Origin of the sequence: Embleya sp. NBC_00896 (assembly GCF_045207785.1) — a bacterium.
Lineage (GTDB): Bacteria > Actinomycetota > Actinomycetes > Streptomycetales > Streptomycetaceae > Embleya.
In genome coordinates this window covers 459,132-574,133 of the sequence record NZ_CP108777.1, presented here as the reverse complement: position 1 = coordinate 574,133, position 115,002 = coordinate 459,132, and the positions used below count along the sequence as shown (strand labels likewise).

General features: G+C 69.8%; 99 protein-coding genes and 4 pseudogenes (2 of these 103 running past the window's edge). 50 read left to right on the top strand and 53 right to left on the bottom strand.

The genetic code is table 11. From position 1 onward, the window contains the following. Positions 1-534: the 5' portion of an amidase gene (locus OG928_RS35825; protein ID WP_331766167.1), read on the bottom strand. Its footprint begins 897 nt before the window's first position; 534 of the gene's 1,431 nt are visible here — the first part of the coding sequence; the start codon lies at positions 532-534; its stop codon lies beyond the left edge, outside the window. A 127-nt stretch (positions 535-661) separates the two neighbouring features. Here OG928_RS35825 and OG928_RS35820 point away from each other — a divergent pair, with 127 nt between their 5' ends. The 3 genes from OG928_RS35820 to OG928_RS35810 all read left to right on the top strand — a co-directional run bounded on the left by OG928_RS35820 (position 662) and on the right by OG928_RS35810 (position 2,397). Further along, entirely contained in the window at positions 662-1,333 is a 672-nt protein-coding gene (locus OG928_RS35820; RefSeq protein ID WP_331766166.1) for a TetR family transcriptional regulator C-terminal domain-containing protein, read from the top strand. Between the two features lies 1 nt (position 1,334). Further along, positions 1,335-1,766 (top strand): PPOX class F420-dependent oxidoreductase, encoded by a 432-nt coding sequence (locus tag OG928_RS35815; RefSeq protein WP_331766165.1) that lies wholly within the window; start codon positions 1,335-1,337, stop codon positions 1,764-1,766. Between the two features lie 277 nt (positions 1,767-2,043). Continuing rightward, complete coding sequence (locus OG928_RS35810; protein WP_406291532.1) at positions 2,044-2,397, top strand: hypothetical protein; 354 nt, start codon at positions 2,044-2,046, stop codon at positions 2,395-2,397. A gap of 158 nt (positions 2,398-2,555) precedes the next feature. Here OG928_RS35810 and OG928_RS35805 read toward each other — a convergent pair whose 3' ends face one another. Next, the gene (locus tag OG928_RS35805) at positions 2,556-3,575 is read right to left on the bottom strand and encodes an NAD(P)/FAD-dependent oxidoreductase (RefSeq protein ID WP_331766163.1); all 1,020 of its coding nucleotides are present in this window, start codon (positions 3,573-3,575) and stop codon (positions 2,556-2,558) included. Between the two features lie 79 nt (positions 3,576-3,654). Between OG928_RS35805 and OG928_RS35800 the strand changes: the two genes are divergently transcribed. Further along, a complete protein-coding gene (locus tag OG928_RS35800; RefSeq protein ID WP_331766162.1) occupies positions 3,655-4,272 on the top strand; it encodes an XRE family transcriptional regulator in 618 nt (205 codons plus the stop codon). A gap of 138 nt (positions 4,273-4,410) precedes the next feature. After that, positions 4,411-4,971, top strand: coding sequence for a hypothetical protein (locus OG928_RS35795; RefSeq protein WP_331766161.1), 561 nt, complete (start codon positions 4,411-4,413; stop codon positions 4,969-4,971). Positions 4,972-5,002: 31 nt separating this feature from the next. Here OG928_RS35795 and OG928_RS35790 read toward each other — a convergent pair whose 3' ends face one another. Genes OG928_RS35790 through OG928_RS35770 form a run of 5 tightly spaced genes read right to left on the bottom strand, consistent with a single transcriptional unit; the run spans position 5,003 to position 11,694 of the window. After that, a complete protein-coding gene (locus OG928_RS35790; protein ID WP_331766160.1) occupies positions 5,003-6,439 on the bottom strand; it encodes an NAD(P)/FAD-dependent oxidoreductase in 1,437 nt (478 codons plus the stop codon). Then, positions 6,436-7,824, bottom strand: a complete 1,389-nt coding sequence (locus tag OG928_RS35785) for a radical SAM/SPASM domain-containing protein (RefSeq protein ID WP_331766159.1) — start codon at positions 7,822-7,824, stop codon at positions 6,436-6,438. The genes OG928_RS35790 and OG928_RS35785 overlap by 4 nt, the downstream gene beginning before the upstream one ends. Before the next feature lie 26 nt (positions 7,825-7,850). Then, positions 7,851-8,702, bottom strand: a complete 852-nt coding sequence (locus OG928_RS35780) for a hypothetical protein (protein ID WP_331766158.1) — start codon at positions 8,700-8,702, stop codon at positions 7,851-7,853. Continuing rightward, on the bottom strand, positions 8,699-10,153 hold the full coding sequence (locus OG928_RS35775; RefSeq protein WP_331766157.1) for a hypothetical protein: 1,455 nt from the start codon (positions 10,151-10,153) through the stop codon (positions 8,699-8,701). Before OG928_RS35775 ends, OG928_RS35780 begins: the two co-directional genes overlap by 4 nt. A gap of 2 nt (positions 10,154-10,155) precedes the next feature. Then, positions 10,156-11,694 (bottom strand): ferritin-like domain-containing protein, encoded by a 1,539-nt coding sequence (locus OG928_RS35770; protein ID WP_331766156.1) that lies wholly within the window; start codon positions 11,692-11,694, stop codon positions 10,156-10,158. A 452-nt stretch (positions 11,695-12,146) separates the two neighbouring features. On the opposite strand from OG928_RS35770, the gene OG928_RS35765 reads away from it, so the two are divergent. Further along, entirely contained in the window at positions 12,147-12,671 is a 525-nt protein-coding gene (locus OG928_RS35765) for a flavoprotein (protein ID WP_331766155.1), read from the top strand. Between the two features lie 25 nt (positions 12,672-12,696). Here the strand turns inward: OG928_RS35765 and OG928_RS35760 are convergent, their stop codons facing one another. Together OG928_RS35760 and OG928_RS35755 are read right to left on the bottom strand one after the other, a co-directional pair. Continuing rightward, positions 12,697-12,897, bottom strand: a complete 201-nt coding sequence (locus tag OG928_RS35760; RefSeq protein ID WP_331766154.1) for a hypothetical protein — start codon at positions 12,895-12,897, stop codon at positions 12,697-12,699. Between the two features lie 164 nt (positions 12,898-13,061). After that, positions 13,062-13,280 (bottom strand): hypothetical protein, encoded by a 219-nt coding sequence (locus OG928_RS35755; protein ID WP_331766153.1) that lies wholly within the window; start codon positions 13,278-13,280, stop codon positions 13,062-13,064. Between the two features lie 167 nt (positions 13,281-13,447). Here OG928_RS35755 and OG928_RS35750 point away from each other — a divergent pair, with 167 nt between their 5' ends. Both OG928_RS35750 and OG928_RS35745 read left to right on the top strand, forming a co-directional pair. Then, positions 13,448-14,785, top strand: a complete 1,338-nt coding sequence (locus OG928_RS35750; protein ID WP_331766152.1) for a transcriptional regulator — start codon at positions 13,448-13,450, stop codon at positions 14,783-14,785. Positions 14,786-14,816: 31 nt separating this feature from the next. Then, complete coding sequence (locus tag OG928_RS35745; RefSeq protein WP_331766151.1) at positions 14,817-15,353, top strand: NUDIX hydrolase; 537 nt, start codon at positions 14,817-14,819, stop codon at positions 15,351-15,353. A gap of 519 nt (positions 15,354-15,872) precedes the next feature. Here OG928_RS35745 and OG928_RS35740 read toward each other — a convergent pair. Next, positions 15,873-16,745 (bottom strand): methyltransferase domain-containing protein, encoded by an 873-nt coding sequence (locus tag OG928_RS35740; RefSeq protein WP_331766150.1) that lies wholly within the window; start codon positions 16,743-16,745, stop codon positions 15,873-15,875. A 123-nt stretch (positions 16,746-16,868) separates the two neighbouring features. Here OG928_RS35740 and OG928_RS35735 point away from each other — a divergent pair, with 123 nt between their 5' ends. The 4 genes from OG928_RS35735 to OG928_RS35720 all read left to right on the top strand — a co-directional run bounded on the left by OG928_RS35735 (position 16,869) and on the right by OG928_RS35720 (position 20,496). Further along, the gene (locus OG928_RS35735; RefSeq protein ID WP_331766149.1) at positions 16,869-18,464 is read left to right on the top strand and encodes a PLP-dependent aminotransferase family protein; all 1,596 of its coding nucleotides are present in this window, start codon (positions 16,869-16,871) and stop codon (positions 18,462-18,464) included. A 134-nt stretch (positions 18,465-18,598) separates the two neighbouring features. Continuing rightward, positions 18,599-19,255 (top strand): HemK2/MTQ2 family protein methyltransferase, encoded by a 657-nt coding sequence (locus OG928_RS35730; RefSeq protein ID WP_331766148.1) that lies wholly within the window; start codon positions 18,599-18,601, stop codon positions 19,253-19,255. After that, complete coding sequence (locus tag OG928_RS35725; RefSeq protein ID WP_331766147.1) at positions 19,236-19,463, top strand: CDGSH iron-sulfur domain-containing protein; 228 nt, start codon at positions 19,236-19,238, stop codon at positions 19,461-19,463. The genes OG928_RS35730 and OG928_RS35725 overlap by 20 nt, the downstream gene beginning before the upstream one ends. Before the next feature lie 13 nt (positions 19,464-19,476). Then, positions 19,477-20,496: an iron-containing redox enzyme family protein gene (locus OG928_RS35720; RefSeq protein WP_331766146.1), complete on the top strand. Its 1,020-nt coding sequence runs from the start codon at positions 19,477-19,479 to the stop codon at positions 20,494-20,496. 32 nt (positions 20,497-20,528) lie between these two features. On the opposite strand, the gene OG928_RS35715 is transcribed toward OG928_RS35720, so the two are convergent. Then, on the bottom strand, positions 20,529-20,906 hold the full coding sequence (locus OG928_RS35715) for a helix-turn-helix domain-containing protein (RefSeq protein WP_331766145.1): 378 nt from the start codon (positions 20,904-20,906) through the stop codon (positions 20,529-20,531). Between the two features lie 163 nt (positions 20,907-21,069). Here OG928_RS35715 and OG928_RS35710 point away from each other — a divergent pair, with 163 nt between their 5' ends. Further along, on the top strand, positions 21,070-21,561 hold the full coding sequence (locus OG928_RS35710; RefSeq protein WP_331766144.1) for an STAS domain-containing protein: 492 nt from the start codon (positions 21,070-21,072) through the stop codon (positions 21,559-21,561). A gap of 69 nt (positions 21,562-21,630) precedes the next feature. Here OG928_RS35710 and OG928_RS35705 read toward each other — a convergent pair whose 3' ends face one another. Then, on the bottom strand, positions 21,631-23,274 hold the full coding sequence (locus OG928_RS35705) for a sigma-70 family RNA polymerase sigma factor (protein ID WP_331766143.1): 1,644 nt from the start codon (positions 23,272-23,274) through the stop codon (positions 21,631-21,633). Between the two features lie 240 nt (positions 23,275-23,514). Between OG928_RS35705 and OG928_RS35700 the strand changes: the two genes are divergently transcribed. Both OG928_RS35700 and OG928_RS35695 read left to right on the top strand, forming a co-directional pair. Next, complete coding sequence (locus tag OG928_RS35700) at positions 23,515-24,099, top strand: TIGR03086 family metal-binding protein (RefSeq protein WP_331766142.1); 585 nt, start codon at positions 23,515-23,517, stop codon at positions 24,097-24,099. A gap of 255 nt (positions 24,100-24,354) precedes the next feature. Next, the gene (locus OG928_RS35695) at positions 24,355-24,675 is read left to right on the top strand and encodes a hypothetical protein (RefSeq protein WP_331766141.1); all 321 of its coding nucleotides are present in this window, start codon (positions 24,355-24,357) and stop codon (positions 24,673-24,675) included. A 240-nt stretch (positions 24,676-24,915) separates the two neighbouring features. Here OG928_RS35695 and OG928_RS35690 read toward each other — a convergent pair whose 3' ends face one another. Then, on the bottom strand, positions 24,916-25,629 hold the full coding sequence (locus tag OG928_RS35690; protein ID WP_331766140.1) for a methyltransferase domain-containing protein: 714 nt from the start codon (positions 25,627-25,629) through the stop codon (positions 24,916-24,918). 313 nt (positions 25,630-25,942) lie between these two features. On the opposite strand from OG928_RS35690, the gene OG928_RS35685 reads away from it, so the two are divergent. Beyond that, complete coding sequence (locus OG928_RS35685) at positions 25,943-26,404, top strand: hypothetical protein (RefSeq protein WP_331766139.1); 462 nt, start codon at positions 25,943-25,945, stop codon at positions 26,402-26,404. A 70-nt stretch (positions 26,405-26,474) separates the two neighbouring features. Here the strand turns inward: OG928_RS35685 and OG928_RS35680 are convergent, their stop codons facing one another. Beyond that, entirely contained in the window at positions 26,475-27,026 is a 552-nt protein-coding gene (locus tag OG928_RS35680) for a dihydrofolate reductase family protein (protein WP_331766138.1), read from the bottom strand. A gap of 690 nt (positions 27,027-27,716) precedes the next feature. On the opposite strand from OG928_RS35680, the gene OG928_RS35675 reads away from it, so the two are divergent. From OG928_RS35675 to OG928_RS35665, 3 genes are all read left to right on the top strand, one after another. Beyond that, positions 27,717-27,932 carry a hypothetical protein gene (locus tag OG928_RS35675; RefSeq protein ID WP_406291531.1) on the top strand — a complete coding sequence of 72 codons (216 nt, stop codon included), beginning with the start codon at positions 27,717-27,719 and terminating at the stop codon, positions 27,930-27,932. Positions 27,933-28,325: 393 nt separating this feature from the next. Beyond that, a complete protein-coding gene (locus OG928_RS35670; protein ID WP_331766136.1) occupies positions 28,326-29,018 on the top strand; it encodes a TetR/AcrR family transcriptional regulator in 693 nt (230 codons plus the stop codon). Positions 29,019-29,068: 50 nt separating this feature from the next. Next, complete coding sequence (locus OG928_RS35665; protein ID WP_331768231.1) at positions 29,069-30,421, top strand: MFS transporter; 1,353 nt, start codon at positions 29,069-29,071, stop codon at positions 30,419-30,421. A 179-nt stretch (positions 30,422-30,600) separates the two neighbouring features. On the opposite strand, the gene OG928_RS35660 is transcribed toward OG928_RS35665, so the two are convergent. From OG928_RS35660 to OG928_RS35650, 3 genes are all read right to left on the bottom strand, one after another. Further along, positions 30,601-31,161: a DinB family protein gene (locus OG928_RS35660; protein WP_331766135.1), complete on the bottom strand. Its 561-nt coding sequence runs from the start codon at positions 31,159-31,161 to the stop codon at positions 30,601-30,603. 212 nt (positions 31,162-31,373) lie between these two features. Beyond that, on the bottom strand, positions 31,374-32,126 hold the full coding sequence (locus tag OG928_RS35655) for a class I SAM-dependent methyltransferase (protein ID WP_331766134.1): 753 nt from the start codon (positions 32,124-32,126) through the stop codon (positions 31,374-31,376). Between the two features lie 65 nt (positions 32,127-32,191). Next, entirely contained in the window at positions 32,192-32,659 is a 468-nt protein-coding gene (locus OG928_RS35650; protein WP_406291530.1) for a MarR family winged helix-turn-helix transcriptional regulator, read from the bottom strand. 291 nt (positions 32,660-32,950) lie between these two features. On the opposite strand from OG928_RS35650, the gene OG928_RS35645 reads away from it, so the two are divergent. Further along, the gene (locus OG928_RS35645; RefSeq protein ID WP_406291529.1) at positions 32,951-33,928 is read left to right on the top strand and encodes a phosphotransferase family protein; all 978 of its coding nucleotides are present in this window, start codon (positions 32,951-32,953) and stop codon (positions 33,926-33,928) included. Between the two features lie 199 nt (positions 33,929-34,127). Here OG928_RS35645 and OG928_RS35640 read toward each other — a convergent pair whose 3' ends face one another. Continuing rightward, a complete protein-coding gene (locus OG928_RS35640) occupies positions 34,128-34,673 on the bottom strand; it encodes an HAD domain-containing protein (protein WP_331766131.1) in 546 nt (181 codons plus the stop codon). 94 nt (positions 34,674-34,767) lie between these two features. Next, a complete protein-coding gene (locus tag OG928_RS35635; RefSeq protein WP_331766130.1) occupies positions 34,768-35,400 on the bottom strand; it encodes a TetR/AcrR family transcriptional regulator in 633 nt (210 codons plus the stop codon). A gap of 114 nt (positions 35,401-35,514) precedes the next feature. Between OG928_RS35635 and OG928_RS35630 the strand changes: the two genes are divergently transcribed. Then, positions 35,515-36,393, top strand: coding sequence for an alpha/beta fold hydrolase (locus tag OG928_RS35630; RefSeq protein ID WP_406291528.1), 879 nt, complete (start codon positions 35,515-35,517; stop codon positions 36,391-36,393). 75 nt (positions 36,394-36,468) lie between these two features. Here OG928_RS35630 and OG928_RS35625 read toward each other — a convergent pair whose 3' ends face one another. Next, on the bottom strand, positions 36,469-37,017 hold the full coding sequence (locus OG928_RS35625; protein WP_331766128.1) for a hypothetical protein: 549 nt from the start codon (positions 37,015-37,017) through the stop codon (positions 36,469-36,471). Positions 37,018-37,067: 50 nt separating this feature from the next. On the opposite strand from OG928_RS35625, the gene OG928_RS35620 reads away from it, so the two are divergent. Beyond that, entirely contained in the window at positions 37,068-37,376 is a 309-nt protein-coding gene (locus tag OG928_RS35620) for a nuclear transport factor 2 family protein (RefSeq protein WP_331766127.1), read from the top strand. Positions 37,377-37,549: 173 nt separating this feature from the next. On the opposite strand, the gene OG928_RS35615 is transcribed toward OG928_RS35620, so the two are convergent. Together OG928_RS35615 and OG928_RS35610 are read right to left on the bottom strand one after the other, a co-directional pair. Further along, entirely contained in the window at positions 37,550-37,747 is a 198-nt protein-coding gene (locus OG928_RS35615; RefSeq protein ID WP_331766126.1) for a hypothetical protein, read from the bottom strand. Between the two features lie 5 nt (positions 37,748-37,752). Then, a complete protein-coding gene (locus OG928_RS35610; RefSeq protein ID WP_331766125.1) occupies positions 37,753-38,373 on the bottom strand; it encodes a TetR/AcrR family transcriptional regulator in 621 nt (206 codons plus the stop codon). Between the two features lie 107 nt (positions 38,374-38,480). Here OG928_RS35610 and OG928_RS35605 point away from each other — a divergent pair, with 107 nt between their 5' ends. Together OG928_RS35605 and OG928_RS35600 are read left to right on the top strand one after the other, a co-directional pair. After that, positions 38,481-39,665 (top strand): FAD-dependent oxidoreductase, encoded by a 1,185-nt coding sequence (locus tag OG928_RS35605; protein WP_331766124.1) that lies wholly within the window; start codon positions 38,481-38,483, stop codon positions 39,663-39,665. Positions 39,666-39,769: 104 nt separating this feature from the next. Next, positions 39,770-40,207 carry a glutaredoxin domain-containing protein gene (locus OG928_RS35600; protein WP_331766123.1) on the top strand — a complete coding sequence of 146 codons (438 nt, stop codon included), beginning with the start codon at positions 39,770-39,772 and terminating at the stop codon, positions 40,205-40,207. Here OG928_RS35600 and OG928_RS35595 read toward each other — a convergent pair. After that, a pseudogene (locus OG928_RS35595) lies at positions 40,158-40,427 on the bottom strand (hypothetical protein); the annotation flags it as partial. The gene OG928_RS35600 and the pseudogene OG928_RS35595 sit on opposite strands and share 50 nt — an antisense overlap. A gap of 165 nt (positions 40,428-40,592) precedes the next feature. Between OG928_RS35595 and OG928_RS35590 the strand changes: the two are divergent. From OG928_RS35590 to OG928_RS35580, 3 genes are all read left to right on the top strand, one after another. Then, positions 40,593-41,798 (top strand): FAD-dependent oxidoreductase, encoded by a 1,206-nt coding sequence (locus OG928_RS35590; protein WP_331766122.1) that lies wholly within the window; start codon positions 40,593-40,595, stop codon positions 41,796-41,798. A 232-nt stretch (positions 41,799-42,030) separates the two neighbouring features. Then, positions 42,031-42,927 (top strand): RNA polymerase sigma-70 factor, encoded by an 897-nt coding sequence (locus OG928_RS35585; protein WP_331766121.1) that lies wholly within the window; start codon positions 42,031-42,033, stop codon positions 42,925-42,927. Between the two features lie 519 nt (positions 42,928-43,446). Further along, positions 43,447-44,037 carry an AAA family ATPase gene (locus OG928_RS35580; protein WP_331766120.1) on the top strand — a complete coding sequence of 197 codons (591 nt, stop codon included), beginning with the start codon at positions 43,447-43,449 and terminating at the stop codon, positions 44,035-44,037. A 430-nt stretch (positions 44,038-44,467) separates the two neighbouring features. Here the strand turns inward: OG928_RS35580 and OG928_RS35575 are convergent, their stop codons facing one another. Continuing rightward, the gene (locus OG928_RS35575; protein ID WP_331766119.1) at positions 44,468-45,370 is read right to left on the bottom strand and encodes a LysR family transcriptional regulator; all 903 of its coding nucleotides are present in this window, start codon (positions 45,368-45,370) and stop codon (positions 44,468-44,470) included. 188 nt (positions 45,371-45,558) lie between these two features. Between OG928_RS35575 and OG928_RS35570 the strand changes: the two genes are divergently transcribed. Next, positions 45,559-45,852, top strand: coding sequence for a DUF1330 domain-containing protein (locus OG928_RS35570; RefSeq protein WP_331766118.1), 294 nt, complete (start codon positions 45,559-45,561; stop codon positions 45,850-45,852). 541 nt (positions 45,853-46,393) lie between these two features. Here OG928_RS35570 and OG928_RS35565 read toward each other — a convergent pair. Next, on the bottom strand, positions 46,394-46,795 hold the full coding sequence (locus OG928_RS35565) for a helix-turn-helix domain-containing protein (protein ID WP_331766117.1): 402 nt from the start codon (positions 46,793-46,795) through the stop codon (positions 46,394-46,396). On the opposite strand from OG928_RS35565, the gene OG928_RS35560 reads away from it, so the two are divergent. After that, positions 46,794-47,660, top strand: a complete 867-nt coding sequence (locus OG928_RS35560; RefSeq protein WP_331766116.1) for an NAD(P)-binding domain-containing protein — start codon at positions 46,794-46,796, stop codon at positions 47,658-47,660. The two genes, OG928_RS35565 and OG928_RS35560, sit on opposite strands and share 2 nt — an antisense overlap. Before the next feature lie 833 nt (positions 47,661-48,493). Here the strand turns inward: OG928_RS35560 and OG928_RS35555 are convergent. Next, the gene (locus tag OG928_RS35555) at positions 48,494-49,492 is read right to left on the bottom strand and encodes a serine hydrolase (protein ID WP_331766115.1); all 999 of its coding nucleotides are present in this window, start codon (positions 49,490-49,492) and stop codon (positions 48,494-48,496) included. Between the two features lie 107 nt (positions 49,493-49,599). After that, positions 49,600-50,040 carry an ML domain-containing protein gene (locus tag OG928_RS35550; RefSeq protein WP_331766114.1) on the bottom strand — a complete coding sequence of 147 codons (441 nt, stop codon included), beginning with the start codon at positions 50,038-50,040 and terminating at the stop codon, positions 49,600-49,602. A gap of 455 nt (positions 50,041-50,495) precedes the next feature. On the opposite strand from OG928_RS35550, the gene OG928_RS35545 reads away from it, so the two are divergent. Beyond that, positions 50,496-50,933, top strand: coding sequence for a hypothetical protein (locus tag OG928_RS35545; protein WP_331766113.1), 438 nt, complete (start codon positions 50,496-50,498; stop codon positions 50,931-50,933). Between the two features lie 207 nt (positions 50,934-51,140). On the opposite strand, the gene OG928_RS35540 is transcribed toward OG928_RS35545, so the two are convergent. Next, positions 51,141-53,348: a PQQ-binding-like beta-propeller repeat protein gene (locus tag OG928_RS35540; protein WP_331766112.1), complete on the bottom strand. Its 2,208-nt coding sequence runs from the start codon at positions 53,346-53,348 to the stop codon at positions 51,141-51,143. A gap of 185 nt (positions 53,349-53,533) precedes the next feature. Next, complete coding sequence (locus OG928_RS35535; RefSeq protein WP_331766111.1) at positions 53,534-54,088, bottom strand: histidine phosphatase family protein; 555 nt, start codon at positions 54,086-54,088, stop codon at positions 53,534-53,536. A 243-nt stretch (positions 54,089-54,331) separates the two neighbouring features. Here OG928_RS35535 and OG928_RS35530 point away from each other — a divergent pair, with 243 nt between their 5' ends. Continuing rightward, positions 54,332-54,925 carry a 3'-5' exonuclease gene (locus OG928_RS35530; RefSeq protein WP_331766110.1) on the top strand — a complete coding sequence of 198 codons (594 nt, stop codon included), beginning with the start codon at positions 54,332-54,334 and terminating at the stop codon, positions 54,923-54,925. A gap of 48 nt (positions 54,926-54,973) precedes the next feature. Here OG928_RS35530 and OG928_RS35525 read toward each other — a convergent pair whose 3' ends face one another. Then, positions 54,974-55,426 (bottom strand): hypothetical protein, encoded by a 453-nt coding sequence (locus OG928_RS35525; RefSeq protein ID WP_406291527.1) that lies wholly within the window; start codon positions 55,424-55,426, stop codon positions 54,974-54,976. A gap of 209 nt (positions 55,427-55,635) precedes the next feature. Between OG928_RS35525 and OG928_RS35520 the strand changes: the two genes are divergently transcribed. Further along, entirely contained in the window at positions 55,636-56,481 is an 846-nt protein-coding gene (locus OG928_RS35520) for an alpha/beta hydrolase (RefSeq protein ID WP_331768230.1), read from the top strand. A gap of 135 nt (positions 56,482-56,616) precedes the next feature. On the opposite strand, the gene OG928_RS35515 is transcribed toward OG928_RS35520, so the two are convergent. Further along, positions 56,617-57,129: a PH domain-containing protein gene (locus tag OG928_RS35515; RefSeq protein ID WP_406291526.1), complete on the bottom strand. Its 513-nt coding sequence runs from the start codon at positions 57,127-57,129 to the stop codon at positions 56,617-56,619. Positions 57,130-57,347: 218 nt separating this feature from the next. Further along, the gene (locus OG928_RS35510; RefSeq protein WP_331766107.1) at positions 57,348-58,031 is read right to left on the bottom strand and encodes a TetR/AcrR family transcriptional regulator; all 684 of its coding nucleotides are present in this window, start codon (positions 58,029-58,031) and stop codon (positions 57,348-57,350) included. Positions 58,032-58,088: 57 nt separating this feature from the next. Between OG928_RS35510 and OG928_RS35505 the strand changes: the two are divergent. Further along, positions 58,089-58,325, top strand: a pseudogene (locus OG928_RS35505) (ABC transporter ATP-binding protein); the annotation flags it as partial. A 120-nt stretch (positions 58,326-58,445) separates the two neighbouring features. Here the strand turns inward: OG928_RS35505 and OG928_RS35500 are convergent. The 3 genes from OG928_RS35500 to OG928_RS35490 form a co-directional block, all read right to left on the bottom strand. After that, entirely contained in the window at positions 58,446-59,114 is a 669-nt protein-coding gene (locus OG928_RS35500) for a hypothetical protein (RefSeq protein ID WP_331766106.1), read from the bottom strand. A 23-nt stretch (positions 59,115-59,137) separates the two neighbouring features. After that, on the bottom strand, positions 59,138-60,841 hold the full coding sequence (locus OG928_RS35495; RefSeq protein WP_331766105.1) for a ubiquinol-cytochrome c reductase cytochrome b subunit: 1,704 nt from the start codon (positions 60,839-60,841) through the stop codon (positions 59,138-59,140). Positions 60,842-60,915: 74 nt separating this feature from the next. Then, positions 60,916-62,451 (bottom strand): MFS transporter, encoded by a 1,536-nt coding sequence (locus OG928_RS35490; RefSeq protein WP_331766104.1) that lies wholly within the window; start codon positions 62,449-62,451, stop codon positions 60,916-60,918. Positions 62,452-63,129: 678 nt separating this feature from the next. Between OG928_RS35490 and OG928_RS35485 the strand changes: the two genes are divergently transcribed. From OG928_RS35485 to OG928_RS35475, 3 genes are all read left to right on the top strand, one after another. Next, positions 63,130-65,097: an aconitate hydratase gene (locus OG928_RS35485; RefSeq protein ID WP_331766103.1), complete on the top strand. Its 1,968-nt coding sequence runs from the start codon at positions 63,130-63,132 to the stop codon at positions 65,095-65,097. An 89-nt stretch (positions 65,098-65,186) separates the two neighbouring features. Then, a complete protein-coding gene (locus OG928_RS35480; protein WP_331766102.1) occupies positions 65,187-65,585 on the top strand; it encodes a hypothetical protein in 399 nt (132 codons plus the stop codon). Positions 65,586-65,821: 236 nt separating this feature from the next. Continuing rightward, positions 65,822-66,355 carry a GNAT family N-acetyltransferase gene (locus OG928_RS35475; protein ID WP_406291525.1) on the top strand — a complete coding sequence of 178 codons (534 nt, stop codon included), beginning with the start codon at positions 65,822-65,824 and terminating at the stop codon, positions 66,353-66,355. Positions 66,356-66,669: 314 nt separating this feature from the next. Here OG928_RS35475 and OG928_RS35470 read toward each other — a convergent pair whose 3' ends face one another. The 4 genes from OG928_RS35470 to OG928_RS35455 all read right to left on the bottom strand — a co-directional run bounded on the left by OG928_RS35470 (position 66,670) and on the right by OG928_RS35455 (position 69,739). Next, positions 66,670-67,173 (bottom strand): dihydrofolate reductase, encoded by a 504-nt coding sequence (locus OG928_RS35470; RefSeq protein ID WP_331766100.1) that lies wholly within the window; start codon positions 67,171-67,173, stop codon positions 66,670-66,672. Beyond that, the gene (locus OG928_RS35465) at positions 67,170-67,967 is read right to left on the bottom strand and encodes a thymidylate synthase (protein WP_331766099.1); all 798 of its coding nucleotides are present in this window, start codon (positions 67,965-67,967) and stop codon (positions 67,170-67,172) included. Before OG928_RS35465 ends, OG928_RS35470 begins: the two co-directional genes overlap by 4 nt. Positions 67,968-68,078: 111 nt before the next feature. Continuing rightward, positions 68,079-69,035, bottom strand: coding sequence for a hypothetical protein (locus tag OG928_RS35460; protein WP_331766098.1), 957 nt, complete (start codon positions 69,033-69,035; stop codon positions 68,079-68,081). Beyond that, entirely contained in the window at positions 69,032-69,739 is a 708-nt protein-coding gene (locus OG928_RS35455) for a SigE family RNA polymerase sigma factor (protein WP_331766097.1), read from the bottom strand. The genes OG928_RS35460 and OG928_RS35455 overlap by 4 nt, the downstream gene beginning before the upstream one ends. A 489-nt stretch (positions 69,740-70,228) precedes the next feature. Here OG928_RS35455 and OG928_RS35450 point away from each other — a divergent pair, with 489 nt between their 5' ends. Further along, positions 70,229-71,053, top strand: a complete 825-nt coding sequence (locus OG928_RS35450; RefSeq protein WP_331766096.1) for an MBL fold metallo-hydrolase — start codon at positions 70,229-70,231, stop codon at positions 71,051-71,053. Positions 71,054-71,125: 72 nt separating this feature from the next. On the opposite strand, the gene OG928_RS35445 is transcribed toward OG928_RS35450, so the two are convergent. Further along, the gene (locus OG928_RS35445; protein WP_331766095.1) at positions 71,126-71,392 is read right to left on the bottom strand and encodes a YciI family protein; all 267 of its coding nucleotides are present in this window, start codon (positions 71,390-71,392) and stop codon (positions 71,126-71,128) included. Positions 71,393-71,415: 23 nt separating this feature from the next. Here OG928_RS35445 and OG928_RS35440 point away from each other — a divergent pair, with 23 nt between their 5' ends. Beyond that, positions 71,416-72,150, top strand: coding sequence for a Crp/Fnr family transcriptional regulator (locus OG928_RS35440; RefSeq protein WP_331766094.1), 735 nt, complete (start codon positions 71,416-71,418; stop codon positions 72,148-72,150). A gap of 63 nt (positions 72,151-72,213) precedes the next feature. On the opposite strand, the gene OG928_RS35435 is transcribed toward OG928_RS35440, so the two are convergent. Next, positions 72,214-72,813 carry a TetR/AcrR family transcriptional regulator gene (locus tag OG928_RS35435; RefSeq protein WP_331766093.1) on the bottom strand — a complete coding sequence of 200 codons (600 nt, stop codon included), beginning with the start codon at positions 72,811-72,813 and terminating at the stop codon, positions 72,214-72,216. 87 nt (positions 72,814-72,900) lie between these two features. On the opposite strand from OG928_RS35435, the gene OG928_RS35430 reads away from it, so the two are divergent. Both OG928_RS35430 and OG928_RS35425 read left to right on the top strand, forming a co-directional pair. After that, positions 72,901-73,311, top strand: a complete 411-nt coding sequence (locus tag OG928_RS35430; RefSeq protein ID WP_331766092.1) for an organic hydroperoxide resistance protein — start codon at positions 72,901-72,903, stop codon at positions 73,309-73,311. Positions 73,312-73,576: 265 nt separating this feature from the next. Continuing rightward, the gene (locus OG928_RS35425) at positions 73,577-74,557 is read left to right on the top strand and encodes an alpha/beta hydrolase (protein WP_331766091.1); all 981 of its coding nucleotides are present in this window, start codon (positions 73,577-73,579) and stop codon (positions 74,555-74,557) included. A 152-nt stretch (positions 74,558-74,709) separates the two neighbouring features. Here the strand turns inward: OG928_RS35425 and OG928_RS35420 are convergent, their stop codons facing one another. From OG928_RS35420 to OG928_RS35395, 6 genes and pseudogenes are all read right to left on the bottom strand, one after another. Next, positions 74,710-76,020 carry an alpha-glucosidase/alpha-galactosidase gene (locus OG928_RS35420; protein ID WP_331766090.1) on the bottom strand — a complete coding sequence of 437 codons (1,311 nt, stop codon included), beginning with the start codon at positions 76,018-76,020 and terminating at the stop codon, positions 74,710-74,712. After that, positions 76,020-76,976: a carbohydrate kinase family protein gene (locus OG928_RS35415; protein ID WP_331766089.1), complete on the bottom strand. Its 957-nt coding sequence runs from the start codon at positions 76,974-76,976 to the stop codon at positions 76,020-76,022. The genes OG928_RS35420 and OG928_RS35415 overlap by 1 nt, the downstream gene beginning before the upstream one ends. A 69-nt stretch (positions 76,977-77,045) precedes the next feature. Then, entirely contained in the window at positions 77,046-77,942 is an 897-nt protein-coding gene (locus OG928_RS35410) for a carbohydrate ABC transporter permease (RefSeq protein WP_331766088.1), read from the bottom strand. Next, positions 77,939-78,892, bottom strand: a complete 954-nt coding sequence (locus tag OG928_RS35405; protein ID WP_331766087.1) for a sugar ABC transporter permease — start codon at positions 78,890-78,892, stop codon at positions 77,939-77,941. The genes OG928_RS35410 and OG928_RS35405 overlap by 4 nt, the downstream gene beginning before the upstream one ends. Positions 78,893-78,903: 11 nt before the next feature. Next, a pseudogene (locus OG928_RS35400) lies at positions 78,904-79,371 on the bottom strand (extracellular solute-binding protein); the annotation flags it as partial. Positions 79,372-79,844: 473 nt separating this feature from the next. Continuing rightward, positions 79,845-80,672 (bottom strand): endo alpha-1,4 polygalactosaminidase, encoded by an 828-nt coding sequence (locus OG928_RS35395; protein ID WP_331768229.1) that lies wholly within the window; start codon positions 80,670-80,672, stop codon positions 79,845-79,847. A gap of 368 nt (positions 80,673-81,040) precedes the next feature. Between OG928_RS35395 and OG928_RS35390 the strand changes: the two genes are divergently transcribed. Further along, positions 81,041-81,799, top strand: coding sequence for a DeoR/GlpR family DNA-binding transcription regulator (locus tag OG928_RS35390; protein ID WP_331766085.1), 759 nt, complete (start codon positions 81,041-81,043; stop codon positions 81,797-81,799). Between the two features lie 201 nt (positions 81,800-82,000). Further along, a complete protein-coding gene (locus OG928_RS35385) occupies positions 82,001-82,558 on the top strand; it encodes a hypothetical protein (protein WP_331766084.1) in 558 nt (185 codons plus the stop codon). A gap of 673 nt (positions 82,559-83,231) precedes the next feature. Here the strand turns inward: OG928_RS35385 and OG928_RS35380 are convergent. The 3 genes from OG928_RS35380 to OG928_RS35370 all read right to left on the bottom strand — a co-directional run bounded on the left by OG928_RS35380 (position 83,232) and on the right by OG928_RS35370 (position 86,957). Next, positions 83,232-83,885 carry a CoA transferase subunit B gene (locus tag OG928_RS35380; RefSeq protein ID WP_331766083.1) on the bottom strand — a complete coding sequence of 218 codons (654 nt, stop codon included), beginning with the start codon at positions 83,883-83,885 and terminating at the stop codon, positions 83,232-83,234. Then, entirely contained in the window at positions 83,885-84,667 is a 783-nt protein-coding gene (locus tag OG928_RS35375) for a CoA transferase subunit A (RefSeq protein ID WP_331766082.1), read from the bottom strand. Before OG928_RS35375 ends, OG928_RS35380 begins: the two co-directional genes overlap by 1 nt. Before the next feature lie 535 nt (positions 84,668-85,202). Further along, complete coding sequence (locus OG928_RS35370; protein ID WP_331766081.1) at positions 85,203-86,957, bottom strand: ISL3 family transposase; 1,755 nt, start codon at positions 86,955-86,957, stop codon at positions 85,203-85,205. Positions 86,958-87,303: 346 nt separating this feature from the next. Here OG928_RS35370 and OG928_RS35365 point away from each other — a divergent pair, with 346 nt between their 5' ends. The 4 genes from OG928_RS35365 (at position 87,304) to OG928_RS35350 (ending at position 90,404) form a co-directional block, all read left to right on the top strand. After that, positions 87,304-87,486, top strand: a complete 183-nt coding sequence (locus OG928_RS35365; RefSeq protein WP_331766080.1) for a hypothetical protein — start codon at positions 87,304-87,306, stop codon at positions 87,484-87,486. 153 nt (positions 87,487-87,639) lie between these two features. After that, complete coding sequence (locus tag OG928_RS35360; RefSeq protein WP_331766079.1) at positions 87,640-87,978, top strand: hypothetical protein; 339 nt, start codon at positions 87,640-87,642, stop codon at positions 87,976-87,978. Between the two features lie 228 nt (positions 87,979-88,206). Then, positions 88,207-88,350, top strand: coding sequence for a hypothetical protein (locus tag OG928_RS35355; RefSeq protein ID WP_331766078.1), 144 nt, complete (start codon positions 88,207-88,209; stop codon positions 88,348-88,350). Positions 88,351-89,378: 1,028 nt separating this feature from the next. Further along, a complete protein-coding gene (locus tag OG928_RS35350) occupies positions 89,379-90,404 on the top strand; it encodes a methyltransferase (protein WP_331766077.1) in 1,026 nt (341 codons plus the stop codon). A 447-nt stretch (positions 90,405-90,851) separates the two neighbouring features. On the opposite strand, the gene OG928_RS35345 is transcribed toward OG928_RS35350, so the two are convergent. From OG928_RS35345 to OG928_RS35335, 3 genes are read right to left on the bottom strand one after another with little or no spacing between them, the layout of a single operon-like run. Next, on the bottom strand, positions 90,852-92,165 hold the full coding sequence (locus tag OG928_RS35345) for an MFS transporter (protein ID WP_406291522.1): 1,314 nt from the start codon (positions 92,163-92,165) through the stop codon (positions 90,852-90,854). Continuing rightward, positions 92,110-92,937 carry an alanyl-tRNA synthetase gene (locus tag OG928_RS35340; RefSeq protein ID WP_406291520.1) on the bottom strand — a complete coding sequence of 276 codons (828 nt, stop codon included), beginning with the start codon at positions 92,935-92,937 and terminating at the stop codon, positions 92,110-92,112. The genes OG928_RS35345 and OG928_RS35340 overlap by 56 nt, the downstream gene beginning before the upstream one ends. Further along, positions 92,934-93,743: a hypothetical protein gene (locus tag OG928_RS35335; RefSeq protein ID WP_331766074.1), complete on the bottom strand. Its 810-nt coding sequence runs from the start codon at positions 93,741-93,743 to the stop codon at positions 92,934-92,936. The genes OG928_RS35340 and OG928_RS35335 overlap by 4 nt, the downstream gene beginning before the upstream one ends. A gap of 523 nt (positions 93,744-94,266) precedes the next feature. Between OG928_RS35335 and OG928_RS35330 the strand changes: the two genes are divergently transcribed. The 4 genes and pseudogenes from OG928_RS35330 to vioD form a co-directional block, all read left to right on the top strand. Next, positions 94,267-105,846 carry an amino acid adenylation domain-containing protein gene (locus OG928_RS35330; RefSeq protein ID WP_331766073.1) on the top strand — a complete coding sequence of 3,860 codons (11,580 nt, stop codon included), beginning with the start codon at positions 94,267-94,269 and terminating at the stop codon, positions 105,844-105,846. A gap of 150 nt (positions 105,847-105,996) precedes the next feature. After that, positions 105,997-113,265, top strand: a pseudogene (locus OG928_RS35325) (amino acid adenylation domain-containing protein); the annotation flags it as partial. A 121-nt stretch (positions 113,266-113,386) separates the two neighbouring features. Then, positions 113,387-114,487, top strand: coding sequence for a guanitoxin biosynthesis L-enduracididine beta-hydroxylase GntD (gene gntD, locus OG928_RS35320; protein WP_331766071.1), 1,101 nt, complete (start codon positions 113,387-113,389; stop codon positions 114,485-114,487). A 24-nt stretch (positions 114,488-114,511) separates the two neighbouring features. Continuing rightward, positions 114,512-115,002: the start of a capreomycidine synthase gene (gene vioD / locus OG928_RS35315; RefSeq protein WP_406291517.1), read on the top strand. The gene runs 727 nt beyond the window's last position; the window shows 491 of its 1,218 coding nt (coding positions 1-491); its start codon is at positions 114,512-114,514; its stop codon lies off the right edge, out of view.

Genomic DNA, 115,002 nt, shown 5'->3' with positions numbered 1-115,002 from the left:
CGAGTCGTTGCCGAGTCCGAGCGCTGCCATGCCCGTGGCGACGGCCACCGCGTCGCCCCCGCTGGTGCCGCCCGGGGTCCGGTCGCTGTCCCACGGGTTGACCGTGTCGCCGAAGAGTTCGCTGCGCGTGTGCATCCCCGCGAGGATCAGGGTCGGTATGTTGCTGTGCCCGATGGGGATGGCCCCGGCGGCGCGCAGCCGTGCCACCGGGGGCGCGTCGGACGGCGCGACCAGATCGCGGAAGCGCTCCGTGCCGAACGTGGTCGGCACGCCTTCGACGGCGGTGCTCTCCTTCACGGTGAAGGGCACGCCCGCGAGCGGCCCCAGCGTCTCACCGGCGGCCCGGCGACGGTCCGTTCGTGCCGCGGCCTCGCGTGCGCGCTCCGCCAGGAGCTGCGTGACCGCGTTCACCTGCGGGTTGACCTCGGCGATGCGATCCAGGTGACTGTCGACCAGTTCGACGGCCGAGACGTCCGCTCTGCGCACCGCCTCCCCTTGCGCGGCGGCCGACATCTTCCACAGGGCGTCTTGCATGGCCCTTCCTTCCCTCCACGTTCCGATGCGCTTGCATCGGAACCGTACACTGGAACCGATGCGAGCGCATCGAATAAGGCGCGCCGCGCAACACGGTGCTGTGCGATGCGATGGGGAGGGACCGGGCATGCCCAAGCAGGTGGATCATGTGAGCCGACGCCGCCTCATCGCCGAGGCCGTGTGCCGGCTCGCCGACGAACGCGGGTTGGAGGGCGTGACCCTTCGCGACGTCGCCGCCCGCGCGGAGGTGTCCATGGGCGCCGTTCAGCGGTGCTTCCGGGTCAAGGAAGAGATGCTCGTCTTCGCTCTCGGGCACATCAGCGAGCGGATCAACGAGCGAGTGCGGGCCCGCCTCGTCAGGAGTCCGGCGCAGTCGGCCGCCACCGCCCTGGGCCACGCCGTCACCGAGCTCGCACTGCTTCGGGAAGAGCACGCCGCCGAGGCCAGGGTCTGGCTCGCCTTCGTCGCGCAAGCGGCCGTCAGCCCGACTCTCTCCGCGATGCTGAAGGCGAACTACGCGGCCCTCCAGGAGGCGTTCGCCCGCCTCATCGCCGAAGCCGGCGAGGGCGCCGAGATCGCCGAGGGCGCCCTGCCGCTCGATCCGCAACGCGAGGCCCGCACCCTCATCGCCCTCGCGGACGGCCTCACCACGCAGGTCCTCATCGGCCACCTCGCCCGGCAGGAGGCACTGGACGTCCTCCACGCGCACCTGGCCGGCCTCTGGGAGCGGTCCGGCCCGGGCCCGGCGGACCCCGCGACCTCGGGAATACGCGGCACCCGATCGCGACTTGGCCCCTGATATGACCGCCACACCATTCAACCCACGCACGCTGCTCGCGGAGAGTCGACTCGGTGTCCTCGCAACGATCAAGTCGGACGGCCGCCCGCAGCTTTCCCCCGTCATGCCCTTCTACGACCAGGAGTCCGGTGTCCTCTACGTTTCGATGACCGAGGGACGCGCCAAGACGGCGAACCTGCGTCGAGACCCACGAGCCGCGCTGGAGGTCACCAGCCCCGACGGCTGGGCGTGGGCCACCGCCGAGGGCACGGCGACACTCACCGGGCCGGGAACCGCCATCGACGGTCCCGAGGTCCAGGCACTGGTGGACTACTACCGCCTCGCCGCCGGGGAACACCCGGACTGGGACGAGTACCGGTCGGTGATGGTGTCCGACCGCAGGGTGCTCATGACGATGACGGTCGAGCACGTGTACGGCGCCAAGCTCCGCTGACAGCGCGACGAGCGAAGGCCGACAGTCTCCTTCGAGCCGTCTCCGGGACCGCGTTCCGCGGTCCCGGAGACAGAACTCGGCCACCCGGCCGGCGCCGAACAGGCAGCGGGTAGCATCGTCGCCATGAAGACGATCCACCGAAAGGCCGATGCCGCGTAAGCGGCCCGGCGCGATCCGCGCCGCACGACGATTCGATGAACGTCGCGCACCCCAGTGGGCCCGCGAACTCGGCCCGATCGACCGGCTCTCTCCCGATGCGAGCGCGGCAATTCACCTCGTGGAACACGGCGTTCGCGGCGGTTACGACATTCGGCCGGGCAACACCGCGCAATTCCTGCGGGGCTACCGGCGGTTCCTGGAACGACCCGGCTCACGGCTGCGCCTGGTCGCATCCTCGTGCCCTTCCTGCCCGGCCTGCCAGTACGACGACGTGGCGGAAGTCAGAGACGCCTTGCAGTCCGTCCTGTGCCTGCTGCCACCCCGCCCGCGCGCGGAGCTGCGACAACTGCTCTCCGGCCTCGACACCGAGTTCCGCCGTCGCACACTGCCCGACCTCGACCCGGACCGCCGGACGGACCGGAGCGGAGACCCGCACCCCTGGTGGCACAGGCGACTGTACGAGGGCGGGTAGAGGTTCGGATACCTGCGTATCCTTCCCGCTGCGCCCGAGGGGTGGCGGCGCGCCGGGAACACGATCGATCGCGGCCGGCGGCGTTTCGCCGCGCGTTGCGGCGTCCGCAGGCTATGGGCGTCTGCGGGCCCGAAGGACGGCGTCGCGCATTCCGTGGTTCACAGGCCGTGGCGACGGTCGCCCGCCACCAGTTCGGCCACGCGCGCTTCGTTCTCGGCCGAGAACGGGTCCCGGTGGGCGGCGACCGCCCGGCGGGTCTCCTCGGCGATCAGGTCCGCGTTGATCCGGGCCGCCGCCATGGCGCCCGCCGCCGCGGCGGCACCGACCTGGGCGACCAGATCGGTGACGTTGCCGGCGACCCACACCCCGGGTACGTCGGTACGGCCGTCCGCGTCGGCGGGGATGTACTCACCGGCCCCGGAGGGATGTTCCACCGGTCGCAGTCCGAGCGCCGCCAGGAAGCCGGCGCGCGCCACCATCCGCGGCGCGACCACCAGCACCTCGCGGCCGACCACCGTGCCGTCGCTCAGCCGTAGTCCCGCGAGGCGGTCCTCGGCGATCTCCAGGGACGCCACCTCGCCCTCCACCACACGGATGCCGCGGGCTGCCAACTGCTCCGCCTCCTCGCCGGTCGGCGCGGGCATGGTGTGGGAGAAGAGCGTGACGTCGTCGCTCCACTGCCTGAACAGCAGCGCCTGGTGCACCGACATCGGCCCGCAGGCCAGCACACCGATGGCCCCGTCGCGGACCTCCCAGCCGTGGCAGTACGGGCAATGCACCACGTCCCGCCCCCACCGCGCCCGCAGCCCCGGCACGTCCGGCAGCTCGTCGACCAGCCCGGTGGTCACCAGCAGCCGACGTGCCCGGACCGACCCGCCGTCGGCCAGTGCCACCTCGAAGCCGTCGCCGTCCCGGGCCACGCCCTCGACCTCGCCGGACACCACGTGACCGCCATAGCCGCGGACCTCCGCCCGGCCGCGCTCCAGCAACTCGCTCGGCGCCATCCCCTCCCGGGCCAACAGCCCGTGCACGCCCGCCGCCGGGGCGTTGCGCGGGGCACCGGCGTCGATCGCCACCACCGACCGCCGCGCCCGCGCAAGCATCAGCGCACCGCTCAATCCCGCGGCGCCACCGCCGACCACCACCACGTCATAGCTGTTCCTCAGCCGATCGGTCATCGTGACCACCTCCACGACGACCATGCCCATCCACCGGCGAATGCGGCAAGCGTGCTTGCCGGTATGGCAAGCTGGGGGCATGGACGACGACCTCGACCAAACACTCACCGCGGTCGGACCCCGGCTGCGCGCGCTGCGCCGGCAGCGAGAGATCACGCTGGCCGAGCTGTCCGCGGCGACCGGCATCTCGGTGAGCACCCTGTCCCGGCTGGAGTCCGGCGACCGCCGGCCGAACCTCGAACTCCTGCTCCCCCTGGCCAGAGCCCACGGGGTCACCCTCGACGAACTCGTCGGCGCCCCACCCACCGGAGACCCACGCATCCACCTGCGCCCGGTCACCCACCACGGCATGACCATGGTGCCGCTGACCCGCCGAGCGGGCGGCATCCAGGCGTACAAGCTGGTGATCCCGGCCGCCGACCGCCGACGGGAACCCGATCCGAAGACCCACGAGGGCTACGAATGGCTCTATGTCCTCAACGGGCGGCTGCGGCTCGTCCTCGGTGAACAGGATCTGGTGCTCACGGCGGGCGAAGCGGCCGAGTTCGACACCCGCGTTCCCCACTGGTTCGGCGCCGCGAACGCCGAACCCGTCGAGTTCCTCAGCCTGTTCGGCGCGCAGGGCGAACGTGCCCACCTGCGTGCCCGCCCCAAGGCGAACACCTCGACGACTCGACCGGCGTCTGCCGACGAATGATCCGGCTCGACCGACGACGGTCGTGACGGGTTCGGCGAACTGCCGGGTCCGGAACGCGATGCGGCTTCGACGCGTCGAAATGTCGTGGGTTCCGCCGGGAGCCGACCCGCACAGCGGCACGAGAACCGGAGAACATCCATGCGCTTTCCCCGACGATCGACGGAACTCGGTCCCAGGAGCGGCGGGCGGGCGATCGCCCGGCGCGCCCGCGAACTGGCCGACGCGGGCAAGGAGCGCTCCGCGCTGGTCCGCGCGTTCACCGCGTACGAGTTGCTCAGCGAAGACTGTCCCACGCCCACGCCGTTCGCCACCGCGGACGCCTTCGTCGACTGCTCCTCGGCGTTCACCACCTTCGGCAACCACGGGATGGCCTTCCGCTGCCTGACCGGCGCCATCGAGGAAGTGGGCCGGGTGCGCGAGGACGAGCCCGAGAACGGGCTCGCGCACGCCCGTTTCGGCGTGCTCGGCTACGCCGCCTACACGTCGGGCCTGGCCGGCGGCCTGGCGCCGGCCGCGCTCGTGGACGTCCTCGAGTTCACCGTCAAGGCGCTGACGACCGGCTTGGAACTGGGCTTCGCCGAGCCCGAGACCCTCGTCGAGGCGGTGAAGGCACTGGCGGACAGCTACGAGGAGACCGGCCGTCTCGGCGACGCCGCGGCCGTCAGGCGAGTGGCCGAAGGCATGGCCGAATTGGGCTGAGTCCGACGTGCCGGGGCCGGGGTCTCCGAGGTCAGCCGACGTCCAGGAGGCCCTGTCGGTGCAGCCAGTCGGCGACGGCGCGGGCACGTTCGGTCGGCAGGTGTCGGCTCCACTCGCGGACGACGTCCGCCAGGCAGCCCTGTTCCGGGGCCGCCAGGAAGTCGAGCAGCGGGGCGAGTTCGACGCCGCCCACGTACACCGCCGGGCGGGGCAGGTCGGGGTGGGACAGCGCGCGGCGCGTTTCCACCCGATCGCCCACCACGCACGGGGTGTCCACCATCGAGGCGCGCGCGGTCAGCCGGACCCGGCGGGGCAGGAGTTCGGCCAGGTCGTCGGCGGTCCGGCGAGCGGGGATCGGGGCGGGAGGGCGCGAACGGCGTTGCCAGAAGGGGCGGTCGCGATGGGTGTGGTGCTCGTGGTAGTGGTTGGCCGCCCACGTCGCGTGCCGATCCACGGCCCGCTGTTGGTTGTCGCGGTAGAAGGCGAGCGCGGCGGCGCGGTCGCCGTGCGCCGACAACAGGGTGTGCACCGTGACGGCACCGGCCATCGCGGTCTGCAACGCCGTGTCCACGCCGGAGGAGGACAGCGGATCGATCGCGAAGGCGGCCTCGCCGAGCTTGATGGCGTCCTCGGCGACCGGCAGGGGGTCGGCGTAGCTGCCGGCATCGCACACCGACACCGCACTCACCAGGCGGGCACCGCTCACATCCGCCAACAGGGCCGAGTCGGCCAGGAGTTCGCGGTAGAAGCGCTCCAGGCCGGCCCTGCGCACCGCGTGTCGGCGGAGCAGGTCCGGATCGGTGAAGGCCATCGCGCGAAACGTGCCGTCCGGCAGCGGCGCGCCCCAGAACCAGCCGTCCCGCCCCGCCTCCACGCGCGAGTGCGCGTCGGCGCGCGGCGACCCGTGCCACGTGGCGTGCAGGGCCAGGGTCCGGGCGCCGGTGAGCACCTTGCGCCCACCCGAGGCCGAGGCCCGGCCGCTCGCGTCGACCACGAATCGGGCCCGGACGCATCCGGCGCGGCGTCCCGGCAGGCCCGCGTCGGTGAGCGGGACAGCCCACCCCGAAGCGGTCCGCCGGGGTCGGCCCGCCCTGGCCGGTTGGAGCACGCTCGCGCCGGCGGCCCGCGCCGCGTCCAGGAGCAGGTGGTCGAATCGCCCCCGGTCCACGGTGAGTCCGGGCGCGTCGGGCCGCAGGTGGACCCGGTTAACCCGATCGTCGACCCAGCGCACCCGGGCCTCGGTGGGATGCAGGAAGCCCGCCGCCGCGACGACGCCGCGCAACCCCAGGGCGTCGAGCAGCGGCCACACGGCGGGGGTGAGCGCCTCGCCCACGTGCGGGCGCGGGAAGGGATTGCGTTCGACGACGAGCACGTCGTGGCCGAGTTCGGCCAGCCGCATGGCGCAGACCGCGCCCGCCGGCCCACCCCCGACGACGCAGACCTCGGTGTCGAGGGTGTCGCCGTTCACGTGCGGCCCCTGGCGGCCGGTACCGCGCCGAACCAGTCCGGTCGCTCGGCGAGCAGTCGACCGTAGGCGCCCAGGCAGTAGTGCAGCCAGCCGCGGATGTAGTCGCAGGCCGGCCGGCCGCGCTCGATCACCTCGTGATGGCAGCCGCCGCCGCACATGTAGCGCGCCCAGCACCCCTGACACGGTTGCTGCCGGTGCACGTGCCGGTCGGACAGCCATTGCAGGCGGCGCTTGGGGTCGATGCCGCGGCCGAGGTCGCCCATCGCGCCGTTGTCGTCGCCAACGAAGCGGTGGCACGCGGCGAGTTCGCCGTCGGCGGAGACGCCCAGGTAGCCCGCGCCCGCGCCGCACGGGTAGGGCCGGTGGGTGCCCTTGTGGATCTCGCGCAGCGAGTTGACGAGGTTGGTGAACGGGTAGCGCCGGCCGGCGACGACGCGGCGTTCGAACTCCTCCCCGCACGCGACCATCCGCTCCAGCATCACCTCCAGGTCGGCGGCGGCCATCTCGCCTTTGCCGGTGGGGGAGTTCAGCAGCGGCGAGAAGCCGACACCGTGGAACCCCAGGTCGACGAAGGCGTCCAGGGTGGCCTTGAGGTCGAGATTGCTCGGCGTCACCGTCACCCGCGCGGACACCTGCATCGCGCGCTGCGCGGCGAGCAGCGGCGTCACGTTGGCCAACACCTTCGCGAAACTGCCCCGCCCGCTCTGGTACGGCCGCAGCAGGTCGTGCGCCTCCTGTTCGCCGTCGAGGCTGACCGTCACCGCGAAGCCGTGCTGCTCGAAGAACTCCGCGTCGTCGGCCGTGACCATCGTGCCGTTGGTGGTGATGGAGAAGGTGACCGGCACGCCCCCGCGGGCCGACAACGCGACGGCCCGCTCGGTGGCGGCATGTATGACGGGCCGGTTCATCAGCGGCTCGCCGCCCAGGAAGGACAGGTTCACCCGCTCGCCGGGCCCGGCGTCGCGAAAGAGTAGGTCCACCGCGGCCAGGGCGGTGTCCGTGGGCATGTTCTTGGAGAGGCCGCCGAAACTGCCCTGCTGCGCGTAGCAGTAGGTGCAGCCGAGGTTGCACTTTTGCGCCACGGCCAGCGACAGCGCCCGTACCGGCGGCGCCTCCAGCGGCGTGTCGTCGACGAACTGCGGTGCGGCCAACCCGAGTTCGCCCAGCAGGCGGGGCAGCACGGCCGGATCGGGGTCGAGCCGCGCCCGGTCCAGCCGGTGGTGCGTCTCCGGGCCCACGGTGAACATCCGGTTCCCGTTGACCAGCAGGACGTGCCGTCCGGCCGAGGTCTCCAGGAGATGGACGTCGGGGTGCACGGGCGCGGACAGCTCGAACAGCCGGTGCGCCCGGCCGGTCGGGGCGCAGCCGGCCAGGGACTCGCTCATGTGGGGGCCTCCGCCGGTGCCCGGTGTCACCGGGGCTCGTAGTCGTTGCCGCCGACGATGAAGCGCAGGCTCGCCTGCCAGTCGCGGAACAGGTCGGTGTACGAGAGCAGTCGGCTGTCCTCGCGGTCGTCCAGGACGTATTCCTTCGGCTCGCGGCGCACGGCGAACCAGTGGTTGCCCACGCTGGTGCCCCGACTGTCCTCCTCGACGTTGACGTAGTCGGGTCGGCTGGCGGCCCAGTAGTAGCACGCGCATTCGCGGTAGTCGTTCTGCCAGGGCGAGCACAGGCCCCAGGTCAACTCGCCCGGCTCCACCATGGATTCCTCGATCACCGGGAGCATCTCCCGGGTCTCGGGGTGCACGGCGAACAGCGACCGGACCTTCAGGAGCACGGTCTTGAGCTTGGCGACCTCGTCGGGATCGGTGGGAATGCCCACCGGGTTCGGGGCCTTGTTCGCGCTGAACACGCACTCGACGGGCGTGCCGGCGTACTTGTCCAGCGCGTCGGCCAGGGAGTTGGACCACTCCAGCATCGTCACGCCGTCCGGATTGGCGCCGGTCGTCAGCAGGGTGGGCTTCGCGCCCGGCCGCTGCGGCCCGGTCAGGGACACCACCACCGGCGCGCCGGCCACCTTCAACAGTCGGTGGCCGATCAACTCCTGGTGCTCGGCGTCCGCGCCCGTGACGTAGTTGTCCGCCTCGTGCAGTTCGATCCCCTCGAACAGGCGGCGCCAGAGGTTGCGGATGTCGAATTCGAGCCCCGGGGCGGAATTGGAACTGGCCGAATCCGGCAGCGTGCTGGGCGGGTTGCCCGCCGCGCTGTAGCGCAACTGGGCGGAGAGGTTCATCGGGTCGATGTACTCCGAGCCGGTGCTCATTCCTGCTCCTGGTGCTGCGCGTGGGTGTCGGCCTCGGCGGTCCCGGCGTCGGCGTGGGTGTCGGCCTCGGTGGTCCCGGCGTCGCCGTCGGTGGGCGGGGGTTCGTCGGCGGCGAAGATGTCCCGTTGCGCGATCTGGCGCAGGAGGGCCACCTGACGGCGGGTCAGGGCCAGCGCCCTGCCGTCCGCTCCGCGCATGAGCGCGGGCATCTTCCGGCGTCCCTTGGCCGAGAGATCGCCGATCTCGTCGTGGTCGCGCAGGACGTCCGCGAACCACGGCGCGGTCCCGCTGCGCAGTGCGGTCAGCACGTTCTGGTGCAGGTGCAACAGCGCGGTGCGATCCACCAGGGACGGCGCCATGATCGGCTCGAACAGCCGGCCGGTGTCGGCGGTGTCCTGACGCACCATCGTGCTCGCCGCGTCGATCCGGCCGTCCGTCGTGTTCCCGTTCATCACGGCCGTGTTCATCAGGCGCACCGACTCGGCGGCCCGGCGGACGATCTCCTCCGCCGTCTCCAGGGTCGCCTCGCCGGGCCCGGGCCTGGGGCCGAACATGGCCTGCTCGAGTTCGTCGGCAACGGTGCGAATCGGGAAGCTGTCGGGTGCGTACGCCGGAGGTCCCGCGCCGATGCGGGCGTAGGTCGACAGGTGGCGATCGGGCGTGATCAGCTCCACGTACACCAGGCCGTCGCACTCGTCGTCGAGGTAGCCGAGGCTGACCCAACTGCCGTCCGGGGCGGGCTTGCCCGCGTAGATCTCGGCGGGGACGGTCAGTCGCGGGCCGGGCCGGTCGACGTGGCCCTGCCAGCTGCCCGCGCGGGCGTCGTAGAGGATCTCCCGGATGTTCTCGTCCGGCCGGGTCGGGGTCAGGGTCTCGCCCGACCCGTAGACGTGGCCGCCCGCCGGGGTGAAGCGCAAGCGGATCCCGGGGTGGTGCACGTTCGGCCGGATGTACTGCACCCGGCCCAGCGGCAGCAGCTTGCCCGGCCAGAAGTGTTCGCATTCGCCGTCGAGGGAGACGGGTTCGTGGTGGGCGATGATGCCGGTGTCGGCCTCGATCCGGTCCTTCGCGTCCCCGGTGCGCCGATAGATCTTGTGGTTGGCCACCTGGACCCGCCAGCGCACGTTCGCGGGGGCGAGGTCGCCGTTTTGGCTCAGCAGCGCGGGGGTCAGCGGCTCCAGGCCGTTGTCGGTGAGCGCCCACACCTCCAGGAAGGGCGCGACCGGGCGCACGCTGCCGTTCTCGGTGAAGCGCAGGGTGTCCGGCGTGCCGGCGTCGACGAGCTCATGGGTCGCCGGGTCGACCGCGAGGGTCGGCGCGGGCCGCAACGTCCTTGGTGCGAGCGGGCGTTGCGGATCGATCGAGATCGTGTAGTTGTCCATCGGCGAGGCGGCGGCACCCAGGCGCCCGATGGCGAGCGGCGGCAGGATGCGCAGTTCTCGGATCTCCATGCTCACTCCCGGTTGGTCGACAGGATGCCCTGGATCAGGTCGAGCGCCAGCTCGTCGGTCTGCTCCAGCGCCACGAGGTACGGGTCTTCGGGGGCGGCGCCGCTGTGCCGCAGTTGGGCCACGAGCAGTTGCGACGCCTCCACGAGGTCGCGCTGTAGCAGCCATCGGTCGTACTCGTGGACCGGGAGGTCCAGCGTGTACGGCATCTCGAACGGCGGTCCGGCGTGCTCGCCGTTCGTGCCGTTCGTGCCGTCCGTGCCGTCTTCGGTCAGCGGGAGGGCGACCAGCTTTCCGGCGACGGCTCGCAGGTTGTACATCTCGGCGAAGGCGCGGTGGATGAGCGTGCCGCGGGCGGTGAGGGTGGTGCCGTCGTCGAGGGGACCCGTCAGCCGGAAGGCGTGCGCCAGGTCGACCAGGAGCATGCGGTAGCGCAGGTTGAACAGGTGGCCCCACAGCGCCGCCACCGGATGTGTGATGACGTTCGTTCGAGTTCCCGTCATCGCCGCGGTGTCGGGCTCGTCTTGGTCGAGCTGCATGCCGGTTCGGGGATTGTCCGCCACCGGGCGCACCGCCTGCGACGGGTCCCCGCCGGTGAGTTCCTTCATCTCCCGGTAGACGGACAGGAAGCGCTCGAAGTGGGAGGTCTCCTGCGACTCGGGGAACATCGAGAAGGAGCCGAACGGCCCGACCCCGAACGCCTCGCCCTGCTCGCCGATGTCGTGCAGGGCCTTGCGGGCCGAGTCGCGGGAGAATACGCCGAGGATGAGCAGTTTCGGCGACCTGACGTCCGGTACGTTGCCCGAGTCCTGGCCGCGCTCGCCGCGGGTGTAGCCGCGGCCCCACTCGTCCCAGGACGCCTGGTACGGCAGGGTCCGCTCCTGGAACGCGGTGTCGGGGATCCGGTCCCGGTCGGCCAGGATCGCGTCCAGGCGTCGGTAGAGCGCGCCGACCCGGTTCACCGGCGTGCCGTCGCCGGACTGGGTGGCCAACTCCCTGATCTCGTCGGCCTCGTCGCCCGACCAGTCGGCCGGACTCTCCGCGCAGATATAGGTGGCCAGCGAGCCCAGGCCGAGACGTCGGAGGGTGAGCGGGAAGGGATAGAACGCCGAACCCCACGGATAGTCCTCGCGGTCGAGGTTCAGGGGCGCGCCGAGAGCCGTCAGCAGGTTCTGCACGGTGACGAGATGGCCCATCTCCTCCTTCGCGATGCCCAGGATGATCTCCTGCCATCGCCGCACCGGCTCGCGCAGTTCGGTGGGGACGTTCGGTCCGCCGAGCGAATACGCCGCGAACAGATACTGGACCATGAGCGAGTGCTCGATCTCGGCCGCCGTGTGCAGCAGCATGACGGTGTAGTCGCGCCAGTTGAACTCGGGCGGCAGGACGGGCCGGCCGGCCGCCGCGGCCGCATCGCCCGACGGTTCGGCGGACAACTCCTCGGGCAGCCCACCGGCCACCGAAAGGGCGGCCGCGGCGGGTGGTTGCGCCGTGAACAGCTCCGGCAGCACGGAACCCAGATGCCTGTTGACCCTCGACCCCACGGGCTTCCCCCAGCTCTCGATCGGCCTGCCACGAAAAGGGCCGGCCCCGTCACGGACCGCGCACCCTCGGGCACTCAGCGTCCCATCGTCGACCGAGCCGACAACCACCCATTCGGTCGCAGATCACCCGAACGGCCCATCCCCGATCACTCGTTGGCGCCCGGAGCGAAGCAGACGTTCGAAAGGACCCAATGGCAAACCCCCTTCCGCAGCCGGCAGACCGAACCACACCCGCGACAGGGGGAGTTGCGCCATCACTCCAAAAGAGCCGGCGTGCCGGCCTTCGTGTCGCCATCGGCGCGGGCCCGCTCATCGTCTCGCTCGAACTGCTCGCTGCCGACGGCCGGCCCCGTCACAGCCGAGGATCTCGTACTGCCGGGCGACCGGTGGCGGGTGTGCAATACATAGGTAGGCGCGCAACCGCCCCACAGCGCCCTTCTATGCTCCAACGCATGAGTGACTCCCCCGTGTTGTACATCGTCGCGGGCGCGGCGCCGCCCGTTCTTGGCATCGCCACGCTCCTCGCCGAGGTGCGGGACCGCGGATGGGATCCCTGCCTGACCCTCACCCCGGCGGCAGCCAGCTGGCTGGAGAACGGCCTCGACGCCCTCGCCGTCGTGGCCGGTCGGACCCCGCGCACCCGCGACCGCCGACCGGGCGAGGACCGGCCCTTCCCCACGCCCGATGCACTCCTCGCGTGTCCGCTCACGTTCAACACGCTCAACAAGTGGACGCTGGGCATCTCCGACAACGTCGCCCTGGGCACCCTCGCCGAGGCCCTCGGGGCGGGCCTCCCGACCGTGGCCGTGCCATGGTTCAAGGAGACTCTCGCCGCCCACCCGGCATACCCCGGCAGCATCGAGACGCTGCACGCCCGCGGAGTCTCGATCCACCTGGGCCCCGACGGCCGGCCGCACAGCGGTGACGACCCGATGGACTGGGCCACCATCGCGAGTGCGCTCCCACGCATCGGGTGAAGCCGGCCGTCCCACCGCGATGTGGTTACGTCCGCCGTGCGCTTTGGGCGGTCCACGCGATCAGCTCGCCCGTGGACCGGCTGTGGGTGGACGCTCCGTCGAAGAACTGCACCTCGCCCGTCTCGAGGTCGACAGCCGTGACGAGGCCCTTCGCCCGGTACTTGCCGCCGGCGGTCTCGACGCGGTCGCCGATCCGCCAGACGGGCGGCGGGGTGGATGCGGGCATGACGTCCTCCAGGACGTGAGTGTCGGAGCGTGGTCGTGGAGCCTCGCCCGGCCGCGCCGGTGTAATGGCGTCCGGGCGAGGTGTCGGTCCGGCGGCGTTCACTACCTCGCCGCCGGACCGGGGTGCCGCCCGCGGATCGATCGCGGGCTGCGGCAGGGGACGCTTCAGCCGCCCGAGTTCGACGAACGCATCGTCGGACGCATCGTGTTCGTCGTCCGCGCCAACTCGACCTGGAGTTGATGCACCAGGAACCTCGTCTGGTCGCGGTCGAGGTCGTACATCGGACGCTCACCATCACGACCGACATCGAACGTCACGCGGATCGGGCGAGCCAGGTTCTGGGAGGCGCCCACGTCGACCCGCAGGGGATTCTCGCTGCTCACTGAACTCTCCCTCGTTCTCGCTGGTCTGTCCTCACAGACTCGCGCCCCGGCCGAGCATCCCGACAGGTGTGAGAACCGGCCGTGCATGTGCCCGATTCACACGGGGTGTGAACCGCGAATCGTTAGGCTCGACGACAAGGGCTTGACTTGCGACACCAAGGGGACCCATGAGCCTGAACCACCTGCTTGCCGCCGCACTCGACGACGCCGGCATGTCCCGTGCCGGGCTCGCGCAACGCGTCGACTACCTCGGCGCCCGCGCCGGCCTGGCTCTGCACTACGACCACACGTCCGTCGGCAGGTGGCTGAAAGGGCAACGCCCGCGGGCCCGTGTCATCGAGCTGGTGTGTGCCGTCCTCAGCGAACGACTCGGCCGCGACATCACACCCCCCGACATCGGCCTCGACACGCGCACCGACGGATCCTCCGGAACGACGCTGCCGGTGTTCGTCGAGCGCGCCCCCGCCCTATGGGCATCGGACCACCGGCAGTCGACCACAGCACAGGAGACGCCCGCCGTCACCGGCATGGCCGCCATCGCACCGGTATGGGAGTGGGAGAACCCGCCCCACGACCTCGACGTCTCCCACCGCGGACCCGCCCGCGTCGGCGCAGAGGACCTGGAGATGCTGCGCGGCGCCCGCGGCCACTACGTGCGCATGTACCAGCAGGTCGGCGGGCTCGCCGCCCGGCCGCGCGTCATCCGGTTCCTCGCTGAGAATGTCACCCCCGCCGTCCGCGGCAGCTACCCCGACCGCGTCGGCCGCGAGCTGTTCCGCGCGGCCGGAGGCCTCGTCGCGGTGGCTGGCATCTGCTCCTACGACTCCGACCAACAGGGCCTCGCCCAACGCTACTTCCACCAAGCCCTTCGCATGGCGAAGGCGTCCGGCGACCACGCGTTCGGCGGGTACGTCGTCGCCCTGCTCGTCAACCAGGCCATGTACCTGAAGGACTACCGGCAGGCCATCGCCTTCGCCGAAGCGGGCCTTCGCACGGCCGGCCCCTACCTCTCACCGGCCCTGGCCGCAGACCTGTTCGCGATGCAGGCCAAGGCATTCGCGCGCATGCGACACCCCACCGCAGCCCGCGACAGCCTCGGTCGCGCCGAGGAGGCGTACGGGCGGATCCGGCGCGCCGACGAACCCCCCGAAACCAACTACGTCCAGCCCGGCCTCGTCGAAGCCCAGGCCGCCGAAGCCCTGTTGAGCCTTGGCGACCACCGTCCTGCGCTCCGATTCGCCGAGGAAGCGGTCGACGCGCAGACCCACGCCCGCGGCGTGGTCCACCGCCTCGCCACGCTGACGTCGGTCGCGGTGGCCTGCCATGACCTCGACCAAGCCGTGGCATCGGCGTCGGCCACCCTGGATGCAGCCCAGGGCATGGAGTCCCGGCGCCTCACCGATCGCCTCAAGGGCATGCATCGCAAGCTCGCACCCCACACCGGTGTGCCTGCGGTGCGCGAGGTGGCCGAGAGGGTCGAAACTGTCCTGGCGATGCCCTACTGACGGGCACCATCCGGCCCGCGAGGAGACGCATATGCAGTGGATCAAGCACAGCGAGACCGACGTGTACTCCAACGAGTGGTTCACGATCCGCCTCGCCGACGTCGAACTCCCCGACAGCCGCCACCTCGACCACTACCTGATCCGACAGCGGCCTGTAGCCCTCGCCACGATCGTCGACGACCAGGACCGCGTCCTCCTGCTCTGGCGGCACCGCTTCATCACCGACACCTGGGGCTGGGAACTCGCCGCCGGTGTCGTCGAGGTCGAGGCAGGCGAGACCGTCGAGGATGCGGCGGCGCGCGAAATGCTCGAGGAGACCGGCTGGCGCCCGGGTCCACTGCGACACCTGCTCAGCGTCGAGCCCTCCAACGGGCTCTCCGACGCGGTGCACCACGTCTACTGGTCGGACCGCGGCGAGCACCTCGGCGAGCCCGAGGACGCGTTCGAGTCGGACCGGGTCGAGTGGGTGCCGCTGAAGGAGGTGCCGGACATGATCGCGCGCGGCGAGGTGCGATCCGCGAACGCCGTGTCCGCGCTCCTCATGCTGCACCGGCTCCGGGGGTTGTGACCGCCGCGGGGATGTGGGAGACGGCAGATGGCGTCGGACGGATGCCGGGGCACGCCCGGACGACGGTCACCGAGGACGCCTCGGCGCCGACCCCGCCAAGGTCGTGCTCGCCGACCCGGCCCGGCTGGACGGCTCACTCCCACCGCGTGGGGACTTCGCCGCCGTCGTGCGTGCGGTCGCCAGTAATCCGAGGGGTGATTCGGGTGTGGCCGGGTCAGACGGTTGTTTGTGGGCCGGCGCCCGCCTTCGTCGTCCACGAGCCACCACGTCCCGTCCAAGCACCGCACCGACATCCTCGGCCGGGTCCTGGGGCCGGCGGGCCCTCCAGCCGACCGTGTACGCCTGCGCCGGGTGATCCTCGAACCACCCGTCGCACGGCGCGGGCTCAAGCCTTCGGCGGTGGCTTGGGTTGTGGGTGGGGCAAGCGCATGGCGTAGTTCGGGTCGCGGCTGTCGTGTACGCCGTGGCCGGTGGCTCCCGCCAGGGCGATCAGTGCGAGCGCTCCCAGCCAGAGCAAGGTCACCCACACGAGTCGGCCCACCGATCGCGCGCGGCGGCTCGTACCGCGGTGGCGCCGTCGAGCGACCGGATCGCGACGGCCTTGGCGAACGTGTAGTGGAAGGTTCCGCCGTCGTCGGCCGTGCGGTGCAGGTCGGCGATGCCCCGGTCCCAGTCGCTCGCGATGGTGAGGCCGGCGGCGAGCGCGCCTTCCCGAGCGGATTCGACCATGGCGATGAACGTGTTGCGGGTGAAGCTCTCGGCCAGTGCGGGTCGGGTCCGGTCGGTGTAGACCGTCCGGGGGCGGACCATCACGTCGGCGTAGCCGGCGGCCGTCAACAGGGGCTGTAGTTGTCGACCGATCAGCGTGTTCCCGCCGGCGGCGGACCGCAACCGGACATGGTGGTCGATCGCCGCGCGGGCGTAGGCGCTGTCGGGGTGGAAGTACGCCGACCCGTGGTCCCGTTCGATCACGGTGATCGTGCCCCCCGGCCGCAACACGCGCCGCAGGCAGGCCAACGCCCGCCCGGGGTCGGTCAGCTCCTCCAGCACGAAGCACACCAAGATGTGGTCGAACTCCTCGTAGTCGAAGGGGAGTTCGTGCAGGTCGGCGCGATACCACCGCACCCTCGCCGTGGGGGCGTGGGCGGCCACGCGGGCGCGGGCTTGTGCGAGTGACTCGTCCGCGATGTCGACCGCGACGATGTGCGCCCCCGGATTGGCCGTGACCAGATGGACCGTCTGTGCGCCGGCCCCGCAGCCGACCTCCAGGACCCGGCTGCCCGCGGGGTACGCGGTGCCGGCGTGCAGCCGCGCCGCCAACGGGTCCGCCTGGTCGTCGGGCCGGCGGGCCTGGTGCTCCGAGTAGCCGTGTGCGTAGTCGACGGCCGTCACCGCCCGGCCGCGCTTTCGGCGCCCGGGCGGAGGGAGGGAAGGGTCGCGGGACAGGTCGGGGAGGGGATTGAGAGAGAGGTTTCGGTGGTGCTCATACGTCGACTCTCTCGGCACAATGGCCTCATGAACAGGTCCAATGCCGGCGCTTTCGACAGGTCCATAACGTCCGGGGCCGACTTCCTTCAGCTGAGCGTCGAGGACGCGCCGGTACGCGGGCTGTCCGACTGGCTGGCCGGGCAGCTGCGGCTCGCGATCTCGGACGGCCGGCTGCCGATCGGGAGCAGACTGCCCGCCACCCGGGTCCTGGCCGGTGAGCTCCGCGTGTCTCGCGGCGTCGTCACCGAGGCGTACCAGCGCCTGATCGAGGACGGGCACGTCGCCGGCCGCGGACGTGCGGGAACGGTCGTCGTCGCCCCGATACCGGTGACGGCAGCGCTGCCCACGGCGGCGGCCACGCCGATCGCGGCACCCCCGACCGACCCCACCGACGCCACTGGTCCCACCGACCCCACCGGTCCCGCGACGGCCGACGCCCTGTTCACCGCCCCCGGCGCGGACGTGTTCGACGCGATGCGCGCGATCCCGGCGCGGATCGACCTGTCCCCGGGCATGCCCGACCTGGGCGCGTTCCCGCGTACCGCGTGGCTGCGCGCCGAACGCTCGGTGCTCGGCGCTCTTTCCGCGGCCGACTTCGGCTACGGCGATCCACGCGGAACACCCGCGCTGCGGCTGGCCGTCGCGAACTGGCTGGCCCGCAACCGCGGGATCCGGGCGGACCCGGAGGACGTGATCGTCGTGGCCGGCGTCGCGCAGGCGCTGGGACTGATCGCGCAGGTCCTCCGAGACGGCGGGATCACCGAGATGGCGGTGGAGGACCCCGGCTCGCTCGGCGCCCGCCAACACCTGCGCCATTGGCGGCTGGACACCCCGCCGATCCCGGTCGACGCCGAGGGCATCCGCGTCGACGAGCTGCGCGCCCAAGGCGCCCCGGCCGTGCTGCTGACCCCGGCGCACCAGTTCCCGACCGGGGTCGTACTCGCAGGCGAACGGCGCCGCGACCTGATGCGGTGGGTCCGGGTGGGTGGACTGATCGTCGAGGACGACTACGACGCCGAACACCGCTACGACCGGCCTCCCGTGCCCGCCCTGCGGTCGATGCTCACGGAGGGGATCTGCTACGCCGGAAGCGTCTCCAAGCTGCTCGCGCCCGCGCTGCGACTGGGCTGGATGCTGGCGCCGCCGAAGTACCGGGACGCCCTCGTCGAGGCCAAGCGGTTCACCGACCTCGGCAACGCCGCTCTGCCCCAGCTGGTGCTGGCCCGACTGATGGAATCGGGCGACCTGGAACGCCAGTTGCGCTTCCTGCGCGGACGCCACCGGCGCCGCCGGGACGCGATGATCGCCGCGATCGGCGCCCACCTGCCCGGAGCGGTCGTGCACGGCGCCGCGGCGGGCCTGCACGTGATGGTCACGTTCGAGGCGGCCGGGTTCGCCTCCGGTGGGTTCGCCTCCGCCGGGTTCGCCTCCGGCCGGTTCACCGACGCCGACCTCGCCGCAGAGGCGCTCGCGCGGGGGGTGAAGGTGCAGCCGCTGTCGTGGCACGGTCAGCGCCCGGGCCCGCCGGGGCTGGTCCTGGGCTACGCCGCGAACACGCCGACGGTCACCGCCGAAGGAATCGCGATCCTCGGCGACATCCTGCGCCCCCGCCACCGATCCTGAGGGCCGACCACGCACAGTTCCTGCTACACACCTGTGGGTGACGATATCGCGTCGGCGGGCGGGCGGCCGGGCCTGGTCGTCGGGGGTGGACGATCATGACGTTTGTCGGTCGATCATCAGGGCAGCGATCGATCATGAGACTGCTGAGGCTGCCGGGGACATATCGTCCCCAGGCCGATACCAGGCTCTTGGCGACCGCGTTCGTGGAGCAGGGTCTGCACGGCGCGGGCCGGGTACTCGACGTCGGCACCGGAACCGGCGCTGTGGCGCTCGCCGCGGCCGCGTCCGGGAACTGCGAGGTGACCGCCGTGGACGTCTCGCGCCAGGCCGTGTGGACGGCCAGGGTCAACAGCGCGTGGCGGCGGCGTCGGGTGGCGGTGCTGTGCGGTGACCTCTTGGACCCGGTGGTCGGTCGAACGTTCGACGTGGTCCTCGCGAACCCGCCCTACGTGCCGGCACCCGAGGAGAACATGCCCCCGCGTGGGAGTTCCCGGGCGTGGGACGCCGGCACGGACGGCAGGTTCGTCCTCGATCGACTGTGCGCACAGATCCCCGGGTTCCTGAACGCCGGCGGATCGCTTCTGGTCGTGCACTCCGTGTTGTGCGGGGTGGGCGCGACGTTGGGGCTGCTCGAATCCGTCGGCCTGCACGCGCAGGTCGTTGCCCGCAGGCGAACGCCCTTCGGTCCGGTGCTGCGCGAGCGAGCCGCCTTCCTGGAGGAGCGCGGCCTGGTGGCGCCGGGCTGTCGCGAAGAGGAGTTGGTGGTCATCCGTGGCGACGCGCAACGGTGAACCCCGACGGGTCGAGGTCGTCCCGGGCGGACCGGTCCTGATCGAGGGACCGGTGGAGGTCGAACTCGCCGACGGGAGCACGGCGTGTTCCGACCGCTCGGTCGTGGCGCTGTGTACCTGCCGCCGAACCCGACGTCCGCCCTGGTGCGACACCAGCCACCGCGCCCACCGGGAACCGTCCGTGGTGCCCGCCGGCACCACCCGGTGACGGAGGAGGAGCCATGACCGAGCCGGACCTGCCCAACGGACGCGGTCCGCTGTCCGAGGCCGTGCTCACCGCCCTGCGCCACCCGCCCGGGGTCGGCCTCGAGATCGCCGCCCCGTCGGCCGATGCGGACGCGTTCGGCGAGGATCTCCAGCTCGCCCTGTACGTCTGCTACGAACTGCACTACCGGGGGTTCGCGCAGGTGGACCCCGGCTGGGAATGGGACCCGGACCTGCTGCGTCTGCGCGCCGAACTGGAGGCCGTGTTCCTACGCGGCCTGCGCGCCGAGGTGGACACCGACTGCGACGTGGACGCCGCCCTCGCGCCGTTGCTGGTCGAGCCGCTCGACGGGACGGGCGTGTCGCATCACCTGCTGGAGCGTGGCGATCTGGACCAGTTCCGGGAGTACGTCGTGCACCGTTCGCTCTACCACCTCAAGGAGGCCGACCCGCAGGCATGGCTCCTGCCGCGGCTGACCGGCCGGGCCAAGGCGGGGATGGTCGCGGTGGAGTTCGACGAGTACGGGGGCGGCCGGGCCGAGCGCATGCACGCGCACCTGTTCGCGGACCTCATGCGCGGCCTGGGACTGGACCCGACCTACGGCCACTACCTCGACCGGGTGCCGGCACCCATGCTCGCCGTGGTCGACCTGATGTCCCTGTTCGGCCTGCATCGACAGCACCGGGCCATGGCCGTGGGGCAGTTCGCGGCCATCGAGATCGGCTCGTCGCCGAACTCGGCCCGCCTGGCGAGGGCCCTGGAACGCCTGGAGGTGCGGGACCCGGCCTGCGCCTTCTTCTACACCGAACACGTCGAAGCGGACGCGGTCCACGAGCAACTCGTACGTCGGGACGTGCTGGGCGCGATGACGCGCGAGGAGCCGTCCCTGGAGCGCGACGTGGTCTTCGGGATTCGCGCCGGCGAACTCGTCGAGGACCGCCTCGCCGCGCACCTGCTGACCGCCTGGGAGGCCGGCCGCAGCTCGTTGCCGGCAGGGCCGAGCGGGCATGCTTCGGCCGCACCCGTCGGGCCGTGAGGCGGCGGCGACTCGCGGTCGGCAGGGTGGGGTCAGCGCCCTCGTTCCGCCGACGCGTCGGCGTCGACATCGACGCCGGTGTCGTTCTTGTCGCCTTCGGCGTCGTTCGTGGCGGCGCCGGCGTCGGGCAGGTCGAGGGCGTCCGCGACGGCCCGGCCCAGGTCGGCCGGGTGTCGTACCACCGTGCCGGAGGTGACGTGGTAGGCGTTGCGGCGCCCGATCCGGGTCCGGGTCAGGTAACCGGCGTCCTCCAGGTCGGTGAGGATGCCTTGGACGGCGCGCTCGGTGAGCAGGCAGGTGGCGGCGATGTCGCGCACCCGTACCTCCGGGTCGCGGGCGATCGCCGCGAGCACGCGCGCGTGGTTGGTGAAGAACGTCCATGAGGGACGGGCGGCGTCCGATTCACTCATGCCCCCATCGTAGGCTCAGTCATTCCGGCAACAAAACAACTGAATTATGCTTCCTGAATTACTTGACGTATGTTCGACGGCGATCGATCCTGAGAGCAGTAGCAACCCGGTCGATGCAGGTAGATGGAGCCCCCGTCCCACCCGGTACTTGAGGGAGTCGGACATGTCTCGACGACCGCGTCCCCGGCTCGAGCGCCGCGGCAACGCGCCACCGCACGCGCCGCCGCCGCGGCCGGAACGCCGCCGTCGCCTTCCGATCGTGCGGCGGCCCTACCTGCGGCTGCGAGCAGCCGTCGACGGCGATGTGGCCAGGCTCCAGGTCTGTGGGGAGATCGACCTGGACACCGCGCCGCGCTTGCGCCGCGCCCTGGACGAGGTGTTCGACAGCGGTGCGGGGCGCGTACACGTGGACATGGACCGGGTGACGTTCTGCGACAGCACCGCCGTGCACGCCCTGCTGTACGCGCGCACCCGAGCCCTGGTGCACGGCACCTCGCTCGGCCTCGCGCCGGGCGATTGGGTCCGCCGCGTCCTCGAAATCACCGGGACCGCGGACCTGTTCACCCTGGGCCCGCATTCGGAGCCACGCGACCGGGTCGGCGACGCGGCCGTCGAGGATCCGGACGACGACGGCCCCGCGGAGGCGATCCCGTGACCACCCCGACCCGCGTGGGCGCGGGCGTTGCGCCCCTCGACGGCCACCGCGGGCTCCTAGGCGCAGCACTCAGAAGCCGAACACCTGGGTCCAGGTCCAGTCCTTGGTGACCACGCCCAGGCCCATCTTGGTCAGGGAGCAGTTGAGGATGTTGTCGCGGTGGCCCTGCGAGTTCATCCAGGAGTTCATCACCTGCTCGGGGGAGGACTGGCCGCGGGCGATGTTCTCGGCGCCGGGCGTGGTGAAGCCCTGGGCGCGGACCCTGTCGACGAAGGTTCGGCCATCCTGGCTGGTGTGGGAGAAGTAGCCGTTGGCCGACATGTCCTCGCTGTGCAGCTGGGCGGCGCGGGTGAGGCGGGAGTCGAGGGTCAGCGCGCCGCACCCGGCCTTGGCCCGCTCGGCGTTGGTGATCGCCAGGACCTTCTCGGCCGGGGTGCCCGCGGGAATGGCCGTGGTCGTGGGCCGACGCGTGGTCGGCGGCTGCTTCGACGGGGTCGGAGCCGGCTTGGTGGTGGTCGGCGCCGGAGGGGACTTCGAGGGCGACGCGCCGACTGACGCGCCGGCGCTCGGCGAGGCGGACTCGGTGCGCGGGGGAGAGGGGGACGCCGAGCCCGTGGGCGAGGCGAAGACGGCGGGTGTCGAAGGCGTCGCGGACTCCGATTCGGTGGCGGAGGCCGTCCACACCGGGTCCCGTTCCTCGTCCGGTGACAGGATGGCGATTCCGGCGACCGTGCCTCCCGCGACGAGGAGGGCGAGGACGGCCAGGGCGGTCGTACGGCGCCGCCTCCGTATTCGGCGGCGCCGACCGTCGTGCAGCCGGCCACCGCCCGCCATGTCGAAGGCGGCCGTCTCCCCGGGCGCTCCGGCGCCCCCGAGCGCGGCGGCCCCCGCGAGACCCCGCAGCGCCTCGGCCACCGGTACCAGGGCCAGGCCCGCCAGCAGCCGCTCGGCGGGCACCAGGCCCGCTCCCAGACCCGAACAGACCGTGCAGTCCCGCGCGTGCCGCGCGACCCGCTTGCGCCACAGCGCCGACGGGACGCCGTCCCAGGCCGCGATCACATCGTCCAGCAACACACAACGCGGCACCGCGGCCAGCGCCCGCACCACCACCCGGGCGGTCTCCAGCTGCGCCTTCATCCGCTGCACCCGCACCGCGGTGTGTTGCGGCGACAGCTCCAGCGCGGCGGCCATCTCCGCCCGCTCCAACTCGCCCGCCGCCTCCAGCCACCACATCGCCAGCAGCGCGCGATCGTCGGCGTCCAGCCAGCGGGTGGCCTCGGCCACCTCCCGCCGCTGACCCTCCAGACCCAGCCGCACGATCGTCAGGTCCACGAAGTCCGAACCCGGGTCGGCCACGTCGTACGCGTCCTGCAGACCGGAACCGGCCGGCACCGCACCGCGCGTCTGCCAGTGGCCGCGTATCTGGTTCATCGTGATGGCCACCAACCAGGACCGGAAACTTTCCGGGTCACCCAGGGACCCCAGACCGCCGAGCGCGCGGATCATGGTCTCCTGCACCACGTCGTCGACGTCGGCGTGCCTGTTCAGCGCCCGGCCCACGATGTTGTACACGAGCGGCAGATACGCGGCGACGAGCTCGTCCTGCGCCCGCTGGTCGCCCCGACGTGCCGCCTCGACCACCGCACTGTCGTGTTTCCCGCTCGCGCCCAAGTCCGTGCACTCTCCTTCTGGGTCCTCGCCTGTCCCGTCCATAGGGGGAGACTGTTCGGCGGGGGGTGCGATAACAGAAAAGTGCGCCGCAAATGTTGCCCGCCGCACCCGCCGCACTCGCGCCGCACTCGCGCACCCGCCGCCCGCGATGTGCCGCCACGGTACGCCGCCGGTCGACGAGTCCGACGACCCCGACGAGTCCGACGAGGTGTTGCGATGAGTTTCGGGCACGGTCGGAGTCCGTAGATCCGTACGCTGTCGCATACCGGGAAGGTCGAAGCCATGACCGAGATCGCCGATCGCTACCGCAGGCGCGCGGACGCGTTCGAACGCAAGATCGCCGCCGTGCGACCCGAGCAATGGTCGAACCCCTCGCCCTGCGAGGCGTGGAATGCTCGGGACGTCGTCGACCACATCGTCGCCATGCACGGCTACATGCTGCGGCCCCTCGACCGCGAGCCCGGCCCGGCCGCGTCGGTGGGCGAGGACCCCCTGGCCGCCTTCCGAGCGGTTCGGGCCGACGTGCAGGCCGTTCTCGACGATCCCGACCTCGCCGGAGCCGAATGCGACACCCCGCTCGGCCGTATGACGGTCGAGCGGCAGATCGACGAGGTCGTCGGTGACGACCTCGTCCTTCACGGGTGGGACCTCGCCAGGGCCACCGGACAGGACGACACGATGGACCCTGAGGACGTCACGCGCCTGTGGTCCACGACCGCCGCGATCCCGGCCGACCTGATGGAGAAGTATCGAACGCCCGGCGCGTTCGGCCCGGGCGTGGAGGTGTTCGGGCCCGAGGTGAAGGTCCCTGTGGACGCCCCTCTCCAAGACCGTCTGCTCGGTCTGATCGGGCGCGCGCCCCGCTGAGCGCGGGTCGTCCGCGCGGCCGCGCGGGGCATCGTGCTTGGCGGCGAGGCCGTATTCGTGGGCGAGTTGCCGTGGTCGGGCGATGTGCCGCCATCCTTCGGTGGCCCGCGCTACGCTCCACCCGTCGTACGGATGAGCGGGGGGACCGTGGAGCGTGGCGTCGTTGGGCGAACACCGGTGTCGCGGGCGGTGCTTGGAGTCCCATGGGTTCTCGCGGCCCTGGCGGCCGTGTCGTGTTCGGTGTCGGAGGGGGCCATGTTCGACGGTCCGGTGCACGACGCCACGCGGGGCTACCTGCACGCGGTCGCCGACGGTGGTTCCACCGCCGCGTTCCACGGTGCCTGCGGCGGTGCGCGCGTCGCGGACGCCCGGCAGGTGTTGAGCGGTGAGGGTGCCGGATTCGGGTTCTCGCTGGTCAGTTCCACCCAGACCGACGATTCGGCCACCGTGAACGTCAAGGTCACCGGGGCGGACGGTACTCCCTCTCCCTATTCCGTCGATCTGCGCCGGGAGAACGGCAAATGGTTCGTCTGCGACGTGGGCACGGGCAACATCGCGATCGACGTCAACTTCTGATTCTGAGTCAACTTCTGAGCCGACTTCCGAGTCGGCCTCCGCGGCGACTTCCGACCACCGTCGACACCGCCGCTCGCGCAAGCGGGCGACGAAGCCCCACCGCGCCTCGCGGGTGCCCGGGTGCCGGCCCCGTTCTGCCGGGATCCGGCGGTCGTGGCTTCCTGCTCGCCTGGGCCGGGTCGTGAATCACGGGTCGGCGTCGTTCGGCGCTTGATGTGTCGGCGGTCCGCCCCCTCCGAGTCAACGGGTGGCGCGGCGGCAGTGGAAGATTCCCCAGCTCATGCGGCCGCTTCGGCAGGCGTTCACCCACAGGGGCAGGTTCTCCTGGAGGCTCTCCAGGTAGGCGGGGCTGATGACGTCGCGGAGCTCCGCCGCGCGTCGCGCCGTCTCCTCGGTGAGGCGCAGGTAGTGGGTGAGCAGTTGATCGCTGCGGTCGTCGAAGTCGACGTGGGTCAGGCCGAGTTCGGTGATCCGGCGCCGGTAGAAGGTCGGTGTGGCGAACTCCTCCACCCCGAGGCGGGCCAGGACATCGTGCACTGCGTCGGCGGGGGTGTCGTCGGCCGTCATCAGATCGGTGAAGACCAGGTCCCCCTCGGGGTCGAGGACGCGGACGGCCTCGCCCAGGAGTTCCTTCCGGTCGCCGCTGTGGCAGAAGGCCTCTTGTGACCACACGACGTCGAAGTGCCCGGCGGGGTAGGGGATGTCCTGGAAGGATCCGGTGACGACTTCGATGAGCGCATCCAGGCCGCGCTCGGCATTGGTCCTTCGGTGCCGCTCGTTCTGCGTCTCGCTGATGCGCCGGGAGGCGACCGCGACCGGCTCGTGCGCGTGGGCATACACGCCGGTGTGGATGTCCTCACCGCCCCATACCGCGTCGTAGAAGCCGTCGACGTCGCTCGTGCCGTAGTAGCGCCGCGCCGCCTCGGTCGCCCGCTCCGCGCTCTCGTGACTCATCGTCGCCGCCCTCGCTCGTGGTCCCGACCCGTCTCCCCGGGTGTGCCGAATGCGACGTTAGTCGGACTTGCCGGGCGTCGACCAGTCGGTTGCGCGAACTCCGCGGCGTCGCGGCGGCGGGTGATAGCAGGTGATAGCGGGTGATGTACGGGGCCGCGCCCGGCCGCGCCCTCCGACACTCGTGGTCCAAGTCGCACCGCGCGCCAGGCGCGTCGTCCCTGGAACCGATCGGAGCCTGCCGCGTCCAAGGAGTGATGGGCGGTCGGGCCCGGCGTTGCCGGACGGTCGGGGGAGACGCGCGGGTGGGGGAAACGTGGACATCCGGGAAAGCATGATGTGGTGTTCGGCCGCCCTGACGGCGGGCGGGACGACGGCTTTCGTCCTGTTCGCGGAAGTGGCCGACGTGCGGTGTCCGTTCGAGAGCGTGCCCACTCGGGAGTGGACTCTTGTGCTCGCCGCGCTGATGTGCGGCCTGCTGGGTCTCGTGCTCTTCTTCGTCGGTTGGATCTGGCCGAGCCGCGCCGGACGCGCGGGCCGGCGAAGGTTCGCGTGGTGGCTCGCCCTTCTCGTGGGTCTTCCCACCTACCTCCTGATCCCCGCCGAACTGTCCGTGATCGACGATCTGGACAGCAAGCACACCATCGGCGGCAGATCGGAATGCTTCGGCCAAGCGTCCGGCGCGACACCATCCGCGCCGAACGCCGGCGACCTGTCGGAGCACGGGCCGACCGGGCCACCCATTGCGGCGCCTCGGCGCGAACCGACCGTTCCCTGAGGCCCGCCTGCCGCGGGCGGTTGTTCGGCAGGCCGCGAGCGCCCGTGCGCGCCGCGGTATGTCGGTCGGCTCAGCGCGCCGCGGGCGTGTAGGTGAGGTGGACGACGCCGTTGTCGATGGCTTCGGTCGCGGCGAGGGCGAGTGTGGTCTTGGGCGCGCCTTCGGGGAAGAGGCGCGGGCCGGTGCCGACGGCGAGGGGGTAGACGAACAGGTGGAGTTCGTCGACGAGGCCGTCGGCGAGGAGGGCGCGTACGAGGGTGCCACTGCCGCTGATGTAGATGTCTCCGTCGATGCCGTCCTTGAAGCGGCGGATGGCGTCGGCGTCGTATCCGCCGAGGACGGTGGAGTTGTTCCAGTCGGCGTGTTCGAGGGTGGAGGAGACGACGTACTTGGGGGTGTCGTTGAAGAACGGGGCGCCCGGGTCGTCCTCCACGGTGCGGACGGACCAGGCGGGGGCGAACTCCTGGTAGGTGGTGCGTCCGAGGAGGATCGCCGTGCAGGAGGTCATGAAGCCGCCGATGGCCGCGCCCATCGCGTCGGTGAACTCGTAGTCCATGGTCCACATCGGCGCGTCGATCACGCCGTCGAGGGTGGTGAACTCGTGCACCTTGATCTTGCCCATGGTGTGCTCCTTCGGTGGTGGTTGTTCCGGCTTCGGGTGTCCCGCGCGGCCGGGTTCCTTGTGTCTCGTGGTGGTAGACGATCGCCGACGATCGATCTCATCGGTCCGACCGCGACTGTTACCCGCGTCACACCGAGACGCGTGGCCGGACTCGTGGTGCGTCCGGGGTGTCCTGTGTCCTCGTTCGAGTGATGTGGGCCGTCCGGCCCGGAACGCACCTCCCGGCCCCCCGTAGGGTCCGATTTCGGATCGCCATCCGCCGATCGCGCCGAACGCCTCCGGAGGTACGCATGTCGGGCCCGACCATCGACATGCGCGTTGCCGGCCCGGGGAGCCGAGCCGAGCCCGACGAACGCCGGTGAACCGGGCGGGCGGGCACAGCCCGATGGACTTCTCCGGCGAGGGCGCACGCGTGCTGTCGATCGGCGTCGGGCGGTACACCGACGGATCGGCACTGCCGGACATCCCCGCCGCGAAGGCGACCCGGCGAGTGCGGCGGGCCGCGGTCCCGGCTCTGGCCGTGCTCGCGGTCGCCGCGTCGCTGTCGGGCCACCAGGCGCGCTCGGGGCGCCGTCACTGTCGATGGCCTGCGGCCCCGGCGTGTTCGTTCCCGGCCGGCCCTTCCTGGCCGTCGCCTGCTCGGCCGGCGTCGCGCTCTGGGACGTCCGAAACCCACGGCGCCCGGGAGCGGTGAGCGACGTCGACGTCTCCCGCGCGATGCCGGACCGCGTCGCCTTCGACGCCACCGGCGGCCTCCTGGCCACCGGACCCGAGGCGGACTCGGGCTCGGACTCGATCGCCCTGTGGGACTACAGCGTGCCGAAGTCACCACGGCTGCTCCACAACACCATCCCGCTCGCCCGCGATCCGTGGGGGAGCCCGGCCGTCACCAGCGGTGGGCCCTGAGCGCCGACGGCCGGCACCTCGGCGCGCCCGCCCCCGAAGGGGGCAACACTGTTGTACGGCGAAGCGCTCCACCGGACCGCGCTCGCCGCGCCCGCCCACGGCACTCCTGGCCGCCACCCACCCGACCGGCGTCAGCGTCTGGGACCTCGCCGCCCCGGCCGTCCTGCGCGGGCTCTGCGAAGCCCCCGGCGACCGTCTCACCACCGAACAGTGGAAGCGCTACCTACCCGGCGTCCACCCCGCCGACCCCTGCCCCCGCTGACCGATCGGTCGACCCGGTTGTAGGCAGGTACGCGCGAGGACGGAACGCTACGACGAGCCCGTGCCGCCGCCGGCCACTACCAGCCGCCTCCAGTGGTAGACAGTGTCTACGTCGCCTGGTAGACACTGTCTATGGAATCCGAGAGCTCGCTTCGGGAACGGCTGATCGACGTCGGCGTGGACCTCGTGTCGACCGAGGGAACCGCCTCGCTGGGGCTGCGCGAGATCGCCCGCCGGGCGGGGGTGTCGCACGGCGCCCCGCGCCGGTACTTCCCCACGCACCACGCCCTGCTCGCCGCGATCGCCCGCCGCGGTTTCGCGGACCTCAAGGGCCGGTTCGAGGTCGCGACCGGCAGCACGACGTCGCCGCGCGGCCGGCTGCAGGCGCTCGGGGAGGCGTACGTCGGGTACGCGCTGGAGCACCGCGGCATGTTCGAGCTGATGTTCCGGCACGACCTGCTCGACAGCGAGAAGTACGCATCGGACCAGCCGCGGCTGCGGGAGTCGACCCTCCCGCTGTTCGAATTCATCGTGGGGCTCGTCGCGCTGTGCCGAACGGAGCGGGAGACCGCGCACGGGCCCGGCGCGTCGGGCGACGCGGGGTCGGCGGCGGTCACGGCCGCCGCCCTCTGGTCGAACCTGCATGGCATCGCCCAGCTTTGGGCGTGGGGCAGCCTGCAACTCGCCCTCGACACTCCACGGCACACTCCACGGCCGGGTGGTGTGCCCGCCGGCGATCAACGCGATCAACGCGATCAACGCGACCAACTCGACCGGCTTGTCGCGGCGGCCTTGGACGCTCATCTCGGCCCGGTGACCTCGTGAGCGAAACCGTGCGGCGGCACCTCGCACTCCTGGTCAGCGCGGCCGGCGCGATGATCGTCGCGCTGGACGGCACAGTCCTGCTCGTAGCCCAGCCCAGCCTGCAACGCGACCTCGACGCGAGCGTGGCGCAGGTCCAGTGGACCAGTACCGGCTACCTGGTCGCGGTGGCCGCGCTTCTCGTCTTCGCCGGGCGCCTCGGCGACCGGTACGGACACGCGCGGTTGCTGTTCATCGGCGTCCTCGGCTTCGGGGCCGCCTCGGCCGGCATCGCGCTCGCGCCCTCGGTCGGCTGGGTGGTCGGCCTGCGCGTCGCCCAGGGGGTGTTCGGTGCGCTCATGCAGCCGGCGACGCTCGCGTTGCTGACGCTGACGTACCCGCCGGACCGGCTCGGTATGCCGGTCGCCATCCGGACCAGCGCGATCGGGGTGGCCGCGGGGGCCGGCCCGGTACTCGGGGGTGTCCTCATCGCGCACCTGGGCTGGCGTACCGTGTTCTGGATCAACGTCCCGGTCGCGCTCGCGATCGCCGCGCTGACCCTCGCCGTTCGGGCGCCGGCGCCCGAACGTACCCGTTCTCAGCGGCTGGACCTCGCCGGCGCGGCCCTGCTCGCGACCGCGCTCGCGGTCCTGGTACACACCCTGGTCGGCGTACCGGCACGCGGGTGGATCGCCGCGCCGACGCTGCTCGGGTTCGTCGCCGTCGCGGGTGTCGTGGCGGTGCTCGTCGTCCACGAAGGCCGTACCGCGCACCCGATCGTGCCGCCCGCCGTGGCGCGGTCCGTACCGGTGACGGCATCGATGGCCATCCTGCTGGTCACCACCGCCGGACTGTTCGGCACGCTGTTCGTGACCACGTTCTTCCTCCAGGACGTACTTCGGCTCGACCCGCTCGCCTGCGGTCTGCGGGTACTCCCGCTGACCGCGCTCATGGTCCTCGGCGCACCCCTCGCCGGCGCCGCGCTGCGCAGGTCCGGCCCGCGTCGCACCGCGATCGCCGGTACCGTCCTCGTCGTCCTCGGCATCGCGGGTCTGTCCCGGCTCGATGCGACCAGCACGTGGATGGTCACCGGCGTGGCCTTCGCCGTGCTCGGTACGGGGTTCGCCACCGTGATGGTCACCGCCACCGGCACCGTCGTCGGCGACGCGCCACCCGGGTACGCCGGGGTCGTCGGCGGGCTCAAGCAGACCGCCATGAACGTCGGCCCCACCCTGGGCATCGCTGTCGCCGCCGGCATGATGCTGCTGAGCTCGTCTCCCGTCGGGCCTTCGGCCGCGGGTGCGACCCCGACACCGCCTACCCCGGCGATGGGCTCCACCCTGCTGGTCCTGGCCGGACTCGCCGCCCTCGGCCTGCTACCGGCATCGCTGCTGCCCCGCGACCGGGCCGGCCGATCAGCCGCATAGCAATACGCGCAAGGGCAGCCCCGGTCTTTACCCGAACAGGGCCGCCATACGGCGGACTTGCCGGCGATCAGCCAGGGGAGCAGTCGGCGACGCGCTCGCACGCCACGCGCGCGCGTGGCGGCCGGTCGGCTCAGGCTGTCGTCGGTCGTCTGTGGCGCCCGGGCCCCGGGTGCCCGTTCTCACACGCCGATCGCTCCGTCGATTCGTTCGCGGAGGAGGTCCGCGTGGCCGTTGTGGCGGGCGTACTCCTCGACCATGTGGATGAGCACCCAGCGCAGGGACACCGTTCCGCGCCATGCGTCGTCGCCCTCGACGTCGAGGTCGGGGGCTTCGGTTGTGAAGTGCTCGGCGAACGCGACCTCCGTGCGCCATGCCTCCCAAGCCTCCTCGACGGTGGCGGCGTCGGGAACCGCGCCCTCGAAGTCCCCGTCGGGGTCGGTCTCGGAGGAGAAGAGGGCGGGGGCGTCCTGCCTGGCCAGGACCCGCCGGAACCAGCGGCGCTCCACGTCGGCGAGGTGGCGCACGAGGCCGAGCAGCGACAGGGTGGACGGCGCCACGGATCGCAGGGCCAATTCCGGGCCCAGGCCGGAGCACTTCAGCTGCAACGTCGCGCGCTGGGCGGCCAGGACGTCGATCAGGATGTGCCGCTCGTCGCCCGTCGCGGGGCCGCCGAATCGGCGGTCGCTGTCGACGCCGGCGAACAGGTCGCCTCTTCTGCTTGGACCGGTCGTTTCCGTCATCGTCAACCATCGCGATCTGCCCGGAGTGGGCATGGAAGCATTCTCGGGCCGTCCGTGCCCGCTTCGGGACGTGGATCGCACCCATGATCTTTGGAGCCGCCGCTACCGGTGACGGGAGGGGTTCGCCGGCCCGGTATCAGCTCACGCGTTCGGCCGGGAACGCCGCCCAGCTTTCGGTGGGTTGTCGCGAGGCGGCGGGCACCGGGCGGGGGTCAGGGTTTGACGGCGTGCAGGAGCCGCATGCCTCGCGGGCCGGTGGTGTCGTCCCGGATGTCCAGCCCGGCCTCGTGGCACTGCGCGCTCAGCCACTCCGGGGCGATGCGCAGCTTGGGGTAGCTGCCGGCCTGTAGGTTCCACGCGTCCTCGGCCCGGGTGTGCAGGAGGTCGTGGACCATGACGGTGTCGTCGTCGACGTACTCCAAGAAGCACGTGAGCACGCGGTCCCGGTCGCTGCGGACGGGGATGAACCGGTCGGTCCCGTGCAGGGGTCGGGAAAGATCGCGGTAGGTGACCACGAGCCGGCCGCCGGGTGTGAGGGCACGGGCGGTGTCGGCGAGCAGTGCCGTGACATCGGCCTTGGTCGGCAGGTGGGGGAGGGTGTCGCCCATGCACACCACCACGTCCACGGTCCCCGGTCGGGCGACCTGCGGGAGCACGGCGCGGATGTCGGCATGGACGGGGTCGATGCCGGCGATGTCCCGTGTGTGCCATGCGAGTTCGGCCAGCAGGGCCTCGCTGCTGTCGACGGCGGTCACCGACCCGAAGCCGATCCGGGCAAGGGCCAACGACTGCTGGCCGGGGCCGCACCCCAGATCCACCGCCACGCCGCCGGCCCGCCCGGGCGCCACGCCGAGGTCGCGGAGCAATGCGGCCTGTTGGGCGGCGAGGGCGTCGATGTCACCGCCGAGCATCCAGGTGTACTGCGCCGCGAGAAGTCGGTCGTAGTGAACGGCTGCGTCGGTCAACGGATTTCGATCCTTCGTCTGGGGAGAATGAGCCATGTGTCGGGCCTGCCGGAGTCGTCCGACGGTCAGAAACCTCGGACCCAGGTGGCGAGTTCGGCCAGGTAGACGCTTTCGCGGGCCGCGTCCAACTCGGCACCGAGTGCGGCCCGGTAGGTGGCTGTGGCCTGCGTGTAGCGAAGCTGACCGGCCGCACTGACGGTGGCCCGGACCACTCGGCCGTCCTCTCCACCGACGGAGGTCCGTTCGGCCATGCCCTGCGTTTCCAAGCGCCCCACGAGCCGGGTGACCGAGCTGACCTTCAGGCCGATGCGTTCCGCCAACTCGCCCATGCGCAGGCTTCCTCCGCTGTCCTCCCGGCTCAGTGCGCACAACGCCCGATACTCCGACAACTGCAAGCCGTGGGACTGCTGCAGGGCCTGGTCCAACCGCTGTTCGATCCGACCCAGCAGACGCACCGCCATGCACCAGCGGTCGTCCTCGTCGTCACCGGCGGGCTCCGCCACTGTTTCGCCGGTGGGCATGAAGTCCTCCATACCCGCACTCTACACACTGCTTGTACAAGCAAGTAAAGCCTTTTCGTGACTCCCCGGACCCCGGACCGGAGCCGAGCCAGGGCCGGCGCCGGCGAACCCACGGCAGCGAAAGGACTCTTCCTCCCCGACTTCGAAGGCGCACGCCTCGTCGAATCCGCTGGACCAAGCCGCAGGTGCGTTTCCCGACCACCGGGGAGCCGGAACAAATCGTTCGGTGGCGAGCGGCGGTTCGCGTAGGGTGCCTCCGTTGTCGGGACGGACGGGCGGGTCGTGGACGTGGCACCCAGGAAAGTGACGCAGAGTCAGTTGGCGGGGGCGGCAACGGCCGCACTGGGTGGCGGGCGACGGCTGGAAGGGATCGAGCGGCTCGCGGGCGGCACCAGAAAGGGCGTGTACCGCCTGACGATGGACGACGCGACGACGGCGATCGCCTATCTATGGGAGGACTCCGAGAGCTACTGGCCGGCGGCCGAGGGGGACGACGACCTCACCGATCCGTTCTCGCCCGGTGTCGGGCTCTACCTGTTCGAGGCCGCGCACGCGCGACTGGACACCCTCGGCCTCCGGGTCCCGGCTCTCCACCTGATCGACCGCGACCGCACCTACTACCCGGCCGACCTCGCAATCGTCGAGGACTTCCCCGGCGAGAACCTGATGGCCCTGCTCGACCGCGACCCGCGCGCCGCGGAACCTACGATGGCACGCCTCGCCGAGGCCCTGGAGGCCATGCGGGGCCACCGCGCTCCGGCCCACGGCAAGGTGGCCCTGGTCGACGAAGGAGGCAGGTCGCGAGGGACGTCGTGCGAGGCGGACGTCCTCGACTTCGCGCTGAGATGCCTCGCCGAGGCGGCCTCGCGCGATCAGCGGATCGCGGGCGCCCGCGACCGGCTGGAGGAGCGACTGCGCGTACTCGCCGCAGCGGTGCAACCGCGCGCCGAGTACTCGGTCATCCACGGCGAACTGGGGCTGGAGCACGTGCTGGTGGACGGGGACGGCAATCCCGTTCTGATCGACACCGAGGACCTGATGTACTTCGACGTCGAGTGGGAGCACGTCTTCCTGCGGATCCGCCTCCACGACGACTACCGGCGGCTGGCGGTGGACGGACTGGACGAGGACCGGCTCGCGCTCTACATGCTCGCCCAACGGCTGTCCCTGACCGCAGGCCCGCTGCGACTGCTCGACGGGGACTTCCCCAACCGGGAGTTCATGCAGGAGATCGCCGAACACAACCTCAACGAGGCCCTGGCACTGGTCTCGGCCGAATAGCACGCGGCTCGCCCTACCGCAAGACATGCTGACTCCGGCCTCCTCCGGCGTCGTGATGTCGCGGTCGGTGCAGGCGCGCCCGAACTTGGACGCACCACCGAGCTGATGCGGCAATTCGTTGTCCGCAAGTGGGGCGGGCCCTGTGGCCCTTACGGGCGAAGCCCGGTGGTAGGCCGCTGCGCCGCCGTCGCCACGTCCGTCAGCCGAGCGGGCGCGGCCGGGGCGTCCCGTGAGTCCTGCGCAGCCACTCGTCGAGCGTGACGAAGTCCGCGTCGGTGAGGCCCCGCTCGGGGTCGACACCATGGAGCAGGGCGTGCCCTCGGTGGTGCCCGGAGACCCAGGCCCGATCGATATCGGTGACCTCGTCGTCAACCCAGACGAACGAGCGCCCGGCGGCCCAGCCGACCAGGGTGCGGGTCTTCCAGTGCAGTCCGTCCCGCTCGTCCCGGTCGTCCTGGTCGGTCTGCTCCGGCCAGATCACCACGCTCAACTCCGGCAGACCCAGCCGGGGAGCGACGGACGCGTTCGCGTCGGTCATCCACGCCGTGGCCCAGACCAGATCGCACGGCAGCGCCGACAGCCGGCGCCCGTGCTCGGGATTGATCCTGGCCAACAAGGGATTCGCGTCGGCGCCCAGCGGATCGGTATCCGCCCCGAAAGTCGGATACCGCTGCGCCGCGCCGAAAGGGATGAGTGGTCCGTCGACATCGAGGAAGAGCAGCGGACGCTCCGCGGAACCGGTCACGGCGGCACGATAGCGCGACCTGCCCTTGCCCTCGAGAACCAGCGGCACCTGATCAGTGGCTCTGGAGTACGCCGGGATTCGCCGGCCGTGATGTTCACGAGTTCTGGTTCCGGCCCAGGCTTTGTGGTTCGTGACGCGGTGTCACGTCTGTAGGTTGTGGGGGGCCCTGTCCGGCAACGGTCGTGCGCAGGATCTCGGTCCACCAGTCGAGCATGCCATCCCGCGCGGCCGCGTCCAGTCCGACGCTCCTGCGGAATTCATCGCCGAACAACGGCTCCGTCGCAACCGCTTGGTGCAATCCGGCCACCGTCAGCTGGATCGCCTCGCGTGGCGGCGGCGTTCGTCCGGTGGCCGCGCAGTGTTGCCGCGCCTGGGCGTGCAGCCGGTCCACCACCTCATCGAGCAGCCCGCTGCCGGTATCCCGCCAGCCGGACCGATGCAACGCGAGCGCCAGTTCGGCGTAACCGTCGGCGTACAGCGCGGACAGCGCGCGCACCAACTCGGCGGGGTCGATCGGGCCGTCGGTCCACGCGCCCAGCACGGCGTGCAGTTCGGCCTTCAGTTTGGTCCCTCCGAATCGCAGCAGCGAATCCAGTAGTTGTTCACGCGTGCCGAAGTGGTGGTTGACCGCGGCATCGGACACCCCGACCTCGGCGGCGACGGCGCGCACCTGTACGGCGGCCGGACCACCTGCGGCGAGCAGCTTGCTCGCCGCCTCGAGGATCATCCGCCTGGCGTCATCAGGGTTTCGTCGTACTCGGGTAGCCACTCGCCAATCTTACCTTGACCACTCAAGGTAATTCCCCCTACCTTGAGTGGCCAAGGTAAGGAAGGAGGCACCGTGCACGGACAATCCACGATTCCGGCGATGACCGAGCTGGCGGCGACCCTGGGCGTCACGATCCACGATCCGGCGCCGCCCAGCGAGATCCGCTTCTCCCGTGCGGGCTGCCGGTTGCACGGATTCGACTGGGGCGGAGCAGGATCTCCGGTACTCCTGCTGCACGGCGGCGGGTTGACCGCGCGCACGTGGGATTTCGTCTGCCTCGGCCTGCGCGGCGCTGCCCGGCTGGTCGCGCTGGATCTGCGTGGTCACGGCGACAGCGACTGGTCCGACGACTACCGCATCGACGTCATGGCGGCCGATGTCGTCGCCGCGGCCGACCACCTCGGCTTCGGCCGGGTCCGGCTGGTCGGTATGTCGCTCGGCGGCGTGATCGCGGCCCACGTCGCCGATTCGAGGCCCGACCGGGTGGAGCGGCTGGCGCTCATCGATGTCGCGCCCGGCGTGGACTTCGAAAGCACCCGGCGGGTACGGGCATTCATGACCGGGCTCGGTCCCGTGCGGGAACTCGAGACGGTGATCGAGGCCGCGATGCGGGTCAATCCGCGCGCCAACCGCGCGGGTGTCGCCTACCGCATGAGCACACTGTTTCGCCGTGCCCCCGATGGCGATTGGGTGCCGAAGGGCGATCTGCGTCCACCCGACTTCCCCGCCATTCTCGCGGCCATCGACCGGCTGGTCGCACAGCTGACCGGGGTGCCGGTTCTGCTGGTGCGCGGCGGGCGCAGCAGGGTGCTCCCCCAAGCCACCGCCGAACGCCTGGTCGGGCGCATTCCGGACGGGGAACTCGTGGTCGTACCGGACGCGGGGCACAACGTCCAGGAGGACAATCCGGCCGCGCTGATCACCGCATTGCGTGCCTTCCTGACACGCTGACCGTGACGAAATGCCCGGCGCTGCCGCCGAAATGGACCGCGCCGCTGCTTGTTCCTCGTATCTTCGTGAACTCGTTCATCGCGGTTGCGGCACAACGTGGGCGAAGTCGCCGAACGCTGTGTCTCCCAGCACCGTCGCCCGGAAACGCGAACCGGCCCAGGCGGTTTTGCGTCGACCACCCAGCCCACGCACCGTCCCGGCTTGAGCCTCCGGACTCAGCGTTTCATCTGCGGGAAGAGGTCGTGGAGGAAGTTCGTGGGTGGCGTCGAGGGCCTGGGCGCCGGTGGCGGTGTCGAGGTTGATCGGTGGGGTCGGGGTGTCGAGTTCGGTGCCGAGGGCGAGGACGGCGGCGAACAGGGCCTTGGCGTGGCTGCCCAGGGGCGCGTCGAGCGGGACGAGGGTTTCGTGCGGTGGGGGGACGGGCCGTGCGATCGGGTCGGGGGTGTTGATGTAGTCGCTGACGAAGCCGTCCATCGTCGGGGCGGTGCCGGGCGGGGGTGCGTTGTAGGGCGGTGCGTTCTCGTGGGCTGCGCCACGTGGCCCTTCGAGGGCCCCGCGGGCCGGGATCCGCTCCGCCGCACAGGTGACTTCGACGGGTTGTGCGCCGGGGAATGGATCAGGCATGGGTTTGACTGGAGGCGTAACGAAGTCGCCCGAGCGCAGGAGAAATCCGCATGAGGCCCACCGACGCGACCGTCCGCTCCCTGGTCGCAGCCATCAACGGCAACAAGCGCCAGGACTTCCTGGCCCTGCTCACTCCGGACGCGACCATGTCCGACGACGGAACCGACCGCGACCTGCACCAGTGGATCGACCGCGAGATCTTCGACGTCAACGGGCGCATGGAGGTGCTCTCCGAGTCCGCCGGCGGCCGTGAACTGATCGCCCGGTTCCGCAACGACACCTGGGGCGAGATGCGTACCTCGTGGCGCTTCGACATCCAGGGCGACAAGATCCAGCGCCTCGAGACCGGCCAGGCCTGACCGGGTTGCGGACGGGTGCGGCGGGCGCGGCGCGTCCGGCAGGTCCGGCGGGTGCGGTGCGCCGTACGCGGGTTATTCGAGGCTCGATCGGGTCAACGGTTGTCGGCGTCCGGCGTCCGGCGTCCGGCGTCCGGCGTCCCGGGTCTCGGCAACCGGGCGAACTCCAAGACGTGCTACGGGAGTTCGCCGCCATACGGTTCCACGATCCGGGCGGGGCCCGACTCCTGATCGTCGACGACGCGGACCTCGTCCGCCTCGTGGATCCCCGGCCGCCACTGGCGTCGGATCCGGCCGGCGGCGGCGAGTTCGTCCAAGACGCGCCCACGGGAGCCCGCGCGTTGCCGCTGCGCGGCCGGCGGCGCGGGCCGCATGCGATTCACGATCCTGCGGGCGGGGATCCGGCGAGGCCGTGGTGCAACAGGGCGGTGAGGGTGTCGATGATCTCGTCGTCGGTGGCCTGCGGCCTGTGTTCGCCCGCAGTGAGGACCGCGTATCCGAACATCGAGATCATGGCTCCCATGGCGGCGGCCACGAGTTGGGGATCGCCGGGAAGGTCGCGGCCCTGTTCGCGCATGTACTCCAGGTGATCGCGCAAGGGGCTGGTCTCGGTGGTGAGGCTTTTCCAGGCACGCCCCGAACCGGGTGGATCGGACATGGTCGACTGGAACAGCGCCGCGATCACCGGTAGGTGGTCACGGAACACGTGCCAGGAGACGGCCAGGTGCTCGCGCAGTTGGCCGGGGTCGGCGAGGTCGTGGTTACGGGCATGCTCGGAGCCGATGGCGGCGTCGGCCTGTGCCTCCATGTCGCGCAACAAGGACCGGAGCAGGTCGTCCTTGTCGGTGAAGTGATCGTAGAACGAGCCGGTGGCCCGGCCGGCCGCCCGGGTGATGTCGACGATCTTCGTGTTCGGGAACCCGCGCTCGACGAACAGACGCCGCGCCGCGTCCTTGAGCGCGGCCTCGGTGCCGGCCGCCTTCTCCTTGCGCACTCCCACCGATGTGCTCCTTCGCCTCGAACCGCTTGACCGCGCTTTCGCCGCTCAGCATACTGAACCCCACTTCACCGAATAAAGATTCAGTGAATCCTGATTCAGGAGCGTGTATGGACGTCATCGTCATAGGCGGCGGAGTGGCCGGGGCCGCGAGCGCCATCGCACTGCGCCGGATCGGTGCCCAGGTCACCGTCTACGAGGCGCACGCCGACCCGGCCGGACAGGTGGGCTCGTTCCTGAGCCTGGCTTCCAATGGCCTGCGGGGCCTGGACGCGCTGGGCTGTCTGGAAGCGGTCCGACAGGCCGGCTTCGCCGTCCCCGATCAGCGGATGTGGGCCGGCTCCGGCAAGCTCCTGGGCGAGGTGCCGCGCGGACGGCGGTCGAATGACCCCACGCTCAGCACGACGCTGATGCGCGGACACCTCGTGGAGGCACTGCGCGAGCACGCCCAGCGGGCCGGCGCGCGGATCGTCACCGGTCGGCGCCTGGTCGGTGCGACGCCGGTCGGGCACGGCGTCCGGGCGGAGTTCGCCGATGGTTCCAGTGAGCACGCCGACCTGCTCGTGGGCGCCGACGGACTCTGGTCGACCACCCGGTCGATCCTCGACCCGGACACCCCCCGCCCCGTCTACGCCGGGCTGTACAGCGTCTCCGGCATCGCCGAAGGCGTCCCCGCCGCGCCCGGCACGTTCAACATGGTCTTCGCCCGCAACGGCGCCTTCCTCCACGTCCCGGCGCCCGACGGCACCGTGTGGTGGTCGGCGCAGGTGGCCGACCGCCGGCAGCCGGATCTCACGGGCGTCGACAACGACCAGTGGCTGCACCGCCTCGCCGACCTGTACCGCTTCGAGCGACAGCCGCACGCGATCATCCAGGCCACCACGCGATTGCACCGCCCCACCCTCATGCACACCCTGGCCACGGTCCCCACCTGGCACAACGACCACATCGTCCTCGTCGGGGACGCCGCCCACCCCGTCGGCGCGGGCCAAGGCGCCTCCATGGCCATCGAAGACGCCGTAACCCTCGCCCAGACGCTCGCGAAAGCCCCGACCACCGGCGCCGCCCTCGCCGACTACGACCGCCTCCGCCGCGCCCGAGTCGGCAAGATGGCCAAGACGGCCGCCGGCAACCGCGACGCCAAAACCACGGGCCCGATCAAGCGCCGCCTCAACGACCTGATCATGCCGATCGTGTTCCGCCACTTCTTCGACAGGGCCACCGCCTGGCTGTACACCCACGACCTGGGCACCTTGCCCACCCCGACCCAGGACACCCGGCTCCCCAGGCCATGAGCACACCTCGGCCCGGGCCTGCCGGCGGACCCGGTCGCGAGTTCACGTCTCCGGGGCCGCACGTCCGGGCTGTCGATCCGCCGCCGCCGATAGCCTGCGTCATCATGATGCGTGCTTGGATCTTGCCGATGTTGCTTGTGGTCTGCGGCTCACTCGTGACGGCCACACTGGTCGTCAGGGGGCTCCCCGGCGTCGCCGTCGCAGTGCTGCTGATGTTCGTCCTGCTCGCAGGGCTGAACTCGCCGCTGGCGTTCCCACGGTCGATCGGTGCGGTGGAGGCGCAACGCCGCAGCGCGGTCGACGGCCGACCGGTCGTGTACTGGCGGGCGGGCTGCAAGTACTGCCTGCGCCTGCGGATCCGGTTGGGCCGCAGTGCCCGCCGGCTGCATTGGGTCGACATCTGGCGCGACCCGGCCGGGGCGATGGCGGTGAGGGCAGCCAACGATGGTGACGAGACCGTGCCGACCGTCCTGGTGGCGGGCCGACCGCACGTCAACCCCGATCCCGAATGGGTGCGCGGACAACTCCGCCCATCCACCTGATTGGGCCGAAGGGGTCGTCAATCGGTGCGGAGACGATGGTGTGGCCGTCGGCGACGAGAGCATCGTGGATGGCCTGGACGTCTGTGGCGTGGAGCCAGATCGCGGCACCGATGCCGGGCTGAGCTATGGATGCGAGATCGGTGCCGGGAACGACGTCGCGGAGTGCGAACGCGATCGGCTTCGTCTCGAAGACGACGGCGTGCGGAGGTCCGGCCTGCGAGTGCCGGCCTCCGGTCGGCACCGGCTTCGCGACGGCGGTACCGGCCAAGCAGATGATGGCGCCGGTGCCGAGTCCGCGCCTGTGGAGTGATCTGCCTCACATGCTGTCACAACGATCGATCGCGCGGTGTCTTGAGGCCGAACCCCTGGGAACGAAGGAGTCACCATGACCGAGAACATCGAGGTGGTCGTGATCGGCGGCGGATACGCCGGCGTCATGGCGGCCAATCGCCTGACGCAGCGCGACGACGTGACGGTGACGCTGATCAACTCGCGCCGGACCTTCGTCGAGCGGATCCGCCTGCACCAGATGGTGGGCGGGTCCCACGACGCGGTCGTCGACTACCGAGAGGTCCTGGGCGAGGGCGTCCGGCTGGTGGTCGGCACGGTGACCCGGATTGACGCGGCCGGGCGCAGCGTGACGTTGGCGTCGGGCGGCGAGGTCGGCTACGACTACCTGATCTACGCGGTGGGCAGTGGCAGCGCCGACCCGCGCGTGCCCGGAGCGGCCGAGTTCGCCTACCCGATTGCCGGCCTGGAGGAGGCGCGGCGGCTGCGGCCGGTCCTCGACGCCGCGCCCGCAACGGCCGCGGTGACGGTGGTCGGAGCCGGTCCGAGCGGCATCGAGACCGCCGCCGAACTGGCGGAGGCGGGCCGCGCCGTGACCCTCCTCTGCGGCGGGGTGCTCGGCCCGTACCTGCACCCTCGGGGTCGGCGCTCGGTCGCCAGGCGGCTGGCCAAGCTCGGTGTGACCGTGCTCGACGGCCCCGACACGAAGGTGACGGCGGTGACCCGCGACGCCGTACAGCTCAGCGGCGGCCGCAAGTTGCCGAGCAAGGTGACCATCTGGACCGCCGGATTCGGCGTGCCGGACCTGGCCGCCCGTAGCGGGCTGAGCACCGACGCCGAGGGCCGCCTGCTCACGGACGAGACGTTGACGAGCGTGGACGACGTGCGCATCGTCGCCGCCGGCGACTCGGCGGCACCGTCGGACCTGCCGCTGCGGATGAGCTGCCAGGCCGCGGTACCTCTGGGCGCGCGGGCCGCCGACACGGTGCTCAGCCGGATCACGGGTGAGCAGCCCTCGACCCTGAACCAGGTGTTCGCGGGCCAGTGCATCAGCCTGGGCCGACGCGCGGGCATCTTCCAGTTCGCCCACAGGTACGACGCCGCGCTGTGGTTCCACATCGACGGTCGCCCTGGCGCGAGGCTCAAGGAGTTCGTGTGCAGGGGCGTCGTCAAGCATCTGGCCGGCGAGGCACGCAAGCCCGGTTCGTACAGCTTGCACCGCGTCTCAGGAGGCGCAAACCGTCGGCAGTTGCTGCAGGCCAAGCGCGACGAGGCGCCGGCCACCGCTGAACGGGCAGCCTAGGCGGCGGCGCCGTTGCACGTGCACGCCTATGATCAGCGGCCTTTGAGCAACGAATCGTCGAATCGTCGTCAACTTGGCGTGTCACGGCCGTGCGCCGGGTGGTGTCCCACTCTCGACCGCACCGAACAGGTGGGTCGGATCCAACGGTCGGCAACGAAAAGGACCTTGCTGTGGATACACGCTTGAAGGCCGTCGGCAACCAGGGCCGGCCGCGTAGGAGAGGGGCCGAGATATGAGCGAGCACGCCACCGACCCGGCGACCGAGACTTTCGTCGCCCACCGCAACCTGCTCTTCACCGTCGCCTACGAGATGCTCGGATCGGCGGCCGACGCCGAAGACGTCCTCCAGGAAACCTGGCTGCGGTGGGTCAAGGTCGACCTGGCGCAGGTGCGCGACCAACGCGCCTACCTGGTCCGGATCACGACCCGGCAGGCACTCAACCGGCTGCGCACCATGAGTCGCCGCAGGGAGGCGTATGTCGGCCAGTGGCTGCCCGAGCCGCTGCTCACCGCGCCGGACGTCGCCGAAGACGTCGAGCTCGCCGAGAGCGTGTCGATGGCGATGATGCTCGTCCTCGAAACGCTGTCGCCGACCGAGCGCGCCGTCTTCGTGCTGCGCGAGGCATTCGACGTCGACTACGACGAGATCGCTGCCGCCGTCGACAAGAGTCCCGCGGCCGTCCGCCAGATCGCCCACCGCGCCCGCCAACACGTCGATGCCCGCCGCCCCCGCCAGGCCGTCTCCCCGAGCATGACCCGGGCGGCTCTGGAATCGTTCCAGCGCGCGCTCGAAACCAGGGATCTGCAAGGCCTCCTCGACGTGCTCGCCCCGGACGTCGTGCTGATGAGCGACGGCGGCGGCCACAAGCGAGCCGCGCTGCGGCCGGTCGTCGGCGCCGGCAAGGTGGCCCGCTTCTACCTCGGCGGCTCCGCCAAGATCGAAGCCACACTCACCACTGACCCCACCGTGGTCAACGGCAACCCGGCCCTCCTCGTCCACCTGGACGGCGAGCTCGACGGCGTCATGGCGATCACTGTCGAGGACGCCCGTATCACCGGCCTCTACTACGTCCGCAACCCGGAGAAGTTGTCCCGCGTCGAATCCGAGACCCCGCTCACCCTGCGCTGAATACCGGTGGCGGGTTGGCCACTTGGGGGTCGGATGCAGCGCTGAACCCCCGTACCTGTCAGAACACGCAAAGCTCGCCTTGCTACATGGCTTTGCGCTCCCGGCCATGACCGGGAGCGCAAAGCCATGTTCGTCTGCTCGGCGCGGACGTGACGATGCGTCCGGTGCGGTGGCCCTTGCCGGTCCGCCTGCGTGGCGCGTTGACCCGGCCCCGGCGAAGATCCAACACTCGATCGTTGGTGACCCCGGCATCCGCACCGGGCGACCGACTCGCGACCGGGAGACGCCGTGGCAGGATAGGTTGTCGCCGCTCGGGTCTCGAAGGGGTAGTCGGTGGTGGTCATCGGGCTTGCCTCTTCCGGGTGTCGGCGATGGCACGGGTGACGCCCTTGCGCCACACTGTCCCGCGAGCCCGGCTTCACCGCGTTCCGACGCGCCAAGACCATCCGCACCCGTCGCCGCCTCCGACCGACGAACGCCACGACCGAGCGCACCCTCACCGACCTGCGAGAACACGTCATGACTTCACCATCACCCACGCTGGCCGTCGTGAGCGGCGGTCCCGGTACGGGCAAGACGACTCTGGCGCACGCACTCGCCCACGAACTCGGGTGCCCCGCGATCATTCGCGACGAGATCAAACAGGGCCTGGTCATGGCCACCCCCGGATATCGAAGCGGCGGCGACGATCCCCTCAACCTTCCGACGCGGGACGCCTTCTTCGGCGTGCTGCGGACGCTTCTGCGCGCCGGCGTGACGGTCGTCGCCGAGGCCGCCTTCCAGGACCACGTGTGGCGGCCGAACCTCGAGCCACTCGCCGACCTCGCGCAGATCCGCGTCGTCCGCTGCACGACTCCCGCGGCCGTCGCCCACGACCGGATCGTCCAGCGCGTGCGGCAGAACGTCCACAGGACCGCGCACGCCGATCACGACCTGCTCGAAGCCATCGCCGCGGGAGAACACTCACTCGAGTCCTTCGTGCCGATCTCCCTGCACGTGCCCACCCTGACGGTGGACACCCGGGACGGCTACCTCCCGAGCATTCACGACATCGCTTCCTTCATCACCGGGGCGCCCGCACCCGACGGGTCACCCGACGGCACAGGCTGACGACCCGACGGCCTTGAGTTCCGTCGCGGCGAGGGCGACGGCGATGTGCATACACGCCGACTGCTTGGCCACCACGCGATCCGAGCGTCGGGAACACGGCCTCGGGGAGCAATGGAACAGTGGTTGGCGTCAAGCATTGACCGACCATGGACGCCGTTGACGGCGGGCGTTCCCGCCGGTTACCCGTGCTTGTCCGGTTCGGCGTCGGCGAAGGCGCGGTATCCGCCGAGATCTCGGGCTGGGCGAGGACGTCGCCGCGGTGTACGACTCGGACCGGACCCGGGGCCATCATCGGATGCTGATCCGCCGGCGTGGCGAGGTCGTGTCGGACATTCAGCAAGACCGCCGTCGTCATCACCGCGAAGTCCGCCGGGCGCAAGGTCTTCGGCCTCGCCACCGCGGGCGTCCGTCTCGCTTGACCTCCTGCGCGTCAGTCCGGCAGCCAGTGCAGCTCGTGCGCCAGGGTTTTGGCGACGGCACGGATGCGGCGGTGTAGTGGCGACTGCTCGCGTGGGAGGACCAGGTGGATCGTCAAGCTGGGCGCGCCTCGCAGCGGTCGCCAGGTGAGACCGGCCGGTTGTACCGTGACCGCGGCTTCTCCGGCCGGGGCGAGGGTGGCCCCGTCGCGCAGGTCGCGCTGAGACATGTCGAAAGAGACTGCGGGCGTGTGGAATCGGGGGTGTGGTCGGGTGTCTCGGAACAGTGCGGACAGCTGATCGTGGATCACGGGGTTGGCCGCACGGTCCGGGAGTCGCAGCGGATACGCGGCCGCGTCGGCGATCTCGATCTCCGGGTGTTCGGCCAGCGGATGGTGCTGCGCCAGCTGGACCCCGACGCGCACACGCCGCAGCAGGAACCGGCGCACGCCTCGGCCCGGCTGTTCACCGCGGGTGATCCCGGCATCGATGCGGCCGTCGGCGACCGCGGGGGAGATCTCCGGTGTCGCCATCGGGACCGCGCCGACCTCGAGTCCGCTGTTGCCGCGAATCAGCCTGTCCACCAGGGCCGGTGCCGTCTCGGCCCCGGTACTGAGGCTGTATCCGATGCGCAGCGTGCCCAGTTCACCGGCCGCCGCGCTCCGGGCGGTGTCCCATGCCCGGTCCAGCGCCGCCAGCGCGGGCGGCGCGGACTCCGCCAAAGCCGCACCGGCCGTGGTCAATTCGACGCTACGCGTGTTGCGGACCAGCAGGGCCGTACCGAGTTCCGCCTCCAATCGGCGCATCCGGGCGCTGAGTGCGGGCTGTGCGATACCGATCCGTGCGGCCGCGCGGGTGAAGTTCAACTCCTGCGACAGCACCAGGAAGTACCGCAGGCTCACCGTATCCGGCGCCACGTGCCCTCCCTGCCGATTGATAACGATCCGTTCTGAGCCTATCCCGTACCGGTCTTTCCCTCGACCGCACATCAAGCCCTAACCTGCGCATATGACGATCCAATCGACCGCAGTACCGGTCGGCGGGATCGATCGATCCGAGTGTCAATTCGAAGTCGGACGTGTCCGGCCGAACACAGGAGGATTCCATGGCCAAGGGCTACTGGGTCAGTGTCTACCCCGCCATTTCCGACCCTGAGGCGCTGACTGCCTACGACAAGCTGGCCGGTCCGGCTGTCCGGGCTGGGGGCGGGCGCACCCTGTCCGTTGGCAGTCGAGTCGTCGCCCACGAGGCCGGAATCACGCAACGCGTCGTCCTGATCGAGTTCGACAGCTTCGAACAGGCCGTCGCGGCATACGAGAGCGAGGCATACCAGAAGGCCCTGGTGGCCCTCCCCGACGGCTACGAGCGCGACTTCCGCATCATCGACAGCATCGACTGACCGGCGAGCCCAGCCATCGCCGAGCATCCGTCACCTGATACGCACACGGTGCCGAACGACGACTCACGAGACGACTTCGAAGCCATGCCCCGCGTCCCGGTTCGTCGTCGACGTCCTCGACGGCCTGATCCCTGTCGGGCGGATCGAAGAAGCGACGCGACGTCCGGGCCGGCTGGACTGTCTCGCTGACCTCGTCGACGAAACTCAGCCTCGCCCGAAGCGAACCGCGAACCGCTTCTCACACGACGGATCGGTCCAGCGAACACAAGGCTTCGATGACCAGGGGCGCATCCTGCATCCATCTGCCGTGTGCCCCGTCGGGGCTACTCAGAGTACTGATATAGAGTTTGAAGAACCGCAGGTCAAGACCTCTTTCGAGGGGTTTCGATCTGCGGTTCTTCTGTTGTTGAAGTAGCCCAGGGGTTCTTCCATCTCGACGGCTTCGACAGGGCGCTGATCGCCAGGCGGCGTGGTCGCCCCGGGGCCGCGAACGCCAAGCCGGGAGGGCGACGTGGGCACGTACCTGAAGGTGCGTACTTGATCAAGGACCGGCGACCGGGAAGTCTTGTTGAGGCGCGCCAAGCCCGTCGTCCGATACCGCCCCTGTCCTCACGGCCAGGTGGTCCCGACCCCAGGCGGAGAGCAGTTCCAGCAGTTCGTAGAGCCGACGGCCCCGTTCGGTCAGCGAGTACTCGACCCGGGGCGGCATCTCGTCGTAGTCCTCCCGGTGCACGATCCCGTCGGCCTGGAGCTCCCGGAGCTGCTGGGTCAGCACCTTCTCGCTGATGCCGGTGACCAGCCGCCTGGTCTCCCCGAAGCGGCGCGGACGCTCGGAGAGCGCCCACATGACGAACGACTTCCACTTGCCCTCGAACACCCCGACGGCCACACCCATCCCGCATGTGTGCGGATCGGCCACCGTCACGACCTCGGAGTTCCCCATGTCTGCTTCCCCCGTCACCGTTCTCGGCCTGGGCCCGATGGGCCGGGCCCTGGCCTCCGCGTTCCTGGCCGCGGGCCATTCCGCAACCGTCTGGAACCGTACTCCGGGCCGGGCGAACGGCCTGGTGGAGAACGGCGCCGTCGAGGCCGGGACCGCCGCGGAGGCGATCGCGGCGAGCGACCTCGTGGTGATCTGCGTGCTGGACCACGAAGCCGTCCGTGCCGTCATCGCTCCGCACGCCGCCGAGCTCAAGGGCCGGACCCTGGTCAACCTCACCGCCGGAACCCCCGACGACGCCCGCGCCACCGCCGAGTGGGCCGACGCGCACGGCATCGGCTATCTCGACGGCGCGATCATGGTTCCGACGTACCTCGTCGGCGGCCCGTCCACCCTGGTCCTCCACAGCGGCCCGGCCGATCTGTACGAACGCCACCGGGACACCCTCAGGGCCATCGGCGGCACCTGTGTGCACCTGGGCACGGACCCGGGCCGTGCGGGGGCGCACGACGTCGCACTGCTCGACATCTTCTGGACGGCACTGACCGGCGTCGTCCACGCCTTCGCCCTCGCCGGGTCCGAGGGCGTCACCGCATCCGACCTGGCCCCCTACGCCAAGGGCGTCGCCGCGCTCCTGCCCGACGTGATCGACGCGTTCGCCGAGCAGGTCGACACCGGCAGCTACCCCGCCGGGGGCTCCAACCTCCGCTCGGCGGCGGCGATCATGTCCCATGTCCTCGAGGCCTCGCGCAGCCGGGGCGTCGACAGTACGGTGATCTCCGCCGCCCATGAGATCGCGCGCCGGGGCATGGCGGCCGGTTACGCGGACGACTCCTACGCCCACGTCGCCGAACTCCTCCGCGGCTAAACCCGCCTCTCGGCCAGGATGGGGCGCCGTCGTTGATCCAGTACTCCAGCTGTAGGTCGTGATCTTCATGTCTGGGATGCGGCTTGTCGCTCTCCTGCGGGTTGAGGTGCGGGGCGTAGGTCGGCAGCTGGAACACGGTGAGCCACTCGGCGCTCGCGGCGATGAACTCCCGTATTCCGGATTCCCGCGGTCAGGTGGAGGCGGACGTTGTCCCAAACCAGCACGATCGGGTCGCCGAGCTGGGCGTGCGCGCGGACGATCAGATCGCGGAAGTCCCGCCAGCCGAAGCCCTTTGGCTCGTCCTTGCGGCCCCGGTACTCGCGTATCGCGTAGATCAGCCGGGACCGCTCTTAACGCCAACCACTGTTCCATTGCTCCCCGAGGCCGGAACAGGCCCACGACCGTCCGGACTTCACCCCGACCGGCACCAGCGGTTCCGGGCGCGCTGCCACGAACGCACCGAGCGTGAGGCCGGCCGGGTGGGACGCACGCCGACCGGCTTCGGCGATCGAAAATGAGGAACGAACAACCCCGAGATCTCTTGCATGGGTGGTTCCCGTCGGTGCCCTCAGGGTTGATCACATATGCCGGGGCTATGACTTCAGCATGTCCTGGAATTCATCGAAATCGATGACGCGGTCATGGTTCTTGTCCGCCTCCGATGCGCTCTTGACCTTCTCCCTGAGCTGCCCCTGATAGCCCTGACTGGAGGCGAGTCGGCCGGCGGCGACCGCCGCAACGGCTGTTTCGTAGCAATGGGACGCGCGTTCGCGTTGCCTGGGTCGACGACGACTCGTACCGTGGGCGCCCGAATCGCGCCACCGTGACCCGCGTCAGGTGAGTGTCGTCGCCAGCAGTTCGGCGGCTTCGGCGACCAGGGGTTCGTCCGCCCGTGCGTCGGCATGCCGCTTGGTGGACAGGACCGCCAGCACGAGCGGGCCCCGGCCGGGTGGCTGGGCGACGCCCACGTCGTTGGTGGTGCCGTAGGCGCCGGTGCCGGTCTTGTCCGCCAGGATCCAGTCGTTCGGCAGACCGGCGCGGAAGCGGTTGGCGCTGGTCGTGTTCGCCAGCAGCCAGCGGGTGAGCCGCTTGCGGTCCCGGGGGGCCAAGGCATCGCCGAGGGTGAGGCGTGCGTAGGTGCGCCCGATGGCCCGAGGGCTGGTGGTGTCCGTCGTCCGCCATGGCTCCGCGGAGTTCAACTCCGGCTCCAGGCGGTCCAAGCGGGTCACGTCGTCGCCGATGGAGCGACAGAATCCGGTGACCGCAGGGGGTCCGCCATGCTCGCCATGTCCGCCATCTCCGGCATGTCCGCCATGACGTCGACCGAGCTCGCGGAGCAGGAGATTGGCCGCTGTGTTGTCGCTGTGGGCGACAGCGGCCGCGCACAGGTCCGCGACGGTCATGCCGTCGGCGACGTTCTCGGGCAGGCCGGTGATCGGTGCGTAGCCCGAACGGGTGACGTCCTGCTCGGTGTAGCGGATGCGCTCGGCGAGGAACTCGCCGTCCCGGTCGAGGTCTCTCAACACGGCGGCAACGGCGATCGTCTTGAACACCGAGCACATCGGGAAGCGTTCGTCCTGGCGATACGCCACTCTCCGACCCGTGACCGTGTCGAGGGCGAACACGCCCAGACGCGCGGAATGCCCTTCCTCCAGGCGGCGCAGGCGCTCGATGATCTCCTCGTTGTCCTTGTCGTTGTCGTTGTCGTTGTCGTCGCTCGTGCTCGCGAGGACCCTTCCGCCTGTGGGGACAACGGCCGCCAGGGCCAGCGCCGTGACGGCACCGACGCCGAGCACCCCGCGACGGGTCGGGCGCAGCCCTGACGATTCCACGATCACGTCTTTCCGGCCGAGTCGGTTCCCCGTCCGGTGTCGGTGGGTTGACACCGACCGACACCCGACGGGGACGGGGTTTCGTAGCGCATCCGGGGAGGCGGCGCCTAGAAACGATCCGAGAAGTCGACGTTGAGGTCGAGGGCGAACAGGTCGGCGTCGTCGTCGTTGTAGGCGCGAATCACAACGTGGAACTTGGCGGGCGGGATCTGCGCGGGGAGGTTTACGGCCAAGGTCAGTACGGCGTTGCCGGGCGGAACGGGCTCGCCCGCGCTCGCGGTGTCGACGGTCAGGGTCCAGTCGCCGCCCGCAGGGTCCCCGTCGCGCATGCGCTCGAGCAGGTCGTACGTCTTGGTGAGCAGCTTGATCAGGCCGATCTGGACCGTGACTTCGACCCTGGCGCCCCTGTTGATCGTCGCCGAGACGTGGGCCGGGATGGTGGCCCGCACGATCTCGCCCTTCCGGGGCGGATCCGGCTTGAGGTCGACGCTCTCGATTTCCACGATGTCGGCGGGCGAGCCCGCATCGCTCCACTCCCATGAAGTCATGTACGGATCGTAGCGTCATGATTCCACTGCGTGTCTGCTTTCAGGGGCGCGACACAGCCGCCCGCCACCCCGCCCACCTTCGGCCGCCAGGCGCGCCCGCGCAGCCGGCCCGACGCGACAGGCCAGGCCAGAGGGGCCTGGGAGTTGCCCGCGGACGCCGTTCGTCGAGGCGTACGCCGAGAACCGGGTGCTCGCCTTCGTCCACTACCGGCTCTCGCTCCCCGGCCACAGCGCTGGAGGCCCTCGTCCACCACGAGGCCGACAAGAGCGGCTGACCGGCGTCCATCGGCAACCGCACCAGGCGGCTCCTCCTCCCGTCGTCCAGCCGAGCGGTACGGCCTCTGGTCGGCGCCCGAGATGTGTGCGCTCGCCGGAATCGTGAGAAGTTACGGAACGCGCACCGACACACCCGTCGGTGCCGCGGTCATGTCGGTCCGATAGCGGAGAATCACCGGATGACTCCGGATGACGAATACCTGTTGAGGCTGGGGCGAGTGACGTACAGCCTGACCCGCCTGGACACCGCCGTACGGGACGCCCTCGCGCAACTGCCGGGCCTGCCACCGGCATTGGCGGTCCGCAAGCTCGCTCCCAAGACCACGGAGGCGACCGCCCACGCGTTGACGAACCCCGCGAACACCGCCAAGGTCGCCGATCCCGCGACACGGGCCTGGCTGCACGCCGCGGGCGAGGAACTCGCGGCGGCGGCACGGCTGCGCCACGCGATCACGGCCGCACGCTCCGCCGCCGACGACGAGGAACCGCGACTGCATCGCCGCGCCGGCGAACACGGGGACGGCGTCGACATCACCACCGCCTGGTTGGAGCGCGCGCAGGCCGACCTGGACGACGCCCTCCGACAGGTCCTGCGTCCCCGACCCGCGGCCGCCTGACCCCGGAACCACAGTCCTGTGACGGCGAACGTCGAGCGTGTGCCATCGAGCTCGAGCGCCCGCGGAGGCGTCACGGTGACAACTTTGCGCATGGGAGCCGGGTGGGACGCTTTCGAGTTCCGCCCGGCGAATCATGCCGCCCCGGAGCGGGCCCTCGGGGGTCGCCCCTGGTTCGCGATACCGGCGGCGGGCCGGTGACATCGCCGGTCAGCCCACGGCCCCGCCGCCGGCTGCGTCGAAGGCGTACAGGTTCTTCTCGCCGGCCACGTACACGAGCGTGCCGGCCACGGTCGGCGTGGCCTCCAAGGATTCTTCGGACTTGAACGACCAACGTTTGCTGCCGGAGAGCGCATCGAAGGCGTACACGTGCTTGTCCTGGCAGCCTACGTAGACGAGGCCGTTCGCCACGGTCGGCGTCGGCACGCCCACGTCGAACGTGCCGAAGGTCCACTTCTCGGCTCCGGTGGCCGCGTCCAGGGCATGGACGAAATTGTCCGCGCCTCCGACGTAGACCATGCCCGGGCCGGCCACCGGCGTCGAAACGCGGTAGACGAGGCCGTCGGTGCGGGTATCGGCGAGCGAGACCGCCCACTTCTTGGCGCCGGTGGCGGCGTCCAGGGCGTAGACGTTCTCGTCGTTGCTGGTGGCGTACAGGGTGCCGGCCATCAGGGATGTGCCCGGTCCCGGGAAGCCGAGGCCGGCGGTGAAGGCCCATTTCTTGGTGCCGTTCGTCGCGTTGAGCGCGTACATGTTGCGGTCGTGGCTGCCGATGTAGACCGTCCCGTCGTGCACCGTCGGGGAGCAGAAGATCGAGTCTCCGGTGGGGAAGACCCACTTCTTGGTGCCGGTGCTCGCGTCCAGCGCGTAGACCTTGTTGTCGAGGCTGCCGAAGACGACGAGCCCGTCGATCACGGCGGGCACGGTGCGGACCCGGTCCCCGGTCGGGAAGGTCCACTTCGGCTTTCCGTCGAGGTCCAGCGCGTGGAGGGCGTTGTCCTCTCCGCCGCAGTAGACCATTCCGCCGCCCACCGCCGGTGTCCCCGCCTCGGTTTCCAGCGGGGTTTCCCAGCGGGTTCGGCCGGTGAGCGGGTCCAGGGCGACGAGGGACCTGTTGGCGGTGACGTAGAGCACGCCTCCCGCCACGACAGGTGGTGACGGGTAGGTCCCGGGGAAACTCCAGACCGGAGTGGTGGGGCGGGTGGTCTGCTGCCTCGGGGGTGTCGGAGGGCCGCCCGTACCGGGCGGTGCCGTACCGGGTGGTGCCGTACCGGGCGAGTGGCCACCGGTGGCCGCGTTCGCGTCCGCGCTGTCACCCCTGCGGACCAGGGCGACCGTGACGGCGGTTCCGACCGCGGCCGCGCCGGCCGCACCGAGGCCGAGACGAAGGACGCGGCGGCGATTGGGCGGCAGGGGCTTCGTCCGGCTGCCACCGACCGGCTCGTACGGGGGACGGGGCGGTGCGGCGGGCCGCGTCGGGACGGCGTGCACGGGCGCTTCGGACGCCCCCGGGCCGGCCTCGCCGGCGGGACCGGCCGGCGTTCGGGGGGTGGGCCGGTCGGCGGGTGCCGAGTGCTCGGGCCCGGCGGCAGCGCCCGCGCCGGGGGAGTCGGGAGTGTTCAACGCCCGGAGCGCGTCGCGCACTTCGGTCGCCGACGCCGGGCGATCGCCCGGGGCCTTGGCCAACAGGCGCATGACCAGGTCGTCCAACGCCGCCGGGATGCCGGGCCTGGTCTCGCTCGGCGGAAGAGGAGCCTTGTGCAGATGGGCGGTCATCGTCGACACCGCCCCGGTCGCCTGGAACGGCGTTGCCCCGGTGAGGAGTTCGTGCAGAACACAGCCGAAGGAGTACAGGTCGGAGCGGGCATCGCCGGGCTGCTCGTCGAACCGCTCGGGCGGCATGTACGCGAGCGTGCCCATGACCGTGCTGGACTTGCCGGTGCTCTCGAGGAAGCGGGCGATGCCGAAGTCGAGCACCTTGACCTCGCCGCCCGGGGTGAGCATGAGGTTCGCGGGCTTGAGGTCGCGGTGCACGACGCCCGCGGCGTGGGCGGCGGCCAACGCGTCCGCGGTGCGCGCGGCCCAGTCCACCGCGACGGGTACCGGCGGCGGCCCGTCCCGGCGCAGCACCGCGGCCAGGTCGCGGCCGTCGACGAACTCCATGACCAGGAACAGGGTTCCCTCGCCCGGGTCCTGGCCCATGTCGTGGACGGTGACGACGCCGCGGTGGTTCAACCCGCCGGCGGTACGCGCCTCGCGGAAGAACAACTCCGCCGAGGAGTCCTCGCGATGGTCCGGCAGGAGCTTGACCGCGACCCGGCGGCCGATCACCCGGTCCCGCCCCGCCCACACCTCGCCCATGCCGCCACGACCCACGAACGACACCAGTTCGTACCGATCCGCAAGCACCCGCACCACTGCCAGACCCCCGTCCCCGCACGTCACCTCGCTCCCGCGCCGTGACCGTGCGAACCGCGCGATGCCCTGTCGCATTCTCGGGCTTCGGTCGATGACCATATGCGGCCACGCCGTCCGGGGACGAAGGCGGGGAGCATTCGGGCTTCCCCGCACTGCACTCGGACGAGCGGCCATCGGGCCGGCGATCAAGACCTCCCGGGGTGCGTCGGGAGCGTGTACTCCCAGCCGGGCCGCCAGTGGGAAGCGGCGACGACGACCGCTTCCAATCGGGCTCCGGCCAGCAGGCTCTCCAGAGCCCAGCGGTTGGCGGAGTGTGCGATCACCAGGACGCGGGTGCCGTCCCATCCGGCGGCCAGGCCACGCAGGAAGTCCTCCGTGGCCACGAGAACGTCGCGGTAGCTCTGGCCGTTGGGGAACGGTTCGTCGACGTGCCGGGCCCGCACCGGTGCAAGGGTCGCCTGCGGGCAACCGTTCAGATCCCCGTAGTTGCATTCACGCAGACGAGGGTCGTGGTGGATCGGCAGCGCCGAGCCCTCGAAGGCCAGCCGTGCGGTTTCCACCGCGCGATGCAGGTCGGAGGTGAAGACGGCCGCGATGCCATCGTCGCGGCGCCGTTCCCCGAGCTGCCGGGCCTGCCTACGGCCGGCCGGCGAGAGCACGCCCGGACGCCACCCGGTGGCGATACCGGCCTCGTTGTCGGTCGTGGTGGAGTGCGTCTCGTAGACGATCCTGATGGACATGCGTGGGGCTCCTTCGAGTTCCGGCCGAGCGGCTGCCGCGCGGCGGGCGCGGGGTGGCGAGGGGGCAGGGCAGGGCGGCGGGTTCGCGCGAGGACGGCGTTGCGGGGACTCGGGGACTCGGGAACTCGGGGGCTGAGCGGGTGTCTCGCGGTGTCGGGGGCGACGCGATACCCGGGTCGACGGATGGGCGCCATGCTCGAAAACAGGATGCCGATGGTTGGCAGCCCCCAATAGCCTCGCCGCATGGGTGATGGGGCTCGACTGCTGAACGTCGTCGACGTCGAGGCCACCTGTTGGGAAGTCGGGCCACCACCGGGTCAGTTCGGCGAGATCATCGAGATCGGCCTGACGGTGGTCGACATCGTCTCCCGCGTGCGCATAGGTCGGCACCGCATCGTCGTGCGCCCGGAGCACTCGACGGTCAGCGCGTTCTGTTCCGAACTGACCGGTCTGACCCAGGGAGAGGTGGACGCCGGCATCAGCTTCACGCAGGCATGCAGCACGTTGGCTACTGAACACGCGGCCGGCAAGCGCGGATGGGCGAGCTGGGGAGAGTACGACCGCAAACAGTTCCTGCGCCAGTGCGAGGCCACCTCCACCGACTACCCGTTCGGCCGCCGCCACATCAACGCGAAGGCCGTGTTCGCCACCGCCTTCACCCTACCCAGACCGGTCGGCATGGCCCGCGCCCTGGACATCGCCGAACTGCCGCTGGAAGGCCGACACCACCGAGGCGACGACGACGCGTGGAACATCGCCGCGCTGGTGCTCCACCTCGCCGACCGAGGAGACTGGCCGGGCACACGAGGCAAGTCCTCGGGCCCCTCCCGCCGGTGAGCGCTCGCCGCCGTCTCGGCGGACATGGCGAAGGCATACGAGCCCGACCTACGGGCGCGGCACGCGGCGGTAGTCCTGGCCAGGGACCTCGATCAGAGCGTGCGCCGGGGCGATCTGGAACGCCTGGGACCAGTCCCACTCCATCCCCCCAGGGACGGCGTACCCGCTCCACAGGGGAACGTCGACGCGCAGTCCCCACTCACCCGAGACCGCGCGCTCCCACTGCACCGCGCGACACACGAGCAGGCCGCGTTCGAGCGGCTGGCGGACCCAGATCCAGGGTCCCGGTTCGTCGGGCGGCGGCGGTCCCACCACCCCCGGGAGGGGCGGGGACTCCCGTGGCTCGGGGGCGGCGTCCTCGCCGGCGGCGCCCCCGTCGATCCCGGCGGGAGCGGCCTCTCGGGCAGCCCGGGCGCGGGTGGCCTCGACGCGTTCCGCCAGGCTCGGGCGGCCGCCGGAGAACCGAGCCTCCAGCGCGTCGAGATCCACCGACTCATCCATAAGGATCATGATAGCCGCTGATCGAACATATGTTCCCCTCGTCCCTCGCGCACCTGACGGTGGTGGAGCGCCCGCCGAACGCCGTGCGGTCCTACGCGTTCGACCTCCCACGGAAGCTTGATCGTGCTCACCGAGGTCGGCGGCGGCCAGTAGGTTCGTGTCACCGAGTCCGAGTGAGTGGAGATGTTGAGGTGCAAGGGGTGACCGGTGTGATCGAGAGTGATCTGGAGCTGAGCGACGGTCGCCGTCTGCATGTCTACGACACCGGCGCGGATCACTCCGACGGTCGCCTCGCCGTCTTCTGGCACCACGGCACTCCGAATATTGGCGCGCCTCCCCAGCCCCTCTTCCCGGCGGCGGCCCGGCTCGGCATTCGCTGGGTCTCGTATGACCGTCCCGGATACGGCGGGTCAACCCCTCGTCCGGGCCGCAACGTGGCATCGGCGGCCGCCGACGTCTCCGGTATCGCCGATGCGCTGGGCATCGATCGGTTCGCGGTCATGGGCCATTCCGGTGGCGGTCCGCACGCCTTGGCATGCGGCGCGCTGTTGCCGGAACGCGTCCTGGGTGTGGTCAGCGTGGCGGGGCCGGCTCCGTTCGGGGTCGAAGGACTCGACTGGTTCGCGGGCATGACCGACTCCGGCGCGGCATCCCTGCGTGCCGCCGCCGCGGGACGTCGGGCGAAGGAGGCCTACGAGGCGGGTGCCGAGTACGACCCGGAAATGTTCACCCCGGCCGATCACGCCGCACTCGCCGGCGAGTGGTCCTGGTTCAACGACGTCGTCGGTCCCGCGGTGGAGGCCGGCCCGGGTGGGCTGATCGACGATGACCTGGCCTACGTCGCCCCGTGGGGATTCGACCCCGGGCGGGTCACCGCACCGGTCCTGTTCCTGCACGGCGGCCGGGACCGGATCGTGCCCGGGTCGCACAGCCGGTGGCTCGCGAGCCGCTGCGCCGCGGCGGAACTGCGGCTGAGTCCGGACGACGGGCACATCTCCATCCTCCACTCCGGCCCGGCCGCGATGGATTGGCTCGCGGACCACTCCGGCCGCTGACGATCCCGGCCCGACGCCGCGCGGCGCGGGCTCACCCGAGATTCCCGGCACCCCCGCGGCTCAAATGAACCGGTCGCCGTAGGTCATGGGCATCCGTCTCCGTATCCGCATCCGATCGCGATCGCGTCGGGGGCATCACGTACCGGTGTCGGCGGCGGGTTCCCCGGCCGTGCGCACGTCCACGTCCTTGCCCGTCACCGAGACCGGGATGCCGTTCGGCGTGGCGTGGGCCCGCAGGTCGCGCAGCAGTTCCGGGACGGCCTCGTAGGTCAGATAGCAGATGGTGTGGCGCCGGCGCGAGCCGTCCCGCATCGTGCAGCGCAGGGTGATGTAGCAAATATCGGCGAAACGCGGGCGGGTCTCGATGGCCGCGATGTCGGCCCAGGCCACCCGACGGGTGCCGAACAGACCTCGCAACGCCAGTCCTTGCGGCCCGATGACCAGCTTCTGCAGCAGATAGAAGACGAGCATGAGAACCATGGCGAGGATCGAGCCGATGATGGTGTAGCGCACCCACCCGACCTCGACGAACGCCGGGATCACCCCCAACGTCACCGGGACGAGCGCGATCAGCATGTCCCAGCCCAGCCGGGCCTGCCACAGAACCTCGTCGGCCACCTGTGAGCGGTTGCCCTTGTTGCGACCCATCGAACCCCCGTCGCGCATACGGCGGCCGAAATCTTCCACGCGGCGCGCCTACCCACGGCATCGTACGGAGGCGAAATCGCCGCCACTTCAGGGAAACGCCTCAGTTCGGCGCACGGATGCCGACGGGCCCGGATCGGTCGCATGCCCTCTGGGTCTGCATGAACTTGTGCGCCTCGTCGTCATCGCAGGGCCGTTCCCCTTCGGCCCGGCGTTGGTGCTCAGTTGGTTTGGATGAGGAGTCCGTTGACGAGGGTGCGGAGTCCTTGGGGGTAGGTGTTTTGGGCGGCGAGTGTGGGCCATTGGTGGGCGAGGGCGGCGAGGTGGGGTACGCGGGTGGCGTCGAAGGTTTTGCGGTGGGTGGGTGGTTCGTTGTGGGTGTGGTGGTGGGCGGTGTGGGCGCGGACGAGGATTTCGCCGACGGTGTAGTACCAGATGGTGCGGAAGACGTGGACGGTTTGTTCGGGTGTGCATCCGTGGTCGTGGGCCGCGGCGAGGATGGTTTCGACGGTCCATAGCGCGGATTCGTCGAGGAGGCCGACGAATCCGTCGGTCGAGAGGATTTCCGCGGCCCATGGCCAGGCGGCGAGGGCGTCGTGCATGGCGGTGGCGGCGGTGATGATGCGTTCTTGTGGGTCGGTGGGCAGTGGGGGGTGTTCGATCTCGGCGATGTAGTGGTTGAGCAGGAGGATGAGCAGGTCGTCCTTGCCGCGGATGTGGTGGTAGAGGGTGGTGGCCCCGATGCCGGTCTCGGCGGCGAGGCGGCGGATGGTGAGCTTCTCCCAGCCGTCGCGGTCGATGAGCCGGCGGGCCGCGGTGAGGATCTGCGCGCGGGAGGTCAGGGGCGGCCGGCCGGTACGGCCGTGGGACGCGGGCGATGCGGGCGGTGCGGGCGGTGGGGGCATCGCCCCATCATGCCGCCCCGCGCTCCCTCCCTCCCGCTCCCGCCCTCCAGCCGTCCCGCCGTACTGGACCCGGTGAACGAGGCAGCCGTCCACGAGGGCATCGAGCGCCTGACGGCGGGCCGGACGGTGGTGATGGTGGCGCATCGGATGCGGACCGTCCGACGCGCCGATCGCGTCGTCTTTCTGGACGGCGGCCGGATCGTGGAGGAGGGCAGCCACGACGAACTGCTGTGCCACGGCGGTCGCTACGCCGACTTCTGGAATATTTCCCTGACGGGGGCAGCGAGTGAATGAGTCGGTATGTCGTTTGTCGGCCGCGATCACGAACAGCGTGCCGTGTTGGGCCGACAGCGTGTCGACGGCCGACTCCAGCGGGTCGCTCTGCGGGGGCGTCCGGGCCGCCCAGGCGCAGGTTCACGATGTCGGCGCCGGGTCGTTCCAGCGGATCCGGTGTGCGTGGCGGGCTCCGAACCATCGGTGGGCGAGCCGGACGGCGGGCGGGAACAGCCTGCGGATCGACTGCTTCCGATCGGGCGGGGCGCCGTCGACGAGCCAGGCGCACAGCGCCACCCCGCTTGTGAGTCCGAGGGGGTGGCGCTGGGCGGTGTCGAAGTCTGCCCATTCGCGGGCGGTGATGCGGGTCGCGAGGAGTGGCAGGACGACCGACCGCTGGTAGTCGAGGTATTCGGTCAGGGCGGCGTCCAGGCAAGCCGTGTACTCGGCCGTGCGGCTCGCGGGCCCGCGGCCGGACAGGCAGTCGTCGACGGTCTCCGCGAGCAGGGTGAGACGGCGGCGCTTGCGCTCCATCTCGGCCGCCGTGCGCGCGTGGTCGGGGCCGGGTAGGTCCTTGCCGCGCAGGACGGGCGACAGCACGGCGGTGTCGGCGTCGAGGTGGGTGGTGAGGCGGCGGTGGAAGTCGACCCAGGCCGGCGTGGTCACCGGAAAACAGGTTCGCGACCAGGCAACGAGTCGGCGCAGGTCTCTGCGCAGTGCGTCGTGGACGGCGTGGACCAACAGGAGATCGATCCGTGGATCACGGGCCGCCCGGTTGTCGCGGGGACGGCTGGGCGCGGTCGAGCGCATGTCGGGTCCTCCCGGGTGGGCGTTCACGTGTCCGGCCGGTGCTCGATGGAGATCTCGCCGTGGTGATTCGGGGCGGCCGGGACTGCTGCCGGGTCCCGCGCGACCCGCGCGGCCGACGGGTTGCGGACCTGGTCCGCGAAGTACCAGCGGGACAAGCGGACCCGCAGCCGCTGCGAGGGTTTGGCCATGCGGATCACCCCGTTGTCGTCCACGGGCGGTTCGAGTTCCAAGGGCTCGTACTGCTCGTGCGCGGTGAGGATGTGGCGTGCCGCCGGATCCAGAGGTTCGTGGAGTTCGACGAATCCGCCGTTCGGGAGCCTCTTGATCACTCCGGTCTCTCGGCCGTGCACGACCTTGTCGCGGTCGCGGAGTTGCAGCCCCTTGCACCAGCGCACGGTGACCTTGTAGGCGATCACCGGCGCGATGAAGAAGGCGAACCGTCCCACCCACGTGATCGTGTTGATCGACAGATGGAAGTGTGTGGCGATGATGTCGTTGCTGCCGCACACCCACAGCACACCGTAGGCCACGATCCAGGCGACCCCGAGTCCGGTGCGGACCGGCATGTTGCGCGGCCTGTCCAGGAGATGGTGTTCGCGCTTGTCGCCGGTGACCCACGCCTCGATCCACGGGTACGCGCCGAGCGCGGTGAACAGGATGCCGGGGACGATCACGGACGGGAGCAGCACGTTGAAGCTGATGGTGTGGCCCCAGGCGGTCCATTCCCAGTTCGGCATGATGCGCAGGGCTCCCTCCAGGAAGCCGATGTACCAGTCCGGTTGGGATCCCGCCGTGATCTGTCCGGGGTTGTACGGCCCGTACGCCCAGATCGGATTGATCTGGGCGAGGCCGCCGAGCAGCGCGGTGACACCGAAGACGATGAAGAAGAAGCCGCCCGCCTTGGCCACGTAGACCGGCATGAACGGCTGGCCGACGACGTTGTCCTCGGTGCGCCCGGGGCCGGGGAACTGTGTGTGCTTGTGGTAGAAGACGAGGATGAGGTGGACCGTCACCAGGGCCACCATGATCGCGGGCACCAGCAGCACATGCAGGGTGAACAGGCGCGGAATGGCGTCGTCGCCGGGGAACTCCCCTCCGAAGAGGAAGAATTGGAGGTAGGTGCCGACCACGGGGATCCCCAGGACGACACCGTCGGCGACGCGCAGACCGGTCCCCGAGAGCAGGTCGTCCGGGAGGGAGTAGCCGGCGAAGCCGTTGAGCATCGCCAGCACCAGCAGGAGGAATCCGAACAGCCAGTTGACCTCGCGCGGCTTGCGGAACGAACCGGTGAAGAAGTGCCGGAACATGTGCACGAACAATGCCGCGATGAAGATCAGCGCCGCCCAGTGATGGATCTGACGGATCATCAGACCACCGCGGACATCGAAGCTGATCTCCAGTGTCGAGGCGTACGCCGCCGACATGTGAACACCCTGCAGCGGCACGTACGAGCCGTCGTAGACGACCTCCTGCATGCTCGGCTGAAAGAAGAAGGTCAGGAAGACACCGGTCAGCAGCAGCGTGACGAAGCTGTAGAGCGCGATCTCGCCGAGCATGAAGGACCAGTGGTCCGGAAAAACCTTCCGGATGTACTTTCCACCGAGCCGGTAGATCCCCAATCTCTCGTCGACCGCGTCGGCGCGGCGCACGGCCTTGTTGTCCGGAACGGATATGTCGGCGGGCTCAGTGTTCTTGCCGACCGTGCGCGTCGATGCTTTTGCGTTCATGCGAGGTCCCTTCGCCGAAAGATCCCTTGACCACGCCGGATGGGTCACGTGGGAGGTGTGGATCCGCCGGAGGATCAGGGGTGTGCGAGCACCGGCTCGGCGGTCTCGACGGCCTCGGCGCTTTCGATGCTTTCGGCAGTCTTCGCGGTCTCGGTGTTCTCGGCGACGGCTTGGTGGTTGGGGCGCGGGGTGTTCATCAGGACGGCGACGATCAGCGCGCCGACCAGGATGATCCCCGCGGCCCAGGCGCTCGCCGTCCCGAAGCCTTCCACCACTGCCCGCTTGGCGATGGCCGGGCTCCTGCCGTGCGAGTCCAGGTAGTCCGCGGTCGTGCCGGCGGCGATGGTGTTGAGCAGTGCGATGCCGATCGAGCCGCCGATCTGCTGCGCGGTGTTGACTCCGGCCGAGGCCACGCCCGAGTCGCCCGGGTCGACGCCGTGGGTGGCGTAGTTGAGGGCCGCCGGCATGATCATGCCCGCCCCGAAGCCGAGGAGGAGTTGCGCGACCAGCACGCCGCGGGCGTACGCGGTGCCGGTCTCCAGGGTGACCATCCACAGCATGCCGAAGGAACTGATGAGCATGCCGGGTACGATCAGCGCCCGCGGCGCGAGTTTGGGCAGCAGCCGGGTGGTGAGCCCGCCGGCCGACAGCAGGACCGCCGCGGTCATGGGAAGGAACGCCGCGCCCGTCTTGATCGGCGAGTATCCCTTGACGACCTGCATGTAGTAGGTCATGAAGAGGAACGCCCCGAACATTCCGATGACGGCCAGGCCCACGGCCAGATAGGCGCCGCCGCGGGTGCGGTTGGCGATCACCCGCAGCGGCAGCAGCGGCTGCGGCACCCGGCTCTCGACGAAGGCGAACGCGGCGAGCAGCGCCGCGCCGGCGGTCAGCAGGCCGATGACCTTCGCCGAGTCCCAACCGGCGGACTCGGCCTGGCTGGTGGCGTATACGAGCGCGACCAGCCCGCCGGTCACCAGCAGCACGCCGGGGATGTCGAACCGGGCCTTGCCCGCGTGCCGCGACTCGGCCAGCAGCGCGTACCCGCCGATCGCCGCGATCAGGGCGATCGGGATGTTGACGTACAGGCACCAGCGCCAGTCCAGGTATTCGGTCAGCGCCCCGCCGGCAAGCAGCCCTATCGCGCCGCCCGCGGCGCTGATGGCGCCCCAGATCCCAAACGCCTTGGCGCGGTCCTTCGGCTGGGTGAACATCACGGTCAGCAGCGACAGCGCGGACGGCCCGAGCAGCGCGCCGAACCCGCCCTGTAGGACACGGGCGATCAGCAGCATCTCGAAGTTGCCCGCCGCGCCGCCGAGCGCCGACGCGCCGGCGAAGCCGAACAGCGCGATCAGGAAGGTTCGCTTGCGGCCGGTGTAGTCGGCGATCCGGCCGCCGAGCAACAGCAGGCTGCCGAATGCCAGCGTGTACGCGGTGATGATCCACTGCCGGTCGCCGTCGGAGATCCCCAGGTCCCCCTGGAGCGACGGCAGCGCGATGTTCACGACGGTGGCGTCCAGAACGATCATGATCTGGGCCAACCCGATGAAGAACAGCGCGGCCCATCGGCGCGAAGTGACCGGCGGAGCCTGCGCCTTCGTGGTTGCCATGACTTCGTCCTCACTCATGGTGCTGCATGCCGCACGGGTCGTTCGCGCGGCAACCTGACGCACAAGGGACACCGGCGATCCGATCCCTGTGACAGCGCGGTGATGTGACGTGCGCCACCGCTGCCGCCACCGCTACCGCTACCGCTACCGACGGGAATCCGCCCATCAGGCGTCGGGACCCGGCTTCGAGCTCGGATGGGCACATAGGTGGCCCGACAGTCCGCTTGGTGGCGGAGGCGGGAGAACCCGGCGTCTCTACGCTTCCTGCCGGCCACACTCGGTGACCGGAAGCCCTCGCGCGCCGACGCGCCAAGGAGAGGAATCGACGATAGGGCGGGTACGGGTCGGCAACGTTTTCATGGCTGCTCCCTTCATCCTCCACGCGCTCTCGGATCGGCCTCGTTACAACTCGGCTATTCCGGGCAGCTACGCAGTAGCGGCCGTTCACCGATCGGTGTGCTCAGAGGTGGCAGCGATGCACGGGCCTCCGCTCCCCAGGCGGGAAAAGCAGCGCCGGGGAGAGACCGAGAACGACCTGCGGGTGCGCGCCGAGCTTGATCGCGAGGCGAGTTCGATGCACCTCGCCCGACCGCGACCGGCGGGTCGCGTGTGGCACGCCCTGGAGAGCATCCCTGTCGATGTGCCCGTCCTTCTCGTGATGTGCCGGAGGTGAGCGCGATGACAAAGCCGCTCGGGATCGCACAACAGTTGATCGCCTCACACCTGGTCGACGGCTCGATGGTTCCAGGTACGGAAATCGCGCTACGGATCGACCAGACCCTGTGCCAGGACGCCACCGGCACGTTGGTGATGCAGGAACTCGAAGCGCTCGGCCTGGACCGGGTGCGTACCGAATTGAGCGCACAGTACGTCGACCACAACATCGTGCAGGCGGACGAACGCAACGCCGAGGACCACCTGTTCCTGCGCTCCGCCGCCCAGCGGTTCGGGCTGTGGTACTCCAAGCCCGGCAACGGCGTCTCGCACCCGATCCACATGCAGCGCTTCGGCGTGCCGGGCCGGACCCTGCTCGGCTCCGACTCGCACACCTGCGCCGGCGGCGCACTGGGCATGCTTGCCATCGGCACCGGTGGCCTGGACGTCGCACTCGCGATGGCCGGGGAGCCCTTCCACCTCACCATGCCGCAGATCTGGGGGATCCGCCTGGAGCGGGAGTTGGCGGACTGGATCAGCGCCAAGGACGTGATCCTGGAACTGCTCCGCCGCCACGGCGTCAAGGGCGCACGCGACCGGATCCTGGAGTATCACGGCCCGGGGCTCGCCTGCCTGACCGCCATGGACCGCCACGTCATCGCCAACATGGGTGCCGAACTCGGCGCCACCGCGAGCGTGTTCCCCGCCGACGACGCCGTCCGCGGCTTCCTGCGCGCGGAAGGCCGCGAAGACGACTTCCGGCCGATCGCGGCAGAGCCCGGTGCCCACTACGACCTCACCGACCGGATCGATCTGGACACCGTCGAATCGATGGTCGCCATGCCGACCTCGCCGGGCAACGTGGTCCCGGTCCGCCAAGTCGCCGGTACCCCGATCGGGCAAGTCGTCGTCGGCTCGTCCGCCAACCCGGGACTGCGCGACTTCGCCGTCTGCGCCGCGATGGTGAAGGGCCGCCAGACCTCGGCCGAGGTGAGTTTCGACGTCAACCCCAGCTCACGCGAGGTCCTCCAGGATCTGCTGCACATGGGAGCCGCGTTCGACCTCATCACCGCCGGAGCGCGGATCCACCAGGCGGGCTGCCTCGGCTGCATCGGCATGGGCCAGGCTCCCGCGAGCGGACAGCACTCCCTGCGCACGTTCCCGCGCAACTTCCCGGGCCGCTCCGGGACCCTGGACGACTCGGTATGGCTGTGCTCCCCCGAGACCGCCGCCGCCTCCGCCTTGACCGGCGTGATCACCGACCCGCGGGCCTGGGCGCGGGACGAAGGCGTCACCCTGCCGCTCTTGAACCTCCCCGAGCACGCCTCGGTCAACCAGGCGATGCTGGAGGCACCGCTGCCGCCCGAGCAGGCCAAGGCGATCGAGCTGGTACGCGGCCCCAACATCTCGGCGCTGCCCACCCTCGACGCCCTGCCGGACGAACTTCGCGTCGCCGTCCTGCTCAAGACGGGCGACGACGTCTCCACCGACGAGATCAGCCCGGCAGGCACACAAGCCCTGCCGTACCGCTCCAACCTGCCTCGCCTCGCCGACTTCACGCTCACCCGGATCGACCCCACCTACCCCGACCGCGCCCGCCGGGCCGGTCCGCACCTCATCGTCGCCGGCGACAACTACGGTCAGGGTTCCTCGCGCGAACACGCCGCCATCACCCCGCGTTTGCTCGGCCTGCGCGCCGTCCTGGCCAAGTCGTACGCGCGCATCCATTGGCAGAACCTGGCCAACTTCGGCGTGTTGCCACTGGAGTTCACCGACCCCACCGACTACGAACGCATCGACCAAGGCGACCGGCTGCTCCTGACCGGGCTGCGCTCGATCCTGACCGCCGACGGCTCCGAAGCGAAGCCGACCGTTCACAACACCACCAAGAACGAGGACTACCAGGTCACCCACCGGCTCTCGCCACGTCAGCGCACGACTGTCCTCGCCGGCGGCGTGATTGCCGCGTTGGCCGCGTCCGCAGACTCCTGACCGGTCGCCGGCTTCCTTGTCGTCGGCGGTCGTAGGGACAGGCGTAGCGTTGACAGGGCGCCGCACCTACCAGAACGGAGGTGAGTGTCGTGATCATCATCGGACTCCTCCTCGGGGCGGCGAGTGCCGCCTTCGCGGCCCTGCTGATCGCGTACAACACCACCGGGGGCCCCGAGTACACCGTGAGCATGTTCGACCGTGACATGGCCACCCTCGATACGCTCTCGGCATTCCTGGCCGGCCTCGCCCTCGCCCTGCTCTTCTGCGCGGCGCTGGCCATGGTCGCCGCCGGGGCGCGGAGGCGCCGCCATATCGACCCGGGCCGCGCCGCGGACCGCCGCCTGAGCGAGCGCGCGGCCCGACACGCCGCCGCACACGAATGGCAGGCCGACCCCACCGGGCAGCTCCAGCGCAGCGACATCCACCGAGACCCGCCACCCCCGCCGGCACCGCCAGAGCCGCCGAGCGGGACGGCACACAATCGCTGACAGCGGTTTGTTGCCCCCGAGTACTGCGGGCCGACGGTGGCGTATTCCACCGTGCTAGCGTCGGCGGGACCAGGCCCGAGTAGATCGCTCAGAGCGCCACGGACTCCGGGATCGAGCTGGACGACGAGGCCGCCGAGCGCATCGACCGCATCCTTGAGCCGATCATCGGGCGCGACCGCCGTAAGGCTCCCGCGCAACCGATCGACTACCGCAGCCGACAGGACAACAGAGCACCCGTGAACTCCACGTTGATTCGCTTGATCGAGCCCTCCGACGGCCCCGCACTCGCCGGCCTGCACTCCCGGGACAAGCAGGCGTATGCGCGCTGGCTGCCCGCGAGGCCCGCAGAGTTCTACACGCCCGAAGGGCAAGCCTCGGTCATCGAATCCCTTCTGGCCTCCCATGGCCAGGGGCTCGCGTGGCCCGGCGTCGTGGTCTCCGACGAGACCGTCATCGGGCAAGTCAACATCAGCTCGATCCTGCGCGGCCCGTTCCAGAAGGGATTCCTCGGCTACTGGGTCTCTTCTCTCCACCAGGGACTCGGGCATACGAGCCGTGCCGTCGGCCTCGCGCTGCGGATCGCCGAAGACGAGCTGAATCTGCATCGACTGGAGGCACACACCCAACTGGAGAACGTCGCGTCCCAGGCGATCCTCCGCAAGCACGGATTCAGTTCATGGGGCATCGCCCACGACCACTTCTACGCCGACGGCGCATGGCACGATGAAGTGTTCTGGGAAAGGAAACTGGCCGGCAGGCCCGCCTCCTAGTGCCGCGCCCGGCAACGTTCACCCCGTCGCGGTGTCCGGTGCGGTGCCTCGGCGTGGCGCCGGAACGTTCTCGTACTGGAGTACTTGGACGTTTCGGTGGTGCGGCGAGGGGCCGTGCCGGGCGCCGCGACGGGGTGAACGTTGCCGGGCGCGGCACTAGCCTCGTGACCAGCGCGGATGATGTCTCTCTCGTGGGCTGCCACGAAGACGCCGACCGCGGCCTCTGGCCGGTCGGCCGGCAGCTACAAGCCCGTGACCTGCGCGTTTGAGCGCCAGGGTCGGTTCAGAAGTTGATCAGGGCGGTGAGTCGACCGTCACCGGGTGTAGCTGCGGATGCGGTAGCGCAGGCCGGACGTCGAGGACTGCCAGCCCGTGTCCTCGGCGACTTTCCACGTCGGGTCCGGTGTCGGGGCGTAGGTGTCGCCGTCCACCGTCGAGTCGACTTCAGTCACCGAGAGCGTCGTGGCGTATGCCAGGGCGGCACGATAGATTTCCCCGCCGCCGATCACCCATGCCTCAGCAGGGGCGGCCGGCTCCAACGGCTCGGCGGCGAGTTCCAGAGCCTGTGCGATGGACCCGGCACGTTCCGCGCCTTCGGCCACCCATTGTGGATCGCGAGTCACCACGATGTTGCGCCTGCCGGGCAGCGGGCGGAATCGCGGAGGCAGCGAATCCCATGTTTTGCGCCCCATCACCACTGGATGACCGAGGGTGGTTGCCTTGAAGTGCGCCATGTCCTCAGGCAGTCGCCACGGAATCGCGTTGTCCGCGCCGATCACGCCATCGAGGGTCTGCGCCCAGATCAGCCCGACGTTCACACCGCGACCGGGGCTTTGATGGCCGGGTGGTGCTGGTAGTCGAGCACCTCCACATCGGCGTAGGCGTAGTCGAACAGCGAGTCGGCTTGGCGCAGACGCAGCTCGGGAAACTCGAACGGGGTGCGCGAGAGCTGCTCGGTGACCTGCTCGACGTGATTGTCGTAGACGTGGCAGTCGCCGCCGGTCCAGATGAAGTCGCCCGGCTTGAGGCCGGCCTGCTGCGCCACCATGTGCGTGAGCAGGGCGTAGCTGGCGATGTTGAACGGGACGCCGAGGAACAGGTCCGCGCTGCGCTGGTACAGCTGGCAGGAGAGCTTGCCGTCGGCGACGTAGAACTGGAAGAACGCGTGACACGGCGCGAGTGCCATCTTGCTCAGCTCGGCGACGTTCCACGCGGAGACGATCATCCGGCGGGAGTCCGGGTCGCGGCGCAGAGTGTCGAGAACGTCGCTGATCTGGTCGATGTGCTTGCCGTCCGGGGTGGGCCAGGAGCGCCACTGCGCGCCGTAAACCGGGCCGAGTTCGCCGTTCGCGTCGGCCCATTCGTCCCAGATGGTGACGCCGTGCTCATGCAGCCAGCCGACGTTCGAGTCGCCACGCAGGAACCACAGCAGTTCGTACACGATGGACCTGAGGTGCACCTTTTTGGTGGTGACCAGCGGGAACCCCTGCGAGAGGTCGTAGCGCAGTTGGTGCCCGAAGACACTTCGGGTACCGGTGCCCGTCCGGTCGGCTTTGGCCGTCCCGGAGGTGAGCACCAGCTTCAACAGGTCTTCGTACTGGGTATCCGCCACAGCCGTCGAGTCTACTGGCCACCTACCCCGGACACCGCACGCGTGGCCGCCGGGGCCGACGTCGCTTCGAAGTCAGCGCCGCGATCCCGTGGCCCGCCGCACGGAACGAGGTCAGGAAGAGTCGCTGTCGCCGGGAGCTTCGCCCCCGGCGGACGGCATCGCGGGCGGGAGGAGCGGTGCCGACATCGAGCCGCCCGTCGTGGTCGTGCTCCCGGGCAGGCTGTCGACGTGGATCGACCCGGGGAACGAGTCGCTGCCGGTTGTTGTGTTTCCGCCGGAGGGGTCGGCCGGAGGGTTCCCAGCGGGGGGTACGCCCGTCGGCAACGGCGGGGGGCCGAGTTCCGTGAAGTCGGCGGGGTCCGGTGCGGGGACCGTCTCGCCCGGGCGCGGCGGCGTGGTGACCGCGTCGCTCGTGGTCTTGACGATGACGGAGCCGTCGGCGGCGTACACGGTGACCTTGATCCGGTCGGCCATGTTGTAGCCGCCCGGCCACGGGACCGGCGGGACGTAGAAGATCGACCAGTCGGGGCTTCCCGGCAGCGTCACCACGAGTGCGTCGAACGTGCGCCCGTGGAGTTCGATGCGCGCGCCCGCGGCGGGTTGTGTCCCGAAATAGTAGCCGCCGAGCAGGAGTGACTCGCCGTCGTATCGCTCCTGCGCGTAGGCCCGGATGTCCGTCTTGGGTCGGCGCAGGTCCACGACCATGGTGGGGCCGCCCTCACGCTTGATCGTGGCCCGCTCCGCGCCCATCCGCAGCGTGTATCCGTTCCCGACGTCCAGGCCCTCGCCTACCTGGAGCACGTGCGGAGGGGTCAGTACCGGCGGCAGGGACGACACCGTCCGGGTCGGCCGCGCGGGGTCGGATGCGCTCGATCCGGGGATCCCGACCAGGACGACGGCGGCGCCGACGAGAAGGCCGGCGGCGGATACCGTCCATGCCCGGCGCCTGCGCGTACGCAGGTTGCGGCCGCGGGCCATCACCCGTTCCACCGGTGCGGGACGAACGTGGTCGTCGGGGGCGGCGGTGCGCAACGCGTCGCGCAGCAGCGCCTCGTCCGTTGTCATCATGCGGTGACCGCTTTCGAAGTGTCGGATGCCTCTGGGGGGTTCGGGGTGCTCGGCGGACGGGAGCGGCCCGGCCGCGGGGAACTCGGGGGCTCCGGACGGCTGCGGGTGACCGCGGAGTCGTGGGGTTTCGCGCACTCGGCGGCCGGGGGCCCCGGGGTCTCGTCATCGAGGGGCGGCGACGCAGGAGCGGTGGGAGCCTGGGCGCTCGTCAGGGCGCCGTCGACGCGCAACTTCGCGAGTGCGCGGGCGACCTGGCTTCGTACGGTCGTCGCCTTGGTGCCGAGCACCTCGGCCGCCTGGGCGTGGCTCATGTCCTCGAAATAGCAGAGCACGATGACCGTGCGCTGCCGTCTGGGCAGCCGGGCGAGTGCCTCCACCAGGATGCTGCGGGTTTCGATCCGGCCGGTGCCGTCGACGGTGGCACGGTCGGGTATGTGGGCGGTGAGCAACTCGCGCAGCCTCGTGCGGCGAAGCCTGTCCGCGTTGGTGTGGACGAGGATCCGCCACATGTACGCGTCGGGGTTGTCGCTGTTGTCGACCCGCTCCCACTTCGCGTACGCCCGGGCGAACGCGGCCTGCGTGAGGTCCTCCGCGTCGTGGTGGTTGCCGGTGAGCAGGTAGGCCGCACGCAGCAGGCGTGACCACCGACTGGTCATGAACCCCCGGAAGTCGTCATCGACCTCCTGCCCCGTCCGCTGCCTCATCGGCCACCCGCCGGCCCCCGCAATGTGGTGCTGCCCGGTCCCGTCATCGGTTCCCCCTGCCGTCACGTGGCCGCGGGCCGCCGGTGCGAGGGCGACCACGTCCGTGTGGATGTGTCTACGCCCATATGACGGGCCGTCGCGCGCGAAGTGCTGCTCGCCCGGCGGGAATTCTTCGACGCGCCGCTGATCTCCGGCACGATCGGCCCGGCGAACCCCGACGACGTCCGACGCAGCCGGAGTCACCCCGCGGACGCGCCCCCTCGTGCGTCGGGGGCGAAGCGAGACGACACCGGTGCCCGGCGCAACCGTGCCGGTTCGGCACGAGGATCGCCCACCACCCCGGGCGAGCGCGACCCCGTGGGCCTCGTCAGCCTCGCCGAGCCCTCTCCTTCGGGTCGCGCCGCCGGGGTGCGGCGTCGGTGGGCAAGGACGACGATGGATGGGTAGGCCGCGGCGCGATCATCAGCTCTGGGGGGCCTGGAGATCGGCATGCGTATTCACAAGGTCCGACCCGACATCAGCGTGTTGAGTGACAGCCTCGAAGTGCCCGGCATCGGGCATCTCCCGGTGAACGCGTTCGTGCTGCTCGCCGCCGAACCCGTCGTCGTCGACACCGGCCTCGGCTTGCCCGACCGGAACTTCCTGGAGACGGTCGGGTCCGTGGTGGATCCCGCGGACGTGCGGTGGATCTGGCTCACCCACCCCGACCGGGATCACACGGGCGGGATCTTCGATCTATTGGCCGCGGCACCCCGGGCACGTCTCGTGACCACGTTCCTGGCCGTCGGGATCATGTCCTGTGAGCGGCCTCTGCCGCTGGATCGCGTGTACCTGCTCAACCCGGGGCAGACCCTGGACGTCGGCGACCGCACCCTCACCGGGTTCCGGCCGCCGCTGTTCGACAACCCGGCCACGGTCGGCTTCTTCGACGACCGGTCGGGGGTGTGCTTCAGCTCCGACTGCTTCGGAGGGCCGCTCACCGGCGCCGACCTGGCGGAAGGTGATGACGTCGGTGCGCTCGACCCCGAGGACCTGCGGGCCGCGCAGCTCCTCTGGGCCTCGGTCGACAGTCCGTGGGTGCAGAACGTGGACGTCGGGAGATTCCTCGACAGTTTCCGGCCGCTGCGGGACAGGGAGCCCGAGTTGATCCTCTCGACACACCTGCCACCGGCCCAGGGGATCACCGGTTCGATGATCGACACCCTGAGCTCGGCGGCCGGGTCGTCCCCGTTCGTGGGCCCGGACCAGGCCGCGCTGGAGCAGATGCTGGCCGGCTTCGAGCCGAGCGGCGGCGGACACGGCGGTGGACACTAGCTCCCGAAGCCTGGCCGCGGCCAACCTGCGCAGCGGTGCACGGCTTGGACAGGTCGCCGCTGAAACCGCCCGTCAGCGTGTCGGGCCGACCACCGGTGCCCATTCGCGGATGCCTGCGACCGTGACACCCGGCGTGCGGTAGTACGGATCGGCGTCGAGGATGTCCTCCAGCTCCGCGCGCTCCGTATCGAATACCAGCAGCGCGCCCGAGTCGTCCGCCCAGGGACCCGCCGCGAGCAGGCGCCCCTCCTCGTGCAGCCGGGCGAGGAACGACCGGTGCGCCGGACGTGCGGCGAGGCGTTCCGGGGAAGCGGTGAAGGCCAACTCGAGGATCATCATGCGGCCGACGGTACGGTCTGCCGATGGGAAGTTCAGTATCAGCCGATACATCGGCGGCATGGCGGGCGCTGGCCGCCGTGCCCCTGTTCGCCGCGCTGCCCGAGGATCGGCTGCGCGCGCTGTGGTTCGACTCGCTACCGCGCCGCCACCGCGCGGGAGAGGTGATCCGCAGGACCGGCGATCCGGCCGAGCATCTCCTTCTGCTGCTGCGCGGCCGGGTGTCCGCCGCCACCACCACGGCGGGCGGTCGGGTCGTGCGCTTCGGCGACTGGACGGGACCGTGCGCGCTGGACAAGGTCGCCGTGATCGATGGTCGTGGGCACACGGCCACCCTCACCGCGGCCTCCCAATGCTCCGTGCGCAGTCTCCCGCGGACCCGATTCGAGGAACTGGTCGACGACGTGCCGGCAGTGCGTCGGCACGTATTGCGCCTGCTCGCCGAGCACGCCCGGCATCAACAGGAGCGGTTCGCCGACGCCGCCACGCTGCCCGTCGAGGCCAGGCCGGCGACCTGGCTGTTGACGCAGGCGGCGGCATCCGGCCAAGCCCGGGCCGAGCTGCCGGGCACGCAACAGGATCTGGCCGACCTGCTCGGGACGACCCGGGTGACGGTCAACCGCCTGCTCGCCCGGTTGCGCCGCGACGGTTTGGTCGAGGTCACGCGCCGGAGCGTCGCCGTGCTCGCACCGGAGCTTCTCGCTCTGCGCGCGACCGCCCCCGCGTCGTTCGGGGAAACCCGGGGCCCGGTCGAGCGTTGAGACGGTCGGCGCCCGAGCGGCGGTCCCGAAGTCCAGCCACGAACGTGCGCGGAGCCGCGCCGCTCAATCGGCGTCGCCGGGTGGGCCGAGGACGCGGTTCACGGCGTCGCGGACGATGTCGCGCATGGCGTTGGCATCGTCCAGGTAGCAGCCGACCGCCAGGCCGTCGCGCAGCAGCATGAGTATGTCGGCGGTCGACCGGGGGCGGGTGTCGCCCGCGGCGGACAGCAGGTCCGTCAGCATCGCGCGGAACCAGGCGCGGTGGTCGAGGACCGCCTTGCGTACCGGGTGGGCGGCTTCCGGGAATTCGGCGGCGGCGTTGATGAACGGGCAACCCCGGAAGCCGGGTTCGCGGCCGATCTCGCTCATCAGGTCGAAGAGCCGCAGCAGGACGTCGCGCGGCGGCACGTCGGCCGAGGCCGCCAACATCGCCGTGGCCGCTTGGCGCTGCGAGCGGTACTGCTCCTCCAGGTACGCGTAGACCAGCTCGTCCTTGGACGGGAAGTGCTTGTAGAACGTCGCCTTCGCCACGCCGGCCTCGGCGATGATCCGGTCGACGCCCACGGCGTGCACGCCCTGCGCGTAGAAGAGCGTGGTGGCGGTGTCGAGGACGCGGCGGCGGGCCGGACTCTCGTGGCGGTGCTCGGAGGCTGTCGTACTCACACCTTGACTTTACCAGACAGGTCTGTCTATATTCGGCCTCACAACCCAGACAGAAAGATCTGTCTACTACTGGAAAAGGGCGGGACCATGAGCCTCTACACCGCGATCGCGACCTCGGCCGGACGGGACGGGCGGGCGGTCAGCTCCGACGGGCAGCTGGACGTCAAGCTGGGCATGCAGAAGGAGCTCGGCGGGGACGGCGTCGGGACCAACCCCGAGCAGCTGTTCGCCGCCGGGTACGCGGCGTGTTTCGCGAGCGCGATGCAACTCGTGGCGAAGCGCCAGAAGGTGGACGCGGCGGACGCCTCGGTGACGGCCGAGGTCGACCTGAACGCGAACGGCGAGGGCGGCTTCGGCCTGAGCGTGACCCTGCGCGTGGAACTGCCGGAGCACCTGTCCGCGGAGCAGGGCCGCGCGCTGATCGAGGCCACCCACCAGGTCTGCCCGTACTCGAACGCGACCTGGGGCAACATCCCGGTGGAACTCGTCGCCGAGTAGCCGATCGGGTAGGCAGTAGCTGATCGGGCGGGCAGTAGCCGATCGGGAGAGCAGTAGCCGATCGGGTAGGCAACGGAAACCCCCGACCGCTCGGTCGGGGGTTCTCGGCCGTGGGCTCCCGCAACTCCGGCGACGTCGTCGGCGCGGGCGCGAGGTTCGGTGGATTTTGCCGAAGCGGCAACAGGGCTCGCGGTGATCGCGTCGCCGCCCGCATGATCTGGGCAACCGATCCTGACGCACGACGGGTCGAGAACCTGGAGGACTCATGTCGCAGCAGGTCGCGGACGCCACCCACCGGCTGGTCCCCTCGCCCGCCGGCCGGACCCACCTGGTTGAGCAGGGCAGCGGGCCGCTGGTGTTGCTCGTGCACGGCTTTCCCGAGTCCTGGTACTCCTGGCGCCACCAACTGCCGGCACTGGCCGCGGCCGGGTACCGCGCGGTCGCCATCGACGTTCGCGGCTACGGCCGTTCCTCCCGGCCCGCCGGCACGGACGCGTACCGGATGCTCGAACTCGTGGAGGACAACGCCGCGGTGGTGCGGGCCCTGGGCGAGGAGTCCGCGGTGATCGTCGGGCACGACTGGGGGGCGACGATCGCCGCCAACTCCGCGCTGGTCAGGCCGGACGTCTTCCGCGCGGTGGGGCTGCTCAGCGTCCCCTACGCCCCGCGCGGCGGGCCCAGGCCCAGCGAGGTCTTCGCGCGCATCGGCGGGGAAGAGGAGTTCTACGTCTCGTACTTCCAGGAGCCCGGTCGCGCCGAGGCCGAGATCGAGCCCGACGTGCGCGGCTGGCTCGCGGGCTTCTACGCCGCCCTGTCCGCCGACACCATGCCCGCACCCGGCGCACCCGACCCGCACTTCGTCGGCCGCGGCGGCTCGCTGCGGGAGCGCTTCCCCGTCGGCCGGCTGCCCGCCTGGCTCGGTGAAAGCGAACTCGACGTGTACGCGGGGGAGTTCGAGCGCACCGGCCTGAGCGGGGCGCTGAACCGCTATCGGAACATGGACCGGGACTGGGAAGACCTCGCGGACTTCGACGGCGCCCCGATCCGCCGGCCGTCGCTGTTCGTCGGCGGCGGCCTGGACGCCTCGACCACGTGGCTGGCCGACGCGATCGCGGCGTACCCCACCACACTGCCCGGCCTGGTCTCCTCCCACATCCTCGACGGCTGCGGCCACTGGATCCAGCAGGAGCGCCCCGCCGATGTCAACCGTCTCCTGACCGACTGGCTCGCCTCCCTGCCGGCGTGAGGGGGGCCGCCGTCAGCGGGCGCCGCGACGGCCTGGGCCCGGCCGCGCGGGGAGGGGTCGGCGCAGGACACGACCCGCGCCGTGCCGGTTGGCCCCGACGGCCGGTCCGGCGCGCTGCCCGACCCCGACGACGCCCACACGCAGCTCGCTCCTCAGTGGCCGAGGCCGGCGCGCAGGGAGGGCTGGAGCAGGTCCCCGTGGGCTCGCGCCATGTCGTCGCACAGTTCCCAGATGCGCTCCACCGGCAGCGCGGCGGCGGTGGCCGGGTCGGCCATGGCGGCGTGTCGCACGTGCCGGGGGTCGTCCTCGAGGGCGGCCCGCACGACCAGGTCGTTCACGCTCAGGTAGGCGCGGTTGAGCGCGGCGCACTGCGGGGGCAGGGCGCCCACGCGGGTGGGCTGTACGCCCAACGCGTCGACCAGGCAGGGCACTTCGACGACTCCGTCGGCGGGGAGGTTGTCGATCAGACCGTGGTTGGGGACGTTGCCGTAGACCGTGCGCGGTGTCCCGGTGACGATGCTGTGGATGATCTGGGGCGCGTACTCCATGGTGGACTCGACCGGAACGGGTTCCCCGGCGGCGAGGGCGCGGCGGGTCTCCTCGTACGCGGCCGTGTTCTCGTCGACGATGCCGAGGTAGGCCCCGATCGGCAGGCGCAGCCGGGTGATCTCGCTGTCGTGGCCCAGGTACCAGGGGACGTATTCACTGGAGTGCTCGCTGGTCTCGGTGGGGTAGTAGCCCAGCCGGCGGTACATGTCCACGCGGACGCGGCGGCGCAGTTGGGCGTCCTCGGCGATGAGGGCGTCGAGTTGCGGGTACAGGTTCCTGCCCTCGTGTTCGAAGCGCAGCACCCAGGCCTGGTGGTTGACGCCGGCGGCGCGGTAGTCGACCTCCTCGTAGGGGACGCCGACCAGCTCCGACAGACCCCGCATGGTCCAGTACACGGAGTGGCACAGCCCCACCACGCGGGTCAGTCCGGTGGCGCGGGCGAGGTAGCCGACGTTCATCGCCATCGGGTTGGTGTAGTTGAGCAGCCAGGCGTCGGGGCAGACGGCGGCGATGTCCTCGCCGAGGGCTTTGAGGACCGGGAAGGTGCGCAGGGCCCGGAAGATGCCGCCGATGCCGAGGGTGTCCCCGATGGTCTGGCGCACACCGTAGCGGGCGGGGACCTCGAAGTCGGTCCGGGTGGCCTCGCGCATGCCGACCTGGACGATGTTGATGACGAAGTGGGCGCCGGCGAGCGCCTCGCGGCGGTCGGCGTGCGTGGTGATGCGGGGGTTCGCGCCGCGTTCGTCGGCGATCAGGCGGGCCGCGCCGCGCGCGGTGGCCAGCCGTTCCGCGTCGATGTCGTGCAGGGCGATGTGCGCGTCCTTGAGCTCCGGGAAGGCGAAGAGGTCGGCCAACAGCCCTTGGGTGAACACGACGCTGCCGGCGCCGACGAATACGATCCTCGTGGGGGTCATCACTGGTTCTTTCCGTTGCGGGCGACGGCTGCGAGAGCCTCGTCCCAGGTGGGTTGGGCCGGGGTGCCGCCATGGGCGCGGGTGGACAGGGCGCCGCACGCGGCGGCGAGTTCGAGGGCTCGGTCGGGCGGTTCGCCGGCGAGCAGGGCGGCGATGTAGCCGGCGTCGAAGCTGTCGCCGGCGCCGACCGTGTCGAGCGGCCGGGCGGGGATGCCCCGGGTGCGCAGGACGGCGGCGCCGTCGTGGGCGAAGGCGCCCGCGTCGCCGTTCTTGACCACCACGAGCGGTCCGTGGGCGGCGAGCCGGGCGGCGGCCTGCTCCGGGGTGGCGGTGGGGAGTCGGGCCAGGGCGAGGGCCTCCTGCGCGTTGGGCAGCAGGATGTCGACGGCGCGCAGGACGGCGGGGAGCCCGACGGGGTCCCATCGCCCGGCGGGGTCGTCGTTGGTGTCCAGGGAGGTGGTGGCGCCGTGCGCGCGGGCGGTGCGCAGGAGGTCGGGGAGGGCTTCGGCGAGTTTGGGCAGCAGGAAGTAGGACGCGGTGTGCACGTGCCTGCTGCGGGTGAGCAATTCCTCGGGGACGTCGTCGGGTCCGGTGGCGGCGAGGGTGCCGGACGCGGTGACGATGGCGCGGTCGCCGCCGCGGCGGGTGAGCACGGTGGTCAGCGGTGTCGACAGGTTCGGGTCGACACGCAGCGCGGTGGTGTCCACGCCCCGGGCGTCCAGCGCGGCGCGGACGAAGCGGCCCGCGTCGTCGTCGCCGACGCGGCCGGCGATGGCGACGTCGAGGCCCAGGCGTGCCGCGCCGCAGGCGGTGATGGCGGCGGATCCGCCGAGGGTGAGCAGGCCGGTGGGGACGAGGTGTTCGCGTTGCCCGAAGGCCAACGGCTCGTCGAGGGGACCGAGTACGACATCGGGGTTGGCGTCGCCGATGACGAGGAGGTCGAAGGTGTGCGGCATCGAACTTCCCGGGTGCGGGCGGATGGGGCGGGTGGGCGGGGTCGCCGGGGGTGAACTCCCGGGCGGGGCTCAGGCCTTGAGTCCGCTGGAGGTGATGGACTGGATGAACGCCTTCTGCGCGCCCAGGAAGGCGAGCAGTACCGGGAGCACGGTGATCACGTTGCCCGCCATGACGGCGGCCCACTGGGTGTGGTGTTGGCTCTGGAAGGTCGTCAGGCCCAACTGGAGGGTGTAGTGGGTGTCGTGGTTGATCGCGATCAACGGCCAGGTCAGGTCGTTCCACGTGGTCAGGAAGGTCAGGACGGCGACCGTGCTGAGCGCGGGCCGCGACAGCGGCAGCACGATCAGGCACAACACCCGCAGCCGCGAGCAGCCGTCGATCCAGGCGGCCTCCTCCAACTCCCGGGGCAGGGACAGGAAGAACTGCCGCAGCATGAACACCGCGAAGGGCGTCACCAGGGAGGGAACGATCAGCGCGCCGAGGGTGTCGATGAGCCCGAGCCGCTTCATGATCAGGAACGTGGGGATCATGGTGAGTTGGAAGGGGATCGCCATCGTGGCGAGCATCGCGACCATCAAAGTGCGCGAGCCCGCGAACCGCATCCTGGCGAACGCGTAGCCGCCCAACGCCCCGAAGACCAGGTTCGAGGCGACCGCGACCGCCGAGACGATCAGCGAGTTCGCGAACCAGCGGGGGAACATGGCGTTGCCCAGGACGTACCGGTATCCGCCGAGGTCGATCCCCGAGGGCCACAACGCGGGCGGGAACCGGTTGATCTCCGCGTTGGTCATCACCGAGCTGAGCAGCAGCCAGAGCAGGGGGAGCGCGAAGAGCAGGGACAGGGGTGCCAGCAGCAGATGCCAGGGGCTGAAGGGCAGCAGCCGGCGCCGGCGCGGGCCCGACATCGCGCGCGGCTCGGCCTGTGCGCGGGCCGCCTGCGGCGGTGTGGCGGTGGTCGCGCTCACTTGGCGGCTCCCTCGACGGCGGTGGCGGGCTTGCGGCCGCGGATCAGCCGCATGGCCACCCCGATCACCAGCAGGGCGACGGCGAGCACGTAGGCGGCCGCCGCGCCGTAGCCGGCGGTGAAGTTCTTGAACGCCTGCTCCCAGATGAAGTAGACGATGGTGGTGGTGGAGCCCAGCGGGCCGCCCTTGGTGGTCACGTAGACGAGGTCGAAGACCTGGAGCGCCTTGATCGTCTGCCACAGCAGCAGGAAGACGGTGACGGGGGTGAGCGTTGGCAGCACCACGTGGCGCAGCAGCTGCCATCGTCCGGCGCCGTCGAGGCGGGCCGCCTCCAGCAGCGACGGCGGTACGTCCTGTAGGGCCGCGAGGTAGATCACCACGCAGAACCCGGTGCCGCTCCACACCGAGATCGCCACCAGGACCGACAGCGCCTGTCCGGGATCGGTGAGGAAGCCCTGCCGGCTGATCCCCAGCGCGTGCAGGACCGAGTTGGCCGCGCCGAACTCCGGGTCCAGGATGAAGGAGAACAGCACGCCCTGCGCCGTCTCCGAGATGATGAACGGCACGAAGATCAGGATGCGGTACAGCCCGACCAGTCGGATGCGCCGGTTCAACACCAGGGCCAGCACCAGGCCCAGGGCCATGCTCAACGGCACGTACGGCGCCGTGTACAGCAGGGTGTTGCGCACGGCCTGGCCGAAGTGCGGGTCCTGGCTGAGCGCGTCGTAGTTCTCCAGGCCCACCCAGCGGCTGGGCGTCACCAGGTCGTCGGCCCGGAAGGACAACAGCAGCGACCACACGAACGGCACCACGCTCAGGCCCACGATGACCACGACCGCGGGAAGCACGTACGCCCAGGCGGTCGCCGACTCGCGACGGCGCCTGCGTCGCAGGGTGCGTCGTCGTCGATCCTGGTCCGACAGCGTGAGTGGAGCGGGCAGTGATGACATGGAAGGGCTCCTCAACGCGGTATGACGAGGGCGGCCTTGGCCGTGGCGGCGCAGCGGTTCAGTGCCCGGGCCGGACTGCTCTTGCCGAGCAACACGGAGACGATGGCCTCTCCCAGGGCCATCGAGATCTGCGGATAGGCGGGGTGCGCGGGGCGCACGCGCGCCGTCTCCAGGGCCCGGGTGAACACGTCCAGGCCCGCGGTCTCGGCGGCGTGCGAGCGCCATTCGGGCCTGGCCCGGCTCAGCGGCAGGCTGCCGACCTGCATGTCCCACTCGACGTCCTGGTCGGGCTGCGCCAGCCAGGACACGAAGGTGCGTGCGGCGCGCACCCGGGCGCCGCCGTTGTCGAACACCGTCCACGTGTCGGGCCCGCAGATGGTCATCGGCCGCCCGCTGTAGCTCGGCAGCGGGACCACGTGGTACTCGATCTGCGCCTGGGTGATGTCCGGGATCTGCCACGGGCCGGTGTCCGTCTGCCCGTGCCACATCTCGATCGTGACGCGCCCGTCGGCGCCCACGCCGTCGTCGGTGCCGCCGCACCCGGACAGGGCCGTCGCGACCGCGGCGCCGGCGCCGACGCGCAGCAGGCCGCGACGGGAGAGACCGGAGGGATGGTGCCGGCCGAAAACCATGGGACCTCCAGGGAACTTCGAAACGCGCGAGGCGGGCCGGGACGGGTGCGCGCGAGGACGCACCGGGCGGGGGAAGGCCACTCACGCAGGGCGGGTGCGGGTGGAGGAAGGGGGCCCGGCGGCGAGGATCGCCGGGGGAGCCGGGCCCCGGGCGGCGAACGCGGGCCGGGTACGAGCCGGGCGCGGGCCGGTGGGTGCCGGCGGATGCCGGGCGGGGAAGGTGCCGGGCGGGGAAGGTGCCGGGCGGGGAGGGCGAGCCGGGCGTGCGGCCCGGCGCCGGGTTCGAGCGGGCCGGGGCGCCGGGCCGTCGGGGGAGGGGATCAGCAGGTCTGGCGCAGGTAACCGCTGCTTCCCAGGGGGCTGACCTGGACGTCGCGGCGGACGATGCTCAACGTGTCGCCCCAACCCTTGCAGGCGTTGGACAGGCCCTTCGCGGTGTACTCGATCGCGATCACGTGGTCACCGAACGCCTCGGTGTAGTCGCCGCATTCGGTGAACTCGCCGCATTCCTCGGCGACGGCGAAGTCGAGACCGGTCCGGGCGCGATCCCCGGCCAGCTCGGCGGTGTTCTTCTGCCCGATCGCCAGGCCCCGCTGGTGGGCGTGCGCGGACAGCAGGGAGATGTACGCCTTGGCGTGGGTGGTGGTGAGCAGCTTCCGGGAGCGTTCGAAGCTGTCGTAGTTGTCGGGCTCGACGGCCTGGTAGCCCTTGTTCGCGCACTCGTCGATCCAGCCGTTCACCTTCGCGGCGACCCGGGTGCGCTTGGCGGCGGTGCGCAGGTCCAGCAGGGCCTCGCCCCAGGCGCCGTCGTAGACGACCTTGCCGTTGCCGTCCCGCAGCAACAGGTCGGCGTCCCATTCCTTTTCGGCGTTCGGCTGGGCCTGGAAGGCGTTCACGTAACAGATGTTGTAGAGCCCCGGCGCCGGGGCGGCCGTGCGGTCGCGGGTGACCACTCCGACACCGGCCGGCGGGGTGTACGCGCCGCCGATCTGATAGTCGAACCCCGCGTGCGCCGGGGGCAACGTGACAGGGCCGGCCGCCGCCGCGCTCGCGGAGGGGGAGACGAACAGGGAGCCCGCGACCGCCGCGGTGGTCGCCACCAAGGCGGCGAGACGTCGGGCGGATCTGCGCGGGAGGAGGGCGTTCATCATCGAACTCCAGATGCGGAGGATACGTCCCCGCCTCGGATGCCGGCAGCATCCTGGCGACTTTGTCCGGGCTTGCGGCTTCACGCCGTCCACCGGCTGGGCGTACCTTTGCGCCGATTGCACTGCCCTCGGCGTCGCAGCAGTAAATCGAGCAACATTCGTCATGTCAAGGGATCGCCTTTGCGCATGGTGCTCACGGGAGTTGCCGCGCCGACGGTCGGCGGACGGCGGGCGGACGGCGGGCGGACGGCGGGAAAACGCGCGCCGTTCACGCTCCGGGTCCCACTCCGGACAGCATTTCGGGTACCGTTCCGGACGCGATTCCGGAGCCGAGTGACTGCGCGAATGCGCACGGATATGCTGCGCACATGCTGAGAACCGAGCGTCATGCGCGCATCCTCGAGCACGTTTCCGCGCAGGGAAGCGTGAGCGTCGAGGAGTTGGCCGGGATCCTGGCGGTCTCGGCAGCCACGGTGCGGCGCGACCTCCAGCACCTGGACGCGTCGAACCTGCTGCGCCGCACCCACGGCGGGGCGTCCCTGGGCAACATCGGCCTCGAGACACCGATGCAGTACCGCAGCGAGCGCCGCCGACCGGAGAAGCTGGCGATCGCCCGGGCCGCGGCCGCGCTGGTGCCGGCGAAGGCCGTGGTCGGCCTGAACGGCGGCTCCACCGCCACCGAGATCGCCCGCATCCTCGCCGACCGCGGACCCGTCACCATCGTCACCAACGCGGTCAACATCGCCGCGGAGCTGGTCCTGCACAAGGACGTCACGCTCGTCGTCATCGGCGGCACCGCACGCAACGAAAGCTACGAACTCGTCGGCCCCATCGCCGAGAAGACCCTCGCGGACTACTACACCGACGTGACTTTCCTGGGCGTGGACGGCATCAGCGCCGCACACGGCTGCACCACCCACGACCAGCTCGAAGCCGCCACCGACCGGGTCTTCACCGACCGCAGCGGCCACACCATCGTGGTGGCGGACAACTCGAAGATCGGAAAGGTGACGCTGGCGAGGATCTGCCCACTGTCGGCGATCGCCCACCTCGTCACCGACCACGACGCCCCGCAGGACGAACTGGCGAGGATCACCGACGCCGGGGTCCTGGTAACCGTCGCCTGACCCCGACCGACCCCGCCAACCCCCGCCACCGGCACGGCATTTGCGCGGATCGAGCCCGTCCGCGCCGTCACCCGCGGCACGGTGTTCCCGGAACCTCGACCATGGGCGATACTCTCGCGAGAGTCCGGACTCGGACAGCCCCGGCATCGCCGAAAGGACGCGAATGGCACTGATATCCCGGCAGATCAAGGGAGCGACCCCGTGAGTCGCAGTCGCCGCACGATGGCTCGGCAGAAGCGTCGAGTCCGCAAGCTGACGGGCAAGGGCAGTCGCAGGCCCGGACGCGCGATGTTCATGTTCTGGCCGTCGATCGGAACCCTCGAAGTCCTGGAGTGGCGACTGACCGGGCCCGGTAGCCCCGAGGCCGAGCGGCTCCAAGCGCACGTGATGGATGCGCTGAGCCAGAACATGGACCTCGTCTACGGCGTGGACTTCGGACCGAACGAAGGGCCGACCTTCTTCTCCCAGACCGCCCGGTGGCTCGACCGACCCAGCGGCCTGGCCGTCACCCACCTCGGCCTCGAGGAGGAGCCGCCGAGCTCGGACGACCCGCCCGCCGCGCCGGAACACGCCGAACGCGCACGCCTGTACGCCGCTCTCACCGTGCTCGAGCGGGCATGGTGCCACGAATTCCGTCCCTACCCCAAAGACATCGCACTCCGACAGGCCGGCGAGCGCCGCGAAGGACAACTGCGCGCACTCTTCGACTCCTTCACCGCCACCCACCCCGGCCTCATCGCCACCATCCGCCGCGGATAGGCGCTCCGGGGTGAGGTGGTCGCCCTCGACCACGGCGGGTGGGTCCACGGCCGGCCGGACGACGCCGACGGCGGCGGCCTCCAGCGCCGGAGCGGCGGCGATCCGGAGTTCCAGGTATCGCAACCCGCTACGACAAGACTCCCGCGAGCTACGACGCGGGCCTCCACCTCCGCGCCTCAATGATCTGGATCGACGACCTCCTCCAAACGACAGGATGATCACGACTTCACGGGTGGATACACCTGTTCAGCGCACCAGGGTTGGCACCGAAGTTGCTGATCTTCTGTAGGGAGATGGCGGCCGCGGCGGCGGGTGCGGGCGAGAGAAGCGCCGCCCCCATCACCAGGGCCACGACCGCGGTCATCCGGCCGAGCGCGCGGTGCCATCGTCCCCTCCCCTCCGGGGGCGGCCTCGCATCGTGGATGGCAGCGGATTCGGACATATTTCACGCGACAGCATGGCGGCTCCCTGTGCGGGCGACACGCGATCGACTCGATCGCACGGCCCGGGAGACGGCCGTCTGTGCAGGTGGCCGGGACACCGGGGTGTCCGTAACCGTAGGAGCCGCTTCCGCCTGCACAGAATGGTGCTGCAGCCCACAGCCTGGGAATCGGCCCGTGGGCCCTACCCCGTTGCATCATCGAGGCTGTCCTGCCACTGCCGTGCGTCCAGCTCAGCCGTAGACGGCCAGGTCTGCCGCGATGGCCAGCTCCGCGCCGGTGGCCGACCGGACGTCCTCCACGCTTACGCCCGGGGCCGTCTCACGCAGCAGCAGACCGGACGCAGAGATGTCGATCACCGCGAGATCGGTGATGACCCGGTTCACCACTCCCCATCCGGTGAGGGGAAGCGTGCACTCCTCCACCAGTTTGTGGGAGCCGTCCTTGGCCGTGTGTTCCATCAGCACGATGACCCGCCGGGCGCCGTGGACCAGGTCCATGGCGCCGCCCATTCCCTTGACCATCTTTCCGGGGATCATCCAGTTGGCCAGGTCCCCGAAGGCGGAGACCTGCATGGCGCCCAGGACGGCGACGTCGATGTGACCGCCGCGGATCATCCCGAAGGAGAGTGCGGAGTCGAAGTACGACGCTCCGGCGGTGGTGGTCACCGTCTCCTTTCCCGCGTTGATCAGGTCGGGATGGATGTCCTCCTCGTGCGGGTACGGGCCGACGCCGAGAATGCCGTTCTCCGAGTGAAGGACCACCTCGATGCCTTCCGGGAGGTGGTTGGGGATCAGGGTGGGCAGGCCGATCCCGAGGTTGACGTACGAGCCGTCCGCCAGTTCCCGGGCGGCGCGGGCCGCCATCTGCTCGCGTGTCAGGGCCATCAGACGGTCTCCTCGAGTCGCGGGCGCGTCGTGCGCCGCTCGATGTGCTTGGCCGCAGCCGGGTCGTCCGCCGCGACGGCGACGACGCGCTGGACGAAGATGCCGGGCAGGTGGACCTGGTCCGGCGGGATGTCGCCCGGGTCGACGAGTTCCTCCACCTCGGCCACGGTGACCCGTCCCGCCATCGCCACAAGCGGGTTGAAGTTGCGGGCGGAGGCGTGGAAGACGAGGTTGCCGTGCCGGTCGCCGACCGCAGCACGCACGAGGGCGAAGTCGGTGGTAATGCCCTCCTCCAGGAGGTACTCCCGGTCCCCGAAGGTCTTCGTCTCCTTCGGCGGCGAGGCCTCGGCAACCGTGCCGTCTTGACGGTAGCGCCAGGGGAGCCCGCCGTCCGCGACCTGCGTACCGACCCCGGCGGGAGTGTAGAAGCCGGGAATGCCCGCACCGCCGGCCCGCAGCCGCTCGGCCAGCGTCCCCTGCGGCACCAGCTCCACCTCTAGCTCCCCGCTGAGGTACTGCCGGGCGAACTCCTTGTTCTCGCCGACATAGGAGCTGGTCATACGGGCGATCAGTCCCTCGCGCAGCAGCAGCCCCAGCCCCCAGTCGTCCACCCCGCAGTTGTTGGAGACCACCCGCAGGCCCCCGACCGCTCGCTCGCGCAAGGCCTCGATCAGCACTCCTGGTATCCCGCACAGTCCGAACCCGCCCACCGCGAGGGAGGCACCCTCCCCTACATCGGCGACCGCTTCGACGGAATCCCCGACCACCTTGTCCAGACTCATCCACAACTCCTTCACCCTCGTGCGATCGACCTCAGCCAGGCGAGGCAGGAACCGCCGAACCAACTGCTGGAGAGCCTAGAAAGGAGTCCGGTACCGCACGATGGCGGAGAGCCCCATAACGGAGCACTGCTGAATGTGGGTGAGTATCTGCTGAGGCACTCGCGACGCCGGTGGAGCGGCTGCTCTGCGGAAGGGCGCGCCGTCCTCGGGGTGGGCTCGGGCCGCCTTGCTACACCTGGCCGCGTCCGGAGAGGCGCAGGACCTTGCTGGGGAGTCCGCCATGTCCCCCCTTCCGCCCCGGGCCGGCACGCGCTGATGCGCCCCGGACCCCATCAGGCGGCACACCGGCTGCTGGACGCGGCAATACACCGACCGGCGACGGCTACTACTGGGCCTGGGCCTGGGCCTGGGAGACCATGATTTCGTAGCCGCCCGGTCCGGTGACGGTGAAGTAGGCCCCCAGGGTTCGACCACCGGGCTGCTGACAGCCGCTCCCTTGCCCAGGATCTCGGCGTGGCTTGCCACGACGTCGTCCTCACAGCTCAGGTTGAAACCCGGGCCGAGCTTCGGGTTGGGCACCGTCTCGAAGTCCGCTGCCTTGGCGAGGACGATCCGGGTCTGGCCTGCCCTCGCCGTACGCCGCGGCCTGCTCGTCGACGTCACCAACCGTCTCGTCGAAGCCTCCCTGGCCCCCGCCAGGCCCTTCATCGGCTCTGGCAAGATTTTCGTAGGCGGAGATCATCCGGGCGCGATGGTCGGCCGAGCCGCATAGTGGCGGCGTAGGTGAGCGATCAGGACGACGCGGTGGCGAAGGAGAGGGACGCCGGCGCGTCCCGCCATGATGCGTTTCTGGAGTTTCACGTCGGTGATGCGGCCTTCGTTGACGCCGGAGTTGTAGGGGGTGGTGATCCCCTGGACAACCGCGTTCCGATCCTCGCGCAGGGCTGCTGCGACCCCGACGAGAGGCGCCAGTCCGCTGTTGGTGAGTCGGTCGAGCCAGGCCGGCAGCGGTGTGGCGTCGTGGTTGTCGCATGGTGGCGAACTGCCGGACCAGGTCGTGGGTGCGGTGGAGTTCCGGACAGTGGTCGAGGAGCCGGTGCAGGCACTCGGCGGTGTGCGGAGTGTGCCGGTGGGGAGCGGTGACGATCCAGCGTGCGGTCTCACGTGGGGAAGGTGGCCGTTCGCGCAGCTCGTCCAAGGGCAGGCCACGCCGCAGTGGCGCGACTGCCATCTTCACGCGCTGGTAGTGGCCCGAGTAGCCCTTGGCCAGGAGTTCCTGATGAAGGACGGTGGCGCTGTGTTCGCCTTCGTCCCAGCGTTGTTGCAGGTAGTCGAGGTATGGGTCCAGCGTGGACGGTCGGCGGGGCGGTCGGCGCACGACCTCCTGCCAGGTGCGGGCGCGGGCGTACTTGCGCACCGTGCGGCGGTCCAGGCCCAGCTCGCGGGCCACGCTGCTGTGGGAGCGACCGGTGTCGGTGGCCGCGCGCACGGCTTCGAACAACCGCCGGGCATGGCGACCCGCGGGAGTGTCCGCCCCCGTGGTCGTTGCTGCCGCCCCATCGGGCTCCGGGGCGGTCTGCTCGGGCTCGGGGAGCGCGGCGGGCAGGCAGTCGCGGTGGGCGGAGGCGACGTCCTGCACACGCCGGGACAGGCTCTGCCACAGATGAAAACGGTCGCTGACCTGGAGGGCATCGGGGGCGCCCGCGGCGATGCCCTGCCGGTAGGCGAGTGACCTGTCGCGGCAGACGACCTCGACGCCCGGGTGCCCGCGCAGCCATCGGCGGAGCTGTTCGGCATCCCGGCCCTCCCAGAGAGTGAGCGGGAGACGAGTGGTGGCGTCCACCAAGAGGGTGCCGTAGGCGCCGCCGTACAGCGCGAAGTCGTCCACCCCCAGTACTCGCGGTGTGACGAGCGGCGGCAGTGGCATGCGCATCAGCTGGGCGAGCACGGTGCTCCGCAAGAGCACGACGTCGACGACCTGCAGCATCCGGGCACCGCCGCGGCCCGCCAGGAGGATGCCGACCTCCTCGACGACACGCTGCAGCAACGGAGTGCGCCGCTGGTAGCGCACGGTCAACCCCGGCACCTGCTCGGCGAAGGTCACCTTCGGGCAGGCCGGATTCTCGCAGTACAGACGGCGCACGCTCAGGTCGATCCGCACGGGCCGACCCCCGACCGCGGCATCTGCGAGGTGCCGCACGTAGCGACTGTGGCTCCAGTCGCTCGGGGCACCGCAGCCGGTACAGGCCGCCGCGGCACGGGAGTTCGTACGAGCCCGGATCCCGATCACGGGCCCGTGAGATCAGCCGAGATCACCAACACGTCGGCCAAGTTCGGTATCAGTTGCGACAGTTCGATAGAACACAGTCAGAGGTTTCCCAGCGGCGGCTCGGCCGACCATCGCGCCCGGATGATCTCCGCCTACGAAAATTTTGCCAGAGCCACATTCATTCGTACGCCGACACCCCCACTCATCCATTGCTCACTGTTACCGCCCCGCTATAAAAGGGTGTTGTCGTAGCCGGGCACGTCGCTTCGCTGCGACCTCCGGTTGCCTGGCAGAGCAAGGACCCCACGCGGTGATCTCATGCGGCGGCTGGACGTAACTCTCGTCAGGTCCGCCCGTTGAACCTGGCATGACGATCACACTCGGCATTGAGGGCGGTCCCCACGACGGCCTCCACGCCACCGTTGCCGCCGGTCCCGACGGCAACCCACCGCACACGGTCACCCTCGACGGAGCCCGCTACGTCCGGCAGTTCCCCGGCATTGCGCCCTGGGAGCAGGGCTGGCACTACTGCCACCGGCCGCCCCGCTGACACGCTTTGGTGGAACCCTCCCGACGCCGCGGGAGGATCGCCGGTGCCCGCTCTGGGCGGGTACCACCAGGGGAACAACCATGGTCGACAACGAAACTCACGACACCGGCCAACGACCCGAACCAGGTCCCGGACAACCTCAAGCCCGCCGGTGTGACGGGCCCGACGGTCGCGGCCGATGCGGCCGACACCAAGACCGACGGCAACGGTGCAGACTGGATCGGCCGCAGCGACGCTGGCCGACGCCGGATCGGTCAGCTGGCCAGGTCGCAATGGGTGATCGAAAACCGGGTCCACTACGTCAGGGACACGGTGTTCGCCGAGGACGCCTCGAAGATCCGTACCGGCCATGGTCCGGAATACATGGCTACCCTGCGGAACCTGGCGGTCAACACCCTCCGCACCGCAGGACATTCCAACATCGCCGCCGGCCTTCGTGAAGTGTCCTACGCACCCTTCACCCGACCACTGGATCTACTGGGCCTGCCCTGACCTGCACAGTCACATGATCACCAGGACTATGAATCAGCCCTGTTGCGATGTAAGTGGCGCGAGATGTCGGCGTGCGCATCGCCGACGCGTTGGCCGCGGCGCACACCGCCGGAGTGCTGCACCGGGACATCAAGCGGGCAACCACGAACTGTCGGTGACGGGGAAGCGCTGACCCCCGCGTACGCCCCGGAGGCGTTCCTCCTGACCGATCCGACGCCGGCTGAGGACGTGTACTCGCTCAGCGCGACCATCTACGCCCTGGCGCTCGGCCCCCCGCCCCACCTCCCCGAAGAGGGCAGCCTCAGCATCGCGCAACTCCTCACGCGGCACGGCCTGCCCCTACCCGACCTGTCAGGCGCGCCCCTGCGCTGACCGAGGCCCTCAGGCAGGCCATGGCCCCGGACCCCGCTCACCGTCTGCCGAGCGCCGAGGCATTGCGGGACGCCCATGCCGGCCTCGACCTCCACAACACCCCCGCAGCCGCCGACGACACAGGGCTTTCCGTCTCTGCGTCCAGGAAGCGGCGCGGAGACGCAGCCCGCTGTGACAGCGGGCCGGGGAGAAACCGTCTCCGCCTGCGGTTGGTCGTCCCGGTCCTGGCACTGGTCGCGGCCGCTATCGGCACGGCCGGAGTGCTGGCCTCCCCGAACCAACAGTCGGCCAATGGCCCGCCTCGCCCAGCGGTTTCGGCGAGGTCAGCCGTAATCCTCTTCCTGCATGCTGGAGCGCGCTGCGCAGATAGGATTCCGAGTCTGCCGCGAGCCAGCTGCGGTTGTCGTTCGGCGGACGAGGGCAGCCGCAGCCAGACCGGCACGCTGTTCCGGCTGGGCGAGTCTGCGACGGACCAGCTCACCGAGGCTTTCCGGCGCGGCGAGGTGGGAGACGCGCCGAAACACTGCTCATCTTTACCGAGGCAGAGGGCGGCGCGCACTGCCACGCCGGAGCCCAGCACCTCGCGTCAGGGCGGATCTACGACTGGTTGGACAAAACCCTCAGGTAAACCCGCCTCGCGCCCCTGCAATCCGGCATCACGTGTGGGCGCTTCTGACAAGAAGCGCCCAAAGTCCATGACAAGCGGCGTCCCATCCTTCCAAACCCACATGCGCAGAACCCGGCCAGTGATCATGTTAAGACTGGACGAATTGGCAGTTAGAGGGCCGCTTACGGTGACTGTGGATGGTCGAGTCTCTCTCGATGAACGTGTTGTCATCCTCTTAGAGTAGCAACTGTCATAGTGCTGGACGCGATGTGTCATGACTGGCTACCGTGTCACTTGACGTCAAGGTTCGGCGGAGGGAAGCGCGTCCGGAAGAGCTGCGACGAAACGCTCTACCACCCCGTGACCGGCTGGGTGAATTCTGTGTCAACAGTCAGTGATTGTGGAACGAAGGTGGAGAATCGTGACATCTCAAAGCACGAGGAAGCGGCGGCTGGCGGACGAGATCGCGGCAAGCGGTGAGGCTCCGGCAATCGCGGCAGCGGCGGCTCTGCTCGAAATGGGAGACCGTCTCGGTGTCCTCGATGTCATCGTTCCAGGGAGGGAATTCAGCGTCCCGGATCTCGCAGCGTGCGCAGACCTTCCGGAGACTGGGGTCGCCGACTATCTCGAGGCGATGGAATCTGCGGGAATCATCACGCATGCCCCGTCCACTGCCGGAAAGTTCGTGACTGCCCCGGATTTCGAGCGCATACAGCACCAGGCTGGCTACGTGTCCTGGGTGATGAACGCGAACCGACCGTTCATCGAGAACGCCCGCGAGTACCTCTCCAACCCTGGAAAGGCCAGTGGCGCCTACACGAGGGACGGCCGTCAGGTCGCGGTCAGCTCCCAGTGGATGGGGTCGAAGGCGTTCTACCCGGCCGCTCTCGAGACGATACTCAAGGCCAGGCCGGAGCGGATCGCCGACTTGGGAGCTGGCACCTGTCGTCTGCTCATCGAGGTCCTTCAGGAACTTCCCGACTGTTCCGGCGTCGGACTCGATCTGGATGCTCCGTCCTGCAACGCCGCAAAGCTGGCAGCCGAGCAGGCCGGGGTCAGCGACCGCCTGACGGTCGTTGAGCGGACGATTCAGTCGATCGCTTCCGACCCCTCGCCGGTCGAGGGCAGCGATGTCATTCATGCCGGCTTCGTCTTCCACGACATGATGCCGGAGGAAGAGCATGTCGCCGACGCAGTCATCGCGAACTGCCGGAAAGCGCTGCGTCCGGGTGGCCTCATGGCCATCACCGACGCGGTTCCTTACCTCCGGAACGCGCGGGAGCGCCGGTTCAGTTCCATCGTGACCTACTACCACCGTCAGTTCATGAAGCGGAAGCTTCTCACTGAGGTGGAGTGGGAGACAAAGCTGCGGAGTGCTGGCTTCAACGACGTCAAGACCGTGGAGTTGGGCTTCCCCACGGGTCGCCTCTTTGTGGCGACTCGATAGCCACCAAGAAGCGGCCCCGCAGGGGCGTGCCGATATCCCGAGGCGACCACCTGTGGATACCGACAAATCACGGGCGTGGGTTCCAAGCGCGAACCAGATGGTTCGGCACGGACTCACGCCCGTTGTCGTTCACGTTCACACGGTAATTGGTACGCCGCTGCGGTCTGCTGACTTTCGCGATCCGTGTGCTGGCCGAAGCGAAGCTCATCACCGCACCCGTATTTCCGGCACGCTCACCGAGTTTCGATGGCGGATCTCGTGCGGGGGGACCGCCGCGCTCCCACTGCCAACACCCGCATCCCCGATCGAGCTCTTGGGCGCCCGCTGAACGGTGGGCGGTGCAACGTCTCCCACAGGACCGCCGGACCGTAGATGTGCCGACAACACCACGGTCCCGGGTCAATTGCCGGGACCGTGGTGTTTGCGGGCAACATCACACGAGGGACGTCACCCCGGCCAGCGGGCCTCTGCCACCGGGCGATCCGTCAGTCCGTAGAGGGTGACTGCTCCTTGGAGGGCCGCCAGGGTGAGGATCGCGGTGGTAGTGCTGGTGAACTGGAGGAGCAGGCCGGCCCCGATCGTCCCCAAGGCGGGGCCGCCCTGGAGGACCGTCATGGTGGCGACAATCGTCCTGCCTCGCCGGTCTACCGGAACCTGGCGGAGGATCATGATATCGATCAGTACCCTCAGGGCTGGTGTCATGAGCGTGGCGAGCACCAGCATGCCGAAGACCCACCATGAGCCGAACGGTACTGCCAGCAGCGCTACCGAGACGGCCACGGTCACTGAGACCAGCAACAGCAACCGCCCCGGTGACATCCACTGGTGCAACCGCTTGACCAGAAGTGAACCCAGCAGCATGCCCACCGCGCTGCCGGTGAGAGCGAGGCCCACCGTTCCCGGCGCGGTGCCCTGGGACTGCAGTTTCACCACGACCACCAGCGTGACCGCGGTGATGACGAGATAGAAGGTGCCGATCAGCAGCAGGGCGCCGCGTAGCGCCGGCTGCCGCACCAGTTCACGCACGCCGGCAAGGGCGCCCGACTCTTCCGGGAAGGACGACTGCTGACTGTCCTCGCAATTATCCGCGTCGACGGGCTCCTTGCTCTGGGGCGGGATGCGGACGAACAGGGCGCACAACAGAGAAATGGTGAACGTGATCGCGCATGCGATGAACGGCAACACGCGGGACACGCCGTAAAGCGCGCCACCGAACGCCGGCCCGAGGAGGCCCGCCGCGCCCTCGCGTACCTCGTCCTGTGTGAGCGCCTGAGTGAGCTGCTCATCGGGGACCACCGCACGGACCAGCAGCATGCGGACAGGTCCGCCGAAGGCTGTTCCGAGGCCGAGAACCAAAGCCACCAGCAGAAGGTGGATGACGGTGAGTCCGCCCATTGCCAGGGCCAAGGCAACCGAGGCAGTGGCGACGGCGCGGGCTCCCTCGGCGCCGATGAGTACATACCGGTGGTTCCAGCGGTCGGCGAGCACGCCGATCGGCAGCCCGAGGGCCAGTATCAGTATGAGCTGGGTGAAGCCGAAGAGACCGGCGAGGGCAGGCGATCCGCTCAGTGCCAGCACCAGCAGGGGATAGGCGATGTCCGCTGCCTCGACACCGAGCGTCGTACTGGTTGCGCCGATCCAAAGGAGTTGGAACCGCCAGTTGCGTCGCAGCGGAACGAGCGGGGACCGGTGCGGAACCGGGCCTTCATCTCCCGCCGGTGTGGGGGACACCTCGAGTGGTCCGGTCTCGGACTGGCTCATGGCCGCTGACTTCCTGTTCGCCGATGGGGACGGATGCGTCTCGAATGCTGGCGTGCTCCGCGTCGTAGCCGACGCGCATGCGCCCGCTCTTCACCTTGATGGACCGGATGCGCACATTGCGCAGCATGGAGAGATCCGTGACGTGAGTGCCTCCACACGGCTCAGCATGCAACCCTTCGATCGAGACGGTGCGCACCCCGTCCCGGTAGTCGGCGGTCACGGGGATCGCCGCGCGTACTGCCTCGTCGAACTGCTTGTTCAGCTCCTCCGTGAGCGCGTCGCGGTCGATTTCCCGGTCGCTCACGGCGTAGTCGACCCGTGCCTGTCCAGGAAAGTGGCTGTTCCCCACATGATGGAAGCCGAGCTGTCTCACGAACGCGTCCAGCAGATGGCCAGCCGTGTGCAGAGCCGCGTGCAGGCGCCGCAAGTCGAGGTCGATACGGGTGACGGCCTCCGTTCCCGGGACGGGGACTCCGCCGGAGCCCCCATCGGCATCCGGCATGTCGAGGACGACCCAGCCGGCATCATCCCGGCGTGCTTGGACGGCCAGTTCGCCCACCATCCCCCGGTCTGCGGGCTGCCCACCGCCCTGCGGGTGGAAGATGTTGTCGGTGAGAGCGACCCAGACGACACCGGAATCATGTCGACCGGACCGGGCCACTGTGGTGGCAGCCTCAGTCACATAGGTGTCGGCAAGGTACAGATGGCGCTGCAAGAGCATTTCCAATCTTCTGATGCGGGTCACGCTTGGGGACAAGGACTGCGCGATCACGACCAGAGGCACAGGGGGCCGCGGCCCGTGACCCCGATGAAGAAGGAGAGCGTGAGCCGGCGCCCACCCCCCTCCACGGGCTCCACAAGGTGGTAGTTGCGCGGGTCGAAGAGGACCGCGTCGCCAAGATCCGCGCGGACGATCGCTGACGGCTCGCCTTCCACCAGCGCTCGGTCGTACCCGTATCCGTCCCGCTGGCTTTCATCGCGCGGGCTCCACCGCCGCCGGTACACCACGGCCTCGCCACCCTTGAACGGCGTCGATAGGTGGCAGTTGAAGGCGATCTGCGCGATCGGCGACTGGTCCAGAACTCCGACGAACTCACGGATGACCTCGTCGAAGTGCATCCGAGCACCGTTGTTGATTTCGCGGATCATGCCGGCGAACATGTCACGGCCACCCGACGTGGCGGGCCGGACCTCATCGTCCCAGGCCTGCGCGAGCACCTTCGCTGCGGCGGCCAACGGGTCGTTGCCGTCCAACAGGCCGGAACGCACTCGTGTGGACTGTACCGCGTGCTCCCAGTACTCGTCGTGCAGCTTGCCATCCCCGTAGAAGTCGTAGGCGGCGGGGCCGAGTTTGGCGATCCTGGGCTGGACGAGCTGCTCGTCGTAGTTACCCATCTCATAGGTCTCCAGCGCGCGCATGATCTCAAGACACTGACCGGAGTTGAAGAACTTCCTGATCCGCACCGAGCCTACGGATCCCGCGGCGAGGCACGTGATGTGATCCGCGGTCAGCCGGTCGGCTACCTCGGTGGAAAACAGAGTGGGGACGGCTGGAGAGCTGACATGGGCGGTACTCACGGCTACAGGCTGCTCCTTTCTGGAACGGGTGGGCATGGTCGTCGTGGCTGCTGTGGTGTGGGTTCCGATGGAGGGACGCCCGCCCGGCTCCGACGACCCTGCTGCGTGCAGGCCCATGGGCCTGGTCACACTCGGGTCGGGTGACACGCTAGCCATTCGTGACATGCCATGTCCATCATTGTGACAATCGAGCACTTGTTGAATGACAGCACCCTGCCTGGGAGTGAGTCCCCTGCCAGCTGGCTTGCGGCCGCTTCTGCTCCGCCCTGTAGGGCTTCCCCAGCGTGGTCCCTTGACACATGTGTCATCGCGAATGCTGGTAGGTGTCATTCTTTCTGGACGCATGATGCCAACCCGACTATGGTGATGCCGGATCAGGATGTAACAGCGAGATCTTGGACGGCGCCTCTGCATCCCGCCCTCGATGCCCGAAGCAACCCGTCAGCCAGTCGGGGCGCCCCCCTGGGCAATCGCATCTTCGGTGACTTCGGGATGCGGCCGACCCCACGATGGAGTAAAGAGAATGCCTGACTCTCGGGACCAGAAGCTGACCCAGAACGCCCCCTATTCCGGGCCCACTCCCGAGCAGCATGCACCGGTCGTGGATAAAGGGAGCAACCTCACTCCGGCCGAGCGTGGCCTGATCCAGGGAGAGTGGAACGACACCGGACGGCCGGTTGAATCGGTTACGTTGCCGGAATTGTTCCAGGCACAGGTGGAGCGCACCCCCGAGGCGCTGGCCTTGGCCTTCGAAGACGACGAGTTGTCGTATGCGCAGCTCAATACCGATGCCAATCAGCTTGCCAGGCTACTGCTCGACCGGGGTGTCGGACCGGAGTCAGTAGTGGCGGTGGCGGTGCCGCGCTCGGTGGAGTTGGTGGTTGCGCTGCTGGCGGTGCACAAGGCAGGTGCTGCCTATTTGCCGCTGGACACGGACTATCCGGCTGCGCGGCTTGCGTTCATGCTCGGTGACGCGCAGCCGACGTGCGTATTGACGACGAGTGCTGTGGCTCTGCCGCATTCGGCCGTGCCGCGAGTGCTGCTGGATGTGCCGGAGCTACCCGGGGGCTATGCCGGCCACGACCTCCCCCCCGCACCGGCTCCGGGGAACCCTGCGTATGTGATCTACACTTCCGGGTCCACTGGACGTCCCAAAGGGGTGGTGATCCCGCACTCCGGCATTGTCAATCGACTGTTGTGGATGCAGAACGAGTACGGATTGACCGCCGGGGACCGGGTGTTGCAGAAGACTCCGTCGAGCTTCGATGTCTCGGTTCCGGAGTTCTTCTGGCCGCTGGTCACTGGTGCTGCGCTGGTGGTGGCCAAACCTGGGGGGCACCGTGACCCGGCCTACCTGGCCCGGCTGATCCAGTCCCAGCAGGTCACCACGGCGCACTTTGTGCCCTCGATGTTGCAAGTCTTCCTGGGCGAGCCGACCGCCGCCCAATGCACCAGCTTGCGACTGGTGATGTGCAGCGGAGAAGCCCTACCAGCCAACCTGGCGGAGCGGTTCCACCAGGCGTTCGACGCCCGCTTGTACAACCTGTACGGACCCACTGAAGCCTCGGTCGAAGTGAGCTTTACGGAGTCTCTGCCCAATCGTTCCTATGGATCGGTTCTGCTTCCGATCGGCCGACCGGTGTGGAACACCCGGCTGTATGTACTGGACGCGGCTATGGAGCCGGTGGCCCCGGGCGTGCCGGGGGAACTTTATCTCGCGGGCGTTCAGCTGGCTCGTGGTTATCTGAATCGTGCGGGGCTGACTGCGGAGCGTTTTGTGGCTGATCCGTTCGGGCCTGTGGGTGCCCGGATGTATCGCACGGGTGATCTGGTCCGGTGGACGCGGGACGGGGAGCTGGACTTCATCGGTCGGGTTGATGAGCAGGTGAAGATCCGTGGGTTCCGTGTCGAGCTCGGTGAGATCGAGGCTGTGCTCGCCGCGGATCCGGTGCTGGCTCAGGTCAAAGCGGTGGTGCGCGAGGATCGGCCGGGTGACAAGCGCCTGGTCGCGTATGTGGTTGCTGTTCCCGGCGCGATGCCGGATCCGGAGGGGATACGCAGCGCGCTGTCCGGCACTCTGCCGGAGTACATGGTGCCCTCCGCGGTGGTGGTGCTGGATGTGCTGCCGTTGACTCCGAACGGGAAGCTGGACCGTAAGGCGCTTCCGGTTCCGGATTTCGCGGGTGAGGTTTCGGGTGGTCGTCCTCGTACGCCGCGGGAGGAGATCCTGTGTGGTCTGTTCGCCGACATCCTGGGCCTGGACGCGGTTGGGATCCACGACAACTTCTTCCACCTGGGTGGTCATTCCCTGCTGGCGACCCGGCTGGTCAACCGCGTCCGCACCGCGTTGGGTGTGGAGCTGGGGGTTGGCGGGTTGTTTGAGGCGCCGACCGTGGCCGGGGTGGCGGCGGTCCTGTCCTCGGGCGGCGGGGGGCCTGTGCGTCCGGAGCTGGTGGCGGCGGGCGACCGCGGACTGCAGGGCCCGTTGTCCTACGCTCAGCGGCGTTTGTGGTTCCTGGCGCAGCTGGAGGGGCCCAGTCCCACCTACAACATCCCGCTGGCGTTGCGCCTCACCGGTGATGTCGATGCCCGCGCTTTGGGAGTTGCGTTGGGTGATGTGGTGGGTCGGCATGAGAGTTTGCGGACGGTTTTCCGGGTGGTTGACGGGGAGCCGGTGCAGGTGGTCCTGCCTCCCGGTCGGGCCCGAGTGGACCTGACGGTGGTGGATGTCGCGCCCGCGGCGTTGCGGGACGCTCTCACGGCCGCTTCCCACCAGCCGTTTGACCTCGCCGAGGATCTGCCCATGCGCGCGTGGCTGTTCGAGGTCGGTCCTGAGGAGCACGTGCTGCTGCTGATGATGCATCACATCACCGCCGACGGCTGGTCGATGGGGCCGCTGGGCCGTGATTTGGGTGCTGCGTATGCTGCCCGGCTGGACGGCCGGGCGCCGGAATGGTCCGCGCTGCCGGTGCAGTACGCCGACTACGCCCTGTGGCAGCGCGAGCTGCTCGGCGACGAGAACGACCCGGACAGTGTCGCCGGCCGCCAGCTCGACTACTGGCGTGAAGCGCTGGCGGGTGTTCCGGAGGAGCTGGAACTGCCCCGGGACCGTCCCCGCCCAGCAGTACCCAGCCACCAGGGCGACGTGGTGACCACCGATATCAGTGCCTCACTTCACCGCAGGCTGGCAGCGGTGTCCCTGGAGTCCAGGTCGACGTTGTTCATGGTGGTGCAGGCGGGTCTTTCGGCGTTGCTGACCCGGCTCGGAGCCGGTACCGACATCCCCATCGGCTCGGTGGTCGCCGGCCGCACCGACGAGGCCATGGACGACTTGGTCGGGTTCTTCGTCAACACCCTGGTCCTGCGGGTCGATACTTCCGGCAATCCGTCCTTCCGTGAGCTTGTGGAGCGGGTCCGGGACACGGACCTGGCCGCCTATACGCACCAAGACCTGCCCTTCGACCGCCTCGTCGAAGCCCTCAACCCCACCCGCACCCGCGCCAGCCACCCCCTCTTCCAGATCGCACTCGTCCTGCAAAACAACGCAGCGGCCGAGTTCGCGCTGGGAGAGGCTGTCACGGTCAGCGAAGCACAGGCCCTCCTTCCCGGCACACAGTTCGACCTCTGCCTCAACCTCCACGAGCTCTTTAACGAGGCGGATGGCAGGCCGACGGGACTGCGCATCGCCTTCGAGTACGCCACCGATCTGTTCGACCGTGCGACGGTTGAGACGTTGGCCGCCCGCTTCGTGCAGCTGCTCGATCAAGCCACGATCCGCCCGGACCTGCCGATCAGCAACGCCGAGATCCTCACCCCAGGTGAGCGCGGACTGCTCCTGCAGGAGTGGAACGACACCGGGCGGCCCGTTGAGGTGGTCACGTTGCCCGAGTTGGTCCAGGCGCAGGTGGCGCGCACTCCCGAGGCCCCGGCGTTGGTCTTCGAAGATGACGAGTTGTCGTACGCGCAGCTCAATGAGCGTGCGAACCGTCTCGCTCACCGGCTGGTGGCTCTGGGTGTCGGTGGTGAGTCGGCGGTGGCGGTGCTGCTGGAGCGGTCCGTCGATGTTGTGGTGTCGACGCTGGCGATCGTCAAGGCCGGTGGTGTGTATGTTCCTCTGTCTGCCGGGTATCCGGCCGAGCGTATTCGTCTGGTCATGCGGGACACCCGCGCGGGCATCCTGCTCGTCGACCCGCAAGGTCTCAGTCATCCGGCAACCACCGCGGCCCGTGAACTAGGCGTCGCCGTCGTCGTGGTCGAGGGTGAAGCGGGTCTGGAGGACCAGCCCACCACCAATCCCGTTATGGCCGTCCACCCCGACCAGCTGGCCTGCGTGTTCTACACCTCCGGGTCCACCGGTACTCCCAAGGGGGTGGCGGTGACCCATCACAACGTGGTCACTTTCGCCGCTGACCACCACTGGCAGGACGCCTCACAGGACCGCGTACTGTTCCACTCCGCGCATGCCTTCGACGCGTCCACCTACGAGATCTGGGTTCCCCTGCTCAACGGTGACCAGATCGTCGTCGCGCCGCCCGGCGCTCTGGACGCCCAGGCCTACGCACGAATCATCACCGAGCACAAGGTAACCAGCGCCTATGTCACCACTTCCCTGTTCAACCTGATGGCCGAGGAAATCCCTGACGCGCTCGGCCACCTCTCCGAAGTGGTAACGGGCGGCGAGGCGGCCTCACCCCACGCGATGCGCCGGACCCTCCAGCACAGCCCGCACCTCAAACTCATGAATGTGTATGGGCCGACCGAGTGCACCACCATTGCCACCTGGACCCAGGTCGCCTCCGTACCCGACGACAGCGCGACGGTGTCCATCGGCAGGCCGATGGACAACACCCGGGTCTACGTCCTGGACGGGTATCTGCGGCCGGTCCCGGTCGGGGTGATCGGTGAGTTGTACATCGCCGGCAGTGGTCAGGCTCGTGGTTATCTGAATCGTGCGGGGCTGACTGCGGAGCGTTTCGTGGCTGATCCGTTCGGGCCTGTGGGTGCCCGGATGTATCGCACGGGGGATCTGGTCCGCTGGACCGCTGACGGGAACCTGGACTTCATCGACCGGGTCGACGGACAAGTGAAGATCCGTGGGTTCCGTGTCGAACTCGGTGAGATCGAGGCCGCACTCACCGCCGATCCCACTGTCGGCCAGGTCACCGTCATCGCCCGCGAGGATCGGCCGGGTGACAAGCGCCTGGTCGCGTATGTGGTTCCTGCCGCCGGCGCCGCCCCGGATCCCGCAGGGATACGCAGCGCGCTGTCCGGCACTCTGCCGGAGTACATGGTGCCCTCCGCGGTGCTGGTGCTGGATGCTCTGCCGTTGACAACGAACGGCAAGCTGGATCGCAAGGCTCTTCCCGCTCCTGACATCTCCGGTGAGGTTTCGGGTGGTCGTCCTCGTACGCCGCGGGAGGAGATCCTGTGTGGTCTGTTCGCCGACATCCTGGGCCTGGACGCGGTTGGGATCCACGACAACTTCTTCCACCTGGGTGGTCATTCCCTGCTGGCGACCCGGCTGGTCAACCGCGTCCGCACCGCGTTGGATGTGGAGCTGGGAGTGGGCAGCCTCTTCCAGGCACCCACAGTGGCCGGGGTGGCGGCGGTCCTGTCCTCGGGCGGCGGGGGGCCTGTGCGTCCGGAGCTGGTGGCGGCGGGCGACCGCGGACTGCAGGGCCCGTTGTCCTACGCTCAGCGGCGTTTGTGGTTCCTGGCGCAGCTGGAGGGGCCCAGTCCCACCTACAACAGCCCATTGGCGTTGCGCCTCACCGGTGATGTCGATGCCCGCGCTTTGGGAGTTGCGTTGGGTGATGTGGTGGGTCGGCATGAGAGTTTGCGGACGGTTTTCCGGGTGGTTGACGGGGAGCCGGTGCAGGTGGTCCTGCCTCCCGGTCGGGCCCGAGTGGACCTGACGGTGGTGGATGTCGCGCCCGCGGCGTTGCGGGACGCTCTCACGGCCGCTTCCCACCAGCCGTTTGACCTCGCCGAGGATCTGCCCATGCGCGCGTGGCTGTTCGAGGTCGGCCCCGAGGAGCATGTGCTGCTGCTGGTCTGGCATCACATCGCGGGTGATGGCTGGTCGATGGGGCCGCTGGGCCGTGATTTGGGTGCTGCGTATGCTGCCCGGCTGGACGGCCGGGCGCCGGAATGGTCCGCGCTGCCGGTGCAGTACGCCGACTACGCCCTGTGGCAGCGCGAGCTGCTCGGCGACGAGAACGACCCGGACAGTGTCGCCGGCCGCCAGCTCGACTACTGGCGTGAAGCGCTGGCGGGTGTTCCGGAGGAGCTGGAACTGCCCCGGGACCGTCCCCGCCCAGCAGTACCCAGCCACCAGGGCAACGTGGTGACGCTGGAGATCTCCGCGGACATCCACAGGCGACTTCTCGGCGTGGCCCGGGAGAACCAGGCCACCCTCTACATGGCGGTGCAGGCGGGGTTGTCGGCGTTGCTGACCCGGCTCGGAGCCGACACCGACATCCCCATCGGCTCCGTCGTCGCCGGCCGCACCGACGAAACGCTGGACGACCTGGTCGGATTCTTCGTCAACACCCTGGTCCTGCGGGTCGATACTTCCGGCAACCCGTCCTTCCGTGAGCTTGTGGAGCGGGTCCGGGACACGGACCTGGCCGCGTATACGCACCAGGACCTGCCCTTCGACCGCCTCGTCGAAGCCCTCAACCCCACCCGCACCCGCGCCAGCCACCCCCTCTTCCAGATCGCACTCATCCTGCAGAACAACGCCGTCGCCGAGTTCATCTTCGGTGAGGGCGTCACCCTCAGCGAAGCGGAAACCCTGCTTCCTGGTGCTCAGTTCGATCTCTGCCTCAACCTCCAGGAGCGGTCCGACGAGATCGGCAGGCCGGCGGGTATCCGGGTCGACTTCGAGTACGCCACCGACTTGTTCGACCGTGGCACAGTGGAGCTGTTGGCGGATCGCTTTGTGCAGTTGCTCGATCAACTCACCGCCCGTCCGGGCCTGCCGATCAGCAGTGCCGATATCCTTACCCCGGATGAGCGTGGCCTGATCCTGAGGGAGTGGAACGACACCGCCCACCGGCTTTCTGAGGTGACCCTCCCCGGGCTCATCGCGAACCAAGCCGCCCGCACACCCGACGCCACTGCCGTCGAACACGGCGATGTCCGGCTGAGCTATAGCGCACTGGATTCCGCCGCAGAGCGACTGGCGGCGCTTCTGCGAGGACGCGGGATCGGCGTCGGCGACATCGTGGTCCTGGCTGTAGAGCCCTCCACCGACTTGGTGGTTGCCGTCTGCGCCGCCCTCAAGGCAGGTGTCGCGTTCCTGCCCGTCGACCCGAAGACTCCGCCCGCAAGGCTCCAGATGATCGTGGCCGATGCGTCACCCGCAGCCGTCCTGAGCCACCGTCGAGTGCTCGATTCCGTACGCCAAGCGGTCGTCGGACTGGACGTCCTGTGCCTGGACGATTTGCCGGCCGCAGATCCGGAGCAGAGCCCGCTGCCTGCCATCGGGCTCTGCGCCGAGAGCCTGGCCTGCGTCTTCTACACATCGGGGTCGACCGGGCGCCCGAAGGGCGTGATGTTCTCCCATGGCTCGTTGCTCAACTACACGCTGACCATGATCGACACGTTTGCGCTCACCTCGGCGGACCGCATTCTCCAAGTAGCGTCGCCTGGGTTCGACGTACTCCTCGAGGAATTGCTGCCGACCCTTGCTGCGGGAGCGGCTGTCGTGATCCCTGCAGTCTCCGTACTCGCAGCGGGTGCTGACCTCGCGGGCTATGTCGAGGAGCACGGCATCACCGGCCTTGAACTCACCACCGCCTACTGGCTCGAATGGGCCCATGAGCTGCACACCACGGGTCGCCGACTGCCCAGCGAATTCCGCTTCGTGGCCACTGGCGGCGAACGCATCCTCCCCGACCGTCTGCGGATGTGGGAGGCGCAGCCGACTGAGCTGATCCACGTCTATGGACTCACCGAGGTGTCTTGCACCTCCACGGTCTGCCGGCTCGGCACGGCTGCCGGGCGCGCGGAGACGTTTTCCGCCCCCATCGGCCGTCCGCTGTGGAACACCCGGGTGTATGTCCTGGACGGGTATCTGCGGCCGGTCCCGGTCGGGGTGATCGGTGAGTTGTACATCGCCGGCAGTGGTCAGGCTCGTGGTTATCTGAATCGTGCGGGGCTGACTGCGGAGCGTTTTGTGGCTGATCCGTTCGGGCCTGTGGGTGCCCGGATGTATCGCACGGGTGATCTGGTCCGGTGGACGCGGGACGGGGAGCTGGACTTCATCGGTCGGGTTGATGAGCAGGTGAAGATCCGTGGGTTCCGTGTCGAGCTCGGTGAGATCGAGGCTGTGCTCGCCGCGGATCCGGTGCTGGCTCAGGTCAAAGCGGTGGTGCGCGAGGATCGGCCGGGTGACAAGCGCCTGGTCGCGTATGTGGTTGCTGTTCCCGGCGCGATGCCGGATCCGGAGGGGATACGCAGCGCGCTGTCCGGCACTCTGCCGGAGTACATGGTGCCCTCCGCGGTGGTGGTGCTGGATGTGCTGCCGTTGACTCCGAACGGGAAGCTGGACCGTAAGGCGCTTCCGGTTCCGGATTTCGCGGGTGAGGTTTCGGGTGGTCGTCCTCGTACGCCGCGGGAGGAGATCCTGTGTGGTCTGTTCGCCGACATCCTGGGCCTGGACGCGGTTGGGATCCACGACAACTTCTTCCACCTGGGTGGTCATTCCCTGCTGGCGACCCGGCTGGTCAACCGCGTCCGCACCGCGTTGGGTGTGGAGCTGGGGGTTGGCGGGTTGTTTGAGGCGCCGACCGTGGCCGGGGTGGCGGCGGTCCTGTCCTCGGGCGGCGGGGGGCCTGTGCGTCCGGAGCTGGTGGCGGCGGGCGACCGCGGACTGCAGGGCCCGTTGTCCTACGCTCAGCGGCGTTTGTGGTTCCTGGCGCAGCTGGAGGGGCCCAGTCCCACCTACAACATCCCGCTGGCGTTGGGCCTCGACGGTGACATTGACGGCGGCGTTCTGCGGGCTGCGTTGGGTGATGTGGTGGGTCGGCATGAGAGTTTGCGGACGGTTTTCCGGGTGGTTGACGGGGAGCCGGTGCAGGTGGTCCTGCCTCCCGGTCGGGCCCGAGTGGACCTGACGGTGGTGGATGTCGCGCCCGCGGCGTTGCGGGACGCTCTCACGGCCGCTTCCCACCAGCCGTTTGACCTCGCCGAGGATCTGCCCATGCGCGCGTGGCTGTTCGAGGTCGGTCCTGACGAGCACGTGCTGCTGCTGATGATGCATCACATCACCGCCGACGGCTGGTCGATGGGGCCGCTGGGCCGTGATTTGGGTGCTGCGTATGCTGCCCGGCTGGACGGCCGGGCGCCGGAATGGTCCGCGCTGCCGGTGCAGTACGCCGACTACGCCCTGTGGCAGCGCGAGCTGCTCGGCGACGAGAACGACCCGGACAGTGTCGCCGGCCGCCAGCTCGACTACTGGCGTGAAGCGCTGGCGGGTGTTCCGGAGGAGCTGGAACTGCCCCGGGACCGTCCCCGCCCAGCAGTACCCAGCCACCAGGGCGACGTGGTGACGCTGGAGATCTCCGCGGACATCCACAGGCGACTTCTCGGCGTGGCCCGGGAGAACCAGGCCACCCTGTTCATGGCGGTGCAGGCGGCACTGTCCGTATTGCTGACCCGGCTCGGAGCGGGTACCGACATCCCGATCGGTTCGGCCGTGGCCGGCCGCACCGACGACGCACTGAACGACCTTGTCGGGTTCTTCGTCAACACCCTGGTGCTGCGCACCGATACTTCCGGCAATCCGTCCTTCCGTGAGCTTGTGGAGCGGGTCCGGGACACGGACCTGGCCGCGTATACGCACCAGGACCTGCCCTTCGACCGCCTCGTCGAAGCCCTCAACCCCACCCGCACCCGCGCCAGCCACCCCCTCTTCCAGGTCGCACTGGCCTACGAGGACACGGCTGACGTGCATCTCGGGATCGATGGGCTCGAGTCCGAAGTGCTGCATGCCGAGTTCCGGGTGGCCAAGTTCGACCTGACTTTCGCGGTCCTCGAGCGCCGGGCTGAGGACGGGAGCGCGAGGGGAATCGATCTCACGGTTGAGTACGCCACCGATTTGTTCGACCGTGCGACCGTCGAGACGTTGACCGATCGTTTTGTGGAGTTGCTGGATCAGGTCACTGCTCGTCCGGGTCTGCCGATCGGCAGTGCGGAGGTTCTCACTGCGGGTGAGCGTTGGCTGATTCTGGGGGAGTGGATTGATACTGCGGTCCCGGTGTCCGGGCGTGGTCTGGGTGAGGTGTTCGAGGCGCGGGTGGCGGTGGTTCCGGATGCGGTCGCGGCGGTCAGTGATGCCGAGCGGCTGACTTACCGGGAGCTCAATGAGCGTGCGAACCGTCTCGCTCACCGGCTGGTGGCCCTGGGTGTCGGTGGTGAGTCGGCGGTGGCGGTGCTGCTGGAGCGGTCCGTCGATGTTGTGGTGTCGACGCTGGCGATCGTCAAGGCCGGTGGTGTGTATGTTCCTCTGTCTGCCGGGTATCCGGCCGAGCGTATTCGTCTGGTCATGCGGGACACCCGCGCGGGCATCCTGCTCGTCGACCCGCAAGGTCTCAGTCATCCGGCAACCACCGCGGCCCGTGAACTAGGCGTCGCCGTCGTCGTGGTCGAGGGTGAAGCGGGTCTGGAGGACCAGCCCACCACCAATCCCGTTATGGCCGTCCACCCCGACCAGCTGGCCTGCGTGTTCTACACCTCCGGGTCCACCGGTACTCCCAAGGGGGTGGCGGTGACCCATCACAACGTGGTCACTTTCGCCGCTGACCATCACTGGCAGGACGCCTCACAGGACCGCGTACTGTTCCACTCCGCGCATGCCTTCGACGCGTCCACCTACGAGATCTGGGTTCCCCTGCTCAACGGTGACCAGATCGTCGTCGCGCCGCCCGGCGCTCTGGACGCCCAGGCCTACGCACGAATCATCACCGAGCACAAGGTAACCAGCGCGGTCATTACCACTTCCCTGTTCAACCTGATGGCCGAGGAAATCCCTGACGCGCTCGGCCACCTCTCCGAAGTGGTAACGGGCGGCGAGGCGGCCTCACCCCACGCGATGCGCCGGACCCTCCAGCACAGCCCGCACCTCAAACTCATGAATGTGTATGGGCCGACCGAGTGCACCACCATTGCCACCTGGACCCAGGTCGCCTCCGTACCCGACGACAGCGCGACGGTGTCCATCGGCAGGCCGATGGACAACACCCGGGTCTACGTCCTGGACGGGTATCTGCGGCCGGTCCCGGTCGGGGTGATCGGTGAGTTGTACATCGCCGGCAGTGGTCAGGCTCGTGGTTATCTGAATCGTGCGGGGCTGACTGCGGAGCGTTTCGTGGCTGATCCGTTCGGGCCTGTGGGTGCCCGGATGTATCGCACGGGGGATCTGGTCCGCTGGACCGCTGACGGGAACCTGGACTTCATCGACCGGGTCGACGGACAAGTGAAGATCCGTGGGTTCCGTGTCGAACTCGGTGAGATCGAGGCCGCACTCACCGCCGATCCCACTGTCGGCCAGGTCACCGTCATCGCCCGCGAGGATCGGCCGGGTGACAAGCGCCTGGTCGCGTATGTGGTTGCTGTTCCCGGCGCGATGCCGGATCCGGAGGGGATGCGCGCTGTGCTGTCCGGCACTCTGCCGGAGTACATGGTGCCCTCCGCGGTGGTGGTGCTGGATGTGCTGCCGTTGACTCCGAACGGGAAGCTGGACCGTAAGGCGCTTCCGGTTCCGGATTTCGCGGGTGAGGTTTCGGGTGGTCGTCCTCGTACGCCGCGGGAGGAGATCCTGTGTGGTCTGTTCGCCGACATCCTGGGCCTGGACGCGGTTGGGATCCACGACAACTTCTTCCACCTGGGTGGTCATTCCCTGCTGGCGACCCGGCTGGTCAACCGCGTCCGCACGGTTTTGGGTGTGGAGTTGGGGGTTGGCGGGTTGTTTGAGGCGCCGACCGTGGCCGGGGTGGCGGCGGTCCTGCTGGCCGACTCGGAGCCCGGCGAAGGCGCGCCCAGCCGTATTCGCACCCCCTCTCCCCGGCCGGTCCTCCGACCGAGGGACAGGAGCTGAGCACCTTCGCACACCGCGACCGGACTGCCCCACCCGCACCAGGGCAGTGACCGACCTGTGTCCTCGCCGGTCCGGTGCTCTTCCCTTCCCGAACTGCGCTCATCTGCGGCCCCCCTATGCGCCCGAGGCCGCTCTCTCCAGGAGACAGATCCGATGACGGTCCCGCTTTCCTTCGCGCAACAACGCCTGTGGTTCCTGCACCGCCTCGAAGGCCCGAGCCCCACCTACAACCTTCCGCTCACACTGCGGCTGACTGGCAAGCTCGACCGGGAGGCCCTGACCGGTGCTCTGGCCGATGTGGTCAGCCGGCACGAGATCCTGCGTACGGTCTACCGGGAGGTGGACGCCGAACCCGCCCAGGTGATTCTCGCCCCCGAGGACGCCTACCCCGAGTTGACCGTCGTCGAGGTGGCCGCCGAGGACCACTTGGCGTCCGCGTTGGAGAAGACGGCGGGCTACTGCTTCGATCTCGCCGAGGAGCTGCCCATTCGGGCATGGTTGTTCGAGCTCGGTCCTGAGGAGCACGTGCTGCTGCTGATGATGCATCACATCACCGCCGACGGCTGGTCGATGGGGCCGCTGAGCCGTGATCTGGGTGCTGCGTATGCTGCCCGGCTGGACGGCCGGGCGCCGGAATGGTCCGCGCTGCCGGTGCAGTACGCCGACTACGCCCTGTGGCAGCGCGAGCTGCTCGGCGACGAGAACGACCCGGACAGTGTCGCCGGCCGCCAGCTCGACTACTGGCGTGAAGCGCTGGCCGGTATGCCGGAAGAACTGGCGATATTCACTGACCACCCGCGGCCCCCGGTCTTCGGCTACCGCGGTGAGACGATCAGGTTCGAGATCGACACCGATAGCCACAGCAGGCTGCTCGACCTCGGCCGGCAGACCGGTGCCACGCTGTCCATGTTGGTCCAGGCCGCTGTGTCGGTGCTGCTGACCCGGCTCGGTGCGGGCACCGACATCCCGATTGGTTCGGTGGCGGCCGGCCGCACCGACGAAGCCCTCGACGACCTGATCGGCTTCTTCGCCAACACCCTCGTCCTACGGGCCGACACCTCCGGCGACCCCACCTTCCGCCAACTCCTCGCACGGGTTCGGGACACCGCCCTGGCCGCCTATGACCACCAGGATCTGCCCTTCGACCGCCTGGTCGAGGCTCTCAACCCGACACGGTCGCTCTCCCGCCACCCTCTCTTCCAGACGATGGTGGAGCTGCAGAACAACGAGGCCGCGAACTTCGGATTCGGAGGTCTTCAAGTTTCTGCCGAGGACATCCGGGCCGGCATCGCCCAGTTCGACCTGTCGATCACGTTCAACGAGAAGTACGGCGCGGACGGCGCCCCGTACGGCATGTCCGGCTCCCTCGAATACAGCACCGACCTCTGGGCGGAGGCCACGGCCCGTACGATGGCCGGCTACTTGGCCGCGCTCTTCTCCGCTGTGGCGGCCGATCCTGATCTGGCGATCAGCCGCACGGAATTCCTTGCCGAGTCCGAGCGTGCCCGGGTTCTGCGGGACGGGCAGGGCCATGCCGATGAGATTCCGTCGGCGAGCATAACGGAGCTGTTCCGAGCACAGGCCGAGCGGACACCGGATGCGGCCGCGGTGGTCTTCGCCGGGGTGCCGGTCTCGTATCGCGAACTCGATACGCGGTCGGACGCTCTTGCTCGTCGGCTGGTCGCCTCGGGGGTTGCCCCGGAGAGCAGGGTCGGGATTCTCCAGCAGCGGTCGGTCGACCTGATGGTCTCGATCCTGGCCGTCCTCAAGGCCGGGGCCGTCTACGCGCCGCTGGATGTGCGCTCGCCGGTGAGGCGGATGGCCGCCGTCCTGGCGGATACCGACGCTTCGGTGCTGCTGACCGACCGTGCGATGCAGGGCCACGAGATCGTCACCTCGCTGCCCGCCACCATTGTGCAGATCTTGGTCGTGGACGGGTCGCAGCCGGTCCCGACCGCGGACGACCGTCCGTACTCGGGGGCCCCGGGGATCAGGGTGCATCCTGAGCAGCTCGCCTACGTGATGTACACCTCCGGGTCGACCGGCACTCCCAAGGGCATAGGCATCACCCACCGGGACGTGGTCGCGTTCGCGCTGGACCAGTGCTGGCGCGACGCCGACCACAGGATCCTCCTGCACTCCCCGGTCGCTTTCGACGCCTCGACGTACGAACTGTGGGTACCGCTGCTCACCGGCGGCCGGATCGTCGTTGCCCCGCCCGGTGACCTCGACACACACGAGCTCGCAGCACTCATCCGTGAGCAGGAACTCACCAGTGTCCTGCTCACCGCCGGCCTGTTCCGGGTCATCGCCGAGGAAGCCCCGGAGACCTTCGTCGGGCTTCGGGAAGTTCTCACCGGTGGCGATGTGATTCCGGTGACAGCGGTGCAGCGGGTCCTGGACAGATGCCCCGCCACGGTGGTCAGGCCGACCTACGGTCCGACGGAGACCACATTGTTCGCGACCCAGCATGTGCTCCGGGCGCCACACCGGGTGGGCCGTACGGTTCCGATGGGGCGGCCGATGGACAACATGCAGGCGTATGTTCTGGACGCCGCTCTGCAGTTGGTGCCGACCGGTGCGACCGGCGAGCTGTATGTGGCGGGTGCCGGACTGGCGCGTGGCTACCTGGGGTTGCCGGGTCTGACGGCCGGGCGCTTTGTAGCCGGTCCGTACGGTGCACCAGGGTCGCGGATGTACCGCACCGGAGATCTCGTCCGCTGGGCGCCCGACGGCATGCTGGAGTTCGTCGGCAGGGTCGACGAACAGGTGAAGATCCGCGGGTTCCGTATCGAGCCCGGCGAGATCGAGTCCGTGCTGGGGCGGCACGAGGGCCTGGCCCAGGTCGCGGTCGTGGTCCGCGAGGACCGGCCCGGCGACAAGCGGCTGGTCGCCTACGTGGTGGCGGCCACCGGTGCTGACGCCCCTCGGTCGGAGTCGCTGTGCGACACTGTCGCGGCTGTGCTGCCCGACTACATGATCCCCTCCGCCTTCGTCGTCCTCAACGCCCTGCCGCTCACCCAGAACGGCAAGCTCGACCGACAGGCCCTGCCCGCCCCCGAGCGCACGGGCACCGAGGGCCGAGGACCGCGTACTCCGCAGGAGGAGATCCTGTGTGAGATCTTCGCGCAGGTACTTGGACTGGCCCGGGTCGGTGTCGATGACAGCTTCTTCGGTCTCGGCGGTCACTCCCTGCTCGGCACCCGCATGGTCAGCCGGATTCGAACCGTGCTGGGTGCCGAGTTGGGCATCCGCGATCTTTTCGAGGCGCCGACGGTGGCCGCTCTGGCAGCCAGGATCGACCGGTCGGCGGCCACCGGGACCGCCGTCCGCCCGGCCGTCTCCCGAGCGCAGCGTCCGCAAGTGCTGCCGCTCTCTTACGCACAGCGGCGGCTGTGGTTCATGCACCGGCTGGAGGGCCCCAGCGCCGTCTACAACCTGCCACTCATGCTGCGGCTGTCCGGGAATCTCGACCGGTCCGCTCTGGATGCCGCGCTGGCCGATGTGGCGGACCGCCACGAGGTTCTTCGGACGGTCCTGCGCGAGGTCGACGGCGAGCCGCGCCAGGTCATCCTGCCCAGAGCACCCATCGAACTGACCGCATGGTGTGTCAGGGAGGAGGAGCTGACAGCAGCGGCCGAGGCGGCGTCCCACCAGCCGTTCGATCTCGCCGAGGAACTGCCCATTCGGGCATGGTTGTTCGAGCTCGGCCCTGAGGAGCATGTGCTGCTGCTGGTCCTGCATCACATCGCCGCCGACGGCTCGTCGATGGGGCCGCTGGGACAGGACCTCACCGCCGCTTATGCGGCCCGGCTGGAGGACAGGGAGCCGCACTGGGCCGCTTTGCCGGTGCAGTATGCCGACTACGCGCTGTGGCAGCGCGAACTGCTCGGTGACGAGAGGGACCCGGGCAGCGTCGCCGGCCGTCAACTCGACTACTGGCGCGAGACCCTGGCAGGTGTTCCGGAGGAGCTGGAACTGCCCCGGGACCGTCCCCGTCCGGCGGTACCCAGCCACCAGGGCGACTCGGTGGCGCTGAAGGTATGCGCGGACACTCACCGGCGGCTGCTCGGCCTGGCCAGGGAGAGTCAGGCCACACTGTTCATGGTGGTGCAGGCGGGTCTTTCGGCGTTGCTGACCAGACTCGGAGCCGGTACCGACATCCCCATCGGCTCGGCGGTCGCAGGCCGCACCGATGAAGCCCTGGACGACCTGGTCGGGTTCTTCGTCAACACCCTGGTGCTGCGCACCGACACCTCCGGCAACCCAACCTTCCACGACCTCCTGAAACGGGTCCGGGACACGGACCTGGCCGCCTACGCCCACCAGGATCTGCCCTTCGACCGCCTCGTCGAAGCCCTCAACCCCACCCGTTCGCTGGCTCGCAACCCCCTCTTCCAGATCACGCTCATCCTGCACAACCAGAACGCCGAGTTCGGGATGGCCGGGCTACATGTCCGCAATGAGAACCTGGGCGCGTACGTGGCCCAGTTCGACCTCCAGTTCCACCTGGACGAGCGGTACGACGCGGACGGATCAGCGGCCGGCCTCCAAGGCGGCATCATGTTCAGCACGGACCTCTTCGAGCGGGAGACCGTCGAGACCCTGGCCACGAGACTGGTCCGGCTGCTGGACATCGTCGCCGCCGACCCCGGTCTGCCCATCAGCGGCGTGGACCCGCTGTCGGAGCAGGAGCGCGACCTGGTCCTCAAGACGTGGAACGGCCCTCGGCGGCAGGTACCCGACTGGACTCTGGCGCAGATCTTCGAAGCCCGCGCGGCTGGTCGGCTCGATGCCGTGGCCGTCTGCGCGGGCAGTACGACGCTGACGTATACCGAGCTGAACACCCGGGCCAACCGCCTTGCCCACCGATTGTCGGGCCTGGGTATCGGTCCCGACCGGACCGTCGCCACCCTGCTGGAGCGCTCGGCCGACGTGGTCGTCACCACCCTGGCCGTCATCAAGGCGGGCGGCACCTACGTGCCGCTGTCGTCCGGCTACCCGGTCGAGCGGATGCGCTTCGTCATGGACGGCACCCAAGCGTCCGTGCTGGTGGTCGATACTTCGACGCGCGGCCACGAGTTGGTAGAGCAGGCGCGGCAGAGCGCTACCCGGATCCTCGACCTGGACGATCCGACCTTGGACGACGAGTCGTCGGCCAACCTCGACGTGACCGTGCACCCGGACCACCTGGCCTACATCATTTACACCTCCGGCTCGACCGGGGCTCCCAAGGGAGTGGGGATCACTCACCGCAACATCGCCGATCTGGCCGCCGATGCGTGCTGGTCCGGCGGCGCACAGCAATGCGTCCTGATGCATGCTCCGCACGCCTTCGATGCCTCGACGTACGAGCTGTGGGTGCCGCTGCTCACGGGGGGCAGGGTCGTTGTGGCGCCCGGCGGCTCCCTGGACACGCGGGAGTACGCCCGGGTCATCACCGAGTACGGTGTGACCTCGGCCTTGTTTACCCCGGTGCTTTTCAATCTGATGGCAGAGGAGGAGCCGCAGGCCCTCGGACGCATGCGGCAGGTGTGGACCGGTGGCGACAACGTGCCGGTCAGCGCCGTGCAGCGGGCCATCGACATGTGCCCTGATACCCAGATCGTGGCCACCTATGGTCCGACTGAGACCTCGGTGATCTGCTCCTGGCACCCCATGCGTGCTCCGCACCAGGTCGGCCGGTCGGTGCCCATCGGCCGCGCCATGGACAACACCCGCTTGTACGTGCTCGACGAACGGCTCGCTCCGGTGCCGGTCGGTGTCCCCGGGGAGCTGTACATCGGCGGACCGGGCCTGGCCCGCGGGTACATCGGCCGACCGGACCTGACCGCGAGCCGGTTCGTCGCTGACCCGTTCACCCACGAGTGCGGCGCCCGTATGTACCGCAGCGGCGATATCGTGCGGTGGGCCGACGAGGGCGTGCTGGAATTCGTCGGCCGGGCCGACGGCCAGGTCAAGGTCCGGGGCTTTCGTATCGAACTCGGCGAGATCGAGTCGGCGTTGGCCCAGGACACCGGGCTGGTCCAGGTCGCGGCCGTGGTCCGAGAGGACCGCCCGGGCGATCGGCGACTCACCGCTTACCTCGTCCCCGCCCAGGGGGTGAGTGTGGATGTCGCCGCTGTCCGCGAACGGATCGCGGCTGCGTTGCCCGAGTACATGATCCCTTCGGCCTTCGTTCTCCTCGACACCCTGCCGCAGACGCCCAACGGCAAGCTGGACCGCAAGGCACTTCCCGCACCGGCAGCCGACAGCACACGTGGCCGGGAGCCGCGTAACCCCACGGAAAGGGTTCTCTGCGGCCTGTTCGCCGACGTCCTCGGCCTGGAACGGGTCAATATCGACGACAACTTCTTCAACCTCGGCGGGCACTCGCTGCTCGCTACCCGGCTGGTCAACCGCATCCGCGGTGCCATCAACGCGGACATGGCGGTCGGCACCCTGTTCGCCGCTCCCACGGTGGCCGCTCTCTCCGGCGCCATCGACGCCGGGACCGATGCAGTCGCCGCCGGTCCCGCTCAGGAGACCGACGGCGCGTTGGAGACCGTCCTCGCACTGCGGCCGTCTGGAGACGGCACCCCTCTCTTCTGCGTCCACCCCGGTGGGGGCATGGGCTGGTGCTATGCCGGGCTCACCCGGTACGTGGACGCCGGTACTCCCGTCTACGCCTTCCAGTCCCGCGGCTTGGCCCGGCCCGTCCGGCTCCCCTGCAGTGTGGAGGAGATCGCGGTCGACTACCTCGAGGAGATTCGCCGGATCCAACCCAGTGGTCCGTACCAGCTGGCCGGCTGGTCGTTCGGCGGCGCGGTCGCCCACGCCATCGCGACCGACCTGCGGGCAGCAGGGGAGGAGGTCGCTCTGCTGGCTCTCCTCGACGCCTATCCCGGTGGCGCCAACGGCGAGTACGAGGTGATGAACGCCCGGGATGTGCTTCAGCTGGCCTTCGACGGAGTGGACGTGCTCGAAGGGACCGCCGACGCCGGTGGAAAGGTGACTCCGGCCCGCGTCCTGGAACTCCTGCGGAAGCGTGGCAGCGTCCTGTCCGGACTGGACGAGCGTGCCGTCGCCGCACTGATGGAGGTAACGGTCAACAACGTCCGGCTGATGGGCGAGTTCACCCCGAAGCGGTACGACGGCCGGATCCTCCTGTTCCAGGCCGGGCGGGAGAAGCACCTGGACGCCCGGGGCGCCGCCCGCCTCTGGGCTCCCTATGCCGCCGGCCTGGAGCACCACCTCCTGGACTCCACGCATGCCGACATGACACGGCCCGAGGCGCTTGCCGTGATCGGTCCCGTCCTGGCGCGGCGCATCGCGGAGGCAGCTGAAGCCGCAAAGGGTACCTCCGGCAGCCCCGCCGTCCCCGTCCCACCCGCCCCAGCCTGGAGCGACCAGGCGCCGACCGGCGCCGCGGGCCGCTGACCCTCGCGCATTGCTGCACATCGGACTGGCGCGGCACGCCCGCTCCCACCGCTCAAGAGCAGCCACGCCTGCCCAGCGCCGCCGACTCCCCGAACGTCATCAACCGACCGGAGGACCACCCATGTTCCGCCAGACCCGCGCCATCGCGCCCGATGCCGGGACCAATGCGCCGGTATCCGGCACCGATCCCATATCAGGCAAGCCGACCGGGATTCACACCTACCGGTTGAGCCCGAGCGAGTCGAGCCAGGCATTCACCCTGGCGAGCAGCTTGGCCAACGACTACGGCCGGGTCGACAACCCGCACTTTCTCTCCGACGTAAGCGTTATCGCCCACGATCTGCCCAGAGGCGTCAGGTTGGCCGTCAATACAGCACGCCTGGACGACCGCAAGCATGGACTGGTGATTTCCGGCAACCGGGTGGACCACGCCGGGCTGGGCCCGACGCCGTCCCGCTGGCAGCTCGCCGACACCCGGGAAAGCAGGGCTCACAGTTTTCTGGTCATGCTGTACGGCTCACTCCTGGGCGACGTCATCGCCTGGGCCACCCAGCAGGACGGGCGGATCGTGACCGATGTCGTACCCACCCCCGGCATGGAGGACAGCCTGGTCAGTTCGAGCAGCCGCACGGAGCTGGGCTGGCACACCGAGGATGCCTTCTCGCCCTACCGCGCGGACTTCGTGGGCCTGCTGTGCCTTCGCAGCCCGGAACTGACCGCCACCACGCTGGGACACCTTGACCCCGGAGCGATACCCCCGGACGTGATGGACGTGCTGACCCGGCCCCGCTTCCATATCGTTCCGGACGCCTCGCACGACGACACGCTCAACTCCTTCCCAGCCGCGGACAGACGGGCCCAGGCCTTCCGCCGGCTCGACGAGGTCCGCCGCTGTCCGCCATTGATACCGCTGGTCACCGGTCACCCCGGCGCTCCTGTGCTGCGCATCGACAGCGATTACGTGGCACCCGCCGATGGGGACGAGGCCGCGGCACATGCACTCAAGTGGCTGATCGACCATCTCGAGGGCAGTCTCTACGACTTCCCGCTCGCCCCTGGTGACATGGGCTTCATCAACAACCGGAACGTGGTCCACGGGAGACGCCCGTTCCGCCCGCGATACGACGGGACCGATCGATGGCTCAAGAGGATCAACGTCGTCGAGGATTTCAGGCGCACCCGTCCGGGCCGTGCCGACATGACCACACGAGTGATCGGCTGATCTTTGATGCCATCTACGGACCCGTTGCGGTTCCGCAGCGCTCTTGACAACGCTTCCGGCAGCCCCCGGCCGCTGCCCCTCGCGGGCGCTGCCCCCTCCCAGGCGCTCGGTGACATTGAGCCGGCACGGCTGGAGGACTGGTTCCGCACCCGCTACTTCGACGCCCGGATCGACGTGTCCAGCTCCGGCGCGCAGAACTACACCCTGGGACGGCTGCGGACCATGCTCGGCATCGAAACCGGTGAACTCGACACACTCATGTTCCGCGACAGTCCGTCGCTGGGCTGCGAGCCCCTTCGGGCGGCGGTCGCTGCCCGCTATGCCCCCGGTCGGCTCGAGCGTGTCATGGTCACCCACGGCTCGACGGAGGGTATCTTCCTCGCTCTCTCCGCGATCCTGCGCCCGGGTGACGAGGTGGTCGTCCTCAGGCCCGTGTACCAGTCGCTGTCGTCGGTGGCGACCGCGCTCGGTGCGACCCTCAAGGTGTGGGAGCTGCGCCCGGAGGACGACTTCGA

Bases quoted from the DNA above. Each gene is read 5' to 3' on its own strand.
- OG928_RS35780 (WP_331766158.1), bottom strand. From the start codon at position 8,702: ATGAGCACCGGCTCGGAGTACATCGACCCGATGAACCTCTCCGCCCAG.
- OG928_RS35745 (WP_331766151.1), top strand. From the start codon at position 14,817: ATGCAGTGGATCAAGCACAGCGAGACCGACGTGTACTCCAACGAGTGG.
- OG928_RS35430 (WP_331766092.1), top strand. From the start codon at position 72,901: ATGAGCCTCTACACCGCGATCGCGACCTCGGCCGGACGGGACGGGCGG.
- OG928_RS35800 (WP_331766162.1), top strand. From the start codon at position 3,655: ATGGACGACGACCTCGACCAAACACTCACCGCGGTCGGACCCCGGCTG.
- OG928_RS35535 (WP_331766111.1), bottom strand. From the start codon at position 54,088: ATGTCCATCAGGATCGTCTACGAGACGCACTCCACCACGACCGACAAC.
- OG928_RS35395 (WP_331768229.1), bottom strand. From the start codon at position 80,672: ATGAACGCCCTCCTCCCGCGCAGATCCGCCCGACGTCTCGCCGCCTTG.
- OG928_RS35545 (WP_331766113.1), top strand. From the start codon at position 50,496: ATGACTCCGGATGACGAATACCTGTTGAGGCTGGGGCGAGTGACGTAC.
- OG928_RS35805 (WP_331766163.1), bottom strand. From the start codon at position 3,575: ATGACCGATCGGCTGAGGAACAGCTATGACGTGGTGGTGGTCGGCGGT.
- OG928_RS35345 (WP_406291522.1), bottom strand. From the start codon at position 92,165: ATGAGCCAGTCCGAGACCGGACCACTCGAGGTGTCCCCCACACCGGCG.
- OG928_RS35700 (WP_331766142.1), top strand. From the start codon at position 23,515: ATGACCGAGATCGCCGATCGCTACCGCAGGCGCGCGGACGCGTTCGAA.
- OG928_RS35580 (WP_331766120.1), top strand. From the start codon at position 43,447: ATGACTTCACCATCACCCACGCTGGCCGTCGTGAGCGGCGGTCCCGGT.
- OG928_RS35450 (WP_331766096.1), top strand. From the start codon at position 70,229: ATGCGTATTCACAAGGTCCGACCCGACATCAGCGTGTTGAGTGACAGC.
- OG928_RS35715 (WP_331766145.1), bottom strand. From the start codon at position 20,906: ATGAGTGAATCGGACGCCGCCCGTCCCTCATGGACGTTCTTCACCAAC.
- OG928_RS35380 (WP_331766083.1), bottom strand. From the start codon at position 83,885: ATGGCCCTGACACGCGAGCAGATGGCGGCCCGCGCCGCCCGGGAACTG.
- OG928_RS35525 (WP_406291527.1), bottom strand. From the start codon at position 55,426: ATGGATGAGTCGGTGGATCTCGACGCGCTGGAGGCTCGGTTCTCCGGC.
- OG928_RS35425 (WP_331766091.1), top strand. From the start codon at position 73,577: ATGTCGCAGCAGGTCGCGGACGCCACCCACCGGCTGGTCCCCTCGCCC.
- OG928_RS35730 (WP_331766148.1), top strand. From the start codon at position 18,599: ATGAGACTGCTGAGGCTGCCGGGGACATATCGTCCCCAGGCCGATACC.
- OG928_RS35750 (WP_331766152.1), top strand. From the start codon at position 13,448: ATGAGCCTGAACCACCTGCTTGCCGCCGCACTCGACGACGCCGGCATG.
- OG928_RS35460 (WP_331766098.1), bottom strand. From the start codon at position 69,035: ATGATGACAACGGACGAGGCGCTGCTGCGCGACGCGTTGCGCACCGCC.
- OG928_RS35490 (WP_331766104.1), bottom strand. From the start codon at position 62,451: ATGGCAACCACGAAGGCGCAGGCTCCGCCGGTCACTTCGCGCCGATGG.
- OG928_RS35705 (WP_331766143.1), bottom strand. From the start codon at position 23,274: ATGGACGGGACAGGCGAGGACCCAGAAGGAGAGTGCACGGACTTGGGC.
- OG928_RS35765 (WP_331766155.1), top strand. From the start codon at position 12,147: ATGAGTGACTCCCCCGTGTTGTACATCGTCGCGGGCGCGGCGCCGCCC.
- OG928_RS35815 (WP_331766165.1), top strand. From the start codon at position 1,335: ATGACCGCCACACCATTCAACCCACGCACGCTGCTCGCGGAGAGTCGA.
- OG928_RS35495 (WP_331766105.1), bottom strand. From the start codon at position 60,841: ATGAACGCAAAAGCATCGACGCGCACGGTCGGCAAGAACACTGAGCCC.
- OG928_RS35415 (WP_331766089.1), bottom strand. From the start codon at position 76,976: ATGCCGCACACCTTCGACCTCCTCGTCATCGGCGACGCCAACCCCGAT.
- OG928_RS35585 (WP_331766121.1), top strand. From the start codon at position 42,031: ATGAGCGAGCACGCCACCGACCCGGCGACCGAGACTTTCGTCGCCCAC.
- OG928_RS35375 (WP_331766082.1), bottom strand. From the start codon at position 84,667: ATGAGTCTGGACAAGGTGGTCGGGGATTCCGTCGAAGCGGTCGCCGAT.
- OG928_RS35600 (WP_331766123.1), top strand. From the start codon at position 39,770: ATGATGCGTGCTTGGATCTTGCCGATGTTGCTTGTGGTCTGCGGCTCA.
- OG928_RS35820 (WP_331766166.1), top strand. From the start codon at position 662: ATGCCCAAGCAGGTGGATCATGTGAGCCGACGCCGCCTCATCGCCGAG.
- OG928_RS35735 (WP_331766149.1), top strand. From the start codon at position 16,869: ATGAACAGGTCCAATGCCGGCGCTTTCGACAGGTCCATAACGTCCGGG.
- OG928_RS35660 (WP_331766135.1), bottom strand. From the start codon at position 31,161: ATGACGGAAACGACCGGTCCAAGCAGAAGAGGCGACCTGTTCGCCGGC.
- OG928_RS35570 (WP_331766118.1), top strand. From the start codon at position 45,559: ATGGCCAAGGGCTACTGGGTCAGTGTCTACCCCGCCATTTCCGACCCT.
- OG928_RS35680 (WP_331766138.1), bottom strand. From the start codon at position 27,026: ATGGGCAAGATCAAGGTGCACGAGTTCACCACCCTCGACGGCGTGATC.
- OG928_RS35605 (WP_331766124.1), top strand. From the start codon at position 38,481: ATGGACGTCATCGTCATAGGCGGCGGAGTGGCCGGGGCCGCGAGCGCC.
- OG928_RS35565 (WP_331766117.1), bottom strand. From the start codon at position 46,795: ATGGGGAACTCCGAGGTCGTGACGGTGGCCGATCCGCACACATGCGGG.
- OG928_RS35330 (WP_331766073.1), top strand. From the start codon at position 94,267: ATGCCTGACTCTCGGGACCAGAAGCTGACCCAGAACGCCCCCTATTCC.
- OG928_RS35445 (WP_331766095.1), bottom strand. From the start codon at position 71,392: ATGATGATCCTCGAGTTGGCCTTCACCGCTTCCCCGGAACGCCTCGCC.
- OG928_RS35365 (WP_331766080.1), top strand. From the start codon at position 87,304: ATGACGATCACACTCGGCATTGAGGGCGGTCCCCACGACGGCCTCCAC.
- OG928_RS35485 (WP_331766103.1), top strand. From the start codon at position 63,130: ATGACAAAGCCGCTCGGGATCGCACAACAGTTGATCGCCTCACACCTG.
- OG928_RS35440 (WP_331766094.1), top strand. From the start codon at position 71,416: ATGGGAAGTTCAGTATCAGCCGATACATCGGCGGCATGGCGGGCGCTG.
- OG928_RS35795 (WP_331766161.1), top strand. From the start codon at position 4,411: ATGCGCTTTCCCCGACGATCGACGGAACTCGGTCCCAGGAGCGGCGGG.
- OG928_RS35695 (WP_331766141.1), top strand. From the start codon at position 24,355: ATGTTCGACGGTCCGGTGCACGACGCCACGCGGGGCTACCTGCACGCG.
- OG928_RS35615 (WP_331766126.1), bottom strand. From the start codon at position 37,747: ATGCGGCCCGCGCCGCCGGCCGCGCAGCGGCAACGCGCGGGCTCCCGT.
- OG928_RS35760 (WP_331766154.1), bottom strand. From the start codon at position 12,897: ATGCCCGCATCCACCCCGCCGCCCGTCTGGCGGATCGGCGACCGCGTC.
- OG928_RS35510 (WP_331766107.1), bottom strand. From the start codon at position 58,031: ATGCCCCCACCGCCCGCACCGCCCGCATCGCCCGCGTCCCACGGCCGT.
- OG928_RS35590 (WP_331766122.1), top strand. From the start codon at position 40,593: ATGACCGAGAACATCGAGGTGGTCGTGATCGGCGGCGGATACGCCGGC.
- OG928_RS35775 (WP_331766157.1), bottom strand. From the start codon at position 10,153: ATGGAGATCCGAGAACTGCGCATCCTGCCGCCGCTCGCCATCGGGCGC.
- OG928_RS35405 (WP_331766087.1), bottom strand. From the start codon at position 78,892: ATGTCATCACTGCCCGCTCCACTCACGCTGTCGGACCAGGATCGACGA.
- OG928_RS35665 (WP_331768231.1), top strand. From the start codon at position 29,069: ATGATCGTCGCGCTGGACGGCACAGTCCTGCTCGTAGCCCAGCCCAGC.
- OG928_RS35500 (WP_331766106.1), bottom strand. From the start codon at position 59,114: ATGCGCTCGACCGCGCCCAGCCGTCCCCGCGACAACCGGGCGGCCCGT.
- OG928_RS35550 (WP_331766114.1), bottom strand. From the start codon at position 50,040: ATGACTTCATGGGAGTGGAGCGATGCGGGCTCGCCCGCCGACATCGTG.
- OG928_RS35785 (WP_331766159.1), bottom strand. From the start codon at position 7,824: ATGAGCGAGTCCCTGGCCGGCTGCGCCCCGACCGGCCGGGCGCACCGG.
- OG928_RS35620 (WP_331766127.1), top strand. From the start codon at position 37,068: ATGAGGCCCACCGACGCGACCGTCCGCTCCCTGGTCGCAGCCATCAAC.
- gntD (WP_331766071.1), top strand. From the start codon at position 113,387: ATGTTCCGCCAGACCCGCGCCATCGCGCCCGATGCCGGGACCAATGCG.
- OG928_RS35710 (WP_331766144.1), top strand. From the start codon at position 21,070: ATGTCTCGACGACCGCGTCCCCGGCTCGAGCGCCGCGGCAACGCGCCA.
- OG928_RS35560 (WP_331766116.1), top strand. From the start codon at position 46,794: ATGTCTGCTTCCCCCGTCACCGTTCTCGGCCTGGGCCCGATGGGCCGG.
- OG928_RS35690 (WP_331766140.1), bottom strand. From the start codon at position 25,629: ATGAGTCACGAGAGCGCGGAGCGGGCGACCGAGGCGGCGCGGCGCTAC.
- OG928_RS35635 (WP_331766130.1), bottom strand. From the start codon at position 35,400: ATGATCCTCGAGGCGGCGAGCAAGCTGCTCGCCGCAGGTGGTCCGGCC.
- OG928_RS35390 (WP_331766085.1), top strand. From the start codon at position 81,041: ATGCTGAGAACCGAGCGTCATGCGCGCATCCTCGAGCACGTTTCCGCG.
- OG928_RS35625 (WP_331766128.1), bottom strand. From the start codon at position 37,017: ATGCCTGATCCATTCCCCGGCGCACAACCCGTCGAAGTCACCTGTGCG.
- OG928_RS35650 (WP_406291530.1), bottom strand. From the start codon at position 32,659: ATGGAGGACTTCATGCCCACCGGCGAAACAGTGGCGGAGCCCGCCGGT.
- OG928_RS35720 (WP_331766146.1), top strand. From the start codon at position 19,477: ATGACCGAGCCGGACCTGCCCAACGGACGCGGTCCGCTGTCCGAGGCC.
- OG928_RS35420 (WP_331766090.1), bottom strand. From the start codon at position 76,020: ATGACCCCCACGAGGATCGTATTCGTCGGCGCCGGCAGCGTCGTGTTC.
- OG928_RS35455 (WP_331766097.1), bottom strand. From the start codon at position 69,739: ATGAGGCAGCGGACGGGGCAGGAGGTCGATGACGACTTCCGGGGGTTC.
- OG928_RS35530 (WP_331766110.1), top strand. From the start codon at position 54,332: ATGGGTGATGGGGCTCGACTGCTGAACGTCGTCGACGTCGAGGCCACC.
- OG928_RS35670 (WP_331766136.1), top strand. From the start codon at position 28,326: ATGGAATCCGAGAGCTCGCTTCGGGAACGGCTGATCGACGTCGGCGTG.
- OG928_RS35515 (WP_406291526.1), bottom strand. From the start codon at position 57,129: ATGGGTCGCAACAAGGGCAACCGCTCACAGGTGGCCGACGAGGTTCTG.